This window comes from Carboxydocella sporoproducens DSM 16521 (assembly GCF_900167165.1).
In the GTDB taxonomy this organism is placed as follows: Bacteria; Bacillota.
Window position 1 is genome coordinate 1 of record NZ_FUXM01000005.1, and the last position, 110797, is coordinate 110797.

Annotated in this window: 115 protein-coding genes, 1 pseudogene and 3 riboswitches; of the genes and pseudogenes, 19 read left to right on the forward strand and 97 right to left on the reverse strand. The window is 51.0% G+C overall.

All coding sequences use genetic code 11. The features are described from left to right. Positions 1-213, forward strand: a 213-nt coding sequence (locus B5D20_RS14035; RefSeq protein ID WP_207651228.1) for a hypothetical protein, incomplete at its 5' end; no start/stop codon positions are given. A gap of 19 nt (positions 214-232) precedes the next feature. On the opposite strand, the gene B5D20_RS03125 is transcribed toward B5D20_RS14035, so the two are convergent. From B5D20_RS03125 to B5D20_RS03145, 5 genes and pseudogenes are all read right to left on the reverse strand, one after another. Beyond that, the gene (locus B5D20_RS03125; protein WP_278307752.1) at positions 233-658 is read right to left on the reverse strand and encodes a HutP family protein; all 426 of its coding nucleotides are present in this window, start codon (positions 656-658) and stop codon (positions 233-235) included. Positions 659-726: 68 nt separating this feature from the next. Beyond that, complete coding sequence (locus B5D20_RS03130) at positions 727-1197, reverse strand: hypothetical protein (RefSeq protein WP_078664763.1); 471 nt, start codon at positions 1195-1197, stop codon at positions 727-729. Between the two features lie 62 nt (positions 1198-1259). Further along, complete coding sequence (locus B5D20_RS03135) at positions 1260-1718, reverse strand: hypothetical protein (protein WP_078664764.1); 459 nt, start codon at positions 1716-1718, stop codon at positions 1260-1262. Between the two features lie 21 nt (positions 1719-1739). Then, a pseudogene (gene cobO / locus B5D20_RS03140) lies at positions 1740-2336 on the reverse strand (cob(I)yrinic acid a,c-diamide adenosyltransferase); the annotation flags it as partial. 78 nt (positions 2337-2414) lie between these two features. Continuing rightward, positions 2415-2654 carry a hypothetical protein gene (locus tag B5D20_RS03145; RefSeq protein ID WP_078664766.1) on the reverse strand — a complete coding sequence of 80 codons (240 nt, stop codon included), beginning with the start codon at positions 2652-2654 and terminating at the stop codon, positions 2415-2417. Positions 2655-2751: 97 nt separating this feature from the next. Here B5D20_RS03145 and B5D20_RS03150 point away from each other — a divergent pair, with 97 nt between their 5' ends. Both B5D20_RS03150 and B5D20_RS03155 read left to right on the forward strand, forming a co-directional pair. Then, positions 2752-3261 (forward strand): hypothetical protein, encoded by a 510-nt coding sequence (locus B5D20_RS03150; protein ID WP_078664767.1) that lies wholly within the window; start codon positions 2752-2754, stop codon positions 3259-3261. Between the two features lie 59 nt (positions 3262-3320). Beyond that, positions 3321-3539 carry a hypothetical protein gene (locus B5D20_RS03155; protein WP_078664768.1) on the forward strand — a complete coding sequence of 73 codons (219 nt, stop codon included), beginning with the start codon at positions 3321-3323 and terminating at the stop codon, positions 3537-3539. Positions 3540-3580: 41 nt separating this feature from the next. Here B5D20_RS03155 and B5D20_RS03160 read toward each other — a convergent pair whose 3' ends face one another. The 14 genes from B5D20_RS03160 to B5D20_RS03225 all read right to left on the reverse strand — a co-directional run bounded on the left by B5D20_RS03160 (position 3581) and on the right by B5D20_RS03225 (position 17071). Beyond that, positions 3581-4927, reverse strand: coding sequence for a glucose-6-phosphate isomerase (locus B5D20_RS03160; protein ID WP_078664769.1), 1347 nt, complete (start codon positions 4925-4927; stop codon positions 3581-3583). 45 nt (positions 4928-4972) lie between these two features. Further along, entirely contained in the window at positions 4973-5443 is a 471-nt protein-coding gene (locus B5D20_RS03165) for a GNAT family N-acetyltransferase (protein WP_159071854.1), read from the reverse strand. A 15-nt stretch (positions 5444-5458) separates the two neighbouring features. After that, the gene (locus tag B5D20_RS03170) at positions 5459-6193 is read right to left on the reverse strand and encodes a pseudouridine synthase (RefSeq protein WP_078664771.1); all 735 of its coding nucleotides are present in this window, start codon (positions 6191-6193) and stop codon (positions 5459-5461) included. 19 nt (positions 6194-6212) lie between these two features. After that, the gene (locus tag B5D20_RS03175) at positions 6213-6752 is read right to left on the reverse strand and encodes a spore maturation protein (RefSeq protein WP_078664772.1); all 540 of its coding nucleotides are present in this window, start codon (positions 6750-6752) and stop codon (positions 6213-6215) included. Beyond that, on the reverse strand, positions 6743-7324 hold the full coding sequence (locus tag B5D20_RS03180) for a nucleoside recognition domain-containing protein (RefSeq protein ID WP_078664773.1): 582 nt from the start codon (positions 7322-7324) through the stop codon (positions 6743-6745). Before B5D20_RS03180 ends, B5D20_RS03175 begins: the two co-directional genes overlap by 10 nt. A gap of 62 nt (positions 7325-7386) precedes the next feature. Beyond that, on the reverse strand, positions 7387-7800 hold the full coding sequence (locus B5D20_RS03185; protein ID WP_078664774.1) for a nucleoside triphosphate pyrophosphohydrolase family protein: 414 nt from the start codon (positions 7798-7800) through the stop codon (positions 7387-7389). 78 nt (positions 7801-7878) lie between these two features. Next, the gene (gene ytfJ / locus B5D20_RS03190; RefSeq protein WP_078664775.1) at positions 7879-8316 is read right to left on the reverse strand and encodes a GerW family sporulation protein; all 438 of its coding nucleotides are present in this window, start codon (positions 8314-8316) and stop codon (positions 7879-7881) included. Further along, entirely contained in the window at positions 8294-8920 is a 627-nt protein-coding gene (locus B5D20_RS03195; RefSeq protein WP_078664776.1) for a hypothetical protein, read from the reverse strand. The genes ytfJ and B5D20_RS03195 overlap by 23 nt, the downstream gene beginning before the upstream one ends. Positions 8921-8975: 55 nt before the next feature. Next, complete coding sequence (gene scpB, locus B5D20_RS03200) at positions 8976-9515, reverse strand: SMC-Scp complex subunit ScpB (protein WP_078664777.1); 540 nt, start codon at positions 9513-9515, stop codon at positions 8976-8978. Further along, a complete protein-coding gene (locus B5D20_RS03205; protein WP_078664871.1) occupies positions 9512-10282 on the reverse strand; it encodes a segregation and condensation protein A in 771 nt (256 codons plus the stop codon). Before B5D20_RS03205 ends, scpB begins: the two co-directional genes overlap by 4 nt. Before the next feature lie 14 nt (positions 10283-10296). After that, on the reverse strand, positions 10297-11283 hold the full coding sequence (gene trpS / locus B5D20_RS03210) for a tryptophan--tRNA ligase (protein WP_078664778.1): 987 nt from the start codon (positions 11281-11283) through the stop codon (positions 10297-10299). A gap of 26 nt (positions 11284-11309) precedes the next feature. Continuing rightward, positions 11310-11942, reverse strand: coding sequence for a site-2 protease family protein (locus B5D20_RS03215; protein ID WP_078664779.1), 633 nt, complete (start codon positions 11940-11942; stop codon positions 11310-11312). Then, positions 11935-14580, reverse strand: a complete 2646-nt coding sequence (locus B5D20_RS03220) for a CBS domain-containing protein (RefSeq protein ID WP_078664780.1) — start codon at positions 14578-14580, stop codon at positions 11935-11937. The genes B5D20_RS03215 and B5D20_RS03220 overlap by 8 nt, the downstream gene beginning before the upstream one ends. A gap of 76 nt (positions 14581-14656) precedes the next feature. Then, positions 14657-17071 carry a glycogen/starch/alpha-glucan phosphorylase gene (locus tag B5D20_RS03225; protein ID WP_078664781.1) on the reverse strand — a complete coding sequence of 805 codons (2415 nt, stop codon included), beginning with the start codon at positions 17069-17071 and terminating at the stop codon, positions 14657-14659. 119 nt (positions 17072-17190) lie between these two features. Here B5D20_RS03225 and B5D20_RS03230 point away from each other — a divergent pair, with 119 nt between their 5' ends. Together B5D20_RS03230 and B5D20_RS03235 are read left to right on the forward strand one after the other, a co-directional pair. After that, a complete protein-coding gene (locus B5D20_RS03230; protein WP_078664782.1) occupies positions 17191-18396 on the forward strand; it encodes an amidohydrolase family protein in 1206 nt (401 codons plus the stop codon). Next, a complete protein-coding gene (locus tag B5D20_RS03235) occupies positions 18338-19495 on the forward strand; it encodes a nickel pincer cofactor-dependent isomerase, group 22 (protein WP_078664783.1) in 1158 nt (385 codons plus the stop codon). The genes B5D20_RS03230 and B5D20_RS03235 overlap by 59 nt, the downstream gene beginning before the upstream one ends. Here B5D20_RS03235 and B5D20_RS03240 read toward each other — a convergent pair. From B5D20_RS03240 to B5D20_RS03255, 4 genes are all read right to left on the reverse strand, one after another. Then, positions 19492-19944: an OsmC family protein gene (locus B5D20_RS03240; RefSeq protein ID WP_078664784.1), complete on the reverse strand. Its 453-nt coding sequence runs from the start codon at positions 19942-19944 to the stop codon at positions 19492-19494. The two genes, B5D20_RS03235 and B5D20_RS03240, sit on opposite strands and share 4 nt — an antisense overlap. A 55-nt stretch (positions 19945-19999) precedes the next feature. Continuing rightward, positions 20000-20614, reverse strand: coding sequence for an SIR2 family NAD-dependent protein deacylase (locus B5D20_RS03245; protein ID WP_078664785.1), 615 nt, complete (start codon positions 20612-20614; stop codon positions 20000-20002). Positions 20615-20632: 18 nt separating this feature from the next. Continuing rightward, complete coding sequence (queC, locus tag B5D20_RS03250; protein WP_078664786.1) at positions 20633-21307, reverse strand: 7-cyano-7-deazaguanine synthase QueC; 675 nt, start codon at positions 21305-21307, stop codon at positions 20633-20635. A gap of 107 nt (positions 21308-21414) precedes the next feature. Further along, positions 21415-21606 (reverse strand): ferredoxin, encoded by a 192-nt coding sequence (locus B5D20_RS03255; protein WP_078664787.1) that lies wholly within the window; start codon positions 21604-21606, stop codon positions 21415-21417. A gap of 148 nt (positions 21607-21754) precedes the next feature. Between B5D20_RS03255 and B5D20_RS03260 the strand changes: the two genes are divergently transcribed. Genes B5D20_RS03260 through B5D20_RS03275 form a run of 4 tightly spaced genes read left to right on the forward strand, consistent with a single transcriptional unit; the run spans position 21755 to position 25695 of the window. Further along, positions 21755-22849, forward strand: a complete 1095-nt coding sequence (locus B5D20_RS03260; RefSeq protein ID WP_078664788.1) for a hydrogenase small subunit — start codon at positions 21755-21757, stop codon at positions 22847-22849. Beyond that, positions 22827-24539, forward strand: coding sequence for a nickel-dependent hydrogenase large subunit (locus B5D20_RS03265; RefSeq protein ID WP_078664789.1), 1713 nt, complete (start codon positions 22827-22829; stop codon positions 24537-24539). Before B5D20_RS03260 ends, B5D20_RS03265 begins: the two co-directional genes overlap by 23 nt. Before the next feature lie 12 nt (positions 24540-24551). Continuing rightward, positions 24552-25226 (forward strand): Ni/Fe-hydrogenase, b-type cytochrome subunit, encoded by a 675-nt coding sequence (cybH, locus tag B5D20_RS03270; RefSeq protein WP_078664790.1) that lies wholly within the window; start codon positions 24552-24554, stop codon positions 25224-25226. After that, entirely contained in the window at positions 25219-25695 is a 477-nt protein-coding gene (locus B5D20_RS03275; protein WP_159071853.1) for a hydrogenase maturation protease, read from the forward strand. Before cybH ends, B5D20_RS03275 begins: the two co-directional genes overlap by 8 nt. Here B5D20_RS03275 and B5D20_RS03280 read toward each other — a convergent pair. The 55 genes from B5D20_RS03280 to dapF form a co-directional block, all read right to left on the reverse strand. Further along, positions 25668-26336, reverse strand: coding sequence for a NapC/NirT family cytochrome c (locus tag B5D20_RS03280; protein ID WP_078664792.1), 669 nt, complete (start codon positions 26334-26336; stop codon positions 25668-25670). The two genes, B5D20_RS03275 and B5D20_RS03280, sit on opposite strands and share 28 nt — an antisense overlap. A 113-nt stretch (positions 26337-26449) precedes the next feature. Then, positions 26450-27769 (reverse strand): diaminopimelate decarboxylase, encoded by a 1320-nt coding sequence (gene lysA / locus B5D20_RS03285; RefSeq protein ID WP_078664793.1) that lies wholly within the window; start codon positions 27767-27769, stop codon positions 26450-26452. Between the two features lie 215 nt (positions 27770-27984). After that, positions 27985-29349: a TrpB-like pyridoxal phosphate-dependent enzyme gene (locus B5D20_RS03290; protein WP_078664794.1), complete on the reverse strand. Its 1365-nt coding sequence runs from the start codon at positions 29347-29349 to the stop codon at positions 27985-27987. A gap of 102 nt (positions 29350-29451) precedes the next feature. After that, complete coding sequence (locus B5D20_RS03295) at positions 29452-30435, reverse strand: acyl-CoA dehydratase activase (RefSeq protein WP_078664795.1); 984 nt, start codon at positions 30433-30435, stop codon at positions 29452-29454. After that, positions 30413-31528: a CoA protein activase gene (locus B5D20_RS03300; protein WP_318262794.1), complete on the reverse strand. Its 1116-nt coding sequence runs from the start codon at positions 31526-31528 to the stop codon at positions 30413-30415. Before B5D20_RS03300 ends, B5D20_RS03295 begins: the two co-directional genes overlap by 23 nt. Further along, entirely contained in the window at positions 31521-32507 is a 987-nt protein-coding gene (locus B5D20_RS03305) for an acyl-CoA dehydratase activase-related protein (protein WP_078664796.1), read from the reverse strand. Before B5D20_RS03305 ends, B5D20_RS03300 begins: the two co-directional genes overlap by 8 nt. After that, on the reverse strand, positions 32494-34047 hold the full coding sequence (locus tag B5D20_RS03310) for a spore germination protein (RefSeq protein WP_078664797.1): 1554 nt from the start codon (positions 34045-34047) through the stop codon (positions 32494-32496). The genes B5D20_RS03305 and B5D20_RS03310 overlap by 14 nt, the downstream gene beginning before the upstream one ends. After that, positions 34040-34615, reverse strand: a complete 576-nt coding sequence (locus B5D20_RS03315) for a stage V sporulation protein AE (protein ID WP_078664798.1) — start codon at positions 34613-34615, stop codon at positions 34040-34042. The genes B5D20_RS03310 and B5D20_RS03315 overlap by 8 nt, the downstream gene beginning before the upstream one ends. A gap of 1 nt (position 34616) precedes the next feature. Next, positions 34617-34976: a stage V sporulation protein AE gene (gene spoVAE, locus B5D20_RS03320; protein WP_078664799.1), complete on the reverse strand. Its 360-nt coding sequence runs from the start codon at positions 34974-34976 to the stop codon at positions 34617-34619. Positions 34977-34988: 12 nt separating this feature from the next. Continuing rightward, positions 34989-35999, reverse strand: coding sequence for a stage V sporulation protein AD (gene spoVAD, locus B5D20_RS03325; protein WP_078664800.1), 1011 nt, complete (start codon positions 35997-35999; stop codon positions 34989-34991). Further along, entirely contained in the window at positions 36000-36473 is a 474-nt protein-coding gene (gene spoVAC / locus B5D20_RS03330; RefSeq protein ID WP_078664801.1) for a stage V sporulation protein AC, read from the reverse strand. A gap of 48 nt (positions 36474-36521) precedes the next feature. After that, positions 36522-36728, reverse strand: coding sequence for a dodecin family protein (locus B5D20_RS03335; protein WP_078664802.1), 207 nt, complete (start codon positions 36726-36728; stop codon positions 36522-36524). Positions 36729-36822: 94 nt separating this feature from the next. After that, the gene (locus tag B5D20_RS03340) at positions 36823-37590 is read right to left on the reverse strand and encodes a SigF/SigG family RNA polymerase sporulation sigma factor (RefSeq protein ID WP_078664803.1); all 768 of its coding nucleotides are present in this window, start codon (positions 37588-37590) and stop codon (positions 36823-36825) included. 13 nt (positions 37591-37603) lie between these two features. Then, complete coding sequence (spoIIAB, locus tag B5D20_RS03345; RefSeq protein ID WP_078664804.1) at positions 37604-38050, reverse strand: anti-sigma F factor; 447 nt, start codon at positions 38048-38050, stop codon at positions 37604-37606. A 13-nt stretch (positions 38051-38063) separates the two neighbouring features. Then, complete coding sequence (locus B5D20_RS03350; protein ID WP_242946609.1) at positions 38064-38396, reverse strand: STAS domain-containing protein; 333 nt, start codon at positions 38394-38396, stop codon at positions 38064-38066. A gap of 103 nt (positions 38397-38499) precedes the next feature. Beyond that, a complete protein-coding gene (locus tag B5D20_RS03355; RefSeq protein ID WP_159071852.1) occupies positions 38500-39429 on the reverse strand; it encodes a CoA transferase in 930 nt (309 codons plus the stop codon). A gap of 135 nt (positions 39430-39564) precedes the next feature. Further along, on the reverse strand, positions 39565-40635 hold the full coding sequence (locus B5D20_RS03360) for a sugar ABC transporter permease (protein ID WP_078664807.1): 1071 nt from the start codon (positions 40633-40635) through the stop codon (positions 39565-39567). Then, positions 40616-42136, reverse strand: coding sequence for a sugar ABC transporter ATP-binding protein (locus tag B5D20_RS03365; RefSeq protein WP_078664808.1), 1521 nt, complete (start codon positions 42134-42136; stop codon positions 40616-40618). Before B5D20_RS03365 ends, B5D20_RS03360 begins: the two co-directional genes overlap by 20 nt. A gap of 82 nt (positions 42137-42218) precedes the next feature. After that, on the reverse strand, positions 42219-43241 hold the full coding sequence (locus B5D20_RS03370) for a sugar ABC transporter substrate-binding protein (protein ID WP_159071851.1): 1023 nt from the start codon (positions 43239-43241) through the stop codon (positions 42219-42221). Between the two features lie 128 nt (positions 43242-43369). Beyond that, positions 43370-44656, reverse strand: coding sequence for a PTS sugar transporter subunit IIC (locus tag B5D20_RS03375; protein ID WP_078664810.1), 1287 nt, complete (start codon positions 44654-44656; stop codon positions 43370-43372). A gap of 3 nt (positions 44657-44659) precedes the next feature. After that, positions 44660-44977, reverse strand: coding sequence for a PTS sugar transporter subunit IIB (locus B5D20_RS03380; protein ID WP_078664811.1), 318 nt, complete (start codon positions 44975-44977; stop codon positions 44660-44662). Next, positions 44978-47698 carry a sigma-54-dependent transcriptional regulator gene (locus tag B5D20_RS03385; protein ID WP_143311784.1) on the reverse strand — a complete coding sequence of 907 codons (2721 nt, stop codon included), beginning with the start codon at positions 47696-47698 and terminating at the stop codon, positions 44978-44980. It abuts the gene before it with no gap. 90 nt (positions 47699-47788) lie between these two features. After that, a complete protein-coding gene (locus B5D20_RS03390; RefSeq protein WP_278307751.1) occupies positions 47789-48961 on the reverse strand; it encodes a D-alanyl-D-alanine carboxypeptidase family protein in 1173 nt (390 codons plus the stop codon). A 73-nt stretch (positions 48962-49034) separates the two neighbouring features. Further along, on the reverse strand, positions 49035-50534 hold the full coding sequence (locus tag B5D20_RS03395) for a hypothetical protein (RefSeq protein ID WP_078664814.1): 1500 nt from the start codon (positions 50532-50534) through the stop codon (positions 49035-49037). A 145-nt stretch (positions 50535-50679) separates the two neighbouring features. Further along, positions 50680-51153, reverse strand: a complete 474-nt coding sequence (gene ribH / locus B5D20_RS03400; RefSeq protein WP_078664815.1) for a 6,7-dimethyl-8-ribityllumazine synthase — start codon at positions 51151-51153, stop codon at positions 50680-50682. A 24-nt stretch (positions 51154-51177) separates the two neighbouring features. Beyond that, complete coding sequence (locus B5D20_RS03405) at positions 51178-52380, reverse strand: bifunctional 3,4-dihydroxy-2-butanone-4-phosphate synthase/GTP cyclohydrolase II (protein WP_078664873.1); 1203 nt, start codon at positions 52378-52380, stop codon at positions 51178-51180. A gap of 21 nt (positions 52381-52401) precedes the next feature. After that, complete coding sequence (locus B5D20_RS03410) at positions 52402-53058, reverse strand: riboflavin synthase (protein WP_078664816.1); 657 nt, start codon at positions 53056-53058, stop codon at positions 52402-52404. A gap of 2 nt (positions 53059-53060) precedes the next feature. Next, positions 53061-54170, reverse strand: coding sequence for a bifunctional diaminohydroxyphosphoribosylaminopyrimidine deaminase/5-amino-6-(5-phosphoribosylamino)uracil reductase RibD (gene ribD / locus B5D20_RS03415; protein WP_078664817.1), 1110 nt, complete (start codon positions 54168-54170; stop codon positions 53061-53063). Between the two features lie 105 nt (positions 54171-54275). Further along, positions 54276-54420: riboswitch (FMN riboswitch) on the reverse strand. A 61-nt stretch (positions 54421-54481) separates the two neighbouring features. Next, positions 54482-55507, reverse strand: a complete 1026-nt coding sequence (locus B5D20_RS03420; protein ID WP_078664818.1) for a histone deacetylase family protein — start codon at positions 55505-55507, stop codon at positions 54482-54484. A 1-nt stretch (position 55508) separates the two neighbouring features. After that, positions 55509-56162 (reverse strand): ribulose-phosphate 3-epimerase, encoded by a 654-nt coding sequence (gene rpe / locus B5D20_RS03425; RefSeq protein ID WP_078664819.1) that lies wholly within the window; start codon positions 56160-56162, stop codon positions 55509-55511. A 2-nt stretch (positions 56163-56164) separates the two neighbouring features. Beyond that, positions 56165-57031, reverse strand: coding sequence for a ribosome small subunit-dependent GTPase A (rsgA, locus tag B5D20_RS03430; RefSeq protein ID WP_078664820.1), 867 nt, complete (start codon positions 57029-57031; stop codon positions 56165-56167). A gap of 10 nt (positions 57032-57041) precedes the next feature. Then, positions 57042-58916 (reverse strand): Stk1 family PASTA domain-containing Ser/Thr kinase, encoded by a 1875-nt coding sequence (gene pknB, locus B5D20_RS03435; RefSeq protein ID WP_078664821.1) that lies wholly within the window; start codon positions 58914-58916, stop codon positions 57042-57044. 5 nt (positions 58917-58921) lie between these two features. After that, the gene (locus B5D20_RS03440; protein ID WP_159071850.1) at positions 58922-59671 is read right to left on the reverse strand and encodes a Stp1/IreP family PP2C-type Ser/Thr phosphatase; all 750 of its coding nucleotides are present in this window, start codon (positions 59669-59671) and stop codon (positions 58922-58924) included. Positions 59672-59687: 16 nt separating this feature from the next. Next, positions 59688-60083, reverse strand: coding sequence for an FHA domain-containing protein (locus B5D20_RS03445; protein WP_078664823.1), 396 nt, complete (start codon positions 60081-60083; stop codon positions 59688-59690). Then, positions 60080-61123, reverse strand: coding sequence for a dual-specificity RNA methyltransferase RlmN (gene rlmN / locus B5D20_RS03450; RefSeq protein WP_078664824.1), 1044 nt, complete (start codon positions 61121-61123; stop codon positions 60080-60082). The genes B5D20_RS03445 and rlmN overlap by 4 nt, the downstream gene beginning before the upstream one ends. Before the next feature lie 5 nt (positions 61124-61128). Continuing rightward, positions 61129-62442: a 16S rRNA (cytosine(967)-C(5))-methyltransferase RsmB gene (gene rsmB / locus B5D20_RS03455; protein ID WP_159071849.1), complete on the reverse strand. Its 1314-nt coding sequence runs from the start codon at positions 62440-62442 to the stop codon at positions 61129-61131. Between the two features lie 16 nt (positions 62443-62458). Further along, a complete protein-coding gene (gene fmt, locus B5D20_RS03460) occupies positions 62459-63388 on the reverse strand; it encodes a methionyl-tRNA formyltransferase (protein ID WP_078664826.1) in 930 nt (309 codons plus the stop codon). Positions 63389-63400: 12 nt separating this feature from the next. After that, complete coding sequence (gene def / locus B5D20_RS03465) at positions 63401-63856, reverse strand: peptide deformylase (RefSeq protein ID WP_078664827.1); 456 nt, start codon at positions 63854-63856, stop codon at positions 63401-63403. Between the two features lie 17 nt (positions 63857-63873). Then, positions 63874-66324, reverse strand: a complete 2451-nt coding sequence (gene priA / locus B5D20_RS03470; RefSeq protein ID WP_078664828.1) for a primosomal protein N' — start codon at positions 66322-66324, stop codon at positions 63874-63876. An 88-nt stretch (positions 66325-66412) separates the two neighbouring features. Beyond that, the gene (locus tag B5D20_RS13800) at positions 66413-66577 is read right to left on the reverse strand and encodes a hypothetical protein (RefSeq protein ID WP_159071848.1); all 165 of its coding nucleotides are present in this window, start codon (positions 66575-66577) and stop codon (positions 66413-66415) included. Positions 66578-66674: 97 nt separating this feature from the next. Continuing rightward, positions 66675-67808: a methionine adenosyltransferase gene (gene metK, locus B5D20_RS03475; RefSeq protein WP_078664829.1), complete on the reverse strand. Its 1134-nt coding sequence runs from the start codon at positions 67806-67808 to the stop codon at positions 66675-66677. A 3-nt stretch (positions 67809-67811) separates the two neighbouring features. Further along, entirely contained in the window at positions 67812-69029 is a 1218-nt protein-coding gene (gene coaBC, locus B5D20_RS03480) for a bifunctional phosphopantothenoylcysteine decarboxylase/phosphopantothenate--cysteine ligase CoaBC (protein ID WP_078664830.1), read from the reverse strand. Then, a complete protein-coding gene (gene rpoZ / locus B5D20_RS03485; RefSeq protein WP_174182993.1) occupies positions 69029-69223 on the reverse strand; it encodes a DNA-directed RNA polymerase subunit omega in 195 nt (64 codons plus the stop codon). Before rpoZ ends, coaBC begins: the two co-directional genes overlap by 1 nt. After that, positions 69220-69831 carry a guanylate kinase gene (gene gmk, locus B5D20_RS03490; protein ID WP_107753309.1) on the reverse strand — a complete coding sequence of 204 codons (612 nt, stop codon included), beginning with the start codon at positions 69829-69831 and terminating at the stop codon, positions 69220-69222. Before gmk ends, rpoZ begins: the two co-directional genes overlap by 4 nt. Position 69832: 1 nt before the next feature. After that, on the reverse strand, positions 69833-70126 hold the full coding sequence (gene remA, locus B5D20_RS03495; RefSeq protein WP_078664832.1) for an extracellular matrix/biofilm regulator RemA: 294 nt from the start codon (positions 70124-70126) through the stop codon (positions 69833-69835). A 13-nt stretch (positions 70127-70139) separates the two neighbouring features. Beyond that, a complete protein-coding gene (locus B5D20_RS03500) occupies positions 70140-71018 on the reverse strand; it encodes a YicC/YloC family endoribonuclease (protein WP_078664833.1) in 879 nt (292 codons plus the stop codon). A gap of 73 nt (positions 71019-71091) precedes the next feature. Then, positions 71092-71394, reverse strand: coding sequence for an AzlD domain-containing protein (locus tag B5D20_RS03505; protein ID WP_078664834.1), 303 nt, complete (start codon positions 71392-71394; stop codon positions 71092-71094). After that, positions 71370-72089, reverse strand: a complete 720-nt coding sequence (locus B5D20_RS03510) for an AzlC family ABC transporter permease (protein ID WP_078664835.1) — start codon at positions 72087-72089, stop codon at positions 71370-71372. Before B5D20_RS03510 ends, B5D20_RS03505 begins: the two co-directional genes overlap by 25 nt. Beyond that, positions 72052-73212, reverse strand: a complete 1161-nt coding sequence (locus B5D20_RS03515; protein WP_078664836.1) for an MFS transporter — start codon at positions 73210-73212, stop codon at positions 72052-72054. Before B5D20_RS03515 ends, B5D20_RS03510 begins: the two co-directional genes overlap by 38 nt. Positions 73213-73266: 54 nt before the next feature. Then, the gene (otsB, locus tag B5D20_RS03520) at positions 73267-74007 is read right to left on the reverse strand and encodes a trehalose-phosphatase (RefSeq protein ID WP_078664837.1); all 741 of its coding nucleotides are present in this window, start codon (positions 74005-74007) and stop codon (positions 73267-73269) included. Beyond that, a complete protein-coding gene (locus tag B5D20_RS03525; RefSeq protein WP_078664838.1) occupies positions 73973-75427 on the reverse strand; it encodes an alpha,alpha-trehalose-phosphate synthase (UDP-forming) in 1455 nt (484 codons plus the stop codon). The genes otsB and B5D20_RS03525 overlap by 35 nt, the downstream gene beginning before the upstream one ends. Positions 75428-75440: 13 nt before the next feature. Beyond that, positions 75441-77618, reverse strand: a complete 2178-nt coding sequence (locus B5D20_RS03530) for an amylo-alpha-1,6-glucosidase (RefSeq protein ID WP_078664839.1) — start codon at positions 77616-77618, stop codon at positions 75441-75443. Next, a complete protein-coding gene (locus tag B5D20_RS03535) occupies positions 77587-78813 on the reverse strand; it encodes a glycosyltransferase family 4 protein (protein ID WP_078664840.1) in 1227 nt (408 codons plus the stop codon). The genes B5D20_RS03530 and B5D20_RS03535 overlap by 32 nt, the downstream gene beginning before the upstream one ends. 190 nt (positions 78814-79003) lie before the next feature. After that, a complete protein-coding gene (locus B5D20_RS03540) occupies positions 79004-80179 on the reverse strand; it encodes an LL-diaminopimelate aminotransferase (protein ID WP_078664841.1) in 1176 nt (391 codons plus the stop codon). A gap of 12 nt (positions 80180-80191) precedes the next feature. Then, positions 80192-81040, reverse strand: a complete 849-nt coding sequence (gene dapF / locus B5D20_RS03545) for a diaminopimelate epimerase (protein WP_078664842.1) — start codon at positions 81038-81040, stop codon at positions 80192-80194. Between the two features lie 114 nt (positions 81041-81154). On the opposite strand from dapF, the gene B5D20_RS03550 reads away from it, so the two are divergent. Next, the gene (locus B5D20_RS03550) at positions 81155-82852 is read left to right on the forward strand and encodes an Rqc2 family fibronectin-binding protein (RefSeq protein WP_159071846.1); all 1698 of its coding nucleotides are present in this window, start codon (positions 81155-81157) and stop codon (positions 82850-82852) included. Continuing rightward, complete coding sequence (gene lgt / locus B5D20_RS03555) at positions 82842-83585, forward strand: prolipoprotein diacylglyceryl transferase (protein WP_078664844.1); 744 nt, start codon at positions 82842-82844, stop codon at positions 83583-83585. The genes B5D20_RS03550 and lgt overlap by 11 nt, the downstream gene beginning before the upstream one ends. Before the next feature lie 12 nt (positions 83586-83597). Here lgt and B5D20_RS03560 read toward each other — a convergent pair whose 3' ends face one another. From B5D20_RS03560 to B5D20_RS03570, 3 genes are read right to left on the reverse strand one after another with little or no spacing between them, the layout of a single operon-like run. Beyond that, positions 83598-84254 (reverse strand): class I SAM-dependent methyltransferase, encoded by a 657-nt coding sequence (locus B5D20_RS03560; protein WP_078664845.1) that lies wholly within the window; start codon positions 84252-84254, stop codon positions 83598-83600. Continuing rightward, positions 84193-84606 (reverse strand): gamma-glutamylcyclotransferase family protein, encoded by a 414-nt coding sequence (locus B5D20_RS03565; protein ID WP_078664846.1) that lies wholly within the window; start codon positions 84604-84606, stop codon positions 84193-84195. Before B5D20_RS03565 ends, B5D20_RS03560 begins: the two co-directional genes overlap by 62 nt. After that, positions 84603-86165 (reverse strand): alkaline phosphatase family protein, encoded by a 1563-nt coding sequence (locus B5D20_RS03570; RefSeq protein ID WP_078664847.1) that lies wholly within the window; start codon positions 86163-86165, stop codon positions 84603-84605. The genes B5D20_RS03565 and B5D20_RS03570 overlap by 4 nt, the downstream gene beginning before the upstream one ends. Positions 86166-86227: 62 nt before the next feature. Between B5D20_RS03570 and B5D20_RS03575 the strand changes: the two genes are divergently transcribed. After that, on the forward strand, positions 86228-87277 hold the full coding sequence (locus tag B5D20_RS03575) for a YkvI family membrane protein (RefSeq protein ID WP_078664848.1): 1050 nt from the start codon (positions 86228-86230) through the stop codon (positions 87275-87277). 186 nt (positions 87278-87463) lie between these two features. Here the strand turns inward: B5D20_RS03575 and B5D20_RS03580 are convergent, their stop codons facing one another. Further along, entirely contained in the window at positions 87464-88462 is a 999-nt protein-coding gene (locus B5D20_RS03580; RefSeq protein WP_078664849.1) for a uroporphyrinogen decarboxylase family protein, read from the reverse strand. 13 nt (positions 88463-88475) lie between these two features. Beyond that, the gene (locus tag B5D20_RS03585; protein ID WP_078664850.1) at positions 88476-89177 is read right to left on the reverse strand and encodes a cytochrome c biogenesis CcdA family protein; all 702 of its coding nucleotides are present in this window, start codon (positions 89175-89177) and stop codon (positions 88476-88478) included. Between the two features lie 116 nt (positions 89178-89293). Between B5D20_RS03585 and B5D20_RS03590 the strand changes: the two genes are divergently transcribed. The 5 genes from B5D20_RS03590 to B5D20_RS03610 all read left to right on the forward strand — a co-directional run bounded on the left by B5D20_RS03590 (position 89294) and on the right by B5D20_RS03610 (position 94399). Next, positions 89294-90097 (forward strand): hypothetical protein, encoded by an 804-nt coding sequence (locus tag B5D20_RS03590; protein ID WP_078664851.1) that lies wholly within the window; start codon positions 89294-89296, stop codon positions 90095-90097. Between the two features lie 49 nt (positions 90098-90146). Further along, a riboswitch (cyclic di-AMP (ydaO/yuaA leader) is annotated at positions 90147-90278 on the forward strand. 117 nt (positions 90279-90395) lie between these two features. Next, positions 90396-91625, forward strand: coding sequence for a glutamate 2,3-aminomutase (gene eam, locus B5D20_RS03595; protein ID WP_078664852.1), 1230 nt, complete (start codon positions 90396-90398; stop codon positions 91623-91625). A gap of 70 nt (positions 91626-91695) precedes the next feature. Then, positions 91696-91802, forward strand: a riboswitch (SAM riboswitch). A 63-nt stretch (positions 91803-91865) separates the two neighbouring features. Beyond that, positions 91866-92894, forward strand: a complete 1029-nt coding sequence (locus tag B5D20_RS03600; RefSeq protein WP_078664853.1) for a methionine ABC transporter ATP-binding protein — start codon at positions 91866-91868, stop codon at positions 92892-92894. After that, entirely contained in the window at positions 92884-93543 is a 660-nt protein-coding gene (locus tag B5D20_RS03605) for a methionine ABC transporter permease (protein WP_078664854.1), read from the forward strand. Before B5D20_RS03600 ends, B5D20_RS03605 begins: the two co-directional genes overlap by 11 nt. 13 nt (positions 93544-93556) lie before the next feature. Then, the gene (locus B5D20_RS03610; RefSeq protein ID WP_078664855.1) at positions 93557-94399 is read left to right on the forward strand and encodes a MetQ/NlpA family ABC transporter substrate-binding protein; all 843 of its coding nucleotides are present in this window, start codon (positions 93557-93559) and stop codon (positions 94397-94399) included. A gap of 33 nt (positions 94400-94432) precedes the next feature. Here the strand turns inward: B5D20_RS03610 and pyrE are convergent, their stop codons facing one another. The 10 genes from pyrE to pyrR all read right to left on the reverse strand — a co-directional run bounded on the left by pyrE (position 94433) and on the right by pyrR (position 106133). Then, on the reverse strand, positions 94433-95014 hold the full coding sequence (pyrE, locus tag B5D20_RS03615) for an orotate phosphoribosyltransferase (protein WP_078664856.1): 582 nt from the start codon (positions 95012-95014) through the stop codon (positions 94433-94435). Further along, positions 95008-95745 carry an orotidine-5'-phosphate decarboxylase gene (gene pyrF / locus B5D20_RS03620; RefSeq protein WP_078664857.1) on the reverse strand — a complete coding sequence of 246 codons (738 nt, stop codon included), beginning with the start codon at positions 95743-95745 and terminating at the stop codon, positions 95008-95010. Before pyrF ends, pyrE begins: the two co-directional genes overlap by 7 nt. Beyond that, positions 95745-96674 (reverse strand): dihydroorotate dehydrogenase, encoded by a 930-nt coding sequence (locus B5D20_RS03625; RefSeq protein WP_078664858.1) that lies wholly within the window; start codon positions 96672-96674, stop codon positions 95745-95747. Before B5D20_RS03625 ends, pyrF begins: the two co-directional genes overlap by 1 nt. Next, positions 96667-97446: a dihydroorotate dehydrogenase electron transfer subunit gene (locus B5D20_RS03630; protein ID WP_078664859.1), complete on the reverse strand. Its 780-nt coding sequence runs from the start codon at positions 97444-97446 to the stop codon at positions 96667-96669. Before B5D20_RS03630 ends, B5D20_RS03625 begins: the two co-directional genes overlap by 8 nt. 18 nt (positions 97447-97464) lie before the next feature. Next, the gene (carB, locus tag B5D20_RS03635; RefSeq protein WP_078664860.1) at positions 97465-100713 is read right to left on the reverse strand and encodes a carbamoyl-phosphate synthase large subunit; all 3249 of its coding nucleotides are present in this window, start codon (positions 100711-100713) and stop codon (positions 97465-97467) included. Between the two features lies 1 nt (position 100714). Next, on the reverse strand, positions 100715-101794 hold the full coding sequence (gene carA / locus B5D20_RS03640) for a glutamine-hydrolyzing carbamoyl-phosphate synthase small subunit (RefSeq protein ID WP_078664861.1): 1080 nt from the start codon (positions 101792-101794) through the stop codon (positions 100715-100717). A gap of 24 nt (positions 101795-101818) precedes the next feature. Then, positions 101819-103105 carry a dihydroorotase gene (locus tag B5D20_RS03645; protein ID WP_078664862.1) on the reverse strand — a complete coding sequence of 429 codons (1287 nt, stop codon included), beginning with the start codon at positions 103103-103105 and terminating at the stop codon, positions 101819-101821. Further along, the gene (locus B5D20_RS03650; protein ID WP_078664863.1) at positions 103092-104027 is read right to left on the reverse strand and encodes an aspartate carbamoyltransferase catalytic subunit; all 936 of its coding nucleotides are present in this window, start codon (positions 104025-104027) and stop codon (positions 103092-103094) included. Before B5D20_RS03650 ends, B5D20_RS03645 begins: the two co-directional genes overlap by 14 nt. A gap of 125 nt (positions 104028-104152) precedes the next feature. Beyond that, on the reverse strand, positions 104153-105454 hold the full coding sequence (locus B5D20_RS03655; RefSeq protein ID WP_078664864.1) for a uracil-xanthine permease family protein: 1302 nt from the start codon (positions 105452-105454) through the stop codon (positions 104153-104155). Between the two features lie 130 nt (positions 105455-105584). Continuing rightward, positions 105585-106133, reverse strand: coding sequence for a bifunctional pyr operon transcriptional regulator/uracil phosphoribosyltransferase PyrR (pyrR, locus tag B5D20_RS03660; RefSeq protein WP_107753288.1), 549 nt, complete (start codon positions 106131-106133; stop codon positions 105585-105587). A gap of 248 nt (positions 106134-106381) precedes the next feature. Between pyrR and B5D20_RS03665 the strand changes: the two genes are divergently transcribed. Together B5D20_RS03665 and B5D20_RS03670 are read left to right on the forward strand one after the other, a co-directional pair. Beyond that, on the forward strand, positions 106382-106924 hold the full coding sequence (locus B5D20_RS03665) for a DUF362 domain-containing protein (RefSeq protein WP_107758354.1): 543 nt from the start codon (positions 106382-106384) through the stop codon (positions 106922-106924). Positions 106925-107016: 92 nt separating this feature from the next. Further along, complete coding sequence (locus B5D20_RS03670) at positions 107017-107922, forward strand: radical SAM protein (RefSeq protein ID WP_078664866.1); 906 nt, start codon at positions 107017-107019, stop codon at positions 107920-107922. A gap of 406 nt (positions 107923-108328) precedes the next feature. Here B5D20_RS03670 and B5D20_RS03675 read toward each other — a convergent pair whose 3' ends face one another. From B5D20_RS03675 to B5D20_RS03690, 4 genes are all read right to left on the reverse strand, one after another. Continuing rightward, on the reverse strand, positions 108329-108832 hold the full coding sequence (locus tag B5D20_RS03675) for a hypothetical protein (RefSeq protein ID WP_078664867.1): 504 nt from the start codon (positions 108830-108832) through the stop codon (positions 108329-108331). Further along, the gene (gene sdaAA, locus B5D20_RS03680; protein WP_078664868.1) at positions 108829-109716 is read right to left on the reverse strand and encodes an L-serine ammonia-lyase, iron-sulfur-dependent, subunit alpha; all 888 of its coding nucleotides are present in this window, start codon (positions 109714-109716) and stop codon (positions 108829-108831) included. Before sdaAA ends, B5D20_RS03675 begins: the two co-directional genes overlap by 4 nt. Positions 109717-109733: 17 nt before the next feature. Continuing rightward, positions 109734-110393 (reverse strand): L-serine ammonia-lyase, iron-sulfur-dependent subunit beta, encoded by a 660-nt coding sequence (sdaAB, locus tag B5D20_RS03685; RefSeq protein WP_078664869.1) that lies wholly within the window; start codon positions 110391-110393, stop codon positions 109734-109736. A 133-nt stretch (positions 110394-110526) separates the two neighbouring features. Continuing rightward, positions 110527-110797: group II intron maturase-specific domain-containing protein (locus tag B5D20_RS03690; RefSeq protein ID WP_278308353.1), on the reverse strand; the 271-nt coding region annotated here is incomplete at its 5' end.

Below are 110797 nucleotides of genomic sequence, written 5' to 3' on the forward strand. Positions count from 1 at the left end.
AGGCATCCCTCCCTGGGTAGGATTTTTGTCTTTTCAACTTCAATTTTACCACAGGTGGATGCCTGTTGCTTATTTTTTACAACATTTGAGGCTGGGGTGAATTTTTCCCTCAGCCTCTTGTTTTGCGCTAAAAACCCTTTTCTATACACCTTTTTCTGGGGTAAATTTATTTTTGACCTTTCGCTAATCCCTTGGATTGTCAGGATTTTCTGACAACGCAATTAGCTCGTTTTTATTGTGGGGCTGCACGGTGGCCTAAACCAATAGCGACCTCATCCAAATGTAAAAGTCCTATACCAAAGAAAACGGCTACGCTAATATGGTCTTGATAACGAGCAATACCAATTTTGCCACCTACGTTTAACCCAACTGCTTTAGGCATGATTTGAGCCAGAGCTTCTCGGGTTGCACCTGCAACCGCTCCTTCGTCGGCATGGGTATCTTTGATAACGCCTTCTCGTTTAGCTGCCACAACAGCTCTCTCTACGATTTTTGCCACTGAAGGTACAAACTCACCACCATAATCTACTGCTGCAGTTTTTATCCCAATTTTGGCAAATTCGTTTTTCAAATTTTTTTCTTCTTCTCGGTCGGATGTTAACGCCATACGAATTGCAACAGCGGCAATTCGCTTGCTGCCAGTTGGTGCATGAACCAACGATATCACCTCATTAAACTCTCTGTAGCGTTAATTAATTATATCTAACAATTTGTATACAAGCAATATCACTCGGTGAATATTTCCGCCCGCTGACCTGCTTTTATTGACAATTGCCCCTTGCTTACTCTGCCCCGTTCAGTCCATTTCTCAACCTGCACAGTTATTGTTTTATTAAGTCTATTATAAATCGTAATGCGATCACGGTTCTGGGAGGGTATAGTTACCTCCCCCAGTAAAAAATCTGCAATCGCTATACCATTTCTTTCTACTATTATTGCAGCTGATTGGCTAAAGTTTTCAGGTATGAGGCGCCAGTAATAATCTGCTTGATTTTGTTCGGTGCTAAAAACAGATATAGCTTCTTCAGAGTAATATATATGTCCCTTGGGGTCCTGATGATTTTCTAAAAAGGCTGAGACTTTAAAATACCCCTCCATTGGTATTGAATTGTCCCACAATTGATAAAAGCCTATGCTCAAAATTGTTAAGATGGCTACTGCCGTAATAGCTCGAAATACATAATCCCAGGCAGGCATAATAATCCCTCCCGCAATATCATATGCCTGCCTCCTGGTCTCTTATGTAAAAATTTGTTTGATTATCGATTGTTTAGACGTTTCTCCCATAATTCTTTGGTTCTCTTCAATTCAGTAAAAAGACGAAACAGCAGTCGTTCTATTTCCAACCTATCCATGACAAAGTCCGCAGGAGCAAGGATTTCAATCTTGCGAAACTCATCTCGCACAATAAAGGGCAAAATCTCCTCAAGGGTATCACAGCGGACAGTTATAATCAAGGGCGCAAAGGCCATTTCCCTGCCATCCACTTCATCAGTCACGGTATAGATGTCTAGACCCATGTCTATTTCTTCGACAATTACCCCTTGCCAGGGTACGTTCCGCAGCAATGCTGCCTGCTGATCCCGGATTTCTTCAGCCATTTTTTCTGGAGACTTACCTCCAAATAAAGCTTTCTTTCCAGTCCCTTTAAAATCCAGGCGAATTCTCGCCCGTACCGGTGATATTACAACTTGGTTATTTTCCAGAGATTTAACCATAGATAAACCTCCAAACTTTTTCTAATACTCAATACCCCTTCTCGCTGAAATTCCCTGTTGAAATGGGTGCTTTATCTCTTTCATTTCTGTAACCAGATGGGCCGCTGCAATGATTTCCGGCGGAGCATTACGCCCGGTTAGGACCAACTCCACCAGAGGAGGCTTATTATTGATCAGTTCTAGAACTTCTTTCGTGGAAATTAGCTCAAAATAAATTGCATTTAGTACTTCATCTAAAATAATAATATCAAATTCATCGGTAGCCATGATCTTTCTAGTTTTTTCTAAAGCCATGGCAGCTTGTCTTATATCTTCGGCTGTAGCTTCCCCTTTTTTGACAAAGCATTGACCACATCCCCGGCAAGAATCTTCCCCCTGGCGAATAAGGTGACTGTAGGGACAGCCACGACCGTACTGGCTGAATTGAATGTAAGGATAAAGGCGATGCCAGGTAGCTAGCTCCCCATAATAACCGCTACCTTTCATGAATTGAATAATATAAACTTTAAAACCATGACCAATAGCCCGTAAAGCCAGGCCAAAGGCAGCCGTAGATTTTCCTTTGCTATTCCCTGTATAAACCTGAATTAGCCCCTGTGTTAAGCGCTGACGCATTTTCTCCTTCTCCCTTCCCTGAAGCTAAAAAAATTATTCTCCCCTGTCTGGCACTTTTCCTGCCGGACAGGGGATTTTTTTCTACCAGGTCAGGTCTCTGGAGCCACATAACCCGCAAGTATCAAAGTACCGCCTGGGGTTTTCATAGGCCAGTTGCGCCGTGTCCAGATCTGCTCCCGTTGCCTCCATAGTACTGATAAAACCCTCATCGTCAAAGTTAGCATAAAGGCCAGTCGGGGGACCACAGGCCTCGGGGACAGGTGGAGGAATCAGGGAACTGGAGAAGTTCACTGTGTTTCCACAATTATTGCAGCGTGGCATTATTCTCCCTCCTTCGTTGTAGTAGTATTTACCAGTGAGACTGCTTCCATACATGAAAACTTATCAGAAAAGAAATGCTATTACTGGAGGTGTGATTATGAAAAGAGTAGTAACAGCTCTTTTTAACAATGCCGGTGATGCCATTAAAGCCGTTCAAGAAATCAGTCCGTTTCTCGGACCAGATCAGGTTTCCGTAGTTACTAAGCTAAAATCCGATAATGAAGAGGTATTAGGAGGCCCAAAAGGGATACTCCTATATACCAGTCATATTTATGGCCAGTCTGAACCATTGGCTCCGCTGCAGGGGCTGTATCCTGTTGAAATAGTGGAACTCGAAAAGCATGGTACCTTCGCAGCTGTTGGCCCCCTGGCGGATGCAATTATGCAACCAGACAAGAGCATTGCTGATGCTCTGTCCTACCTGGGAGTTCATACTGAGGAGGCTAACTATCTGGCTACAGAAGTGCTGGAAGGCAATACCCTGGTAGCGATTGAATCAGATAACAGCAAAATTAATGAGATCGGTAACCTCCTGGCCAATTATGGCGGTTATGCAGTCAAGAAATGGGACAGAGATCTTGACCATGCTCTTTACCCCTACGGTTAAATTGGGACTTGCCAAGTCCCGCCTCCCATTTTAAAATAGAATCAGGGAGGTGGGAAACCATGCCACGGGTAAAAAAGTTTGGTACTTTCCGGTTGAACAGCATGGGGAAGAGCATTGAAATCAACATGGATCATGGTTGTGGTATCTGTGATAGTGAAGAATTCCGGCATCTCAACACCCGTTTAGTGGATGAAAAGGGCTGGGTTTCAGAATTCAAGTGTAATGGTTGTGGTGATGTCATTCGTTTATCCCATCATCACCACAATGTTATCGACTAAAAATATAACCCCGTTCCACAGGGGGAACGGGGTGTCCTGTTTTATAGCCTTTTTAATAATTCCTGGCGTAATTGCTCATAACCAGGTTTACCCAGTAAAGCAAACATATTCTTTTTATATGCCTCTACACCAGGCTGGTTAAATGGATTTACCCCCAGTAAATAGCCACTTATTCCACAGGCCTTTTCAAAGAAATAGACTAACTGGCCAAAATAATATGGATTATTGGCAGGTATATTGACAACCAGTGCCGGTACCCCGCCATCAGCATGGGCCAAGAGAGTGCCGGCAAAAGCTTGCTTATTGACAAAATCCAGCGACTTCCCGCTAACAAAATTCAGGCCATCACTGTCATCGGGATCTTCGGGTATGAACAATTCTGCTGTAGATTGTTCAAACATGAGAACGGTTTCAAACAGATTGCGCAAACCTTCCTGTAAATACTGCCCCAGGGAATGCAGGTCAGTGGAAAACTCTACTGCCGCAGGAAAGATACCTTTGCCGTCTTTACCTTCGCTCTCTCCGTATAACTGTTTCCACCATTCGGCAAAGGAATGTAACTGGGGTTCATAGCTGACCAGTACTTCCAGAGTCTTGCCTTTGGCATACAAAAGATTACGTAGAGCTGCATACTGGTATGCCGGGTTCTGTTCCAGGTTTTGGTTAGCATACAACTCCATGGCCTCGCGCGCCCCGGCCATGATTTCCTCAATGTCAATTCCGGCCGCAGCTATTGGCAACATTCCCACTGCCGTAAGCACAGAATAACGGCCCCCGATTTCGTCTGGAATGACAAAGGTTTCATAGCCTTTTTCGGTAGCCAGGCGTTTTAAAGCTCCCCGGTTCCTGTCAGTGGTAACATATATCCGTTCCCGGGCCCCTTCAACCCCATATTTGCGTTCCAGCAGCTTCCGGAAGAAGCGGAAAGCAAGCGCCGGTTCGGTTGTGGTTCCTGATTTTGAAATAACGTTTAGTGCCAGCTCCTTACCTTCCAGTACTTCTAATAGATGTTTTAAATATACCGGACTCAGGTTATTACCGGCAAAATAAATTTCCGGTGCCTGTCTTTTCTCCGCCTTAAGTTGATTGCGGAAAGTGTGGCCAAGCAGTTCAATCGCAGCTCTGGCCCCCAGATAAGAACCCCCAATACCGATAACAATCAGGGCATCTGCCTGTTCCTTGATGCGGGCAGCAGCATTTTTTATTCTCTCAAACTCCTGGCGATCATAGGTTTGTGGCCATTCAACCCAGCCAGTGAATTCCTGGCCGGGTCCTTTCTTTTCATGTAGCAGCTGGTGAGCGAGCTTAACAGCCGGTGCCAGCTGGCTTAATTCCTCCTCACGAACAAAAGCTAGTGCTTTGCCATAGTCAAGGGTGATGTTTTTCATAAGCTACCTCCTCTGGATTTGATTTATAATGCATGCCCAGGCTGTTTAGCGATTAAGCCAGAAGGCCCGCCGTTCCATATAGGGAACAAATCCCTGACTGCTCCAGAAATTACGGGCGATTTCATTTTCCTGGGCATTAGCAATTTCCACCAGTTCCACGCCGTTTTTTTCAAACCACTCCAGAATAGCGCGTAAAAGGGCTTGTCCAATGCCCTGCCGTCTGCGACTGGCCCGGACTCCCAGTTCAGAAATAAATCCAAGGCGTGTAATAGTGAAAATTGGGGGCCGGGTCAACAACATACCATGGCAAAAACCCAGTACCTCACCATGTTCTTCTGCCAGAATCAAAAAATTGGTAGGATCTGCTAGTAGCGTATTGAGATAGCGAAAATAATTTTCCCTGGCTCCAGCCGCCAGCCGATATTGTTCCCCGTATTGTTCATGGAAAACAGCCAGTTCATACCATAAAGCTGTAATCCCGTACAAATCCTCACGGGTTGCCTCACGCACAATCATCCCGGTCTCCCCCATTTATTTCCTCTCAATCCTGGCTATTTGCCTGAGTTTCCTGATCTCTTCACTGTTTAGATAACGATATCCACCCTTCTTAAGACCTTTTAAATTTAAAAAAGCGAAGCTGGAACGTTTCAGAAATAGAACCGGATGACCTATGTACTGGCACATGCGTCTAACCTGGCGTTTCCTGCCTTCATGAATGGTAATCTCCAGCCAGGCTCTTCTGCCTTCCTTGCCTGCTAACCTGACCTGTGCCGGAGCCGTCATCCCGTCTTCCAGAGGGACCCCCTGGCGTAGTGCCTGCAATTTTTCCTCCTCCGGTACCCCTTCTACCAGAGCCAAATAGGTTTTGGGTACTTTATAGCGCGGGTGGGTAAGAGCATAGGTCAATTCACCGTCATTGGTCAATAAAAGTAGTCCTTCCGTGTCATAATCCAGGCGACCGACGGGAAAAACCCGGGTCTTTACATCCTTAAGCAATTGTAAGACCGTAGGGCGCCCTTGCGGGTCTCTGACGGTAGTGACATAACCTCGCGGTTTATATAATAAAATATAAATTTTCTCATCGTTAATTTTTATCTTGTTACCATTAACTTCGATCAGGTCGCGCTCGGGATCAGCCTTAAAACCCAGTTCTTTTATCACTTTGCCGTTTACTTTCACTTTTCCTGCCAAAATCAGTTCTTCTGCCCGTCTCCGGGAAGCAATCCCCGCTTTAGCCAGGATTTTTTGCAATCTCTCCAGCGGCATCTTTTTTCCTCCCCTGTTATTAAGCAAAAGCCTGTTTACAAATAACAATTGCTGCCAGAAATGCCACAGCATCAGCCACTAACCCTGCCCAGGGAGCATGCCGAAATTTCTTGACCCCCACTGACCCGAAATAAAGGGACAGAATATAAAAAGTAGTTTCTGTACTACCCTGCATAACTGCAGCAATCCTGCCAATTAAACTATCCGGGCCATATGTCTTCATTATATCACCACTCAAAACCAATGCACCGCTACCGGATAGTGGGCGGAGTATCGCCAAAGCCAGCAAATCCGGTGGTATATCAAATAAACTAAGAACAGGAGCCAAAGCTCTGCCGATAAAGTCCAGGGCCCCGGAGGCCCGAAATACATTAATGGCTACCAGCATCGCCACTAAATATGGTATCACTTTTATTGCTGTTGTAAAACCCTTTTCTGCCCCTTCGATAAAAATCTCATAGGCTTTAATCCGTTTACCTGCCGCTACTAAGATCACCAGAACCAGAAAAAACGGCACCAGCCAGCGGGAAAGCTCTTGCAGTGCAGTGATCACCACCATCGCCTCCTCCGCCACCAGCGATCCAGCAGCAGGCCAGCTCCCAGCCCGAACAATGTAGCCAGCATCGTGGGTCCGATAATGTCAGTAGGTTGCTGAGCTCCCAGTTTGGCTCGCAAGGCAATGACTGTTGTTGGAATCAAGGTAAAACAAGCGGTGTTTAGTACCAGAAATGTACACATAGCATTACTGGCTTCATCCCGGTAGCCATTCAGTTTTTGCAACTCCTGCATAGCCAGCAGGCCCAGAGGGGTGGCTGCATTGCCCAGGCCCAGTAAATTGGCAGCAATATTCATCAGCATTGCGCCCATGGCCGGATGCTGCACCGGAACGTCAGGAAAAAGTCTGATCAGGAGAGGACGCAAAAGCCTGGCCAGCCCATTTACCAGCCCAGCTTCCTCAGCTATTCGCAAAATGCCCAGCCAGAAGGCCATAATGCCTACCAAACCCAGGGCCAGCTCCACCGCCTGTTGCGCTCCCTGCCAGGCAGCCTGAAGAACCCGGTCTATTTGCCCATTAATAGCCCCAAAGAGGAAACCGCAAAGCAGTAAACCGCTCCACAGCCAGTTGAGCATAAAAAAACCTCCCGACTTTTGCTACCTTCAATATACGCTCTGAGCGGGAGGAAAAGAACTTTTTATAATTCATAAATAACAGCAAAACCAAATTCTCTGGCTATTTTTTCCGCTTCTGCAACATCTTCTTCACCCCAGATGGACCAACCACCTTTGCGCACTCCCTGAACCAGCAGTTCCACTTCTCCCGGCCTGATCACCATCACCCGTTCTGACTGATTGCGGGCACTGCGTTGCATCTGAGCTATTTGCCGCTCAATAGCAGCTTCCAGATCCACATCCATTACTTTCAGAGCAATAAACAAACAGGAAAGGGCATCTTCCAGCTCCTTGCGGGCGCTTTCTTCATCCCCCCGTAACAGAGCCTTGAGGCTTTCTGCCACTTCTTCATTAAGATGGCTGATCACCTGCCGTGGATCCAAAACCTTGTACTTACGATTAGCCCAAATTGCTTCCACAGCTGCTCGTAATTCCATGCGACCCTACCCCTTTAGTGGCATTAAATTTTACCAACAATTATACCGCAAAGAAAAAAGGGGGACAAGCCCCTATCACTATAATCCCGCCCCGATATCTGTCTTGTTCTCCTCTTTTTCCTTGCTTTTTTTCCCACTGACAATGTTCTGTATTTTTTCCAGAAGACCGGGAGCCATGTCCAGCAATCGATCCACCACCGCATTTCCATCAACCGGCAAGAGCCGTACCTGATTCTGACCTACTACTAAAAATCCAACCGGTTGTACTGATACTCCTGCACCACTACCACCCCCAAAGGGTATGGCCTGGGTGTTATCTTTCTTGTTGCCCCCACCTAAAAGCTCAAACTCCCCGCCGCCAGCAGCAAAACCACAGCATACTCTGGAAACGGGAATTATCACCGTCCCATCCGGTGTTTCTACCGGGTCACCCACTATGGTATTTACATCCACCATTTCCTTGATGCTTTCCATTGCTGTTTTCATCAATGCCTCAATGGGATGCTGGTCTGCCATCAGCTTTTCCCCCTTTTTTACACTTCCATAACCGCCAGAGCGTTTTCCCGGCGGCATTAATAATATGACCACAGGAAAGGTTTACTATGCACAAAAAACCTATTTGCCATTCCGAGGCAAGGAAATCAGGCCGATAGGCAAATTCTGCTGTACGGGAAGATGGAGCGAAAAAGCGGGGGATCATCCGGTTAACCAGGGCTACCCCTATCCAGACCAGACCAGAAAAGAGGCCAGTTAAGTGAGGGGCAAAAGGCCACCCTCCTTGTAGTTCCAGGCGCAATCTCAATACGCGGGCATGACGGCGCAAACTGTTAAACCAGGGTTCAAATGTATAAAGGTAATTGTTCAGATTGGTACCCAGGTAGTCCCGCAACACTTCTGACCAGAAAAAACGCAATTGCTTTTTATGCCAGTGGAGTTCCTGAGCCGGCCATTCCGAATAAAGCACAGTCCATCCCTGCCTGGCCAGAGCTAAACGCCAGATTATTTTTTTCTCTGTTCCAGTGCGTTTTATTTTTAATTCCAGATATACAGGCAGGCGGTAAAGAGCCCAACCAGCTAAGCCTATGAAGGCCAGGATAAGAAACCAATACAGGCCCGACACCGCACTTCCCCCTTAAATTTCGATCCCTTGTTAATTTAACCGCAAAAAAACCGCCCTATTCTTCCAGGGCGGTAAGAAATTCCTCCAATGGGGGTAGATCAGCCAGACTTTGCAAACCAAAGTGGCTGAGAAACATTTCGGTTGTTCCATACAGGATAGGTTTACCCAGACCCTCCCGGCGGCCTACTTCCTTGATCAGGCCTCTTTCCAGCAGAGTATTGATGGCCTTCTCAGTTTTCACTCCCCGGATGAGCTCGATTTCGCTCCGGGTAATTGGCTGCCGGTAGGCAATAATGGCCAGGGTCTCCAGGGCTGCTTTTGATAAAAAATTGCTTTGCTGAGGGCGAAACAAGCGCTCAATATAATGAGCAAATACTGGTTTAGTCACCAGCCGCCAGCCCTCAGTTCCTTGCAGTAACGTTAATCCCCGTTCCGGCCGTTGCAAATCTTCCTGCAATTTTTGCAGCTGTTCCTGCACTTCTTCCTGGCTGATGCCCAGGATTGTGGCCAGTTTTTCCTCAGTCAATGACTCAGTAGCAGCAAATAAAACCGCTTCCAGGGCTGCCTGTAATTCCTCGGAAAAGAGGGTGGTCACTCCTGTTCCTCCTCAATCATAATGGTGTTGTTGCCTTTAATCTCAATTTCGCCAAACAGCTGCCTTTGAAAAAGGGCAATCTTGCCCTGCCGAAACAGCTCTAAAATAGCCAGAAAGGTAGTAACAACCTCGGTTCGACTGGATCGCCTGGTAAACAGGGAAGAAAAAGTTATTCCTTCGGGGTAGAGGACCAGATGGCGCAAAATCTCCCGCATTTTATCCCGTATCGAAAATTGTTCCCGAGTATAGGAAACAGGTTTGAGATCTTCCTGGTCCTCAGCCCGTTCCAGCACTTGCTTTAAAGCTGCCAGCAGCTGTTCCAGCGTCACCCCGGCCAGTGGATTCCGGGGGCAAAAGAGATATTCATACAGCTCGCGACAGTTCTGGCGAAAATACATCTGGCCCTGTTCTCTTTCCCGTATTTCCAGAAGCTGGGCTACAGCCTTGAACTGTTTATATTCCAGAAGTTTTTCCACCAGCTCCTCGCGAGGGTCTTCCTCATAGACCAGCTCGTCCTCTTCCTCCCCTTCCAGGCGCGGCCGGGGCAGAAGCATTTTAGCTTTAATGGCCAGCAACTTGGCGGCCATGACCAGAAATTCGGAAGTAACCTCCAGATCCAGTTCCTGCATGGCTTGCAGGTAGTCCAGATACTGTTCCACCACAGTAGCAATGGGGATATCGTAAATATTCATCTGGTTTTTGTCAATTAAATGACATAATAAATCTAAAGGTCCAGAAAATGTTTCCAGCTGGATTTCGTAGGCCACCATCTTCTTCCTTTCTAAAACTTCAATGCCTCCCGGACCCGTTGCATTGTCGCCTCAGCTTTGCGGCTGGCCTTGTCCCTCCCGGCAGCCAGAACCTCTTCCACCAGACCCGCCTGTTCACTGTAATGTCTCCGCCTCTCCCTTAGAGGAGTCATTACTTCATTCAGACGTTCCGCCAGTTGCTTTTTGCAGTCAATACACCCAATACCAGCGGTACGGCAACCTTCGGCAATTTCCACAATAGCCGCAGGATTGTAGATTTTCTGATAGGTATAAACCACACATACGTCAGGATTGCCTGGATCCTGACGCCGAACACGGGCCGGATCTGTGACCATTTGTCGGATTTTTTGCCAGAGGCTTTCCGGCTCTTCTACCATGCTAATATCATTGCCATAGGATTTGCTCATTTTCCGTCCATCCAGACCCGGCAAAAGGGGAACCTCCCCCAAAATAGCCTGAGGCTCGGGAAAGAGCTGGGTCTGATAGAGATAGTTGAAGCGGCGCCCTACTTCCCGGGTCAACTCCAGGTGGGGTAACTGGTCCTGCCCGATCGGAACAGCATCGGCCAGATAGACGAGGATATCAGCCGCCTGCAGCAAAGGATAGCCCAGGAAACCATAAGTGTTGATATCCTTCCCCTGGTCACCAAACTGTTGAATTTGGTCTTTATAAGTAGGCACCCTTTCCAGCCAGGAAATAGGAGTGATCATGGAAAAAACCAGGTGTAGTTCCGCATGTTGCTGCACTTTGCTTTGCACAAAGATGGCCGCCTTTTCCGGGTCCAGACCAGCAGCCAGCCAATCCAGTACCAGTTCCCGGGTATTGGCCGCTATTTGTTCGGTATTTTCAAAGGCAGTGGTAATTGCATGCCAGTCAGCTACCATAAAGTAGCAATCATTTTCTTCCTGTAGTTTAACCCAGTTTTCCAGAACACTTAAATGACCGATATGCAAGCGCCCGGTCGGCCGCATGCCACTAAGTATGGTTTTTCTCTGCATTGACTGTGCTCCTTTCCCCATCTATGCTAGACTATTAAATTGGCTACAAATTGCAAGAAAGTAATTAATACATCCCGCAAGGGAACTAAAAGAACCCGATGAAAACCTGTTAGCAGCATCAAGAAAAGAATTGGATAGGAGTACTGTTCCAGCAGTTCCAGCCAGCGGGTATAGCGATAAGGCAACAGACCAAACAGGATTTTGGAGCCATCCAGAGGCGGAATGGGCAGAAGGTTGAAAACTGCCAAACCTACATTGATACTGAGAATTCCCTGCAAAATGATTTCAAGGACAGGAGATAGTTCAATTCCAAAACGGACCAACAACCCCCAGCTAATTACTGTCAGCAAGGCTATTAAGACATTAGTCAGCGGACCAGCCAGGCTTACCAGCATCATCCCTGTCCGCATATCTATTCGGCGGGTAAAGCGCACTGGATTGACAGGAACCGGTTTGGCCCAGCCAAAACCGGTAAAGATGAGCAACAATGTACCCACTGGATCCAGATGGGAAAGAGGATTTATATTTAACCGCCCTTCCCTTGCCGCTGTATCATCTCCCAGTTTATAGGCGACCCAGGCATGGGCAAATTCATGGAAAGCAAAACCCAATAATAAACCTGGTATACTCGCAATTAAGGAATATAAATCATTAAACATTAAATCCCTCTCTCCTTGCTATTTCTCTGGCCAATTGTATTTCATCCTCTCGCGTCACCGCTTTCCCATCCAGTTTAGAACGGCGGATCTCGGCCAGGATTGTACGATATACAGGTCCTCTGGGAATGCCCAGCTGAATAAGATCATTGCCGCTGATATGCAGTTTTAATTCGCGCCTGCGGGCATAATAGGCCTGCAACATGCCGTGGGGACCCGGTTTTTGAGTGGCCGCCAGGAAAAAAGCTCCTGCCTCCCAGCCCAATTCATCCAGATGGGCAGCCAATCGGCCCAGGGTAATCTGGGGCCATTCCCGCAACAGCAGCTGTACCTGGGGCCAGGCTTTCATGGCAGCGAGGATAGTGTCCCGTTCTACCGCTGCCAGCCGCATTCTTTCCACTACCTCTTCCTGCTGGGCCACAGGCAAACGGTACAACAACCCCATCATATAAGCCAGCCAGGGCTGGAATGCCTCCTTGCCTACCGCTTGTTCCTTCAACCATAAAATCTCCCTGGGTAAGGCCTCCAATACCAGACAACATTGCTGGTCCAGATTAAGCTCCGGGATAATCAGGTCCCAGAGACCTAATTCCTGCATGCGGAAAATAGCCTTGGAAGGATTGTCCTCACTAAAAATATGTTTCAGTTCCTCCCTGATCCGGTCATAGGATAGTTTGGTCAACCACTGATCCTTAATAGCCTGTTGCGCCAGCCGCAAAGTGGTAGTCTCCATTAGGAAATTATATCTCTGTTCAAACCTGATGGCACGTAAAATTCTGGTGGGGTCTTCTACAAAGGAAAGATTATAGAGAACCCGGATCACCCCTTCTTCTAAATCCCGCCGACCGCCAAAATAATCCACCAGCTGACCAAAGTTGTCCCGGGACAAATCGATGGCCATGGCATTGATGGTAAAATCGCGGCGGTACAAATCCTCCCGTAAGGTAGATTTTTCCACCCTGGGCAGGGCAGCGGGGTATTCATAGTATTCCGTTCTGGCGGTGGCCACATCGATTTTAAAATCATTGGGGAGGATGACTATGGCCGTGCCGAATTTTTCGTGGGTACGGACACGGCCACAGAAAAACTCGGCCAGTTCCTGACCAAAAGCAATACCATCCCCCTCTACCACCAGATCAATATCAAAGTTTTCCACTCCCAGCAAAAGGTCCCGTACAAAACCGCCTACCACATAAACCTGACGGTGATTTTTGGCCGCTACATAACTGATTTTAGCCAGCAAATCAGTGATTTCCGCCGGCAAGCGCTCCTGCAAAAGCTGTTTTATGGTCTTGCGCTCCCCGCTGGCGTCCTCTTCCGGCAAATAAACGGCCTGAATGCGATGGGGCAATAAATCCCCGTGTAGAGTTCGCAGAACGTCGGTCCTGGAAACGATACCTACCAGCCGTCCCTGCTCAACCACCGGCAGGCGGCCAATATTATGTTCAATCAATAATCTTTGAATTTCCGGCAAAGGTACATGCGGTTCAATGGTAATCACCTTACGGCTCATATAGCCTTTGACCGGAGCATGCCCCAGATTGTGCAGCTGGGCTTTATCAATGTCCCGCCGGGAGATAATCCCCACCAAATCCAGGTTTTCATTGACAACAGGTAAGCCGGAATGGCCATAGCGTAACATGATTTTTCCGGCTTCGTCAATGGAGGTATGAGGAAAAACGGTCTTAACGGGAGCTGACATCAGATCCCGGGCAGTTAGCAAGGGCCGGATCCGTTCTTTCATGATTTGTTCCAGTTGCTTGAGAACTTCATCCAAAGTCATATCTTTCACACTGGCAGATGCTGCCTTGGCATGACCAGCCCCACCAAAGGGTTCCAGCAAGTCAGCCACATCCACCCCTTCGCAGCGGCTGCGAGCTACAATTTGCACCCGATCTTCCATTTCTACTGCCGCAATGATCACATCCACTGCTTCTATTTCCCCCAGCTTGTGCACCAGCAATGCCAGCCCGCTGATAAATTCCTCCCCGCTGGAACGGCTGAGCAACACCTTGACCCCATTGACCAGATGATGCTGGGCATTGATGATCAGGCGGTTAAGCAACTGTTTCTGGCTTTCCGTCAGGGGGCGTTCAATGAATTCCGCCAGGAGCTTCAGGTTAGCTCCCTGGCGAAGTAAATATGCCACTGCTGCCGCATCCCGGGCCGTGGTTGTGGTAAAGGTCAAGGAGCCGGTATCTTCATAAATACCGATGGCCAGCAAAGTGGCTTCCAATGGATGCAGAGGCAAGCCCGCCCTTTGGATTTCCTCCACCAGCAAGGTGGTGGTGGCCCCCACCTGGTCCACCACTTCCACCTGGCCTTTTACATCCTCTTCATTGCGGGGATGATGGTCATAGATAATCACTTCCAGGCCGGGTTTACCGATGATTTTAGCCACTGGTCCCAGGCGAGAAGCGGTTTTGGTATCAACAACAATCACTTTCTTGACTTTATTTAACGGAATTTCTTTTGCCTTTCTGATCTGAAAAGTATCTTTATAAAGGGCCATAAACTCTTCTACATTGCGGCACATTTTCCCAGCTGCCACCAGAACAGCTTCCGGATGCAGTTTTTTGGCAGCCACCATGGCTGCCAGCCCGTCGAAATCCGTATTGCTGTGGCTGATAATTATCTCCATCTCCGTCCTCCGCCATTGCTTACTTTACCCTTGTATTATAGCAGAAACAGGCCTGGATTGCTATTTTTTGCAGCAATCAGAGCAGTCCCCAGATTTCCCCGGCATATTCCCTGATGGTTCTGTCACTGGAAAAACGGCCCGAACAGGCGATATTGGTCAAGCTCATACGTTGCCAGCGCTGGAAATCCCGGTATAAATTGTCGATTTTAGCCTGGGCTTCGGCATAAGGCAAAAAGTCCTTGAGGACAAAAAACTCATCACTGTGGGTCAAACTGGAATAAATATTGCTGAATTCTTCCCTGGCAGCGGGCAAAAAGCCATTGATCAGGGAATCCACCACTCGTTTTAGCCGCGGCAGGGAATTATATAAATACCAGGAACTGTAACCGCCATGTTCATAATAGTGCATTACCCTGTCTGCAGTAAGCCCAAAGAAGACAATATTATCCTCTCCTACTGCTTCTCCAATTTCAATATTGGCACCATCCCGGGTTCCTATGGTAATAGCTCCATTCATCATGAATTTCATATTGCCTGTACCCGAAGCTTCTTTTCCTGCCGTTGAGATCTGTTCACTCACCTCAGCCGCAGGCATGACCAGCTCCGCCAGGGAAACCCGGTAGTTTTCCAGAAAACAAACCTGTAAACGGTCATTAAAGCGGCGGTCATTGTTGATTTTCTCGGCAACTGTATTGATAAGTTTAATAATACTTTTAGCCATATAATAGCTGGGTGCTGCTTTACCGCCAAAAATAAAGGTACGGGGTACCAGGTCCAGGTTGGGCTCATCCAGCAAGCGCAGGTACAAGTCCAGTACATGCAGAATATTTAAGAGTTGGCGCTTATATGCATGAATACGTTTCACCTGAACATCAAACAGAGAAGCCGGGTCTACTTTCAGACCACAATGCTGGTAAATAAACCGGGCCATCCTTTCCTTGTTCTGACGCTTGATAGATGCCGCCCTTTCCTGTAAATCCCGGTTATCAACCAGGGGTAACAGACGTTTCAGTTCTTCCGGTTCCCGGATCCAGCTATCCCCAATCACTTCTGTAAGCAGTTCCGCCAGCTGCGGATTAGCTTTTAACAACCAGCGGCGATGGGTAATACCATTGGTTTTGTTAGTGAATTTTTCGGGAAAATACTCGTAAAACTCCCGCATTTCCCTGGTTTTCAAGATCTCTGTATGAATTCTGGCCACTCCATTGACCCGGTAACTACCGGCTAGAGCCAAATGAGCCATTTTTACATAACCGTCTGCCACTACCGCCATCCGGTGGATACGCTCCCAATCACCGGGATATCTCCCCCAGAGAGCCCTGCAAAAACGTTCATTTATCTCCTCCACGATCATGTAAATCCTGGGCAAAAGCTGTTTGAACAGCTCAATAGGCCATTTTTCCAGGGCTTCAGCCAGAATGGTATGGTTGGTATAAGACACGGTTCTAGTGGTTATATCCCAGGCTTCATCCCAGCCCAGCCCTTCTTCATCCATAAGTATCCGCATTAACTCAGGAATTACCAGTACCGGATGGGTATCATTAACCTGGATAGCGATTTTTTCCGGCAGCAAATGCCACTGATTGGCGTAGCATTTTTTGAAATAGCGCAAGATACTCTGTATACCGGCAGAGACAAAGAAGTATTGCTGTTTTAAGCGCAGTTCCCGTCCTTTATATGTATTATCATCCGGGTACAGTACCTGGGAAATAGCCTCCACCGCATATTTATATTCTACTGCCTTCAGGTATTCCCCTCGGCTAAAACAGGCGAAATCGAATTCCGTCCTGGCCACTTCTGCACTCCATAAACGCAGGGTGTTAACACAATCATTGCGATAACCGATGATGGGAATGTCATAAGGCACTGCTATTATTTCCTCATAGTTTTCATGAATAAAATTCAACCGGCCCTGTTTTTCCTCCACCCTGACCTGACCGCCAAAGCGCACCTTAACTGCTTTATCCGCCCGCCGGGTTTCCCAGACATTCCCTTCTTTCAGCCAATTTTCCGGCAGCTCTACCTGATAGCCATTAACAAGTTTTTGTTCAAACAGCCCGTATTTATATCTGATACCACAACCGTGGCCAGCCAGTCCCAGCGATGCCAGGGAGTCGAGAAAACAGGCTGCCAGTCGGCCTAAACCGCCATTTCCCAGGCCTGCATCCGGTTCCACTTCTTCCAGCAGGGAATAGTCCACTCCCAGTTCCTGTAAAGCCGCTTGCCAGTTCTCCTGCCAGCCCAGGTTGATTAGATTATTGCTCAATAGACGCCCTAACATGAATTCCAGGGAAAAATAATAAACCTGTTTTGTCTGTTGCTGGGCATGTCGTCGTTTGGATTCCACCCAGCGCTGGTAAATGGCTTCCCGCACCAGATGTCCCAGCACCTGATATTTCTCCTGCTCTGTCGCTTCTTCCAGCGTTTTGCCGAACAAAGCTGCCAGTTTCTCGAGAAATGCCTGCTTAAAACTCTCCTTGTCTGCCAGCATGCCACACCCTCCTCTAATCTGTGCTCTTATATATCTATTCTCACATACTTTTGCAATAGTAGCAATCCTTCCCTTTATATTATATAATAATTTGCAAAAACAGGAGGGTGTAGAGATACGTGGTCAGCCACTTTCTGCTGTTATCGGGGTTTCTTAGCTGTGGTATGAATCAACCTGTGGAAACCCCGGTGGTTCTGGAAATAAAAAAAGGCAAACTCCAGCGGCTCATTCCCTGGCAGGCTTACCCTGCGGACTTACCTGCTCCCGATACAACCTATGCTGATTGTTATGCCCTCACCCCGCTGGCAGATGCCCATGTCCATCTGGCTCTAGACGGGGTGGATTTTGCAGCTGCCCGGGCCCGCTGGAACGACGAAACAGGTATGCACCATATGTGGCAAACTAATCTGGAATCGATGGCCAGAGCCGGTGTGCTGGCAGCCCGGGATGGCGGGGACCGCCAGGGCTGGGCCCATCGTCTCGCCGCCCAAATGGACAGCCTTTTTTATATACATACCACCCATCCCGCCTACTGTCGGGAAGGGGGATATGGTACTGCCTTTGCCCATCCCCTGGGGCGTAATGCCATGCCTCCCTGGGGCGAGCTGACGACACAAATTAGAGCCAATGGCTCCCGGCACCTGAAACTGATGCTATCAGGCATTATTTCCTTTACCGAATACGGCCAGGTCGGGCCCTGCCAGTTTACAGAGAAGGAATTGTCCGCTTTAGTAGCTCAGGCCAATGGGGCAGGATTACCCCTCATGGTACATGCCAGCGGTGCTGAAGCCAGTGCCTTAGCTGCCAGTTGCGGGGTACACAGTCTGGAACATGGTTACTTCCTCACCGAATCCACCCTGACCCAGCTAGCGCAAAAGGGCATTTACTGGGTCCCCACTCTGGCTCCGGTAGCCGCTCAGGCCCCGGCCTATCCGGTAGCAGCCCGCAGCCTGGATAGGCAAATGCAAATGGTAGAACTGGCCCGGCAATTGGGAGTGCCGGTAGTAGCAGGCAGTGATGCCGGGGCCACAGGAGTCAGACATGGTTTTGGCTTACTGAAGGAACTGGAGCTCCTGGGTCAGTGTGGCTACTCACCACTGGAACTGCTGACAAAGGTTTTGCGCCACACCTGGCAATCCCTGAATCCTGACCTGGATCCTGTCTGGCCTCTCCCGGCCTTGAACCTGTATCGCCAGCCGCCCTGGCAAAAGCTTTCTGCCCTTTCTGCCGATCTGATTACCATCCTCTGGTTGGGAGATGATGAAATTGCAAGAACAACACTGGCAAAAAGTCACCTTAAGTTTTCCCCGGCCTCGTCTGACTGACCCGACGGCAGTTTTACAGGCCGGACTGGAAAGGTTATGGCAGCAGCAGCCCCTGGCAGCCGGAGCTACCGTGGCCATACCGGTAGGCAGCCGGGGCATAGCCGTTTTACCCACCCTGCTCAAACAAATTCTGGATTTTTTGCGTCAGCGTCAGGTTACTCCCTATTTGATTGCCGCCATGGGCAGTCATGGCGGTAGTACCGCTGAAGGACAATTGCGGGTCCTGGCTGAACTGGGTATTAGTGCTGACACTATGGGCTGCCCGGTATATCCCGGGGTTGTTACCCGGGAAACTGACAGGCTGAAGAATGGCACCCCGATATTTACCCTGGAATTACCGCTGCCCACCAATGCTATTCTGTTAATTAACCGGGTTAAACCTCATACTTCTTTTACTGGTCCCTGGGAGAGCGGTCTGGTCAAAATGCTGGCTCTGGGTATGGGCGGTCCTGCTGGAGCAGCAGCCTTACATGCTGGCGGCCCCCAGAGCTTAAGCCAGCGTCTGGGTGAAGCCGCCCGGCTGCTGCTTACCCGCCTGCCGATCTGGGGAGGCATAGCCATTCTGGAAAACGCCTATCAGGAACTGGCCGACCTGGTGGCTCTTACTCCTGCAGAAATTCTGGCAGAAGAACCACAATTACTGGCCCGGGTTAAAGGCTGGCAACCCCGTCTGCCCTGGTCAGAGATCGATTTGCTGATGGTGGAGGAAATCGGGAAATGTTTTAGTGGCACTGGAATGGATACCCATGTTATCAATCGCCTGGGTATTCCCGGCCTACCTGCACCAGCTCCCTCTCCTCTGATCAAACTGATTCTGGTTTTGGACCTGGCCCCGGCATCCCAGGGCAATGCCTATGGAATCGGACTGGCTGATCTTACCACCCGGCAGCTGGTCAACAAGATTGACTGGACAGCCACCTATGCCAATGCCTTAACTACCGGATTTCTTGAGCGAGCCAAACTACCCCTCGTAGCTGCCGACGAAAAAGAGGCCCTGCACTGGGCCTCCAGAATACTGGGACATCGTCCCCGCTTAACTGTCAGAATTAAAAATACTCTGCAGCTGGATACCGTCTGGTTATGGGAAGAAACTGACTAGGGAACTGCCGGTCCAGGTTGCCAGTTGACCTCTACCACGGTCCCGGCTGCTTTTAGCATATTATATACCGGACAGCGTTTTTTGATTTGCTGGGCCAGGCGTTCCAGCTGTTCCTGATTGGCAGTGCTATCAATGCTAATCTCCTGTTTCACCCGGGTAAAATAGGGAGGTACATCTCCTTTACCCATAATACCATCGGTATTTAATTCCCCTTCTGCCCGCATCATCAGACCATTGACTTCAATGGCCATTTCTTTCGCAATCATTACCGCCATCACGGTGGTACAACCCAGTAACGAAGCCAGGACATATTCCATCGGGGTGGGAGCTGAATCCTGTCCGCCCAGATCTCCGGGCTCATCCATGGTTACGGGGGAAAACTCCCTGATGGTAATCTCGCTTTTCATTTGTTCTACCCAGTGGCTTTTAGCCTGCAATGTAATAATCATGGGCCTTACCTCCTGTCAGTTATTTCACTAACAGGATGGCGAAAGGGCCCTATTCTTATGCATGCCTTTCGGCATTAAAAAGGCGGTCCAGTAGTTCGGGCAGCACTTTTTCCGCTTCCGCATTTATTACCTCCACCCTGGCCCCGGCCAGGCGAGCTCGTTCGGTAACATAGCGGGCAGTGGAAGTATAAAAGGAAGTGCCAATAACCAGCAACAGTTCGGCATCAGCCACCAGATCCAGGGCCTGGGGCAACTGGGCCAGCCAGTCGCCATATAAGACGACATTGGGTTGCAGTACCTCCCGGCAGTCAGAACAAAAATGATTGTCTTTAACTACTGTAAAAGGATATTGGCGTTGACAGACCGGACAAAAAACATAGTCCAGATTGCCGTGAATTTCCACTAGCTCTTTGGTCCCGGCTTTACGGTGCAGGCCATCAATATTCATGGTTATTACCGGAATCTGATAGCGGGCCAGGGCCAGATGAGCAGGATTAGGTTCTGCCTGGCTTATTCTTTCATACATTTGCCACAGCTTCTGGTAGAACTCCTGCGGCTCCTCTTGAAAATAGTTCCGGGTCAGGTAGTCTCTGATTCCGGGCATTTCTTCAAAAGTAGGTATACCACTGGCTTTAGAAATGCCAGCTCCGGTGAAGGCGATTATTTTCATCCTTCTCACCTCTGCTCCTTAGAGATGAACATAATTTATCGGGTCCTGAAAACCTGCCCGGGAAAAACCCTGTAAACGCAAAAGACAGGCATCACAACGACCACAGGCCTTTTCTCCCCCCCGATAGCAGGTGGTTGTAAGGTGCAGGGGAGCCTTCAGCTCCATACCCAGTTTAATAATACCAGCCTTATCCAGATTGATTAAGGGGGTTACAATCTCGATTCTTTGAGCATCCCTGGTTGTCGCTTTAGTCGCATAATCCACTGTGGCCTGAAAGCGCTGGATAAACTCCGGTCGACAATCGGGATAGCCGGCATAGTCAAGGGCATTGACCCCGATATATATCCGTTCTGCTCCTACCACTTCAGCATAGCCGACGGCATAACTGAGGAAAATCAGATTGCGGGCTGGAACATAAGTAGGGGGAATGTCCTTGCGCTCTATATCCCCTTCCGGTACTTCCATTGTCCCCGTCAGGGCACTGCCCCCGATAGCATCCATGTTGGTAGTAATAATTAAATGCCGGGGACAGTGATAATATTCGGCAATCTGGCGGGCACTGTCCAGTTCCCGTTTGTGGCGCTGGTTATAATCAAAGGAAATGGGATATAGCTCATAACCATCCCGGTGCGCTAAAGCCAGACAGACGGTGGAATCTATGCCCCCGGATAATAAGACAACCGCTTTTTTCATGTTCTTTGCTCTACCTCCATTCTCATCCATAAGTATAACCTATTTTGATGCTTTTGCAACAGTTATAACGCCAAAAAACAGGCCACCCAAAACGGGTGGCCTGTTTTTTACTCCTCAATTTCAATGGCCCCTACCGGACAACCATCCGCCGCATCCCGGGCACTGGCCTCAGCCTCCGCTGGAACTGGATCCGCAATAACCAGGGACAATCCGTCCTCCCCTAGCTCAAACACCTGGGGACAAATGGCGGCGCAGGCTCCACAGCCAATACACAGATCCTTATTCACTCTGGCTCTCATTTTCCCTCACTCCTTTCTGTTCTTAATCCAATTATACCATCCCCTGCCAGCAACTCCTGTGACCGGGCTCACAATTGCTGTCTTTTTTTGTATAATCCTCAAGTAACGGCAAAAAATAAAATAAATCCACAGCAAGGAGGAGCAAACCATGACCGATACCTACTATCACGCCCTTTTAAGAAAAGGCTACACCCGGCGCGATTTTTTACGCCTGTGCACCATTCTCACTGCTACCATGGGTCTGGATGCCTCCTTTATTAGCCAGGTTGCTCATGCTCTGGAAACCAAACAGCGATTACCGGTTATTTATCTGGAATTGCAACTATGTACCTGTTGTTCCGAATCCTTTATCAGAACCGCCCATCCCCTCTTTTCAGACCTGATCCTCAACCTGATTTCTCTGGATTACATGGAAACCCTGATGGCCGCTGCCGGAGAACAAGCAGAAGCAGCTAAAGCTAAAACCATGCAGGACTATCGGGGCCGCTATTTGCTTGTTGTGGAAGGAAGTGTGCCTTTAAAAGATGATGGTATATACACTACTATTGCTGGCAAAACTGCCCGCCAGGTCCTGCTGGAAGCTGCAGAGGGCGCACTGGCAGTTATCGCCTATGGCTCCTGTGCCACCAACACCTGTGTTCAGGGGGCCAGCCCTAATCCTACCGGAGCTGTCGCCGTTAAGGATATAGTGCGGAACAAACCGGTTATTGATGTGCCTGGTTGCCCACCTATTGCAGAAGTAATCGCAGGGGTGGTTGCCCACTATGTTACCTTTGATCGTTTGCCGGAGCTGACTGGATTGGGCCGTCCCAGAGCCTTCTACAATCATCGTATCCATGATAACTGCAATCGCCGGGCCTTTTTCGATGCCGGTCTTTTTGTGGAGCAATTCGATGATGAGGGGGCCAAACAGGGCTGGTGCCTCTATAAAATGGGCTGCAAAGGTCCCACCACCTATAATGCCTGTGCCATTACCCAGTGGAATAATGGAGTCAGCTACCCTATCAAGTCCGGCCATCCCTGTCTGGGCTGTTCGGAGCCCAACTTTTTCGATAACTCGCCCTTTTATACCAGGCTGGCGCATATACCTGGTCAGGCTAAACCGGTTGACCCCGATGAACTGGGTAAAAAAGTGGTTGGTGTCACAGCTGCCGGAGTGGGGTTACATGCCCTGGCCACCGGAGTGTTAAAAACCAAAAAGAAAGAAGAAGGTGAAAAGCATGGCCCAAAGAATAGTGGTTGATCCTCTAACCAGAATTGAGGGACATTTACGCATCGAAGCTGATGTAGAAGGGAACGTGATCAAGGAAGCCTATAGTTCCGGCACTGCCTTTCGCGGGCTGGAACTTATCCTCAAGGATCGGGATCCCCGGGATGCCTGGGCCTTTGCCCAGCGTATCTGTGGGGTTTGTACCCATATCCATGCCATTGCCTCCGTACTGGCAGTAGAAGATGCCCTGAAAATTGAAGTGCCTAAAAACGCCACCTTGATCCGCAATATCATGAATGCTACCCAGTTTGTCCATGACCATGTAGTGCATTTCTACCACCTGCATGCCCTGGACTGGGTGGATATCACTTCTGCCTTGAAAGCAGACCCGGCTGCGACCAGCCGTCTGGCCCAATCTCTTTCTGACTGGCCCAAATCCTCCCCTGGTTATTTCCGGGATTTACAAAAACGCTTGCAAAGTTTTGTTGCCAGTGGTCAACTGGGTATTTTCACCAATGGCTACTGGGGGCACCCGGCCTATAAGTTACCACCGGAAGTCAACTTACTGGCAGTGGCCCACTATCTCGAAGCTCTGGAATGGCAAAAAGATATAGTCAGGATACATACCATTTTTGGTGGTAAAAATCCCCATCCCAATTATCTGGTTGGCGGTATGGCCTGCACCATTAATCTGGATAACGATAATACCATAAATATGGAACGTTTGAATCTGGTGGGCCGGGAAATCGATAAAGCGATTGAGTTTGTGGAAAAAGTCTACCTTCCCGATCTGCTGGCCATTGCGTCCTTTTATAAAGACTGGACCTATGGTGGTGGCGTAGGTAATTTTCTGGTCTATGGCCATCTAGCTGACCGGGGTAAAAAAGAAACCGGAGAAGAAATTTTTCCCGCCGGGGTAATCTTAAATCGCAATCTGAATGAGGTCCATAACATAGATGTAAAGGATCCAGAACAGATTCAGGAATTCGTTGACTATTCCTGGTATGAATATAGTGGAAGCAAAGGGCTGCATCCCTGGGAAGGACAGACCAATCCCAAATATACCGGCCCTCGTCCTCCTTATAAGCAACTGGATACAACCGGCAAATATAGCTGGCTCAAAGCTCCCCGCTGGCGAGGTAAACCTATGGAAGTGGGTCCACTGGCCCGTATACTGGTAGGTTATGCCCGGGGCCAGTCCCGGATTAAGGAAGAAGTAGATTCCGCCCTGGCTAAACTGGGATTGGGCAAGGAGGCTTTATTTAGCGCCCTGGGGCGTACCCTGGCCCGCGGCCTGGAAACCAGGATCCTGGTCCACTTCCTGAAGAAAACCTATGCTGAACTGCTGGCCAACCTCAAAGCCGGTGATACCCGGGTTTTTAATCCGGAAAAATGGGATCCTTCCACCTGGCCCAAAGAAGCCAGAGGTGCGGGCATTACTGAGGCTCCCCGCGGCGCTCTAGGGCACTGGGTAAAAATCAAAGATGGCAAAATCACTCTCTATCAAGCAGTAGTCCCCACTACCTGGAATGCCTCCCCCCGGGATGGTCTTGAGCAGCGCGGCCCTTATGAGGAAGCTCTGGTCGGAACACCTCTGGCCGATCCGGCAAAGCCTCTGGAAATTTTGCGAATTATTCATTCCTTTGATCCCTGTATTGCCTGTGCTGTCCATTTAACTGATCTCACTACCAGTCAACCCCTGACTGAAATAAGGTTTTACTAAGGAGGGTATGCGATGCTGCGCAAAGCCATCTATGTCTGGGAATGGCCGGTCCGCTTCTATCACTGGTTAAATGTCTTTTTGATCATTACCCTTTTTCTCACCGGCCTCTATATTGGCTTTCCCAAATACAGGCCGGCTGGAACCGAAGCCTACTCCTTTTTTCTGATGGGTAAAGCCCGCTACTGGCATGGCTGGGCCGCCTGGCTGTTTATAGCCAATTTCCTTTTCCGTTTTTACTGGGCTTTTGTCGGCAATGAGTATGCCCGCTTTCGTCCCTGGCGAAAAGGATTTTTTGCCGATGGCCTGGAGACGTTAAAGTACTATCTTTTTCTCAAAAAAGAACATACGGTACATACCGGCCACAATGTCCTGGCCCAGCTTACCTACTTTTTCATTATCTGGATCAACTCCGCCTTTATGATTGCCAGTGGACTAGCCTTGCAAGGAGAGATTCATCCCGGCGGCTGGCAGGAACGCTGGTTTGGCTGGCTAATCCCCTTCTTTGGCGGTAATTCACTGGTTCTGCGCAGTTATCATCACCTGGCGGCCTGGCTTTTTGCTGCCTTTGTCGTCTTGCATCTCTATACCGTAATACGTCAGGATATCCTGGATGATGATGGCACCGTTTCGTCTATTTTTAGCGGCTATAAATATGTTCCTGTCAGAGAGGACAGAGAAAATGGCTAAACCGGTTGTTCTCGGGCTGGGTAATCCTCTCTATCGTGATGAAGGAATAGGAATTCATCTACTGCAGAGATTACGTCAATCCGGTCTTGCTTCTCAGATAAAACTGGTGGACGGCGGCACCGGGGGTTTATCCTTATTGCCCGTAATTGAAACTGCTGCACAGCTTTTGATCATCGATGCCGTAAACTGGGACAAGCCCCCGGGTACCGTGGGTCTTTTTAGTTATGAGCAGTTAATCCAGCTGGCCCGGCCCCGGCTCTCCCCTCACCAGGTAGCCCTGGCTGATTTACTGGCCCTGGCCTGCTGGCGTGGTAAATTGCCCCCTGACCTGGTCCTGCTGGGAATTCAACCTGCTGACATCAGACCTGGTCTGGAATTGAGCCCACAGGTCAAAGCAGCCATACCCGTAGCTTTAGAACAAGTCTATGATATTATTGCCTTTTATTTCGGTGCAGGATGGCATTGTTGACACAGATTAGTTGCTGGACGATGGCAGGCAAGACAGTTATTCTTATCCCTTCGATATTCCCGCCCGTGGGTTATTGCCCATGCTGGCTCCTGATGGTTTCGGGGTTTAAGACTATTGGGATCCCGGTGGCATTTCAAGCAGTCATCTACCGGTGCTTTACCAGCGCCTTTAACCCGATGGCAGGTCAGACAATCTTTCATTTTTAACCGGGCTCTGCTACCATGGGCTACCCCACTGTGGCATAAAGTACAATTATAGCCCCGGCTATGTTTTTCGTGATTGTAAATTATGCCAGGCATGTTTTTTAACTCAGCAGGCCATTGCTGATGACAGCTCTGGCAACGCTCATTTTTTACCGTAGCCTGCAGCCTGGGCTCCAGATTAAGTAAAGTTATCATCAGCTCCCTAACTCCGCTAATTTTGGCCTTTACCACGCCAGCGAAGCCGGGCTCAGCATGACAGGCATAACATTCTACATCTTTATGGGCAGATTGGGTCCAGCTTTGATAAATAGGCTCCATCAAGTGACAACTGGCACAAAACTGCGGTTTACTGGTATAGTAACTTGCCCCTGCCAGAATTACAATTAGCAAGAATCCTGAAACCAGTATAATTTTTTTAAGATTTTGGGCTGTTAACATCTCTCTCCCCCCTAGTTAGAAATATTAAATAAAATTATCCCTTTCCCTGCCATCTAGTCTATTTTTAGTGCATTTGTACTATAAATAAAACCCGGCTACAGCCGGGTTGTTGCCTATTTTTTCAATCTCTCAGGAATTACATCATTTTGTACCAGGTCAGCATAGCTTTCCCGGCGGATAATCAAATCTGCCTGCCCATCCTTGACCAGTACCGCAGCCGGTCTGGGTACCCGGTTATAATTCATGGCCATAGAGTAGTTATAAGCACCAGTGCAAAATACAGCCAGAATATCTCCGGGCTCAGTACGGGGAACTGCCAAATCCCAGATTAGCATGTCCCCGGATTCGCAGTATTTCCCGGCCACAGATACCACTATTTCTGCCGGTTGATCAGCTTTGTTGGCCAGCAGGGCCGAATACCTGGACTGATAGAGCGCCGGTCTGGGGTTATCACCCATGCCGCCATCAACGGCAATGTAAGTTCTTACTCCTGGTATCTCCTTCACTGAACCGACAGTATAAAGAGTAGTACCAGCCGGGCCAATGATAGAACGACCGGGCTCCACTACCAGGCGGGGTAAAGGCAAATCTCTTTCTTCACAGCCAGCAAGAACTGACTCCCGGACCAGTTGCCCATACGCAGCGATAGAGGCCGGTTCATCCCCTTCGGCGTAGTAAATACCAAAACCCCCACCCAGGTTCAGTATTTCTGCTGTAAAGCCCAGCCTGCTACGCAGCTCAGCCAGAAAATCCAGCATAACTTGCACTGTGTAACGGTAGCTTTCAAGTTCAAAAATCTGGGAACCAATATGGCAATGCAATCCCTTTAGGTCTATGTGAGGCAGCTGCAGGGCTTCCTCCACAATTGCCAAAGCCTGGCCGGTAGAAATAGCTGACCCGAACTTGGAATCAATTTGTCCGGTCTGGATGTATTCATGGGTATGAGCTTCTACCCCTGGGGTAATTCGCAAAAGGATGCTGGCCTTGACGCCCCGCTCCCCGGCCAGGCCATTGAGCAGATGCAGTTCGGTGAAATTATCCACTACAAAATAGCCGATACCGGCAGCTAACGCCATCTCGAGCTCGGCAGGGGATTTGTTATTGCCATGAAAATAAATCCGGGCAGGATCAAACCCTGCCTCCAGGGCAGTATATAACTCACCGCCAGAAACCACATCCAGGCCCAGTCCTTCTTCCTGAATAATGCGGGCCATGGCTTTGGTCATGAAGGCTTTCGAGGCATAAATTACTTCTCCCTGAATACGCTCATCCTGCATAAAAGCAGCCCGGTAGGCGCGGCAGTTTTGCCTGATCAGTTCCTCATCAAAAACATACAAGGGGGTACCAAACTCCGCTACCAGACCTGCTGTATCGCAACCGCCAATGGTTAAGCGCCCTTCGGCATTGATGCTCATAGTACCATGCAAACGCATATCATCATCTCCTATCACCAATAGATATTATGATTTTTTCTGAGAAACCGTTAACCTTCAATCACAAAAGTCCGGGAAAATTCTATCAATCACTATAACATGTTTTTTCCCTATTGACAATCTTTCTCACTGTCCTTTTGCCTATGTATACAATATATCTGCATAACAATGCAAAAAGCAGGAACACATTATCTGAGTGTTCCTGCTTGAGTAATTTATAATTCCACTTTAGGCAAGTTAGCCAGGGCTTCTTTAACCAGCCGTTCCGGATATTCATAATCCTGGATTTTACCGGTCAAGTAATCATCATAAGCACTTAAATCGAAGTGTCCATGGCCGCTTAAACAGAACACGATGGTTTTAGTTTCCCCGGCTTCCTTGCAACGCAGGGCCTCTACTATTGCCGCTTTAATGGCGTGGGAAGATTCGGGGGCTGGCAAAATCCCTTCAGTGCGGGCAAAGAGAACAGCCGCCTCAAAAACCTGAGTCTGGGGATAGGCCACTGCCTCAATCAAGCCGTCCTTTAAGAGCTGACTGACCAGCGGGGAATCCCCATGATAGCGTAACCCACCAGCATGAATGCCAGGAGGCATGAAATCATGGCCAAGAGTATACATAGGCATAATGGGAGTCAGCTTGGCCACATCACCATAGTCATAGGCATAGACCCCTTTGGTCAGGGTGGGACAGGCTGCCGGTTCTACGGCGATAATGCGAGTTTTCGTTCCCTTTAGAATTTTGTCCCGGACAAAGGGGAAGGAAATACCGGCAAAATTGCTGCCGCCTCCACAGCATCCGATTACAATATCAGCTGCTTCATCCACTTTGGCCAGTTGGGCCTGAACTTCTTGCCCGATTACCGTCTGGTGCAGACAGACATGATTGAGGACACTGCCCAGGGCATAATTGGTATCTTCCCGGCTGGCGGCATCCTCTACCGCCTCACTGATAGCAATGCCCAGACTGCCCGGTGAATCCGGGCTTTGTTCCAGCACTGCCCGCCCGGCCTGGGTCAGAGGCGAAGGACTGGGAATCACCTCAGCGCCAAACACCCGCATCAGTGAGCGCCGGTAGGGCTTTTGCTGGTAAGAAACCTTAACCATATACACAGTGCATTCCAGCCCGAAGAAACTGCAGGCCATGCTGAGAGCACTACCCCACTGCCCGGCCCCTGTTTCCGTTGCCAGCCTCTTAATGCCAGCCTGTTTATTGTAAAAGGCCTGGGGAATGGAGGTATTGACCTTATGGCTGCCTGCCGGGCTGGTCCCTTCATATTTATAGTAAATCCGGGCCGGAGTGTCCAGGGCTTTTTCCAGGCGATGGGCCCTGAATAAGGGCGTTGGTCTGAATAAGCGATAAAGCTGCTGAACTTCCTCAGGAATCTCGATATATGGTTCAGTGCTTACCTCCTGTTTGATCAGTTCCAGCGGAAATATAGGCAACAAATCTTCCGGAGTGACCGGTTGACCTGTTCGGGGATTGAGCGGGGGTGGCGGTAAATTGGGCATATGAGCCTGAATGTTATACCAGACGGTAGGCATTTCTTTTTCAGTGAGCAGGATTTTGGTATCCGCTCTCATCTCTCCTCAACTCCTTCTTGCCATGCTCTTCTCCCTCAAATGGAAAAAGAAGGCTCCATGCTTGTATTTTAGCATAGAGCCCACAACTGTTCAATAACAATTTTATTTTCCAGCCGCTGTTTCGCGGGCTGCTTCTGCTTGCGACCAGCGCCCGCAGCGGTCTCCCCAGCGGGCTACGGTTTCTCCGTTTTGTTTTAATTCAATAACCTCACAGAGATTGGGGCAATATTTGCACTCAAAACTGCCAGAGGCAAAATCTTGCTGACAGAGACTCCAGCCTTTAAACCTGGTAGTTTGTCCTTGCAGGACCGCTTCCCGGGCCAGGATGGCAGCTCCTACTGCTCCCATTACATTAAAGTGGGGCGGGACAATAATTTCCATCCCCAGGGCCTTTTCAAAAGCAGCCCGGATGCCGGCATTGGCGGCAACTCCCCCCTGAAAAACCACTGGTGCCAAAATCTCTTTGCCTTTACCTACATTATTGAGATAATTTCTGACCAGGGCTTCACATAAACCGGCGAGAATATCGGCCAGATCGTGACCCATCTGCTGTTTATGGATCATGTCCGATTCAGCAAAGACCGAGCAACGGCCAGCAATGCGTACCGGGTGGCGGGCAGCTAAGGCCCGGGGCCCGAACTCTTCAATGGGTATATTAAGACGCGCCGCCTGCTGGTCCAGGAAGGAGCCGGTACCGGCAGCACAAACAGTGTTCATGGCAAAGTCCGCCACAATCCCGTTTCTCAGAATAATAATTTTCGAATCCTGCCCACCTATTTCCAGCACTGTTTGTACCCCAGGCACCAGCGTAGAAGCAGCCACGGCATGGGCAGTGATTTCGTTTTTAACCGCATCCGCACCCACCAGTAAAGCCGCCAGCTGGCGCCCACTACCGGTAGTGCCCACCCCGCGGATAGTGGCTTTACCGGCCCAGCTTTCAGCAATTTGGGCAAGACCCTCCTGCACCGTAGGGATAGGCCGTCCCCGGGTTCTGAGATAAAGGGCTTCCTTAATCTCCCCTTTTTCATCCATCAAGACAATATTGGTACTGACTGAACCTACATCAATACCGAGAAATGCTTTCATTTCTCCTGTTAACCTCCTTTTGGCGAACCAGCAAATCCACAAAGGCCTCCAGTCTGGTCTGCAAGCCAGCCTCACCGGTATGCTGGTCAAAATAGAGCGTCATGGCAGGAATGCCCAGCTCATTGCTCACTTGAGGCAAAATACTCTGCGCTACAATTTCCGGCATACAGGTCAGAGGAGCAACCTGAATCAAGCCATCAAAACCTTTCTGAGCCCACAATACTGCATGGCCAATGGTATCCTGACCATGTCCGCCCACGAAATGATTTAAATAAGGACTGGCAGCCTGACAGGCCTGATGGCTATCCGGAATACCGGGGATCAATCCCCGAAAAAGATGTTCATTGATCCAATGGCTCAAATACAGACTCCGTTCCACCTCGACCCCCAGCGCTCCTAAGCGGCGTTCAATTTCCAGGTTGGCAAAGGGCTCCAGCAGGCAATAAATCTCTCCCGTTAAACCGATACGCACAACTTTTTTGGCCCAATCCACTGGCAAACTGTACAGCAGTTGCTGGGAATGCGTCACCGCCTGCTTAATTTCCGCCAGAGTCCGGGCCTGATCCAGGCAGACCTGGACCTGGCGCCAGGCTTTTTCCACTTCCTCCGGCTGGTAGGCCCGGGCCCTCAAGGTAGCCACCAGTCGTTCCAGTCGGTCCAGGGCCGCCAGTTTATGCCAGGCCAGGCGCAAAGCCTTCATCACCCGCCAGAGGGGCTGATTGCCGGTAATTCTCCGCAGGCGCTGTATAAACTGGGAAATGTGTTTCTCCGGCGGTTCCAGCACTACCATTTCCAGTTCATAACCCAGGTCTTTCAATATTTCCCGTTGAACCTGGGCATAATAGCCAAATCGGCAAGGCCCCATGCCGCCTGCCATTAAAATTGTATCTGCCCCTAGCTCGGCAGCTTCAATAAAGTTGCCCAGATTTATTTTCAGCGGCAAACAGGCGAACTCCGGGGAATGACGACACCCCAGTTCCAGAGTGCGTTTTGTAATGGGAGGTGGCACAATCGTTTCCACTCCCAGTTCCCTTAATAGTCCCTTTACCCCGATAGCCATCGTCCCCATGTGGGGAAAAGTTACTTTAGGCACCGCACTGTTTCCTCCTTCTCTGCAGCATATCGATAAAGGCTTCCACCCGCGTCACCAGCCCTGCCTCCCCGCTATGCTCATCAATAGTCAGGTTAAGAACCGACACCCGCCCTGCTCTTTGTAAACGCCGGGTAATAATTTCACCGGTAAATGAGTCAGGCCCACAGCCGAAGGCAGAGAGATGGATTAACCCGGATAATCCTTCTTGCTCAGCCAGGTGTAACGCGGTTCCCAGCAAATGGCGGTTCAGGGTCCAAAATAGCCTTTTGGGCATTTGGGCTGCTCCCGCTTCTGCTTCCTGGACGGGCACATCTTCCGGAGTAACCACTTCTACACCCAGCTGCTCCAAATGCTGGAGGAGCCCCAGATTAATGTAATTATCATACAGATTATAGGGATGAGCAATTACAGCTACTTTCAGTCCCCTGCGGCTGTTTTCGCCTCTCAGCGAACGGGTGTGCTGGCGCCACCAGCTGATCCCCCCGGCTTTCTGCCAGAACACCCAGGCTTTAAGCAGGGCTCGTCCCGCTTGTATCGGATGCACTCCCAGCTGTTCAGCCGTCTCCCGGGCCGCCAGCCAGAGCTGCCGTCGTCCGCCATTCAGATTGATAGTAGGCTTTAGCAAGGGTACAGGCAATTTTAAACAGGCCCGGGCCATATCCGGTAGCCCCAGGAATTTGGGACAAATATAAGCCCTTTTCTCCACGGCCACCAGCCGGGGAATGAAAAGATAGTCCACACCCAGATTAATCACGGCCTGAACATGCCCCAGAAACACCTTTACCGGCAAACAGGCTTCATCAACAGCCAGACGCACTCCGGCATCGAGGATTTCCTTGTTAGTCTCCGGTGATAAAATAGGCTCTGCCCCTATCTGACGAAAAAATTCGGTCCAGAAAGGATTATAGCTATAATAAAGGAGGGCCCGGGGAATCCCCACCCGCGGAGCCCGTTTCTCACTGATTTTAATCTTTCTCATTTTCCTCTTTCTCTCCTTTTCCAAACTGAGGTTTCCGTGAGGGAATAGGAATGGACTGCCCCGGTTGCCGGTCAGTATCTACTGGCTTCAGGATGCTGGGCCGGCTGTTCTGAATCGGTACTGGATAACGAATCAGAATGGCTTTCAAAGCTGTCCAGTTAAAAGGTATTAGCGGCCAGAGATAGGGTACTCCAAAAGACCTGGACCGGGCCAGGAAGACAAATAAGGCCAGCACGCCTAGCACCAGACCGGGCCAGCTTAAAGCGTAGACCAGTATAATCAAGAGATAGCGCCACAATCTTAATGCCATTCCTAGCTCATAACTGGGGGTAGCAAAAGTTCCAGTAGCAGCAATGGCCATATACATAATTACCTCTGGAGCAAACATCCCGATATTAATTGCTACCTCACCGATCATTAAAGCCGCGATCAAACCCAGGGAAGTGGTCAATGGGGATGGAGTATGGATAGCCGCCATCCTGACCACATCGATACTGACTTCAGCTATGAGAAACTGCAGGATCAGAGGAACATTCCCTATTTTTTTCGGCCCAATAAAACTCAGTGCTTTCGGCAACAATCCGGGATGCAGGGAGAAAAGCAACCATAAAGGAACAACTACCAGGGAAGCTACAATCGCCAGTAACCGTACCCAGCGGATATATGCACCCACGATTGGCGCCTGCCGGTATTCCTCAGCATGCTGGACGTGGTGAAAAAAGGTTGTAGGTGCAATCATAATACTGGGGGAAGTATCCACCATAATCAGCACATGCCCTTCCAACAAGTGGGCTGCTGCCACATCCGGCCTTTCAGTATAGCGTACCTGGGGAAAAGGGTTCCAGGCATTATCCTCTTTAGTAATCATCTCTTCCACAGACTTTTCCGCCATAGGCAAACCGTCGATATTTAGTTTTTCCAGACGCCGTTTGATATCAGCTACCAGTTCCGGGCTGGCGATATCCTCGATATAAGCCAGACAAATATCGCTTTTAGACCTCTTCCCTCCCGATAGCATGATAAATCTCAATTTGGGGTCTCTGATCCGCCGCCTGATCAAGGCAGTGTTGAAAATAATGGTTTCCGTAAAGCCATCCCGGCTACCCCGAACTACCTTTTCCAGATCGGGCTCCTCCGGCCCCCGGGCCGGATAGCGCCGGGCCTCAACGATAATGGCTTCCTGTTCGCCTTCCACAATAAAAGCGGTGCGACCGGCCAGTACATGGGAAGCAATTTTGTCCAGGGCAGCTTCTGTGGTCACCTGGCCGTGACTGAGGTAGGTCTGTACCAGTTTGTGCAAAGTGGCTGGTACCAGGTCATTGCGCTCCACCATAGAGAGAATCCGGGTCATATCCAAAATGGAGGTCGAGTCAACCAGACCATCTACAAAATACATCTGTATTTTTTTCTGACCGAATTCCAGGGGGCGGCTATGTACATCAAAACAAATTCCAGCAGCCAGGATTTTATCCAGCTGGGCCACATTTTCCTGAAAATTACGGCCCAATTTGCCGCTCAGCATTTCCTCCCGTTCAGCCATGCTGGTTGCCTCCTTGTTCAATAATGTATCGTAAAGCCTTAGTCGTTAAAGGTGCGCCTTTCGCCCAGCTATCTGCCCCTTGCTGTTTGCCTATATCCCCGATACCAACAATTACTGGTACCCCCAGAGAACGCAACATATCTACCGTATCTCCCTCCAGATAAAGATGGCCTTCCGGCTCTGGTTGCCCTTCCTTGTCCACGGGACCGGATATTATTTTTCCATCAGCTGTTATGGAACAATCCACTCTGACCCCATCCGCTCCCTTGTCATTGGAAGCTACCGCTACTGCGCCAATAATTTCTACTTCCCGGCATTTAGCCAGGAAACGGGCCAGCTGCTCTCCTTTCCCCTGACCTTCCTTGCCGCGGTCATCCACCATGATTACTACCGGCTCACCCCGGGCTTCCCTGATTAACTGCAACAATTCCGGGCCACTTATTGGCGTTGGATTGCCGGCCGAAGCAGAAATACAGTGAGCCTTAATATTAGCCGCAGCTTTCTCTACAGCTTTACGGGCCACCTTGTCCCCGTCAGTAACCAGGATTACCCGCTTGCGTTGCCCCATTTCAATCACCCCGCGGATTGAACAGGGCAGCGATTAAATAACCAAAGACAATGGCAGCCGTAAGGCCAACAGCGGCGGCTTGCAAGCCTCCAGCAAAAGCGCCCAAAAGCCCTTTAGCCTGTACCGCTTTAATGGCACCCTGCGCCAGCGCATGGCCAAACCCCGGTAAAGGTACAGTGGCTCCTGCCCCTGCCCAGTTGACCAGAGGCTGATAGACACCCAGGGCGCTTAAAAGGGCTCCCCCCGAAACAAATCCGACCAGAATATGAGCCGGGGTGATTTTATGACTGGTTAAATCCATCAAGAGCTGTCCCAGTAAACAGATTGCCCCCCCAACCAGAAATGCCTTAAAGTAAATCATGCCTTTCTCCTCCTAAAGCCTTTCGACGGCAATGGCATGGCCAATGCCCGGGATAGTCTCCCCTTGCTGTACTGAAATGGGACTATGTAAAGATCCGGAACCCACCAGTAAAACCCGTTTAAATCGCCCTTCCAACATTTCCTGATAAAGCCAGCTACCCCATACGATCGCTGAGCAGCCACAACCACTGCCACCGGCGTGCACATCCTGAATGGGGTCATATACTAATATTCCCGCATCGGTATACTTATTAGTCACATCAAAGCCAGCTTCTTTCAATATCCTTTCGCAAAGAGCCTTTCCAATACTGGCCAGGTCACCACTGATGATCAGGTCATAATCCGCCGGACTGCGGCCTGTATCGCCAAAATGGGTAAGGATGGTATCAGCTACTGCTGGCGCCATAGCTGAGCCCATATCATTGGGATTATCCTGCCCTAAATCCATCACCTTGCCGATAGTAGCATGGGTAATATACAGACCTTCCCCAACGGCTCCTAAAACCATGGCCCCTGCCCCGGTCACTGTCCATTGTGCCGTCATCGGTCGTTGAGTTCCTAATTCAGTGGGATAGCGATACTGCCTTTCGGCAGTATCATAATGACTGGAAGCTGCAACCACCAGGTGACGGGCAAAACCACCGTCTATAATCATCGCCCCCAGGGCCAGGCCTAAGGCCATGGTAGAACAGGCCCCATACAGACCAATCAATGGTATACCCAGATCCCTGGCCGCAAAATTGGCAGTGATAATCTGATTCAACAAATCACCCGCTAGCAGAAACTCGATATCCATAACCGTAAGGCGAGAATGGCTGATGGCCAGCTCCACCGCATCCTTCAACATCTTTCTTTCCGCCTGTTCCCAGGATTTCTGTCCAATCAGCTGGTCAGGATAGGTTAGACTGTAATAAGTGCCTAACGGTCCTTTGGCTTCCATAGGCCCAGCCGTGGTGGCAGTAGCGAGAATTACCGGCGGATTGGCAAACTGTATCGTCTGTTTGCCGATTTTTTTCCCTTTCATCTATTTCCCTCCCCCTACCAGGTAAAATAACAGTCCAACTAACCAGGCCGTTACCGTACCAAAAACAATCACAGGACCAGCAATGGTAAATAGCCGGGCGGCAACCCCAAAAACCATTCCTTCGCGTTTATACTCCAGTGCCGCTGCTACCATAGAGTTAGCAAAACCGGTAATTGGAACAATCGCTCCAGCACCGGCAATTCGCCCAAATGTATCCCAAACCCCTAGACCGGTGAGAAAGGCAGCTACAAAAACCAGTGTAGCTGCAGTTGCCGCTGTGCTATCCAGAAAACTCAATCCCTGTCTCTGATAAAAATTAATTAACAATTGCCCGACAGTGCAAATTAAACCTCCGAAAAAGAAAGCAAAAAAGGCATTTTTCAATACTGGCGGCCTGGGCGCTAACTCCTGAATCATTTGCTGATATGCCTTCTGTTTATTTTTTTTACCAGGATATTGTGCCAGAATACCCATGATATCCCCCCCACATTGAGAAAGGACACCTGCCGGTGTCCTTCCCGGTTATTTCAGTACTTCATCAGTGTAAGCGATCTTAACATTGGCTTTAAATTCTGTCAGTTTACCATCTTCAACGTTGGCGGTCATATTATATACTTCCACGCCGGTGATGTTCTGAACACTCCTGGATGCTTCCTCCACCGCCCTCTGCACTGCATCCTTCCAGCCAATGGGAGACTCGCCTACCAGTTCTACTACCTTGACAAACATGCCTTTCCCTCCTTTCATTCACTCTTTAGCCTCTCCCTGAAGAAAGAGAAATATACAAAAAAAATCCGCCCTTCGTTTCCAGGCGGATTATCCTCTAACCTGACAGTAAAGCTCGTAAATTTTGCAAAGCTTGCCGCTCCAGGCGAGAGACCTGAACCTGGGAAATGCCCAGAATCTCTGCCACCTGCATCTGGGTTTTATCTTCAAAAAAGCGCAAAATAAGAAGCTGCCGGTCCCGGGGTGGCAATTTATCTATTACTTCCTTAAGAGCCAGTTTCTCCAGCATTTTTTCTCCTGTACCCTCTTCAGTCAATCGGTCCTCCAGCAGAACCGGGTCACCATCATCCTGATACAAGGCTTCTTGCATGGAAACGGGAGCCTGCATGGCCTCCAGCGTAGCCAGCACTTCATCTGCTGCCATATCCAGAGCCCCTGCCAGCTCCTGGACCGTTGGTTCGCGGCCCAGTTCTTTCATTAAAGTCTCTCGCATTTTATGTACCTTCACTGCCCCCTCCTTAATTGAACGGGTCAGTTTTACCGGCTGATCATCCCGGAGATAGCGGCGAATTTCCCCTAAAACCATAGGTACAGCATAGGTGGAAAAACGCACATCAAAATCGGGATTAAAACGATCCACAGCCTTCATTAAACCTATGACACCGATTTGAAACAGGTCTTCCAGGTCATAACCCTTACCGGCAAAGCGCTGGACCAGATTAAATACCAGTCGCAGATTATGGTTGATCAGTTTTTCCCTGGCCTCCTGATCGCCCCTGACACTTTTTTGCAGCAAGTCTCTGGTCTCTTCCTCTGTTAATAGGGGATAATAGGGCAAATTCATATCTTTAAACAGGTTAGCCATGCCATCGCCCCCATCAGCTGGCCGGCTGATCTTCAGCGCCGCCGGTAAGTTTTTTAAACATAATCACAGTCGTGCCCTGACCGACAGCGGTCTCAACCAGTAAATTGTCCATAAAGGAGTTCATAAAAGTAAAGCCCAATCCCATCCGCTCCGGCATGCTGGAATAAGCTGGCTCCATGGCGCGGGCTAAATCTGCTATACCTTTACCCCTGTCTATGACCCGGATTTCTATCCCCTGATCATACAGGGTAGTTTCTAGCACTACTAATTGCCTGCCATCATTATCATAACCGTGGATTATAGCATTGGAAACTGCTTCTGAAACTGCCACCTTGATTTCATCAATATCTGCCAGAGTAAAATCCAGTTGAGCTGCTAGTGCTGCCACAGTCACCCGGGCAAGGGCTACATTTTCTGCCAGGGCAGGAAATTCAATTTTTAGCCAGTTCTTTTTCTCCACAGTGCGCTCCCCCTTACATTTGTGCCAGTTGTTCCAGTGAATCGTAGACAGGCATGATCCTCATTACCCCTGAGAGCTCTAAAATTCTTTTGACCGGAGGCCTGGGTGAACAAATGGACATCTTTAACCTGGTAGCTGACAGTTTTTTATAGCGTCCCAGAATCACCCCTAAACCCGAACTATCAATAAAGCTGACCGCTTCAAGATCCAGACACAAATCACAGCCTGGATGCTGTTCCAATAATTGGTCTACTCCTTGACGAAATGGCTCAGCCACAGACATATCCAGTTCTCCCTCCGGCCTAATCACCAGAGTATTCCCTATTTTTTTATGCAGCAGGCGCAAGGCTTGTCCTCCTCTCCCGTACATTTTTATTTAATAATATTCGTTGTCATTTTCAAAAATCCTGCCAAATAATTCCACTAATTTTGTCACTTGCTGTCGCTTATTAAAGTTCCGAAAAGAGTTTTACTGCCAGAGTTCGCGGCCAGCCTTTTCTTCTTTCCTGCAAATAACAGGATGTCAATGCTTCCGAAACTGGTAAAACCGAGCTAAAACAACAATCAGCATCAGCCAGCAGCTCTTCCCATTCCTGACGAGTTTTGCTGGCAAACAGCTCCACCAGGGTGATATATGCCGGGTGGTCCGCTGCTATAGGGACATTATAAAAATCCAGCAAGTCAGGCCTGGCCAGGCGCTCACAAAAACGCCGCCAGAAATGTCGTTCCAGTGCTGAAATGGCAACCTGACCATCATCTTTGGTCGCATAGATCCAGTTGTTCACCGTAGGACGAACATTTTTCTGCTCTGCTATAAGCCCCGACCACTCCAGCATTCCGGCTAAAATAGCAATATCAAGGAAAATTCCTTCCCCTGTTTTTTGCTGCTGATATAGTCCAGCCAGAACTGCAATCACGGCCCAGAGAGCACCACTTAAAGCACTTACTGGAAAATGAGGTCCGAACAGCAGGCCGCTCATCGCCTGGAAATTGAGATCATGAGCCCCCTGATTGCCATAGATGCTATTCTGACCAAAACCGGAAATCAGGCAACAAACCAAATCAGGCCGATATTTTTTCAATCCTTTATATTCAATGTTCAGCTTTTTGAGGCGCTCCGGACGAAAATTACAGAGCAAGACCTGAGCTTCTGAGACATAGTTAAAAAAAGATTGTCGTTGCTCAGGATCATTAAGGTCCAGAAAAACAGTTTCCTTGCCTTCGTTCAGGTTTCTGCCCAGGTCTGTCCCCTGGAAATATTCCTGCCCGGCTGGCTCCACCACCCTGACCACCCGGGCTCCTAAGTCAGCCAGAATCCTGCCCGCATAACGCCCCGGCAGGACTGCCGCCAGTTCAAGCACCGTAACCCCGTCAAGCATATTTTCCCCTCCCACCCTTGATTGTGAAAAATTGCGCATTCCAAAAACTGATTCCTTTTTCATTTTGCTCCAATATCAATTATAGAACTGTTAACCAATAATTCCAAGGGGTTTTATGAAAAAAGCGGAGCATCCCTAGCCCCGCTTCTGTTTCAGAGTATCCAGCATTACAGCGCCCATGATAATAAAACCTTTAATAATATACTGATAGTTTGCTTCCACATTGAGAATGACCAGAACGTTATTGAGCAAGCCAATAATGAACGCTCCAATTACGGAGCCACCAACTGCCCCAGCCCCCCCGGCCAGACTAGTACCACCGATAACTACAGAGGCGATGGCATCCAGTTCCGCCATATTTCCGGCGGTCGGAACCCCGGCTGCCATGCGACTGGCCAGGACCAGGCCAGCCAGAGCTGCCAACCCCCCCATAATGACATAATCCCAGATCAGTAGTTTATCCACGTTTATCCCGGAAAGGCGGGTAGCCTGAACATTACCTCCATAAGCATAAAGATAACGGCCAAAGGTAGTTCTTTTCAGGACAAAGATCCCCAGAGCGGCCACAATGGCGAAAATAATAACCGGTAAAGGCAGGCCGCGGCTATTTAAAAGTACCCAGATGACAAATAAAGTGACCAATGCAGTAGCTATGCCATCCAGCCAATGTTTGTTCCTGATATTTCTAAACAGGATTAAACCACCAATAATGGCAGTTAAGACAACGGCTACCAGAGAAGGCAGCTGCCAGGTCGCCAGCATAGCAAAGGTATTGTTGACAGGAGCGATGGCACTACCTTTGGAGATAACCAGAGCCAGACCCCTGGCAATGGTCATACTGCCCAGCGTTACGATAAACGGAGGGAGTTTGAATTTGGTGATGAAAAAGCCATTCCAGAGACCAATCCCCAGACCCAGAGCCAGGGAAATTAATACAGAGGACCAGGTAGAAAAGTGGTAGGTTAACTGCAATTTGGCTACAACTACCCCGATAAGGGCCATAACCGACCCTACTCCCAGATCGATACCGCCAGTAAGAATGATCAGGGTCATACCCACAGCCAGTATGCCATTGACAACTACCTGTACCGCCAGATTCATAATATTTTCTGGCCGGGCAAAAGCACCATCAGTAATTACTGTTGAAATAATTCCCATTGCCAGTAGAACCAGCAAGATCGTGTATTTATGCAGATTCTTTTTCATTGCGTCTTCCTCCTGTTGCCAAGGCCATGATTTTTTCCTGAGTCACTTCTTCTTTTTCCAGAATGCCCGCCAGACTGCCATCAGCCATAACCGCTACCCGGTCACTCATACCAATGATTTCTGGCAATTCGGAAGAGATCATGATTATGCCTACTCCATTGGCAGCCAGACGGTTGATGATCTGATAGATCTCAGCCTTTGCCCCTACATCCACACCCCGGGTGGGTTCGTCCAAAATCAATATGCGGGGCTGGGTGGCCAGCATTTTGGCCAGTACCACTTTTTGTTGATTACCACCGCTAAGGTTGGCCACAGCCAGATCTTCACCAGCCGTTTTAATGCGCAATTCCTGAATGTAATTTTTGATTACAGTCCTTTCTCTTTCCTGGTTGATTATGCCCAGGGCGTTGCTCAACTGTTCTAAACAGGATAGAGTCAAATTTTCACCTACTGACATACCCAGGACCAGGCCGCTGACTTTTCTGTCCTCTGTCACCAGGGCTATCCCGTTATCCAGCGCTTGCCGTGGATTTTGAATGGTAAGTTTTTTACCATTGAGACGGATTTCTCCGGTCAATCTCTTCCCGTAAATTCCAAACAGGGCCAGGGCCAATTCTGTCCGACCAGAGCCCATCAAACCAGCTATACCAAGTACTTCCCCTTTTCTCACTTGCAGGGACAAAGTTTCTAATACCCCCGGCACCGTCAGGCTTTCGATTTCCAGAATCACTTCACCGGGTTTATTCTCCCGGCGTGGGTACAAATCAGTAAGGTCGCGACCAACCATCAAGCTGATAATTTTATCCCGACTCAGATCTGCTTTCATGCCTCCCCCTACTGATTCCCCGTCCCGTAAAACCTCCACCCGGTCTGCTATCACATCAATTTCATCCATCTTATGGGAAATATAGATAATCGCTTTATCCTGGCTTTTCAGCAGACGGATCAGGTTGAACAATTGCTCAACTTCACTATCAGTCAAGGCAGAAGTAGGTTCATCCATAATAATGATTTCGGCAGAAAAACTTAAGGCTTTGGCAATTTCAATCAGCTGTTGCTGGCCAATACTAAGGTTACCCACCAGTTCCTCCGGCTCCAGGGTTATCCCTACCCGTTCCAGCAGTTCCACAGTCAGTTGACGCATCTGTTGCCAGTCAATTAAGCCTGGTGCTGTTTTGGGCTCCCGTCCCAGAAAAATATTTTCCATAACACTTAAACCGGGGATAAGATTCAGTTCCTGATGGATAATGGAAACCCCGGCTTTAACTGCATCTCTGGTGCTGTTAAACTGGCAAATCTGGCCATTGATGACCAGCTCACCACTATAGCTACCATAAGGATAAACACCGCTGAGAATTTTCATTAAGGTGGATTTACCTGCCCCATTTTCCCCCATCAAAGCCAGTACTTCGCCCCGATAGGCAGTTAAATTAACTCCTTTCAGAACTTTCACTTTACCAAAACTTTTTTCGATCTGGCGCATTTCCAGGATTTTCTTCATTTTCTCACCACCTATTTTTCTCAAAAAAGACACCGCGGAAAGAAAGGCAGGCAGCCGGATTTTCTATCCGCGGTTCTTGGCCTTACAGATTGGGCCAGCGATATTTCATAGTATCGACATTATCCTTTTTAATAAGCTCAACAGGAGTCAGTTTCACAGGCACTTCAAAGTCACCGTTCTTAATTGTGGTATCACTGGCAGGAGTTTTCTTCTGAGCCAGTTCTACAGCAGCCAGGAAGGAGGCCTTCCCTAATTCATAGGGCTTTTTGTCCACATCAGCGGACAGCTCCCCGGCTTTAATCGCTTTACATGCGTCTTCATCAGCATCAGAACCGATAGTTACCACCTTGCCAGCCAGTCCTTTATTCTTCAAGGCCTGAACTGCACCCATAGCCATACCGGAGTTATTGGCCAGAATGCCTTGAATATTGTTATTGTACTGGGTCAGAGCAGTTTCTACAGTATTCATGGCCAGGTCCCGGGCCCAGCCTTTGTGAGCCTGATCCACTACGACTTTGATGTCGGGATACTTGGCCAGTACTTCCTTGTTACCGGCAGTAATGTCCCGGGCCACGCCATTGCCAGCTTCCCCTTCCAGGATGATAACATTCCCTTTACCACCCAGCTGTTCGGCCAGATACTGAGCCTGAATCCGACCAACCTGCCTGGAGTCAGCAGTTACATACAGGGCCACTTTGGCATTTTCCGGGAGACGGTCCATAGCCACTACAGGTACCCCGGCAGCCTCAGCCTTGGCTACCAGAGAAGCAGCAGCGCCAGTGTTAACAGCATGCAAAATCAAAACATCGATTCCCTGCGACAGCAAACTTTCGACATCAGATAATTGCTTTTCTTCCTTGTTATCTGCAGAAGTCCAGATGATTTCCGCATTGTTAGCAGCAGCATTGTCTTCCATGGCCTTTTTCATAAAGGTATAAACAGCTTCCTGCATGGTAGCGACAGAAACACCGATTTTAATTTTCTTCTTTTCTGGCTGGTTGTCCCCGCTGTTTCCAGCATTATTGGTATTACCACAACCGGCCAGGGCGCTGAAACCAATTAATAGTGCCAGCAGTAGAGCGATTCGCTTCATGAATTTGGACATCCAGGACCCTCCTTTTTTCTTCTGCTTGTTGTTGCCTGCCAGCCTAATATTAAGCAAGGAGCGTGCCAAAACAGAAAAAAGCCTGTCCCAGCGGCTTTTTTGTTCAGGGACAGGCTTTTTAACACACTTCATTTTAGTGTGTCAGACTGTTCAGCCTCAGTGTGTAATACTTTTGTTTCCCACAAGCGAAAAAACGGCCAATAAATCAATGCTGCCAGTAACAAATCCACTGCTTGTAACACAGTACCGCTAATATGCCCATTGCTCAAATACCCGCTGAATAAGACCGGTACAGTGAAAGGCAATTGATACAAAGGCCTGGCTACCCAGCCCCAGGCCATGGCCCAGTAATTCACAGTTACAATCATCGCTGGGGCCAGGATAAAAGGAATAATCATTACCGGGTTTAATGCCAACGGCACCCCAAAAGTTATCGGCTCATTGATATTGAACAGGGCCGGTAATAAGGCAACCCGTCCTACCTGACGTAAGGTCTTGCTTTTGCTTTTCAGCAAATATATTACCAGAGGCATCGTCGCCCCTGAACCACCCAGGTGGGCAAAAATATGATAAAAAGGCTCAGTTACAATATGTGGCAATACAGTGCCTGGCTGTGCCAGAGACCAGCTAAAATTCTCACTGAGATTGGCTGCCCAGAGGGGATAGGCAATGGCCGAAACCAGGTTCATACCGTGCAGGCCAACACTCCAGAGCAACATCATCACCAGAATCTGCAGTAAAGCAGACCAGTAAGTATCTGAGGCCCTAACCAGAGGGGTAATCAACTGACGCACAGCCGCTGACCAGGTTAAATCAGCCTGTCCTAATCCAACAGCCAGCAGCAACCTGCTTAACCAGATCAGGGTTAAAACAAATCCAGCCGGCAACAAAATGGCCAGGGTGCGGGCTATCCCGGCCGGAACCCCTTTGGGCAAACGCAGTAACCAGCCTTTTTGCTGAAACCAGCGAAATATTTCCACAGTCAAAATGGCACAGAGCACTGCAAACAGTAAACCCTGCGGACCAAGTTCAGTGAGCCAGTTCTCTACGGTAGCAACCACTGGCCGAGCTGGAAAACTGCCTGCCACAAAAACCGCTGTCGCTGTCAGGGCAATCCTCTCTCGGTCCAGACGATAATAGGCTGCTAAAGCGTTGGCCGTCCCCCAGGCAATCCAGAGACTGAGCAGACCGAACGTGGCATTGAAAATAACCAGTAGAGTAGTATTGAGCTGAAACCACTGCCGCGGCAGCCAGGCCGCCGGCAGGGGAGGATTGGCCAGCAGGAGAAAGAAAGAGCCCAGTAAAATCATGGGTAAACCGTAACCAATAAAAGCATCACGCACAGCCTGTAAATAGCGATTTTCCGCCAGTTTCACGGCAAAGGGCAGAAATTTTAGTTCCAGCCAGTTAACCATAGCCTATTCCTCGCTCTTCTGCTGCTGGATTAAGGATAAAGCCAAATCCAGGGCCGCTTTACCATCAGCCATAGCATAAGCTAGCGGGGGTATGACGGCCAGGGGCTTTCCCTTATCTGCCCAGGTTTTTTGCAGATAACCTACCTGTGGACCCAGCAGGATAACATCCGTCCTCTCCCAGTAGTCATGGATTTCATTACTGCCGATATAGTCGATTTTAGCAGTAAGTTTGCGCAGTTCAGCCTCAGTCTGCATGGCTTCCACCAGTAAGCTGGTTGACATACCAAAACTGCATACCAGTAAGATACGGACTGGTTTCATTTATTTTTCCTCCTTCTGCCGCAGGGCCTGTTCCAGCAAATGCAGCAAATTGGCTTTTTCCCTGGCCGTCAGCTTAACATCAAATTCAGCCAGTACCGGCTGAAACAACTGCAGAAACGGATGTTCCATCTGACTTCCCGAAACCTCGTCTTCTTGCAGGTTCAATCTGTTCTGGATTTTCCTTTCCAGCATGCAAACAATGTGCATTATCAAACCTACCCAGTTACCATCAGGTAACTGCCGCCCCATCTCCCGCTCATAGCGAGACAGGCAGTCAATGACCAGAGGTAAGGCCCGTAAGGGGTTAATAAAGCGTAAGTGCTTGGCCAGAGTCTCTTCCATTTTAGCCAGCAATTGCTGACGATCCTGAGAGTCTGCCTCCAGCCAGTTTAACTGCTCTCCGCCGTTGATTAACCAGCGCAACTGACTTAAACCTGCTGCTGTAAGAATGCGATCAATGGAAATAAAGGGCACCTGCAGTTCTGGCAGGGGAAAACTGCCTACCACAGCCAGAATCTGTTTACCCGCAGGAACCTGCAGGTTATGAGGTCCTACCGGTAGCAAGTTGATATTTCTTTCCGCCAGTTCAGGCAACTTTTCTTCCAGTAAAGCCTTGATTTTAAGAGCACTGCCTTCACCAGTAGAACAGGTTACCAGAATCACCCCTTCCAATCTCTTATGTCCACTACCGGAAACAACAATTTTATTTGTCTGTCTCCCAGGCTGTTCTCTTTTGCGCAATCTGGCTGCCAGAGTGCGGGCAGTAAGCTTTTCCTTTTGTACCAGACGCAAAGCCTGCATGACCAGCATCGTATTTACTCCCTCTACTACTTCAGTAACTATACCGGTCCGCTCACTGATAATCTCTCCAAAAGCCAGAAAGGATCCCATATCTACCAGGAGTACCACTCCCAGGCCCTGGTCTGCTTTACGCACCAGTTCTGTCGCCTGTTCCAGGGCCTCTTCCGGACTCATGGTTAAAGGCATATCCAGGGTCAGAATTTCCTGAAATCCCAGCAATTCCGCTGCAACCTCTGCCATGCTGCTGGCTGTAGCCCGGCCATGACAGAGTACCACAATTCCAGGTTGCCCGCTCTGATTTTTTTCCTCCTGTTTACGTTCCGAAGCTAAAAATAGCGCCACCAGAGCGGCTTCTTCGTCTGGAAATTTTAATCCCATTTCCTGTTCCAGGGCAGCAATAATCTGTTCCGCTGCCTTCAACTCATCTGGATACTCTTCCACCCAGGTACCAATAGGTGTCCTGGGCATGGATTTGCCATTCTTTATATGTTCTATGGTTGTAGTCAAATGCATGGCTATTCCATAATAAACCCGGGCTGGCAAGGTGCGTCCTAAGGCCAGTTCCGCTTCGGCAACCAGAAAGGATATTTTTTCAAGATACTGGGATGGGATAATCTGATCAATCTTTTCCGGCAAACCGGCCAGTAAGCGCTGAAAATATCTTTCGATATCATTATACAGGATCTGTTGAATTTCCTGTTCTGACAGTTTACGGGCAGCCAGGCTTTTTACCCTTTTACTGATCAACTGGTAAAAATCCGGTTCCTGAATTGGTTCAGCCGGCAATACTCGGCCCTTTTGCCTGGACTCAGGCTCAAAAATCCAGGCAGGCTGGGCCAGTAACAAACTGCGCAGTTGTCTTCCCTGCTCACTTTTTTCCGCTAAACTTTGTCGTACAGTCACCGGCAAATCACCAATCTCCACTTTAACCCGCTCTTCCCCATCTGTGACGAAATGCAAAAAAGCCTTGGCACAGGCCAGCTGAATGTCGCTTTTTAATTGTCCGATATTTCCCCGGGGTTCATATAAAGCAAGGGCCATAACGGCTTCCTCGGTAATTTCCAGGGTCTGTCGCATCCTTCGGGCCTCGTCCTCAAGAAAGCTGCGAATCAGTGATAATCTTTCTTCCCTGGTTCTTTCCCCCAGTGGTGGCAACTCAATCAACATAGGAATCCGGCGGCAAAAAGTGGACAGTAGCTGGGACTGGGGATTTTCAGTGGTAGCCCCTAATAATAAAACCCTGGCTTCCCTGTACTCCCCCGTTTCCCCCAGCGGCCGATAGCGTCCCTTGTCCAGCAGATAGAACAGCATTTCCTGCCCTTCTGCCGGCAAGCGATGGATTTCATCAAGGAACAGAATCCCGCCGTGAGCTTTGGCTACCAGTCCTTCCTGATCCCTCTCCGCCCCGGTGTAGGCTCCTTTCTTCACCCCAAAAAGTACCCCCAGCAGTAGCTGAGGATTATGGGCATAATCAGCGCAATTAAAGGAAACAAAAGGCGCGGTGGGTGGTAATACTCCTTTTTCCAGGGCGAACCGGTACATTGTCTCAGCAAACTGGGTTTTACCCACCCCGGTAGGCCCAATCAGAAGACAGTGTAGCCCCTGCGGGGGATACAAAATGGCAGCTTTAGCCTGCAAGACAGCCTGTTCCAGGCTCTGTTCCGCTCCGATCAATCTCTGGAAAGCATCGGTTGCACCCATCCTATTCTTTTGCTGTTCTGAAGCTGCCAGATAAAAATACCTGACTGGTCTGCCACTGCTTTTACCCAGTATGCCTTTTCTTACCGCCTCATTTAATTCCCGGCTGACATTGGCCCGCTCTAAACCCAGTGCTCCAGCAATTTCACCTGCACTTAGGCCCTGAGGAAATTGGCCAATCATCTCTTTCAGGTAATTCAAGATTAATTCCTGGCGTTTCATACTCCACACCTTTTCCTTTTTACTCTTAAAAATATTATAAGGGTTTTGCTGATTGACCACAACAAAACCCTTTTAAACCCAGTATTTATCTTATTTAATTCCTGTGGCTTTTTGCCAGATGGCACCAAAATGCTGATTTAAGGTAGCTGCCTCTACTTCCCTCGCAGCCACCAAATCCACAATTTTTACTGGTTGACCTTCAAACATTATGATTAGTTTACCAATTTTCTGCCCCTTCTTAATCGGAGCCTGAACTCGAGCAGGAATTTCTACCTTATAGGTTACTTTTTTCTCCTGGCCTTTTTCCACCACCATTACTACCGGTTCCTGGCTTACAGCTTTTACCTGTTTGACCTGGCCTTTACTTACCGGGATAACACCCTGAACCTGCCCAGCCTGACTGATATTAACGGCCTTATATCGGGCAAACCCATAATTATACAGCTTGATAGATTCCCGGAAATGGCTGCGAGGCTCGGGGGTTGCCATCACCACTGCAATCAGGCGCAAGCCATCCCGCTGGGCCGAAGAAGCCAGGCAGTATTTGGCTTCAGTGGTCCAGCCCGTTTTGCCTGTATCAGCACCATTATACCACCAGAGCAGCTTATTGGTATTATATAACTTAAATTCACCACCCCGGAGGTCATATTCCTTAATAGAGGTCAATTCCCGGAAGAGGGGATGTTTCATCCCTTCCCGGAGGATCATAGCCAGGTCATAAGCAGAAGCGACATGACCTTCAGCAGGCAAACCATAAGCATTGACAAACTTACTGTCCTTCAGACCCAGATCCTTAAGCTTCTGGTTCATCATTTCCACAAAAGCCTCATGGGAACCGGCAACATGCTCCGCCACTGCTACACAGGCATCATTGGCAGAACCAACAGCTATCGAAATCAGCAGGTCTTTTAGTGTCATTTCTTCCCCGGGTTCAAGATAGATCTGGGATCCACCCATGCCGGCAGCATTTTCGCTTGCCTTAATCCGGTCTTCCAGTTTTACTTTGCCCTGTTCCACAGCCTCTACAGCCACCAGCAAAGTCATGATTTTAGTTACACTGGCCGGCGGCAAGGCCTGATGCATATTTTTTTCATAGAGAATCTGTCCACTATTAGCTTCCATCAAAACGGCTGATTGTGCTGTAGTCTCCAGTTGAACCACCGGCTGTGCAGGCTGCTGACCAGTTTTTATCTTTGCAGCACCGGCTGCAGCCGGAAAAAGCAGTGTAAATGCTGTTATCCAGATAATCATTTTCTTCCACATAAAAAGAACCCCCTTTGCCACATGCTTGTACAACATTATTATGTGGCAGAAAGGGGGAAATATACCTTAGATTTTAACGAATTCTGGCATTAGGTACATCATGACCAGTTAGTTCTTTATAGGATTTTTGCAGAAGCTGTACTGCATAAACAGGGTTGTGAATCCCATAAGATCCTTCATCCTCAATAAAGAAGATATTGAAAAGAGCATTATAGATTTCTTTTGCTGCAGGGTTAGTCCAGTAAGGTTTGGTTGTATCCACTACCCATTTGTTATTTTCAAACTTATGTGTTAAAGAGTCAGTATGCTTCATATCAGTGTAGATAATGATTTGACCACCGGTACTGACAGCATGGGCTTCAGGATAACCCAGTTTCTCATTAATAGCTTCTTCCAGCACAGCGATCAAACCTTTGATTTCATCCTGAATCCCTTCGATTTTCCTGTCCCCGTCATAATCGCCCAGAGCCTGACGGTTAATAGTATTCAGGCCCGGATGACAGGCAGTACAGGCATTAAGATTTGATTTAATCAATTTACCGCTGGCATCTCTGGCTGCAACCTTAAATGTGTGACCACCCAGACCAGGTACATTGCTTTTTGCCATATGGCAGGTGACACAGGCATTAGGTATAGCAGCATGCGGGGAAGATTGATATTTTTCACCTGTTACTTCTGCTCCACCAAAACCTAGCAGCAATTCACTCTGGGCAGCGGCGTGAGGTCCACGGATGGCTACCCCAGGTGCATTCAAGTCCCTGGGGAAAGATGGAGCCTTGCGATAATCATGGCAGACAAAACAGGCGGCCGCTTTACCGGCATTAACCATCATAAATGGTTTATCAGCACCGGGTTGTCCTGGAACTGCCACAGTTTGCAATCCCACCATACCAGTAATCCGCAGCCCCTTGTTGTCATGGCAGGCATCACAAGCTGCTACCGCTTTGGCATTGGGATAAGGACCATAAGGTTTCAAGGTGATGCTGGCATTACCATATACCGCTTCAAAAGTAGCTGGATTGCTTTTTACATCAGTAATATAGGCTTTAAATCCTTCAGTAGTGTGGCACTTGGCACAGTTATAAGTCCCACCCCGGTTATTGGGCCAAATTGATTTATCGGGCCCTTCCTCTACCAGCTGGCTGTGCTTGCTGCTTGCCCAGGCCTGATAGTTGAAAGCTACCGGATCAAAAGCTGGTTTGGGCGGCGGTGTCGGTTTGATTGGTTGCGGTTTAGCTGGTTGTGGTTTAGCTGCAGTTTGTTTTACTGGTTGTTTTTTGCTTGATTTTTTGGTTGATTTTTTAGTTGTAGAGGTTGTTTTAGTTACTGTTGTCCTGGTTGTTGTAGTCTTTGTACTTTGCAAGAAAGAGAAACTTCTTCCAGCGCTCAGGAATTTCTTACCTGTCTCGTTCAATTGTGGTATATTTGTTGTATGACAGGTAGTACAGCTTTTTGGCAAACTGCTGGGTACTTTGCTCAGATAGGCAGTACTGGCCCAACCTGTACCGCTGCCTACTGCAAACGCAACTAACAGAGCAAATCCCATTATGCCTGCCTTTCTGTTTTTGAACATTTCGCTCCCTCCTCTACTGTTTTGAATTTTTGTCAACCTTTCGACAAAATTACACCTCTTTACTTCACCTCCTCTAATTTACTTTATACGACATTTTTTTCACAATTCCTGCTTAAAAAAAACAGACCGGTAAAACCGGCCTGGTTCATTCCTGCATTTGCTTCAACAAATTGGCCATTTCAATAGCAGTAACCGCAGCCTCATACCCCTTGTTTCCAGCTTTGGTGCCTGCCCGTTCAATGGCCTGTTCAATGGTATCAGTGGTCAGGACACCGAAAATCACAGGTTTGCCGGTATCCAGTCCCACTTTGGCCACCCCTTTGGCCACTTCAGCCGCTACATAATCAAAATGGGGAGTAGAACCGCGAATAACCGCCCCCAGACAGATGACTGCATCATATTGGCCACAGGCCGCCAGTTTTTGGGCTACCAGGGGAATCTCAAATGCTCCCGGCACCCAGGCTACTGTTACTTCTTCTTCTTTACCGCCATGGCGTTTAATGGCATCTAAAGCCCCGCCCAGCAGTTTGTTGGTGATGAACTCATTAAAGCGGCCTACTACAATGGCAAATTTAAGGTCCTGGGCCAGCAATTTACCTTCCAATAACTGATATGCCATGTTCTTGCTCCTTTCAAAAATTATTTAGAAGGACAACATGTGCCCTAATTTGGACTTTTTAGTGCTAAGGTAGCGCTCATTATAGTCACAGGGCTCGATCTCAATGGGCACCCTTTCTACAATCTCCAGACCATAACCCTCCAGGCCTTTGATTTTCCGGGGGTTATTGGTCATCAGGCGGATTTGCTTTAAACCCAGATCAGCCAGAATCTGAGCCCCTATACCATAATCCCGCAAATCAGCCGGAAAACCCAGGGCCTCATTGGCCTCAACGGTATCTGCCCCCTGTTCCTGTAATTTATAGGCCAGGATTTTGTTTTTCAAGCCAATGCCCCGCCCTTCCTGGCGCATATAGAGCAGCACGCCGCGGCCTTCCCGCTCAATCATGCGCATAGCTGCTGCCAGCTGGTCGCCGCAATCGCAACGGGCAGAGCCAAATACATCTCCTGTCAGGCATTCGGAATGAACCCTTACCAGCACCGGGCCAGGTGCGGTCAGGTCTCCTTTATGAATAGCCAGATGGGTCTGGCCATCAATCAAACTTTCATAGGCAGTGGCCTGGAATTCCCCAAAGCGGTTGGGCAATCTGATGGTCTCCACTCGCTGAATCAGCTTTTCCGTTTTACGACGATACTGAATCAGGTCAGCGATGGTGATTATTTTCAAACCATGTTCCCGGGCAAATTCCAGCAGCTCCGGCACCCGGGCCATAGTCCCGTCTTCTTTCATAATCTCACATATTACCCCTGCGGGATAAAGACCGGCCAGTCGGGCCAGGTCCACAGCAGCCTCGGTATGGCCCGCCCGCCGCAACACGCCACCTTCCCGATAGCGCAAGGGGAAAATATGACCGGGTCGCCGCAAATCCGCCGGTTTAGTGGCTGGATCCAGCAGGGCCTGAATAGTGCGAGCCCGTTCATGGGCGGAAATCCCGGTAGTAGTATCCTTAAAATCCACCGAAACGGTAAAGGCCGTGCCATGGGGGTCAGTGTTATGGGTAACCATAGGGGGCAAATCCAGTTCATCCAGCCGCTTGCCTTCCATCGGAACACAAATCAATCCCTTGCCATAAGTAGCCATGAAGTTAATGGCTTCCGGGGTGGCCTTTTCCGCCGCCATCAGCAGATCTCCTTCATTTTCCCGGTCTTCATCATCCACTACTATTATCATTTTTCCTGCCCGAATGTCAGCAATAGCTTCTTCAATACTGTGAAACTGTTTTTCCATTTTCCTCATCCCTTTCCCCTTCTATTCCAGGAAACCGTGCTGCGCCAAAAATTCCATACTTAACTGAGACTGCCGTTTTTCAGATGTCGGTGGAAATTTTAACAGGCGTTCAATATATTTACCAATGATGTCCCCTTCCAAATTGACCCGGTCGCCTACCTTTTTGAAGCCTAGAGTGGTGCGTTTAACTGTTTCCGGAATCAGGGATACTTGAAAACCATTATCTATCAAACTGACAACAGTCAGACTAATGCCATCTACTGCAATGGAGCCTTTTTCAATAGTATAGCGCAAAACCCCTGCAGGTGCGCTGATAGTGGTTAAGAGAGCGATATCCACCCGCTCCTGAGCGATAATGGTGCCTACACCATCCACATGGCCACTGACCAGATGGCCACCCAGGCGGGTATTTAAAGTCAGGGCCCGCTCCAGGTTAACCCGGCTGCCTGGTCCCAGTTCCCCCAGATTAGTGCGGTCCAGAGTTTCAGCCATCACATCAGCCATAAACCAGTCAGGTCCCAGTTCCGTTACAGTCAGGCAAGTCCCATTGACTGCAATGGAATCTCCCAGTCGGGTCCCTTCCAGAACCGTACGGGCTGCAATTTTTATCCTGGCCGAGCGGGCTCCTCTGTTAAGAGCCCTTACCTCTCCCAGCTCCTCTACAATCCCTGTAAACAATCTTATTTCACCTCCCGGGCGGGATAGCCAATGTAAAGGAAATCCGGCCCGATTTGTCGCCATTCTCCATGCTGCATGGTAATGGCTGCTGCCATGCGCTCAATCCCCGCACCTTGCAAAGGAGTTGGAGCCATTAACCCACCTGCCAGTTTAGGAGCAATAAAGGCATAGACCTTTTGAATCAGCCCTGCCGCCAGCATGGACCAGGCCAATTCACCGCCACTTTCCAGGAGCAAATTTACCAGCCCCCGCCGGGCCAGCTCCTGCAGCAAAGCGGTTAAATCAACCCGCCCGGCCTGTTCGGGCAGCACCAGGACCTCTACCCCGTCAGCCTGCATTTGCTGCCTCCAGGTAACAGAACTCTGTTCTGTGGTTGCAATCAGGGTAGGAGCAGCTGAGATTTGCGCCAGCCGGACGACCTGGGCCCCCGGAGGTGTGCGTCCGTGGCTGTCCACCACAATTCTAACTGCATCCCTGCCGCCCTCCGGTAAGCGGGTAGTAAGGGCAGGATCATCGGCCAGCACCGTCCCGCTGCCTACCAGAATACCATCTACCTCATTCCTGAGCTGATGTACCAGCAAACGGGACTGTTCACTGCTAATCCAGCGACTGTCCCCGGTGCGGGTAGCGGTTTTACCATCCAGAGTCATCGCATACTTCCAGATCACGAAAGGCATTTTCCGGCTAATATAGTATAACCAGCCCTCATTAAGCTTCCGGGCCTCTTTCTCCAGCAGACCTACTTCCACCTGAATACCCGCTTCCCTTAACCGGGCCAATCCCCGCCCGGCTACCAGGGGATTGGGGTCAGTCATGGCCGCAACTACTCTCCTCACTCCTGCAGCAATCAGGGCATCAGCACAGGGAGGAGTACGGCCATAATGGGAGCAGGGTTCCAGGGTTACATAGACATCGGCCCCAGCCGCCCGTTCCCCTGCTTCCCGCAGGGCATGCACTTCTGCATGGGGTGTGCCGGCCTTCTGATGATAACCCTCTCCGATGATTTCCCCATCCTTGACAATCACACAGCCCACCAGCGGGTTAGGACTGGTACGACCTCTGGCTCTCCCTGCCAGTTCTAAAGCCAATCGCATATATTCTTCATCGCGCATCCTCATCACCACTTCGGCCCACAAATAAAAAACCCCGGAGCGCTCCCGGGGCAAAAGGGCAAACTAAATAGTCAGCCAGTGCAGTAACTACTGGCTGTTTTGCTCGCCCTCCTTCTCCCATCCAGACTGTCACTGTCGGCTCCGGACTTGCCTTCTGGCGCACCGGATCTGCCGACTGAGCCGGCTCGCGGGCTCGCAGCTTATGCTGCCTACCGCCGGTAAGGAATTTCACCTATCCCCGAAGGAGTTTACAATGATTATACCCTCTACAACAAAAGATTGTCAAGGGAATGGAGGAAATCCCTGGCTTTTTAAAGTCGCCAGTATTTTTTCTGGATCTGCCAGGCATCATCGATGCGCAAACGCTGGGTAGGCCGCACGGGAGCATAAGGAGGAGCCGCCGGGTCGGTGACAGCCACCGGTAACTCCCCCCAGACGGCCACTGTAGCAGCCACAGCGTGGCCAACTGTAGCCGGATCATAACCTCCCTCCAGCGCAGCCACCAGAGGCCAGGGCTTGATCATTTTCGCCAGCTGTCCAAATCCTTCACTGGTCAAGGCCAGACTGGAAAGGGGGTCAGCAAAATGGGCATCATATCCTGCCGCCACCAGCAGAAGCTGGGGCTGGAATTGCTCTAACACCGGCAAAATAATTTTATGCATGGCATAGTAGTAGCCCGTATCCCCTGTATCTTTCGGCAGAGGAATATTGATGTTAAAGCCTTTCCCCCGTTCGTCGCCTGTTTCTGTTGCCCAGCCAGTATAGGGATATAAGCCATCCTGGTGCAAAGAAATGTATAGCACTTCCGAATCAGAGTAAAAAAACGACTGTAAACCATTGCCATGATGAGCATCCCAGTCTAAAATGGCAATACGGTTTAGCCAATACTCCTGCCGGGCATAGTTGGCCCCTATGGCCAGGTTGTTAAGGACACAAAAGCCCCCTCCCCGCAAAGCGGCAGCATGGTGTCCCGGCGGCCGCACCAGAGCCAGCGCACGGTGATAGACACCCTTCATGACTGCATCGATCCCGTCCAGCACCGCACCCACTGCCCGCAGAGCAACATCATAAGTATCCCGGTCAACAACAGTATCTTCTGCCCAGACGCCTCCGCCAGCGGCACAGAATGCCTGCAATGCTTCCAGGTATTCATGGGGATGAGCCAGCAACACCTCACTCCGACTGGCCTGACGGGGCCGCCTGCGGGGTACTTTTTCCCACAATCCGTACTCCTTCAGCTCCCCGACAATAGCCTGCAAGCGGCTACCATGTTCCAGGGAATCGGTCTCGTGTTTCAGAAAAATCTCATCATAAAGCAAGAGTAGGGGTTCTGTCATTTTACCCGCACCTTTCCCGCAAACTGCGGATTGCTGTCGAGATGTCGGCAGCACCGAAAATATAGGACCCGGCCACCAGGATATCAGCTCCGGCTTTGACCACCAAGGGCGCAGTTTCCTGGTTAATGCCCCCGTCAACCTGAATGGTAAAATTCAGCTTTCTTTCGCGCCGCCAGGTATTAAGCCGTTCAATCTTTTCCACCATTTCCGGAATAAAACGCTGTCCGCCAAATCCCGGATTCACAGTCATCAGCAAGACCATGTCCAGATAAGGTAAAACATATTCAATCACTGTCAGAGGTGTAGCCGGATTCAAAGCGACAGCTGCCTTGATACCATGATTACGAATGGTTTGCAGGGTCCGATGTAAATGGGTACAGGCTTCCGCATGTACGGAAATAATATCGGCACCGGCCTTCACAAATTCTCCAATAAACTGGTCCGGGTTGGTGATCATCAGGTGAACATCGAAAGTCATCCGGCTTTTATCCCGCAAGGCCTGTACCACCAGCGGACCAATGGTAATGTTAGGGACAAAATGTCCATCCATGACATCGATATGCAGCATTTCCGCACCAGCAGCTTCTACCTGTGCCACGTGGGCCCAGAGGTTGGCAAAATTCGCTGACAATATGGATGGGGCGATCTGAACCAAGACTAGTACCTCCTCTCCTGTTCCAGCACTTCTTCCAGCAATTCCAGGTAATTATGGTAGCGCGTCTGGTCGATCAGCCCCTGCTCTACTGCCAGTCGCACTCCACAATCAGGTTCAGCCCGGTGCATGCAGCCGGGGAAACGGCATTGCATATAGGGCAAAAAATCGGGATAAAAATGGGCCAGTTCTTTACTATTAACATTATGAAGACTCAAAGAGCTAAAACCAGGCGTATCAGCCAGCCAGCCCTCCCCTACGGTCAGCAACTCCACATGCCTGGTAGTATGCCGCCCCCGTCCGATTTTATCACTAACTTCCCCGGTTTTCAGGGAAAGGCCTGGGGCCAGAGCATTGATCAGGCTGGATTTGCCCGCTCCAGATGGCCCGCAGATTACTGACACCCGGGTAGCCAGATGCTGTTTTAATTCCGGTAACCCCTGCCCGGTTACAGCACTGGTAATCAATGTCGTAAACCCGGCCGCCCGGTAGAGAGCAGTCAGCCGTTGTGCGCCCTCCGGATCCAAGTCCCCTTTATTAATTACCAGTAGGGGATGAATTCCTTCCGCACTGACCTGTACTAATAAGCGGTCGATCAATAAGCGGTTAGGGTCAGGGTTGGCGGCGGCAAAAACTAGCAAAGCCTGATCTACATTAGCGATAGGGGGCCTGATGAGAGCGTTACGGCGGGGCAAAATTTCCTCAATTACCCCCTGTTCCCGGTTTAAAGAGGTTATCTTTACCTCATCCCCTACCAGAGCCGTTTGTTGCAGTTTGCGGAATTTGCCCCGCAGACGGCATTCGTAGACAGTATCTCCAACGCGGACATAGTAATAGCCGCCTATCCCTTTCAGCACTATTCCTGTCTCCATAACCGTCCTCCTATGGGGTTAGTTCCTGTTCTTCTGATTTTTGTCCATCAATGAAAATCAAAGCTTTAGCTTTACCGTAGTATCTGATCGGCACCACCAGAGTGGAACCCCCGGTGCCACTGCCAATAAACTCCTGTCTGCCTTCCGGGCTCTTGTTATCCACTACTTTGATGGAGACCTGGTGGGGCTCACCTGCCCCGGGGATGTTTACCGAAATAGAAATTTGCTGAGGCTGAGGTCCAGGACCGGCGCTTACTTTCAGTTTGACACTGCTACCCTTTTCCGTTTCTGTCCCCGGCTGAGGCTCCTGACTGATAACTGTCCCAGGGAAAAAGTCCGTACTGGCTTCCTGAGTAATATTTTCCTCCGGTACTTTCAGGCCCATGGCTTCCAGGGCTGCCCTGGCAGCAGTAAGGCTTAACCCGGTAACATTGGGCATTTTCAGCAACACCGGTTTTTTACCCTTGCTGACCACCAGATTTACTGCAGTCTGGCGGGGGACTTGTTCACCAGCAGCCGGGTTCTGGGAAATAACTGTATCCTTTTCATATTCATCACTGTACTGGTAATCAATCGTCCCCAGAGCTAACCCTGCCTTTTCCAGGGCCAGACGAGCATCTTCCTTATCCTGGCCTGAAAGATCAGGCACATTCACCTTTTCCACTCCTACACTGACAATTACACCAATAGCCTGCCCTTCCCGCACTTCAGTCCCGGGCTTTTCCCGTTGACTGATTATCCGGTTCTCCGCAATGGTGTCACTATATTCCCGCCCCAGCACTTCCAGTTGCAAATGAGCTGGCTTTAAGCGCTGTTCTGCCTCTTCTACTGTCAAATTGGTCAAATCCGGCACTTCCACCGTTTTGGGTAAAAGCAGAAAATAGCCAGCTCCCCCGAGAATTAACAGGGTAACCAGAATAGCCAGCCAGGCCCAGAGTTTACGTTTATTTTTCTTTTCCCTGGCAGCCTGCTGCTTACCCAGAGCCTGTTTCAGTTCATCCCGGGGCAAAACCATGGTTGGATTTTCATCCAGCATCAGTTTTTTCGTCTGTTCACTAATTTGGCCTATGAGGACTGTCCTCAGGTCCTCCAGCATCTCCTCCGCACTGGCATAGCGGCGCGCCCGGTCTTTGGCCATTGCCCGCCGAACCACCATCTCCAGCTCCGGGCTAACGGCAGGATTCAGCTTGGATAGAGAGGGAGGCTGATCCCCCATATGTTTCATGGCTACTGCAATTGGCGATTCTCCCTCATATGGCAGCCGCCCGGCCAGCATTTCAAACAGCACGACCCCCACCGAGTAAAGGTCAGACTGAAAAGAGGCCGGTTCTCCTCGAGCCTGTTCAGGGGAAATATAATGGACTGAGCCTACAATCGTCCCGGTTTGGGTCACAGTAACATCGGTTGTGGAGCGGGCGATGCCGAAATCAGTGACTTTTACCCTTCCATCTTTGGCAATGAGGATATTACCTGACTTGATATCCCGATGCACAATCCCACTGGCATGGGCATGGACCAAAGCCGCACAGATCTGCCGGGCTATATCTACCGCTTCCACCGGTGCCAGCGGGCCCTTTTCCCGGATATATCTTTTCAAGGTGATGCCATCAATATATTCCATTACGATATAGTGGATAATTCCGTCCTGACCTACATCAAAGACATTGACAATATTGGGGTGAGACAAACGGGCCACCGCCTGGGCTTCCCGCCGAAAGCGTTCTACAAAATCAGCATCATCAGAATACTGCGGGCGCAGGATTTTAATGGTAACATCCCGCTGCAAATAGCGACAATGAGCCCGATATACTACTGCCATGCCGCCGCCACCTAACAGCTCCTCTACATGATAACGGCCTGCTATTACTCTGCCTATCAGTTCCATGGTCCTCACCTCGGTTTTACCAGCACCAGCGTGATGTTATCCTTGCCACCCCGCTCAAGTGCCTCCTCTATCAGCCTGTTTGCCAGGGTAGGTAAGTCACTGTTATCTTCCTGCCATGTTTGCAGCAATTCCAGCATTTCCTCATCTCTAACCTGACCGCTTAAACCATCGGTGCAAAAAAGATACAGGTCATCAGGTTCTATGGTTAGTTCCGTTAAATCCACCACTACGGCCGGATCCATCCCCAGAGCTCTAGTCAGGATATTACGCTGGGGATGTTTAAAAGCTTCCTCCAAACTGATTCCGCCATTCTGGTAAAGCTGATAGACCAGGGAATGGTCATGGGTTAATAACTTCAGTTCTCCTCGCCGCCAGCGGTATGCCCGGCTGTCACCCACATGAGCAATAACTAACAGGTTACTGTCCCCGGAGAAATAACCACAGGTCACGGTAGTACCCATGCCCAGGTTTTGATTTTCCAGCCGCCCGCGGTGATAAATTTCCTGGTTGGCTTTCTCCACTGCCTGGCGTAAAAGTCCCAGTATCCCAGGGCCTATTAATTGTTCCCGATTCCGGGCCAACTCCTGGATTATTATCTCCCCGGCCATCTGGCTGGCAATCTCCCCTGCAGCATGACCGCCCATCCCATCAGCTACCCCGAATAAATTGAGATCAGGAGCCAAAATAAAAGCATCCTGATTGTTTTTTCTGACCAGACCAACATGGGTACCTACCGCAAACTGCAATTTTCCCACCTCACACATACTCTCCCTAGAGATAAAACTCTGCTTCCCAGGGTCCTATCTTAATCCTGTCCCCCGGGGAAAGCAGTACTTCTGTTACCGGTCGCCCGTTAACCAGAGTACCATTGGCACTGTCCAGGTCCTGCAGAACCCAGCCTCTGTCAGTCGGCAGAATCCTGGCATGGAGTCTCGATACCGTTGGATGATTAATAGTAATGGTGCAGTCCTCTCTTCGGCCTATGTACACCGTTTGCCGGGGCAGGGCAAGGCGCATGCCAGTATCCTCCCCGGATAATATTACTAACGCCGCAGCTGCGGCTGAACTTATTTCCTGACACTGGGCCGGTAAAGCAAACACAATGGTGCCATCCTGACCACTCATCAACTCTTTTTTACGCCGCCATAGCCTTCTCCACCAGCTCATCCTTTCCCGCTCCTCTCAGCCATTACCCTGCGGCGCAATTGACCGCAGGCGGCATCAATTTCCTGGCCCAGTTCCCGCCGGACGGAAACCTCCAGCCCGTATGTTTCGACTATTCTACGAAAACGGGCAATTTCCTGCTGTTCAGGCCGCTCCCAGTCATATTCAGGAACTGGATTGATGGGTATTAAATTCACATGAGCCAGGCGACCCCGCAATAAACTGCCCAGTTGCCGCGCCAGTTCTTCACTATCATTTACTCCTTTGATCAGGGCATACTCATAGGTAATCCGGCGCCCGGTCTGCTCAGTGTAAAAATCACAGGCAGCCAGCAACTTTTGCAAGGGATATTTGCGGTTGATCGGCAAAAGGTAACTGCGCAGCTGATCATTGGGCGCATGAAGGGATATGGCCAGGGTAATGGCCAGTCCTTCCCGGGCCAGGTCATAGATGCGAGGTACCAGACCACTGGTAGAAACTGTCAGGTGACGCTGACCAATATTTAGACCCTGGCGGTCACTGACCAGACGCAAAAACTTTACTACCTCATCATAGTTATCCAGAGGTTCGCCAGTCCCCATCACCACTACCCGGCCTACTCTGGATCCGCTCAGTTTTTGCATAGCCAGCACTTGATCATAAATCTCCCAGGCCTCCAGATTGCGCACCAGACCGCCAAGAGTGGAAGCGCAAAGGCGACAGCCCATACGACAACCCACCTGACTGGAAACGCAGACACTGGTGCCGTAATTATACACCATCAACACCGTTTCCACCGCCTGCCCATCGGGTAGGGCAAAGAGGGCCTTAATGGTCCCATCCCTGGCCTGCTGGCTGGTAACCAGCTGCAGACTCTCGATTTTTGCCTTTTCCCGCAGCTGTTGCCTCATTTCTTTACTCAAATTGGTCATAGCCTCAAAATCCGTAACCCCTTTTTGCCAGATCCACTGGTAAATTTGCTGGGCCCGGAAGGCGGGCTGCCCCAGTTCAGCGGTTAGCCAGCAGGTAAGCTCAGGCAAAGAAAGGGTTTTTAGATTGATCATCGTTCCTATTTATCCTCCTTCCGCCAGCGGGCCAGGAAAAAGCCATCACTATTTTCCCGGTGAGGCAAGAGCTGTATTTCTCCGGCAGGCGCTCCCTCCCAGGGCAAAAGTTGAAACTCGGGAAAATTTTCCCCAAACCAGCGAGCAACCTCCTGATTTTCCTGGCGGTTGATGGTACAGGTACTATAAACCAGGATTCCTCCTGGTGCTACACAGGCCGCAGCGGCCTGTAGGATCCGTTTTTGAAGCTCCGGGAGACTCTTTAAATCTGCCGCAGCTTTTTGCCAGCGTATTTCTGGCCTGCGCCTGATTACCCCCAGTCCGGAACAAGGGGCATCTACCAGCACCCGGTCAAACCGGTTATGCCAGGCAGATGGCAAAGCGGTAGCGTCCTGCAATACCGTGTGGATGGATTTTATCCCCAGACGCAAACAATTGTCCTCAATCAGCTTCAACTTATGGGGATGAATATCACAGGCTACGATTTCCCCCTGGTCAGACATCAGCTGGGCTAGATGGGTGGTTTTGCCTCCCGGTGCAGCACAGGTATCCAGTACCTTCATACCCGGAAGGGGTGCTACCACATGGGCCACCTGCATGGATGCCTGGTCCTGTACCAGCCACCAGCCCTCCGCAAAACCCGGTATACGGGTGAGCAAGTCAAAGTCCGTCAGTTCTACCCCTTCTGGTGGCCAGGACAGTTCTTTTACTCCAGTACCCGCCGCCTGCAGGCGTTCCACCAGTTCTGCCCGGGTCAGGCGCAGGGTATTGGTCCGTAAAGTCAAGGGGGGGATGTTATTTCCGGCAGCCAGCAGTTTTTCTGTGTCTTCTTCCCCCAGTTCCTTTAGCCACAATTGTACCAGCCAGCGAGGATAGCTGTAAAAAACACTGAGGTAGCCCACTAGATCCTGATTCCGATCTGGCCAGCTCCAGTTACCTTGGTTGCGCAACAGATTGCGCAATACCCCATTAACCAGGCCGGCAAGCCCGGTAAATTTGTTCTTTTTGGCAAGTTCCACACTGGTATGTACTGCTGCCGGGCCTGGTATCCTTTCACTTTTTACAATCTGGTAAGCACCTACCAGCAGGATAGCCTGCAATCTGTGGGGCATCTTTTCCAGGGGCTTACTTAAAAACTGATTTAATAGCCAGGCCAATGCTAAATAGTATTTTACAGTACCATAAACCAGTTCAGTTACCAGCTTGCGTTCCCTGCTATCCAGGGCACTGGCGGCTTTATTCAGAGTCAGGTTGGAATAGGCCTGTTGCCATAATACCTGTTCCACTATTTCTACTGCTATTTGACGTGGTTCTTTCAAAGTTATTCCACCAACTTTATTCCAGTTTAGTTCCAGCCTGCAGTTTGCGCCCCCTCAGGAAGTCTGCCCCGGTCATGGCCCTGCTTCCTGCTGGCTGCAACTGGGTCAGCACCAGGTGCCCATCTCCGGCTGCCACCACTGGTCCTTCTGCGCGCAATTCCACTACAGTTCCCGGATCAGCCAGCGGTGTGCCAGGTTCAAACCTGGCCTGCCAGATTTTCAGGGGATTCCCTTCCCAGAGGGTATAGGCCCCCGGCCAGGGGTTTAAGCCCCGGATCAGGTTGACAATCTGCTGGCCGCCAGCCCCCCAGTTAATCCGCTCTGTTTCCCGATTCAGCATTGGCGCATAGGTGGCCCGACTATGGTCCTGGGGTTCCCGGGGCGCCTGGCCCTGCTCGATTTGGGTCAGGGTTTGCACCAGCAACTCTGCCCCCAGAGTGGCCAGCCGGTCATGCAAAGTTCCAAAGGTATCCGTATCCGTAATGGGCACTTTGGCTTTCAGAATCATATCCCCGGCATCCAGTTCCCTGCTCATGTACATGGTTGTAATACCGGTTTCCTGTTCACCATTAATGATTGCCCATTGGATAGGGGCAGCTCCCCGGTAGCGAGGCAGCAAAGAAGCATGGACATTGATACAACCCAGGGGCGGCAATTGCAGGATCTTTTCCGGCAATATCTGACCATAAGCTACTACCACAATGGCATCTGGCCGTAATTCTTCCAGCTCTGCCAGAAAGTTTTCATCTTTAACTTTCAAGGGCTGAAAAACCGGCCAGCCCCGGCTTAGAGCCGCTTCTTTAACAGGGGAGAAAGAAACTTTCTGTCCCCGCCCCCGCGGTCGGTCCGGCTGGGTTACTACACCTACCACCTGCCAGCCGGGCTGGTCCAATGCCAGCAAGCTGGGCACAGCAAAATCAGGGGTTCCCATAAAGACAATCCGCATGCTGTATCCCTCCTATTTGCTGGGGCGCAGATTTTCTGCTTTATCTACATATAAGATACCATCAAGATGGTCAATTTCATGCTGGAAGGCGCGGGCCAGCAAGCCTTCGGCCTCATATTCCACCAGTTCCCCCTGGCGGTTTAGACCGCGGACCTTAACTCTAGCCCATCTCTCCACATCCCCCTGTTTGCCGGGAACAGAAAGACAACCTTCCACCGCCACTTCCTTGCCTTCACAATGGATAATCTCTGGATTGATCAGTTCAATCAGTCCCTCACCCACATCAACTACTATCACCCGTTTGCTGATGCCAATCTGGGGAGCAGCCAGCCCTACCCCTTCCGCATCATACATAGTATCAGCCATGTTTTCCAGGAGCTTGATGATATTGGGGGTAATCTCTTTTACCGGTTTGGCAACTTGACGCAGAACAGGATCGCCAATCTCCACTATTTTAAATACTGCCATTAATTATCTCCCTCACTTTATAGCAAACTGACTGGTTCAATATCCAGAACCAGACGCACTTCCCCACTGCGTTGCTTGCTCCATTTCTGTAACACTTCCCGGCCCAGGCTGCGTAATCCCTCCAGCTCCGGGCCCTTGATGGCCAGATGCCAGCGATACTGGCCCCGCAAGCGGGACAGAGGCGCCGGGGCGGGCCCCAGCAGGGACTGATCCGCTTGCAATCCCGGTTGCAGCCAGTCACAGATCAGCTGACTGCCCCTGATTACTTCCTCTTCCCTGGGCCCGCTAAGCAGTAGACGGACCAGGTAGCTGAAAGGGGGATTGCCCAGCATTTCCCTCAGCTCCAGCTCCTCCCGGTAAAAACCCGGATAATCATGTTCTACTGCCCGTAAAATGCTGTAATGTTCCGGCGAATAGGTCTGAATAATCACCCTCCCCGGCAGGACATCCCGGCCAGCCCGACCGCCCACCTGAGTCAGGAGCTGAAAAGTCCTTTCCCCTGAACGGAAATCGGGAACATTCAGGGAAGTATCGGCAGAAATCACACCGACCAGAGTTACTTTAGGAAAATCCAGGCCCTTGGCAATCATCTGGGTGCCGATTAGAACCTGAATTTTTTCTTCCAGCATATTCTGAATGATAGTTTCATGGGCTCCCCGACGACTGGTAGTATCCACATCCATCCGCTGCCAGCTCACACCTGGAAACTCCCGGGCAAATTCCTCTGCCACCCGCTGGGTACCTGCCCCAAAATAACGGATATACCTGGAATTACACCGGGGACAAAGGGCCGGGGAAGGTTCTCTGTGTTCACAATAATGACAGCGTACCGTCTGGTCCGAACTATGATAGGTCAAAGTCACATCACAGGCAGGACAGCGCAGCACATACCCGCAGCTGCGGCAGGATACAAAAGTACTGTAGCCCCGGCGATTCAAAAACAGAATCGCCTGTTCCCCCCGCTGCAGAGTATGTCGGAGAGCTTCCTGCAGTTCCCGGGAAAAAATGCTGCGATTGCCCTCTGCCAGTTCCTGTCGCATATCCACCACAGTCACCGGCGGCAGAGGCCGATCATCGATTCTTTCCGCCAGGGTCAAGAGGGTGAATTCCCCCTGCTGGGCGCGGTAAAAGGTCTCAACTGCCGGAGTGGCACTGCCCAGCACCAGGGTAGCCCCTGTTCGTCTGGCCCGTTCCTGGGCCACCTCCCGGGCATGATAACGGGGGGTAACATCCTGTTTGTAACTGGTTTCATGCTCCTCGTCGATTATGATTAGCCCCAGTTTTTGCAGAGGAGCGAAGATAGCAGAGCGGGCCCCGACTACTACTTTAATTTTGCCTTCTTTAATTCTTTGCCACTCCAGATGCCGTTCCCGCAAAGACAGGCGGCTGTGAAAAACAGCTACATCTGCTCCAAATCGTTCCTTAAAACGGGCTGAAATTTGCGGGGTCAGGGAAATTTCCGGGACCAGACAAATCGCTGTCTGGCCTCTTTCAAGACAGCTAGCAATGGCACGCAGGTAGATCTCGGTTTTGCCACTGCCTGTCACTCCGAAAAGCAGGAATTTTTTCCTTCTGCCCTTTACTATGCTCTCTTCTATAGTCTGAAAAGCGGCCTGCTGGGCCGGAGTTAACCGGGGCCAGACTACCTTGCGTTCTGGTTGCTCTGCTTGAAGTGAAATAGCTTTTTGACAGAGGAGCCCCTTGTCCAGCAAGCCTCTAATTACGCTCTCGGTTACTTCCGCCCGGGCCGCCAGCTCCTTTACCGTCAGGCCCGGTACAGCACAGGCGACCGTTAAGGCCTGCCGGCTTTTGCTGGCCCGGGGTGAAAGACTGAGCAAATGTACTGCCAGCTCCTCCGGCGGAAAGGCTGGATAAATACCGAGCTTGCCGGTCCCTTTCTCGCCCACCATTTTAAATTGTTCCACCTGAACCAGGCCGGCTGCCTGCAACTTTTTTAGCACCTGTTGTCCCTGGCTCCGGAACATCGCCCGCAGGGAAGGAGCATCAGCCTCGCCGCCCCGGGCAGCCAGCCACTCCAGCATTTCCAGTCCAGCCTCTTCTTCCTCATCATCCTGCTGATTTAAATAGGCCCAGCCCCTGGGAGTAAGGGCCACCAGAGTACCACCAGAGTTCTTTTTACCCGGCGGAACCAGGGTATGAATTGCTGTTACCAGCGGACAAACATAATAGTCTGCCAGCCAGCGGGCCAAACCCAGCAGCTCCTCATCTATAATAGGCTCCCGGTCTATTAGTCCTATTATGTCCCGTACCTGTACCGGTGGGCGCTGGTCGGTGATGGCTGTTACAAAAGCCTGTACCCGCCCCTGTCTGCCCAGCGGAACCTGCACGCGCATGCCAGGACGCACCTGGCCCTGGAGCTGGTCCGGGATCCTGTAGGTCAGGGGGCGGTCCAGTTCTTTTACAGGTCTATCTATATATACCTCGGCATAAACAGGATTTTTCCCCATTTTTCGCCCTCTCTCCGGACTCTCGTTTCCAGTTGTATTATATCATATCCGACCGATAAAGAAAAAACCAGGAGATTTCCTGGCTTGCTCATGACCGCTCGGATAGTCGCGGCCTTTTGTCCTCCTGGACTCTTTCCAAGCATTCATCTAAACTATTTTTGACTTCCTGCAACTGTTGATCCATGGAGCGCAGTAACCAGATAACGATAATGACCAGGATAAGTCCTGCTGCCCCCGCCAAAATCCATAGCATGTCTATCACCTTCCCCGGATATGCCCCCAACAAGTTATCACAAGCACTTATCTATCTATCAAATTTCCTTTTCGACATAAAGTGACAAAATCCTGCATTAAAACAGGGAAAGCAGCAAATCTTTTTTATCTGTTTTTTCCCAGGGCAAGTCCAAATCCAGGCGTCCAAAGTGACCATAAGCAGCCAGCTGCTTATAAATAGGCCGACGCAAATTTAATTCCTGAATAATTTTTGTAGGCCGGAAATCAAAGACTTTTTTAACAGCAGCAACTAGCTCTGCTTCTGCAACTCGCCCGGTACCAAAAGTATTTATATCTATAGCCACAGGCTCGGCTCTGCCAATAGCATAGGCTACTTGTACCTCACAACGCCGGGCCAGTCCTGCTGCGACAATATTTTTGGCCACATAGCGGGCATAATAGGCAGCGGAGCGATCCACCTTGGTCGGATCCTTGCCGGAGAAAGCTCCACCTCCGTGCCGGGCCATTCCCCCATAGGTGTCAACAATAATTTTTCTTCCCGTCAGGCCACAATCCCCCTGGGGCCCACCTACCACAAAGCGGCCGGTAGGATTGACTAGTATCCTGGTATCAGCCAGCAGATGGGGGGGAATCGCCGGACGAATAACCTGCTGGATAATATCCTCCCGGATGGTTTCCTGGGATATGGAGGGCTTGTGTTGAGCTGAAACCACTATGGTATCAATTCTAACTACTTCATCATTATCATATTCCACTGTTACCTGGGTCTTGCCATCCGGTCTGAGATAGGGTACCAGCCGCTCCTTGCGTACCAGGGCCAAACGCCGTGCTAGCCGGTGGGCGAGGGCAATGGGGGCAGGCAGCAGTTCCGGAGTCTCATCACAGGCATAACCGAACATCATCCCCTGATCCCCGGCCCCACCGGGATCAACCCCCAGGGCAATGTCCGGCGATTGTTCATCAATAGCTGTGAGAACAGCACAGGTATCCCCATCAAAACCAAACTTGGCCCTGGTATAGCCAATATCTTTAATGGTTTCCCGAACGATCTTTGGGATATCAACATAGCACTCGGTAGTGATTTCACCCATCACCAGGACTAGCCCGGTGGTCACCATGGTCTCACAGGCCACCCTGGCGTCCGGGTCCCGGGCTAGAATGCTATCCAGAATGGCATCAGAAATCTGGTCAGCCATTTTATCAGGATGTCCTTCGGTCACTGACTCGGAAGTAAATAACCTTTTTGCCATTCTCTATTCCTCCTCTCCCAGGAGCTGAACTATCTGGTCAAAAATCCGGGCTGCTACTTCCTGTTTACTTAATAAAGGCCAGGAAATGGTTGCGCCATCGGGAAAAATAAAAGTTACCTCATTGGTATCACTGCCAAAGCCACTGCCCGGGCGACTGACATCATTTGCAACTATAAAATCCGCCCCTTTTCGCCGTGCTTTTTCCGCTCCATTGGCCAGCAAATCATGGGTTTCAGCAGCAAAACCCACCAGCACCTGTCCCGGCCGTTTCCGGGCTCCCAGTATGGCCAGAATATCGGGGTTTTTCTGCAAATGCAGTACCCAGTCCCCGTCCCCCTTTTTCACTTTCTGCTCTGCTACCTGGACCGGACGAAAATCGGCTACTGCAGCGGCCTTGATAATTACATCCATCTCCGGGGCTCGACTTAATACGGCCTCAGCCATCTCTTCTGCCCGCTCCACCCGGATGAATTCCGCCAGTCCAGGAGGAGGAGCCAGCTCCACCGGTCCCGAAACCAGAACTACCTGGCCCCCCCGCCTGACCGCCTCTGTAGCCAGAGCGTAACCCATTTTGCCGGAACTGCGATTGGCGATAAAGCGAACGGGATCCAGCGGTTCCCTGGTGCCACCGGCGGTAATCAGGACTTTGCGCCCGGTCAGGTCTCTTTTGCCCTCCAGGTCCCAGCAAATTAAGGCTGCCGCCTCGAGGATGGTATTTACCGCTGCCATCCGGCCTTTACCTTCATAGCCACAGGCCAGGCGACCACTTTCCGGTTCAACAATTCGTACCCCAACTGCCTGCAGCTTTTCCAGATTAGCCTGAACCAGCGGATTTTCCCACATGTGGACATTCATGGCCGGTGCCAGCAAAATGGGGGCCCTGGTTGCCATCAGCACCGCTGTCAGCAGGTTATCAGCCAGGCCATGGGCCAGCTTGCCAATGGTATTGGCCGTAGCTGGTGCCACAATCACCAGCTGGGCCCAGTCCGCCCAGGCGATATGCTGCACTTCCCAGGCTTTTGGCTCAGCAAACATATCCAACCCAACCGGCTGCCGGGACAGGGTCTGCAAGGTCAGGGGTGTAATAAATTTTTGAGCTGAAGGGGTCATAATAACCCTGACTTCAGCTCCTGCTTTCACTAACTGGCTGACCAGGTCCGCCGCCTTATAGGCTGCGATCCCGCCAGTGATGCCGACAATTATTCTTTTCCCCTGCCACATTACTTGATCCCACTCTTGGTTCGTTCATATTGTAACCTATCGGCTGCAATTTCCTCCAGTGCTCTGGAAACAGGCTTGGTGCCAGCAGAGCTCTCCGGGTTGGTCAGCATACGGGCCCGTTTGGCTGCAGCTACCACCAGGGTGTAACGGCTATCCACCTTTTTCAGCAGAATATCCAGCGAAGGTTTATTCATGATTCTCCACCTCCAGTCGGTAAGGTCAAGCGTTGTACGCGGCATTTTTCCGCTATGATAATGGCTTCCAGTTTTTCTACAGCTTTTTCCACCAGATCATTGACAATACAGTAGTCATATTTTTTGACATAACTTAGTTCCGTCGCAGCACAGGCCAGGCGTTTCGAAATACTTTCCGCCGACTCCGTGCCCCGGCCGGTAATGCGTTTTTTCAGTTCTTCCATTGACGGAGGAAGGATAAAAATAAAAATAGCTTCAGGAAACTTCTCCCTGATCTGTAACGCTCCCTGAACATCGATTTCCAAAATCACATCTCTACCGGCGGCCAGATTATCCAGCACGGCCTGGCGTGGAGTTCCATAGTAGTTGCCGCTTTCGTAAACCATGGCCCATTCCAGCAGTTCTCCGGCAGCGATCATTTCTTCGAAACGTTCCCTGGTGACAAAATAATAATGAACCCCGTCTATCTCTCCCGGCCGCGGTTTACGGGTAGTAGCCGAAACCGAATACGCTACTTCAGGATGTCGTGCCATCAGGGCCCGGCAAACGGTGCCCTTTCCGGCACCGGATGGACCGGATATCACCAGTAACAAGCCCTGTCCGGTCATCCTATTGTTCCTCCGTCTCATCATCTTCAAGATCAGCTATGGCTGCCGGGGCCTCCTTGGCCATCAGCCGATGAGCTACCGTTTCCGGCTGTACTGCTGATAAAACGACATGATCACTGTCAGTAATGATCACCGCCCGGGTACGCCGGCCATAAGTGGCATCAATCAGCATGCCCCGATCCCGGGCTTCCTGGATAATCCGCTTGATGGGTGCTGATTCCGGACTGACAATCGCTACAATCCGATTGGCAGAGACAATGTTACCAAAACCGATATTCACCAGTTTAATCTCCACGCCAACAGCCTCCTTACTCCAGGTTTTGCACCTGTTCTCTGATTTTTTCGATCTCGGTTTTCAATTCAACTACCAGTTTGCTTATAGTTAAATCCCCTGCTTTGGATCCAATGGTATTGGCTTCTCTGTTCATTTCCTGCACAAGAAAATCCAGTTTGCGCCCTACCGGCTCCCGGGCCTTTAAACACAACCGGGCCTCCTGGTAATGGCTGAATAAGCGCACCAGCTCTTCATCAATTGCTGCCCGTTCTGCCAGCAAAGCGATTTCCATAGCCAATCTGGCTTCATCAACTGGTACTTCGCCCAGCAGTTGCTGCACCCGCTGTTGCAGGCGTTGACGGTATTCCTCTACCACCAGGTGAGCCCGTTCCTTGATGCGATTGGTTATGTGTTCACAATCACTGAACTTTCCTTCCAGATCCTGTACCAGCTTGGCCCCTTCCTGTTCCCGCATCCTGACCAGATTGGTCAGAGCTATATTTACAGCCTGGGCCAGATAAGGCCAGAACTGTTCCAGATCCGCTTCCTCCTGGTCCAGAGTGATTACATCCGGCCAGCGGGCAATCTGGGTCCAATCGAATTCCAGAGGCTGCCCCAAAAGCCCAGCCAGCTCTCTCATTGCATTATAATACGCCAGGGCCAATCCTTTGTCAACTTTTACCCCTTTCGCCTCTTCCCCGGTATCTTCTATATTGATGAAGACATCGATCCGGCCCCGGGCCACTCCTGACTGGACCAGCGACCTGACTTTATCTTCGATCGCCGCCCAGCCCCTGGGATAGCGAACAACCACCTCACAGAATCTATGATTCACCGATTTCATTTCTACTGTAAATTTTTTGCCAGCTCCCAGTCCTTCCCCTCGGCCGTAGCCTGTCATGCTTTTGACCAAGCGCAGCACCGCCTTTTATACAATCTTAACCATAGTTTTGCCTACATAGTTCGACTTAAATCACTAAAATCCTTCACTGAATTAAGAAAAAAGTAGTGAGCACTCCCGCCGTTACTGCCAGCATCAGGTTTCCTCCCAGCCAGGCAGTGATGGCAGCGGCCAAAACCCCCAGAAATCCAGCAGCCGGTTGCTGGGGTATAGCCTGCCAGGCCCCCGGTGCCAGCAAGGCCCCAAGGGCAGCATATGGTAGATAGGATAAAAAACGTTGTAAAGATAGGGGCAACCTGATTCCAGTCAGGATGGTTAGCGGCAAGAGCCGGGGCAAATAAGTTACTGCTGCCATGCCTATAATCAACCAGAGGTAGTGGCTCGACATCTCTCTTCCTCCCTTCCTCTTTCCATTACCAGAGCAAAGGCTGCCGCTGCCACCATTGCGATAATCAAATTCCAGCCCCCCGGCAATCTGCCCAGATATGAAAGACCGGTATTGATTAGCCCCGCCAGGGCAGCTACCATCAGCAAGCGAGCAGATTTTTTCCCTTCCGGTACTAAAATGGCCGCAAACATGGCATAAAGACCAATAGCCAGACTGTTTTGCCAGGCCGGGGGCAAACCATCTCCCAGCAGATAGCCCGTTACCGTACCCAGTACCCAGGCCAGATAAGCCGTCCCTTCCAATCCCAGCAAAAAGGAAAAATTTAGCTTTCCCTCTCTAGTCATAGCCAGGGCAAAGGTTTCATCGGTGATACCAAAAGCCACCAGGGCCAGCCGCCAGAACCGGCGATCTTCCAATCGGGTAGAAAGGGCCGCACTCATCAAGAAATGGCGGAAATTCAACAGCAAGGTGGCCAGAATAATTTCTCCGGAAAAAACCCCGGCCTTAATCAGGTTAAGGGCCATAAACTGGCTGGCCCCGGCAAAAACCAGGAGGGAAAAAAGAGTTGCTTCCAGGCCGCTGACATTAATGGCTTTGGCCATGAGGCCAAAGGCCATCGCCACCGGAAAATAGCCCACCGCAATGGCCAGCCCCGCCTTACAACCGGCGCGCCAGGTCAGTAAGTTTGCCTTCATTCCTATCTCCCACTCTTTCTCTTTCTTTTTCTCCCTTCACCGCCTGCGGTACCGCTACCAGCATGCCAGCAGCTGATAAAGTAGCTGCCAGAAACATCACTCCTCTGTAACCCCAGAACTGGGCCACCAGACCTCCCAGAAAGGGACCGAGAGTGCCGCAGAGGTTAAGGGTTGCCGTGAACAGGCCACTGGCTGTTCCCCTTTCCTGCCCGGAGCTGAGTACCAGCAACAATGCTCCTACATACAGGCCTGACCAGGCTATACCCAGCAGAATCTGGGCCAGAATCAATAACTCTAACCGCGTTACCAGCCCATAAGTTAAAAAAACGAAAATAGAAAGGATTTGACCAAAAGCAAAAATTTTGACAGGATCATAATGATTAAGATGCCGCATTACCAGAAATTGTACCGTAAAATTAATCCCCCACAAAATCCCGGTCCAGGTTGGTGACAAACCGAGGGAGTTGAAATAGAGAGGCAAGATGATCCAGACCGCCGCCGCCCCCAGCTGGCGTAAAAAAATAGCCAGATAGACCTTATATTCCCGCCGCAACACCTTGAGCCAGCCGGAAGAGTCCTTCTCTACCTTTTTCCCGATTTGCTGCTCACCCGGGGGCAGATACAGGCTGAGGAGCCAGGACAGGGCACAAAAAAAGGCTCCGCTAAGAAAAATCAGCTCAAATCTTTTTAATACCGCCGCTGTTGCAGCTCCGCCAATCCAGCCCAGGGAGCCATAAGAGCTGAACTTGCCCATATCGGCCCCTGCTTCAAAGGCATAGGCCACCAGCGCGGCTGTGGTAACTCCCAGAGCCAACCCTACCCCGGCCCGAACCAGCAGCAAGACCAGATAGTGCTGGGCCAGTAGCTGGGCCAAAAACATCAAAGTGCTGAAAAACAGGCCCCAGCGCACAAAAATTAATTTGCCACGGCGGTCTGATTGCTGACCGGAGGCAAGGGAAGCAACAAGATAAGCGCCACCATACGCAGCCCCAATCAGGCCAACTTGAAAATCAGTAGCTCCCAGCTTTTGACCCAGCAAAGGGATAAAAATTACCGACCCCTGGATAGCCGTATTTAACAAGAAATTAAGGATACTAGTTAAGAATAGGATTTTTTTCTGCATTGCAATCGCCGCCCATTGCTTTTGATATCAGTCTAAATCTATCCGGGGTAATTGTCAACAAAAAAGACAGGAAATCCCTGTCTTTAATAATTGGCGTACTTCCCGGTAATCCCGCAGGCGAAAATGAGCTGCTGTTGGCCGGGGCAGGTCCGCTACCAGAATACCCGTACCCCGCCGGGCCAGAACCTGGAAAGCTGATTCATCAGTGACATCATCTCCCAGGTAAACTGGCCAGAAATGGGGCCAGCGCTGAAGCAGGCGTAACAGGGCATTGCCTTTACTGGTACAGGCAGGTTTGAATTCCAGTACCTTTTTTCCTGATAATATTTCCCAGTCTACCGGAAGCCACTGTCTGACCTGGCTGAGCAGCTGACGTATTTTCTCTGTAGCCAGTTGAGGCGGTGCCAGCCGGTAATGAACAGCCACCCCAGTTTGTTTGTACTCCAGCAAAAACCCGCATTCCCTGGACATAATTTTGTCTGCCATCTCCCCAATGCGGGCTGCCACCGCTGCGACGGCTGCAGAATCAAAGCAGTTTTCCACCTCTCCCCCGGGCCAGAGGATTTGCCCACCATGTCCACCGACCAGACAGAGACCAGGGATGGGAAAAAACTGCTTGAGCTGTTGCAAATCCCGGCCGCTAATGATGGCGATAATCTGCTCCTGTCTTTCTGTCAGTTCTGTGAGCAGGTCCAGAAGCTGCTGGTCCGGTACTGCCAGCTCTGGCTTTTCCCGCAAGGGAACCAGAGTGCCATCATAATCAGTCATTAGCAGCAACTTCCGGCTGCTCCGCATTGTTGCTCATTCCTTTCACCTGCTGCCACCACCACTCTAAATCCTGTTCTCTAATAATCCGCATCATGCTACTTAGTCGCTGCTGCTGTTCCGGCAGAGGCATTTCCAGACCGCGTTTGATTTGTTCTGCCATCTCCCGGGGATGATAGGGATTGGCCAGCAGAGCACCTTTTAGCTGCAAGGCAGCACCGGCAAAAGGACTGAGTAACAGTCCCCCGGTGCCTCGGGCTTTAGATGCTACATATTCTTTAGCCACCAGATTGAGCCCATCCCTGAGAGGAGTGACTAAAGCCAGGTCTGCTGCCAGGTAGTGGCCCACCAGTTCCTGCCGGGTCAGAGAACGATAGAGATAGCGGACCGGCACCTGATAATCGGTGGTAAATAACCCATTGATTTCTCCCACCAGTTTCTCGATTTCCTGCCGCAGGCTCTGATAGGCTGCTGTTTCTACCCGGCTGGGAACAACCACCTGTAACAGAGCAACTTTACCCCTTAGCCAGGGGTAATTTGTCAGCAAATGAGAAAAGGCCTGCAATCGCTGGGGTATACCTTTGGTATAATCCAGTCGGTCTACACCCAGCAGCACATAGTCGCTTTGCAGAGCGAGGCGAATTTGCTCTGCCTTGCCTTTGATCTCCTCCCTGGCTGCCAGAGTCAGATATTCCCGCCAGTCAATCCCGATAGGGGCAGCAATAACCCTGATTTTCCGCCCTCCCCAGTGGATAGTGGAGTTAAGATAATCCACCCTTGCCCGGAGGATTTCCTCCACCGCCTGCAGAAAGTTGCGAACATAACTTTCAGTATGAAAGCCTATCTGGTCACAGGCCAGCAGGCCGCGCAGGATTTCCCCCGCCCAGGGTAATGTTGCAAATAATTCCACTGGTGGAAAAGGCACATGCCAGAAAAAGGAGATAGAAAGAACCGGCCGTTGCCTGCGTATCAGTGCAGGCAATAGGGTAAGATGATAGTCATGTACCCAAACCCGATCGTTATGGCTGCTCATTTTGACCACAGTACGAGCAAATTTTTCATTGACCCGGCGGTAGAGCTGCCAGTAGTTTTCTTCAAACTGAACCTTTTCCAAAAAACCATGACAAAGAGGCCACATAATGCTATTGGAAAATCCATCATAGAAGCCTTTAATTTCTTCTGACGATAAAACTACTTCAGCAAAAAGATATTTACTCTCTCCTTCCGGCAGGGGTAACAGGTGGCCTGGCTCCTGGCCACAACGGCCACCCCAGGCTACCCAGATCCCCCCTTCCCGTCTTAATATCGGCTCCACTGCCGAAACCAGGCCACTAACCGCCGGGATTATCTCCAAGCCGCCCGGGGTCTGACGCAGAGTACAGGCCCCCCGGTTGGAAACTACCAGCAACCGACCTCCCGTCTTACCACCAGAAAAAGACAGTTGAGCCATGGTTTCTCACCCCCTATGCAAAAATCACTTGCACCTGGCCAGTTGTACCAGTGACTCCACAATAGGTTTTACCATTTCTGCGGGTGAACTCCAGGTCTACTCTGCCTTCTCCTACTCTGATATTCTCCAGCCGCAGGGTTTTCAGAAAATCTGGTAACAGGGGTTGCCGGACAAAAATCTGGTTACCACGGCATTCTACCCCCAGTAAGGCCTTGAGGAGCAAAAAGATACTGCCCACCGCCCAGGCCTGCGGATCACAGGCAATGGGATATTTGACCGGGCCAGCATTGCCCCGGCGGGTAAAGCCGCAGAACAGTTCCGGCAGACGGGACTGGGGAAAATACTCGGCCGCAGCAAAGAGAGTTTCCGTCAGATAACACAGTCTTTCCAGTTGCCCGGCTTGCCGCAAGCCATAACCGATAATGGCATTATCATGGGGCCAGACTGAACCATTATGGTAACTCATAGGATTATAGGCCTTCTCCCGGTCACTCATAGTTCTAATTCCCCAGCCAGAAAAGAGGTCAGGGGCAAACAGGCGCCTTGCCACCTTGTCGGCATACTCCGGTGGCAGGATACCGGTAAACAGGCAATGGCCAGGATTGGAAACAATGGTTTTGAGCTTCCGTTTCTGGCCATCTAAAGCAAAGGCCAGAAATTCCTCCTCCAGCAACCAGAAATCCTGCAGGAATTTAGCTTGCAAACTCCGGGCTCTGGCCAGGAGCTGCTCTCCTAATGAAGGCACTCCCAGCTGCTGGTACAAAAAAGCTGCTTCCCGCAGGGCCAGGTAATAATAGCCCTGCACCTCCACCAGAGCAATGGGACCGGTGGGAAGCTGGCCATCAGAATCAATAACCCCATCCCAGGAATCCTTCCAGCCCTGGTTAATGAGGCCCCTTTCTGACTGACATTGATATTCGATATAGCCATCCTGGTCCCTGTCCCCGTAAACTTCACACCAGTGGATTGCCCGTTCCAGATTGGGCCGCAGTTTTTCCAGCAGCTCCCGCTCACCAGTCCAGCGGTAGTAAGCCGCCAGTAAGATGATAAACCAGAGGGTGGAATCCACTGAACCATAATAAGGAGTATGGGGAATTTCTCCAGCCCGGGCCATTTCCCCCAGACGCAATTCATGCAAAATCTTGCCAGGCTCTTCATCCCGCCAGGGGTCAATTTTTTCTCCCTGATAGCGGGCCAGGAAAAGCAAAGTTTCCCGGGCCAGCCAGGGATTGACCAGCAGTGTTTGCCAGGCAGTAATCAGGGAATCACGGCCAAAAGGTGCAGCATACCAGGGTATCCCCGCTTCCAGTACCGCCCCTTTGCCGGGATAATGGGTCGTCAGGGCCCGTAAATCTGTAATCCCTACTCTCAGCATCTGGTTGAAGCGCTGATTGTCAGTAATGATATTGATGCAATCCTGAATCCAGTCCCGGTAGGATTGGATTAAAAAACCGGCTGCCTTCTTAAACCCAAGATCCCGGGGTAAAGTCTCCTCCTGCTGGCGGCTTTCTTCCAGCCAGGGTTGGATTTTCAGGTAAAGGTAGTATTTTTTCTGGGGCTGTAGCACCAGCTTATACTCAGCCCAGGCCAAAGTACCCTCTTCCCCTATCCTGGAGGGAGCAGGAGCAAAATATATGCGCGTTTTACGCACTACCCCATCCTGGCCCTGATAACCAAGGCTGATTCCCTGGTGGGAAAACTCCGGTTTTAGTCTTTGCCCTCTAACCTGCCGCCTGGTTCCTCTGACCTCAAAGATATCGGCAAAATCCGCCCCCAGGCGAAAGCGCAAGGTTAGTTCCACAGGATACTGGTTGAAATTAATAAGACGTAACCGCTGGTAAAACCCATCTCTTACCAGCCGCAACAAGCGCAAATGGATAGTATGCAATGGTACCAGCTGGCCCTTGCTGACAAAGTCCTTGTTGGTCAATTCCACCTGGGCAATATGGCTGTCCCGTACAGAGCGGGAAAGAAAAATTGGTTCTGTTCCGTTCAGTCGCAGCTCCAGACAGCTGAGAAAACGGGTATCAGCATAATAAAATCCCAGTCCGCCTGTATCCTGACAGGGGATTTCTCCCCCGGGCAGGGAGTTCATGAACATCTGCCCTTCCTTCAGTATTTCCACACTGCTGCGAATATCCTCCGGGGCAATCCGAAAATCATCCTGCCTGGTAAGGTTGCAACTGTTCATAATCTACCCCTTTGCCTCTGCTAACTTTTTTATATACGGCCAGTGTAGCTTCTGTCATCACTTCCCTGGTCCAGAACTTTTCCACCATCCTGCGCCCGGTCTTACCCATCTGCCGGCAGGCAATGGGATCAGCCAGCAAGCGGCAACAGCGTTCTGCCAGGGCGCGGGCATCTCCCATGGGCACGATATAGCCATTGATACCGTCTCTGACAATTTCCGGCATGCCCCCTGCCCGGCTCACGATGATGGGCCGCTCAGAAGCCATACTTTCCAGCATGACCAGACCGAAAGGTTCCTCAAAACAGGAGGGATAAATACAAAACTCAGCTGCCTGGTAAACCAGGGGCATTTCCGACCAGGCAAACAACTTCACAAAAACATGGTCCTGCAGCTGAAGCTCCTCAATTAAATCCATGATCTGACGCACATGTTTCTGCTGATGCGAGCCCCAGTCCACCGTTTTACTGGTGCCTGCCAGGACCAGTAAAACCCCGGGAAATTCCCTGCGGATTTCCGCCAGGGCCTGAACACTGATGTGGCAGCCTTTATCCAGACTCATGCGAGCAGGATGGAAAATCACCCGCCGCCCCTTAAACTGGGGATAAATCCGCTCAATTTCCGCCAGGTCCTTGCTACCAGGCGGAACAAAGCGGTTAAGGTCAATGCCATGATGAATGACTGTGATTTTTTTCTCTTCATAGCCAACACGAATCATTTCTCTTTTAATATAGTGACTGACAGCAATAATAGCATCCCAGGCCTGAGCCCGTTTGTTCATCTCCTGCCAGGTGGGATCGCTATCAGCCCAGACGTTGTGACTGGTCAAAATCAGGGGAATACCATATTCCTTTTTTAATTCAAAAAGAATATCAGCATGAACAGGGCTGAAGTAATGCATGTTATGGACATGCAGCATATCCGGTTTGAACTGTTCGATAAAGTTTTTGAACTCTGTCCGAATCTCTTCCGCCCTGGCGGCGATGATTTCAGGATTGAGGCTGTTTAAATCCAGTAAAGGGGTTCTTTTAACTGTCATCCCTTCATATTCAGCCATTTCAGGCTCTCCTGGAACAGCTCCGGTCAACAGGCTCACCTGACAGCCTTTTTCCACCAGAGCCGGGCCCAGCATGGCCAGATGGCTTTCCACCCCGCCGATAATGGGTGGAAAGGCCCAGTGAATTTGGGCAATTCGCATGTTTTCTCCCTCCCTTGCTCAAAAAAATCAGGCGGGAGATGTCTCCCGCCCTGTTTGCTGCTAATGAAACTAATGTCAATAACTGCCGACCCAAGAACCTGGGAGACATTTATCAACCATTAGTTACATTATTTCCTTATTTCCTCTTTTATGACTATTATAGACAGGATATTTTTTGCCTGTCAACACCTTAAAACTCAAAGGGACCCAGGTTTTTCTTGATTCGATCAAAAGCTTCCAGCATTCGTTCTTTCTCCACAGTCAAAGCGATACGGAAGAAGCCTTCTCCATGTTCACCATAGCCATTGCCAGGGGTAATAACCACACCTGTTTTCTCAAAGACGTGTTCCGCAAAGGACATGGAAGTAAAGCCTTTCGGTACCGGAGCCCAGACATAGATGGTGGATTTGGGTTTTTCCAGCTTCCAGCCGATAGCATTCAGACCTTCCACAGCAATGTCCCGCCGCTCCTGATAGACTTTACTCATGGCTTCGACACAATCCTGGGGGCCTGTTAAAGCGGTAATAGCCGCATACTGGATAGCCTGAAATACCCCGGAGTCGATGTTGGATTTCAGCCGTCCCAGAGCGTTGATGACATCCGCCCGACCTACAGCCCAGCCAATTCGCCAGCCCGTCATATTATAAGTCTTGGAACAGGAGCCGAATTCAACCCCCACTTCCATAGCCCCCGGCACTTCCAGAAAGCTGGGTGGCCGGTAACCATCGAAGGAAATCTCCTGATAAGCGGCATCATGGCAGACGATTATATCATACTTTTTGGCAAAGGCCACTACTTCCTCGAAAAATTCCAGGGTAGCTATAGCCCCGGTGGGGTTATTGGGATAGTTCAGCCACATTAACTTGGCTTTACGGGCAACCTCCTCAGGAATAGCCTTGAGATCAGGCAAAAAGTTGTTTTCCGCCTTCAAAGGCATGATGTACGGAGTACCCCCTGCCAGCAGGGTTCCGATACCATAGACCGGATAACCCGGGTCGGGCACCAGAGCAATATCGCCGGGATCCAGATAGCACCAGGCCATATGGGCAATCCCCTCTTTAGAGCCCAGCAGGGATACTACCTGGGTTTTGGGATCCAGGCTGACCTGGAAACGGCGCTGATAATAGTCGGCTACAGCCTGACGGAAAGACAGCATGCCCACGGAAGAGGGATATTGATGGTTGGCTGGATTATGGGCTTCCTTCACCAGTTCCTGAATGATATGGTCAGGGGTAGGCCGGTCAGGGTCACCAATCCCCAGACTGATGACATCCACTCCTTCTTCTTTCGCTTTAGCGATCTGAGCTTCGATGCGAGCAAACAAATAAGGGGGTAACTGGCGAATACGCTGAGCTTCCATTACCATTTTTTCATCCTCCTATCGAACCTGGTATTTCCCTGTAAAAACAATTGTCGCCGGTCCTGTCATAAAAACATGGTTGGTGCTGGCATCCCATTCGATCTCCAGATCACCACCAGCCAGGTGAATAGTCGCCTTTCGTTCTGTTAGGTCATTGAGAACCGCCGCTACCAGAGTAGCGCAAGCCCCGGTGCCACAGGCCAGAGTGGGCCCTGCTCCCCGCTCCCACACCCGCATGATCATTTCCTGGCGATTGACCACCTGGACAAATTCAGCATTTACTTTGCGGGGAAAAGCGGGATGGCTTTCCAGCAACGGTCCTACAGTTTGCCAGGGGAAATGGGAGAGATCCTCCACAAAAGTTACAGCATGAGGGTTGCCCATGGATACTGCTGTTATATGTAAAGCATATTCCCCAACCTGCAAAGGTTCATTCACCACTGTGCCAGCCGGACCTTGCATGGGGATGAGATTCCGTTCCAGGATGGGTTCACCCATATCCACCCGGATTCCCCGTACTTGTCCGTTTTCCCCCAGAATCACTTCCGGTACCATCACCCCGGCCAGGGTTTCTACCCGGATCACCGTATCCTTTACCAGACCATCCTCCCAGGCCAGGCGGGCAAAACAGCGGATGGCATTGCCGCACATTTCCGGTTCAGAACCATCGGGGTTGAAAATCCGCATGCGCAGATGATTTTCCGGGTTTTCAGCTGGCAAAAGCAAGACCAGTCCATCTGCTCCAATTCCGAAATGCCGGTCGCAGACTGCCCGGGCCAGAGCTGCCAGGTCAGCTGGTAAGGCTTCCTGAAAGGCATTAACTACCACAAAATCATTACCCAGTCCATGCACTTTGGTAAAATTCATCACAGATTACCTCCTCTACGGAAAATATGTTATAATACCATCAATGCTTTTGCAACCTCTACCTTTTTTGTATACAATATATATGGAATATACAAGGAGGTTTGTCTACATACCATGGACGGTTTCGCAATTGCTGCCATAGTATCGGAGTTGAATCAGGTACTGGCTGGCAGCCGCATTCAAAAAATCCAGCAGCCTACCCCCTGGGAAATCCACCTTTTGGTACGCAATCAAGGTCAAAATTACCGCCTCCTGCTTTCCGCCCATCCCAAATGGGCGCGTCTACATGTAAGCCGCTGGCAAAAAATCAATCCTCTCTCCCCTCCCATGTTCTGCATGGTTATGCGCAAACATCTGGAAGGGGGCAAAATTCTGCAATTTAATCAGGAAGGCTTTGAACGGGTGGTAGAGATATTAATCGAAAATACCGATGAACTGGGTCAGCTGGCCCAGCGCCGTTTGCTGGTAGAAATCATGGGCAAGCATAGCAACATCATCCTGGTAGACCCTGTCAGCAACCTGATCTATGATGGCATCAAACGCTATACCCACGCCGTCAGCCGTCACCGGGAAGTACTTCCCGGCCGTCCTTACCTTCCCCCGCCACCCCAGGAAAAAGCAATTCCTGGCCATATCCTGGAAGAGGAATGGGGGCCCTTGCTTCTGGCTGCCGGGGAAAATCTGACTTTAAGCCAGGCGCTCCAGAAAACAGTCGCCGGTTTTAGCCCCAAACGGGCTGCCGATCTAGTAAAGAAAGCAGGTCTTGACCCTGATTTCCCTCTGGACCAGGTGGGCAACTATGAACTGACCAAAACCTGGTTAGCCCTGCAGGATTTGCTGGCTGAACTGGGCAAAGGCCCTCATCCCCTTTACTACAATTACCTGGCTGATGCGGAATATCAGCGATTAGAGGCGGAAGAAATTCTGCACTCTCAGCGTCAGAACTTGCTGCGCCTGGTCAAAGAGGAGATCAATCGCCTGCAAAAGCGGCGGGAATTTCAGGAAAAGGCCCTGGCCGAGGCGGCCTCAGGAGAAAAATATAAGCTCTTTGGAGACCTGCTGGCTGCCCATCTTTATCAGTGGCAGCCCGGCCTTACTGAACTGACGGTACCCAATTACTATGACCCGGAATTAAAACCGCTGACTATTCCTTTGCAGCCGGAACTGACAGCTTCTGAACAGGTAGAACACTTTTACAAAAAGTATGGCAAACTGCGTTCAGCTGAGCGCATGGCGACAGAGCAACTGGAAACTATAATCAGGGATTTGCAGTACTGGGAAAGTGTTGCCACTAATCTGGAAAATGCCGAGGATGCCAGAGTGCTGGCAGAAATCCGGGAGGAAATAGCGGCAGCCGGGCTTTTGAAACAAACCGGAAGACAGCGTAAGCCAGAAAAGGCGGAAGAAATCAGCCAGCCCACCCGTTTCAAAACCCGGGATGGCTACCTTTTCCTGGTCGGCCGTAATAACCGGCAAAATGATTACCTGACCTTGCGTCTGGCCCGGAGTGAAGATTACTGGTTTCATACCAGAGATATCCCTGGCTCCCATGTAATTTTAAAATGGAACAGTCCAGACCCCCCTCCGGCTGAATTGTTGCAAACCGGTGCCCTGCTGGCCGCCTGGTTCAGCAAGGCCCGCCATTCTTCCCAGGTCCCGGTTGATTATACCCAGCGCAAAAATGTTAAAAAACCCCGTGGTGCCAAACCGGGATTTGTTATCTATGAACAGCAAAAAACCCTGTACGTCAATCCGGGCCCGGAAATACTCACCCGCTTGACGACAACAAAGGAGGATGAAAATGAAAATTGATCCTATCGCTTTACAAATTGGCCCCCTCACCATCCGCTGGTATGGGGTGATCATGGCTATCGCTGTTATTATCGGGGTAACGCTGGCTTCCCGGGAAGCCCGGCGTCAGGGGATTGATCCGGAACGCATCCTGGATCTGGCCTTGATCGCCGCCCCCCTCAGCTGGTTAGGCGCTCGTCTCTATTATGTCATTTTCAACTGGGATTATTATAGTGCCAATCCCTCTGAAATCCCCAAAATCTGGCATGGTGGTCTGGCTATTCACGGCGGCATCTTAACTGCCATCCTGGTGGGACTCTGGTTTAGCCGCCATTACCGCCTGGATTTCTGGCAGCTGGCTGATATCTGCGCCCCCAGTTTGATTATGGGCCAGGCCATCGGACGGTGGGGCAATTTCTTCAACCAGGAAGCCTATGGCTATGAAACCGATTTACCCTGGGCCATGTATATCGATGGCGCCTATCGCCATCCCACTTTTCTTTATGAATCCCTCTGGGATTTAGGGGTTTTCTTTTTCCTGCTCTGGATTCGGCGCAAACCAGTCATTCGGAAGGGAGAAGTTTTTCTCCTCTATTTGATGGCCTATTCTGTGGGCCGTTTCATCGTGGAAAGTTTCCGCACCGACAGTTTGATGCTCGGACCTCTCCGCGCCGCCCAGGTGATGAGTGTGGTACTCTTTACCAGTGCAGGTTTGATAATTCTCTGGCGCAGAAAAAAAAGCGCAGCCCGCTAAGGGGTGCGCCTTTTATTTTTGCAGCTGAAAAATTTTGATTTTATAAGTATAGCCCCCCTGCTCCACTGGCCAGATTTGCTGCTCGACCTGCCAGCCCTGCTGCTCCAAAAACTGCAAAAATCGCAGGGCATCCACCCGGCCATATTCAGCAATAACCAGTTTCCCCCCTGGTAGCAAATTGTTATTAAAGATTTGCTCCAGATACGGATGATTTAGCGGCTGATAGATAAAATCGGAACCGGTAATTATATGGAACTTTTCCTGGATGTTAAATTGACGCCAGTCTGCCACTTGCTGAACCATATTAGCTGCCGCCCCGTTCTTGAGGGCATTCTGACGGGCCAGCTCCACGGCGGCAGGAATATAGTCAGTTTGGATAACCCATGCCCCTTTGAGAGCCGCCACAATTCCAGGCAACCCCAGGCCTGCCCCAAGCTCCAGTACCTTTTTACCGGTCAAATCCTCCCCCTGCCAGTACCAGCGGGCCAGGGCCAGGGCCGAAGGCCACAACTCCACCCAAACGGGAGATTCTCCATCCGGCAGGGTATGGGGTAAAATTTCTTCACTATTGGCCACTACAGTAAAATTAAGGACTTTGCCGCCCAGATCAATTTCCAGTTCCCGGGTTTTGATCACCGGCCCAATCTGAGTGCCAGGGTTGCTGTTCATATGGCACCTCCCATTCCTGTCGAACCGGTCCGGTCCAGACGTAGATATATACCTCCTGCTGATCCACTGTTCTGGTTTTTTGTCGGATATATAAGCCACTATGGGTATCTGGATCGTAATCTTCCAGTTCATCCAGTTCCCGCAGCAGCTCTTCATCAACCCAGTAGATCTCCCCTTTGATTTTGCCTGCTTCATCCGGTACTGCTCCCGGATAGGCTGGTGTTACCTGATAAAGGGCATAGCCCCATACCTCAGCCGCCACCGGACCAGCCAGTGCCCTGTGCAATAGCCTGTGATTGGACTGGCCTTTCAGCAATGTACCATAAACGAATACTTTAATTCCCTGGTTCAATTGTGACCCTCCTCATTCACTAAATAATCAGGATAAGGTATGCCAAAATATTTCAGTAGCCAGGGTACCAGATCAACCAGCCGGGGATGTTCCTTCTGCCATTCAGCGCCACAGACAATCAACGGTACCAGGGAATCGACGGCATGTAGAGAACCATGGCTGCCAAAGCCCAGATGCAAAGGTGACCCCAGGCCACCAAATTCATAACCCGGCGCAGCAGTAATGACCACATCCCCGGCATTGCGGGATCGCAGCAGGGCCGAAATACGGCGAAAAGCATCGGGATAATGGCCGAACTTCAGATACTGCCCTTCCACCCTGGCATCGATAGCGGACAGGTCTCCTTCCCAGTGCCAGCTATTACCGTAAAGATCTCGGCCAGTGCCTCCTTTAACAAACCAGAGAGCCCGATTACCATTTTTGATCCAGAATTTGGTCATCCCCTGCCATTCCTCTTTCCAGAGAATCAGATCAATGCGGCTATCCCCTTCCAGGAGCTCCAGCAGTTTTTGCATGACCCGGGCCCGTTTCAGGGGCTTACGACGCAGGATATAGATATGGGCCGCCCGTTCATTGGGAGCAATGGCAATATCCTTCCCAGGCAATGCCAGTTTGCGACCCAGGGGAACCTGTTTCAGAGGAGCCAGCAAAGCGGGCAAGTCAATAATAGCTTCCGGACTGTTTAATATCCTGCTTTGGCTGTGGTCTCCCGTTACGATAAATACCGTTTCAGCCAGAGCCTGTTCCCAGCTGGGATAGGCATCCAGAATTTTACAAATCTGCCGATCGGCCCGCATCAGGCTCTCATAGGCAGTCAGGGGATCATGGCGATGACAGTATCCATCATTATCGGGCAAATAGACCAGCATCAAGGGCGGCTGATGCCCATGGCTGATCAGATAGCTGGTCACTGTCCCGGAAAATTCATCATTAACACCGAATTTATTCAGCGGCCCGGCCGGAGCCCAGAATTCATCATCTTTAAACAACCTGGCCGGACGGCAGATTTCGCCCAGTACCAGCAGACTGGGCCCCATTAACCTGCCAGCCAGGCGAAATCTGGTCAGGAGGTTAATCAGCCAGGGAATTCTGGTTTCAAAAACCTGGCGGCCGCGAAAAATGTAGAAATTTATGGCCGCAGTCGTTAATCCCTGATCTTCCAGCAGCTCATACACAGTTTTTATTCTTCGGCTTAACTGCCGCCCATTGAGGTTAAAGATAAGGTCCTGCATCACTGTAGGCAGGCCCAATTTCCAGATAGCCGTAAAACTGGCGCCATAGTTAATCATCCGCTTCTCCCAGCGGCTGAACCAGACAAATCCGGGAACCTGGTGTAAATCCGGGTAGGTACCAGTAACAATGGAACTGGTACAGGTAGGGGTCATGGTGGGGAAAACACTGACACAATCGTAAAAAATCCGTCCCCGCCTGACCAGAAACTCCAGTCCTGGAACCATTCCCTGCTCCAGGCAATCCCTGACCACAGCCGGATTGAGGGAGTCAATAATAATCAATATCACCTTTTTCTGTTTACTGACAGAAACAGGTATGGATTGCATCTTCTTCTCCCCTATCCCTCCTGCATATATTTTAATTGTACACTGAAGCAGGAGGTAAGTGCATGGTTAAAAAAGAAAATTTTTCTACCTGGCAAATTGCCGCCACCTATATTGGTACCATGGTAGGTGCAGGATTTGCCTCCGGTCAGGAAACCCTGCAGTTTTTTTCTTCCTACGGCACCCAGGGCCTCTGGGGCATTTTACTGGCCACTTTCGGCTTTGGCTTTTTTGGTATGCTGGTCATGCGCTTTGCCTGGCAAATTAATGCCAGCAGCCACGCTGCTCTCTTTCGTCTGCTGTTTGGCCCCCTGCTGGGTAGTTTTCTCGACTGGCTGCTCAATGCCTTTCTTTTTTCCACCCTGCTAATCATGCTTGCAGCTTCCGGAGCTGTCTTTGAAGAACATCTGGGCCTGTCCCGTTGGTGGGGAATTCTTCTGGCTGCCTTGCTCGCCTTGCTGGTTCTCTTTTTTGGTGTTCGCGGCATCCTGGCCGCCAATGCCTGGCTGGTGCCCCTCTTGATCCTTATGGTTCTGGGGATCAGCCTTTATTCCCTCTTTTATCACGGCCTGAGCTGGGAAGTAATGGCCCAACCTCCCGCCAGCCCAGGAGTAGCGCCCCACTGGCTGCTGGCTTCCCTTTTATACCTCTCCTATAATCTGATTTTATCTGCCACTATTTTAGCCCCTTTGGGTGGCCAAAGTCAAAAAAGCAGCCCCCTTTATCTGGGAGCCTGGCTGGGTGCGCTCGGGATAGGCTTGCTTACTGTTTTGATTGCCCTGGTGGTGCTGGTTCATTTTCCCCAGATCCTGGACTTCGAAATCCCTATCCTGTATATTGTCAAGCCACACCCATTTTTTATCCGCCTGATTGTTATCCTGGTGCTGTGGACCGAAATCTTCACTACCATGATTGCCAATCTCTTTGGTCTGGCTGTCCGTTTACAGGATAAATGGGGTAAACCTCCCCTCTTCTGGTCTTTCATCCTGCTGGCCGCAGCCATTCTCTTTTCCCACTATCCTTTCAGCTTACTGGTAGAAACCCTCTATCCCCTGCTAGGGTATGCAGGACTTGCTTTTCTGCTGGCCCTATCCTATCATTTTCTGAAAAATTAAATTTTTTGCCAACCTCTTGCCAAAAGAGCAAATAAGTGTTATCATTACTGTGTCGAGGTTAAGTGAACACCTTCACTATCACTTGCCTCCGCAACGCTATTTCTCCCTTCTTACCTCCCATAACTCATATATTTTCTTGTAATGTTTTTAAAGGCAGGGTGATCGGAAATTGGCCCTGCCCCTTTTTTATCTCTTGCTTAATAAATCCAGATACTCCTTCCTGGTTCTACGGGTTAACCCGCTGCTGGTGGCGAGAATATGCCCACCCGGCAATGTGCGACCAGCAGCACAGACCTTCGCCAGCCTTTGTTCAAATTCCTTCGGGCTGATATTCCCTTCCAGCCAGCCTGGATCCAGATTACCCATCACCAGCAGGTTCCCTAGCAACTTGACCAGTTCCGCATCGCCCAGATCCTGGCCACAGGCCCACTCCAGTCCCTGTATGCCCCGTAAGCGGGTACGGGTCAGGGCTGGCAAGATGGAACGCAAGTCCCCATCACAATGCAATAATACCGGTATACCATCCTTTTCTAACTCCCGGGCCAGGAAATCATAAACAGGAAACAGAGCTACCGCCAGAATATGGCCTGGTACTACCGGGCCCAGTTGATTGGCAAAATCATCGGCGATTATTATCCCCTGGGCCCCGGCCTGAATGGCCAGCCGGGCCAGTTCCAGCTGGTATTCCCCCAGGGCCTGCCAGAACTGCCCCATCTTCTCCGTATTGTTTTCACAGGCATTGAGGAAAGCGGTATACTCCACCAGCGTACTGGCCAGCTGATATGGGCCATCCAGCAGGGCAAAGACAAACAGGTCACTCTCCTGCCGCCAGCGCCTGAAATAACCGTAATCGTATGCAGTCGCTTCCGGCCAGTTAATGGTAGTTTCCCAGCGCAAAAAATCCACCGCCGGTTCCACATAAAGGGGGCAATCTTCCCACCAGAAGAAAAAACGTCCCCATTCATCCAGCCAGATTCTTCTGCCTTCGATTTCCAGCCCGGTATCCTGAGGCGCTGGCCGCTCCGGCCCTTCCACGACCAGGAAAGCGCCGTACTGTTGCCAGAACTGACTTTTCTCTTCCCAGGTGGAACCGGTTAGGTCAGCAGGAGCCAGCAGTTCTCCCCAGGGAGTTACTTCTGGTTTGAGTCCTTGTAACACCTGGAAAACTATTTCCCTCTTTTCCATCCTCTCACCCCGTCTAGATGGCCAACCAGGAAAAATATCCGGCAATCAGCCCCAGTTTATTGGTAAAAATCAGGATCCCCAGGATGATCATAATCACCCCGGCCACCAGGGAAACCACGGGCAAAAACCTGGCCATCCTGTTTAATGCCGACTGAAATTTGTCAACAGCCAGGGCAGTAACCAGAAAAGGTAAACCCAGTCCCAGAGAATAAAGGGAAAGTAAATAAATGCCTTTATTGACAGTAGCCTCCGTACTGGCATAAAGCAAGATAGACGAAAGGATAGGCCCCACACAGGGAGTCCAGCCGGCCGCAAAGGCCAGGCCCAGCAAAAAAGCCCCTAATCCACCAGCCCGGGGAGTGGCCTGCCAGCGCACTTCCCGGTAGAACATCTCCAGTGGCAGCAGCCCTGTCATAAACAGGCCAAAAATGATAATCAATGCCCCGCTTATTCGGCGTAATATGTCTTTATATTGCAACAGTAGTTTGCCCACTGCACTGGCAGATGCTCCCAGCAAAATGAAAAGCAATGAAAAACCTAGAATAAACAAAAGCGCCCTGGTTAAAAGTCTGAGCCGTTTCCCCTCGGCAAGAGTGGCATTTTGGGTACTGCCAGCCAGATAAGCTACATAGGCGGGAATCAAAGGTAATACACAGGGTGAAGCAAAGGAAACTACACCAGCGGCAAAAGCCAGCCAACCCGATACATTGGTCAAGATTAACACCCCTTCGCTCAAGTTTTCTATCTAATTATACCAGAAAAATTGCAAAAAGGCATTGACTTTTTGACCATTCCTGATGTATATAGAATGATTGGAAAGGAGGAGTGAAGATGGAACGAAACCAGAAGTACCAGCAGCAAAAATCCATTATCCTTAAGCACCTGCAGGCCAGCGAGGCTGAGTGGCAGGATTGGCGCTGGCATCTGGCTAACCGCATCTCCAGTCCTCTTGACCTGGCTCATTTTCTCCCTTTAACTGAAAAGGAAATTTCTCTGCTTAGAAATGCTTCAGCCCATAGACGCTGGGCCATCACCCCTCATTACCTGGCAGCCATTGACTGGGAACAGCCTGATGACCCACTCAAATTGCAAGTTCTGCCCTGGCGGGACAAAACCGTGGCTGGCTGTCCTGTCGGGCTGGATAAAAAAGAGACCAGGTATCTGCTGACAGTAACCAATCAGTGTGCCATCTATTGCAGCTATTGTACCCTGACCTGTCAGCAGGGCTTGATTGAACGGCATCTGGCTCTAGATTTGTTACAATCTACCCTTAATGCTCTGGCTCAGCAGAAGAAAATCCGGGAAATAGTACTGGTTGGCGGTGATGCCCTCTTGCTTTCTGAGCGCCGCCTGGAATGGTTGTTAAGGGAAATCAGGAAAATAAGCCATATCCGCTCTGTCGGCATCGTTACTAGAACCCCGGCAGTCTTACCCCAGCGCATTACTGCTGGACTCTGCCAGGTCCTGAACCAGTCAGGCCCAATCAATATCTTTACCCGGATTAACCATCCGCGCGAGTTGACTCTGGCAACCCAGCAAGCGCTAAAAGATCTAGTAGCTGCAGGTGCTATTATAATCAATCAACCTGTAGCCATGACTATCGCTCAGCGGACAGACTTGTCTGTCGCCAACTAATTACATTGACAATTCACTTTGTTTAAGATATACTAATATTAAAAAATTGAATAGGATAACGCTGAATCTTCCTGATGGAAGAGCGGGGGAACCACTTTTTCGGGGTGAATCGCCTTTTGGCGTAGGGCTAGCTATCGGCCCGAATCCGTCAGCTAACTTCGTAAGCGTTGATAGAGGTTTTCAGCCACCGTCAGTACTGACAGGTGGTTTAGATAGCTTTTGTCTGCGCCAAAAACCCCGCTAATTACGGGGTTTTTTATTTTACATTTTTTACATTTTTAGAAGAGGAGGGATAATTATGTTACAGCTGGATACCAGGTTGTCCATTTCCCTGTCCAGAGCCAGTGAGCTAAAGGATACCATCCAGGATTATCTGAAAATAAAAGACCATATTCCAACCGGGTTCACTACTTTTGAACAATTCCTTCAGCAAAAGGAACGTATCCTGACAGCATTTCAAGCTTCAGAACATAACTGGCAGGACTGGAAATGGCAAATCAGTAACCGTATTACTACAGCGGAGCAACTGGCGCAATTTATTCCTTTATCCGAAAAAAAGATAGCTGATTTAAACACCATTGGAAAAAGGTTTCGCTGGGCCATTTCACCATATTACCTGGCTGTAATGGACTGGAACAACCCCGATGATCCGGTGCGTCTGCAAGCCATCCCTCAAATCCAGGAACTGCAGGATGAAAAAGGAGAACTTGATCCCATGGGTGAAGAATACTCTTCCCCTGCTCCCGGCATTACCAGGCGTTATCCTGATCGATTAATTATCAATGTTACCAACCAGTGTGCCATGTACTGCCGGCATTGCCAGCGAAGACGCAATATCGGTACAATCGATCGCCATCTGGCCCTGGATCAGCTGGAACAGGCCCTGGATTACATTCGGAAAAACCCGGAAATCCGGGATGTGCTGATTACCGGCGGTGATGCCCTGTTGCTTTCCGATTCCCGTCTGGACTGGTTATTAACCGAGCTGGATCGGATTCCCCATGTGGAAATCAAGCGCATCGGCACCAGGGCACTGGTAACCCTGCCCCAGCGCATTACTCCAGAGCTGGCCGCTATATTAGAAAAGCATCCGCCTATATATATAAATACCCAGTTCAACCATCCCCGAGAGGTCACCCCTGAAGCTAAACAGGCCATTGACCGCCTGATTAAGGCCGGAGTGGTGCTGGGCAACCAGGCCGTGTTATTAAGGGGTATTAATGATAATCCTCATGTCATGAAAAAGCTGAACCAGGAGTTACTCAAGGTTCGAATCCGTCCCTATTATATCTTCCATCCCAAAAAAGTACTGGGTACAGCTCACTTCAGTGTCCCCATTACCACAGGAATAAAAATTATTGACCAATTGCGAGGCCAAACATCTGGCCTGGCAGTTCCCCAGTATATCGTAAACGCACCAGGTGGTCTTGGTAAAATCCCCGTTAGTCCTGACTACGCTAAAGTAATAGCCAAAGATCATGCCATTTTACGTACCTGGGAAAATAAATTAATAAAAATTGAGTTTTAACTCTTGACACTTCCTGTAATACCTGATAATTTATTTATCGTTGGCTTACGATAAACGCATAGGGATAAGACTCTTATCCAGAGAGGTGGAGGGACTGGCCCGATGAAACCCGGCAACAGCCGTCTATGAGACGGAAATGTGCCAATTCCTGCAGGCAAACTGCCTGAGAGATAAGAGAGGTAACCTGTATAAAAAGGCACCTCTCGGGTGCCTTTAATTTTTAGCACAGGAGAGGTAGCAATGATCAGAATTACTGAACTAAGTAAAGTTTTTCAAGGCCCCAATGGACCGGTACAGGCCCTGAAAAATATTAACCTGTCTGTATCCAAAGGGGAAATCGCCGGCATCATCGGTTACAGCGGTGCCGGCAAAAGTACACTCATCCGCTGTGTCAACCTGCTGGAAACTCCGACTTCAGGTACCATTGTCGTCGATGGACAGGAGATTACCAGCTTGCGGGGTGAACAGCTGCGCCAGGCCCGGCGCAAAATGGGCATGATTTTTCAGCATTTTAACTTACTTTCTTCTCGTACCGTGCGGGAAAATATCGCCTTCCCCCTGGAAATCGCCGGTGTACCCCGGGCGGAAATCAAAAAGCGCGTCGATGAATTGCTGGAGCTGGTTGGCTTGACCGATCGGGCCGACAACTATCCGGCCCAGCTCAGTGGAGGCCAAAAACAGCGGGTTGGCATCGCCAGGGCTCTGGCCAGCAATCCCAGTGTCCTGTTATGCGATGAGGCAACCTCAGCCTTAGACCCTGCCACCACCCGGTCTATCCTGCAATTATTGCTGGATATCAATCAGCAGCTGGGACTGACCATTTTACTTATCACCCATGAAATGGATGTGATCAAGGAAATCTGTGATACCGTCTATGTCATGGAAGCTGGAGAAATTATCGAATCCGGCCCGGTACTGGATGTGTTTGCCCACCCCACCCGGGAGACCACCAGAGCCTTTATCGAAAGCCTGTATCAGCTGGACCTGCCATCAGACTTCTACCGGCAGATTGTCCACCGGCCCGGTTTTCACCGCCTGGTTCGGCTTGTCTTTACCGGCGTCAATGCCGCTGAACCGATAGTGGCCACCCTGGGGCAAAAATTCGCTGTAACAGTAAATATCATGGCCGGCAATATCGACTATATCAAGGGACAACCCCTGGGCATCCTGACTCTGGACATCAGCGGTGACTCCCTGGAAGTGGAAAAGGCCCTTAGCTACTTACACACAACCGGGCTAAAGGTGGAGGTGCTGGAATATGAGTTCTAATGAATTGCAACTGCTCTGGGTAGGCCTGGGGGAAACCCTGTATATGACCGGCATCGCTATGGTACTATCCTATATCTTTGGTTTGCCCTTGGGAGTAATCCTGGTAACAACTGAAAAAGGACACATCTGGGAAAGCCCTCTCCTCAACCGGACTCTGGGAGCTATCGTCAATGCCACCCGCTCCATCCCTTTTATTATCCTGCTGGTGGCAGTTATCCCTCTGACCCGGTTACTGGTGGGAACATCTATTGGCACTACTGCTGCCACAGTGCCCCTGGTCATTGGTGCTGTTCCTTTTGTCGGCCGGATGGTCGAAACATCTCTCAAAGAAGTGGACCGCGGCCTGGTGGAAGCAGCTTTAGCCATGGGAGCAACCCCGCTCCAGATAATTTTTAAAGTCCTGTTGCCAGAATCCATCCCTTCACTGATTCTGGGTGCCACCATTACAGCCATTACCCTCATCGGTTATTCAGCCATGGCTGGTTTTGTCGGCGGCGGCGGTCTGGGAGACCTGGCGGTCAAATACGGATATTATCGCTATAAGACCGAGATCATGCTGGCCACCATCGCGGTGCTGGTTATTCTGGTCCAAGTCATTCAAAGTTTTGGCAACTATCTTGCCAAGCTATACAATAAAAAACATAAATAAGGAGGTAACAAAAATGTTCAAACGCAAAGCTCTGACTCTCATCACCGGTCTGGCCCTGCTGGCAGGATTAATCAGCGGCTGTGGCGGCCAGCAGGAAAAGGCAGCTGAACAACCCGCTGCCAAAGAAACAGTAGTACTTAAAGTAGGTGCCACCCCCGTTCCCCACAAGGAAATTCTGGAAGCAGCCAAGCCGCTGCTGGAGAAAAAAGGCATCAAGCTGGAAATTGTGGAGTTTACTGACTACATCTTGCCTAACAAAGCCCTGGCTAATGGTGAATTGGATGCCAATTACTTCCAGCACGTCCCCTATCTGGAGGACTTCAGTAAGGAAAACAAGCTGGATCTGACTTATACCGTCAAAGTTCACTTCGAGCCGATGGGTATCTACCCCGGTAAAGTCAAAGACCTGGCTCAACTGCCGGAAAAGGCCAAAATCGCAGTGCCCAATGACCCCACCAATGAAGCCCGGGCTCTGCTCCTGCTGGAAAAGGCCGGTCTGATCAAAGTCAAGCCCGGAGTAGGCTTAAAGGCCACCAAACAGGACATTATCGAAAACCCCAAACAGCTGGAAATCCAGGAACTGGATGCCGCCCAGATTCCCCGTTCCCTGCCTGATGTGGATCTGGCAGTCATCAATGGTAACTATGCTGTCGAGGCCGGTTTGAACGCCGGTAAGGATGCCCTGGTTTCTGAAGACAAAAACAGTGAGGCTGCCCAAACCTTTGGCAATATTATCGCTGTTCGTAAAGGAGACGAGAACAAGGAAGCTATCAAGGCTCTGGGTGAAGTCCTGCTCAGCCCGGAAATCAAGAAATTCATTGAAGAGAAGTATCAGGGAGCAGTTCTGCCCCTGTAAAGGAAAAGAGGTCCCAAATCCGGGACCTCTCTCTCATTTTAAACCCCGCGAACCCGGTTTGACTGCCGGTTCCCCGGCCTGGCAAAGGGGACAGACTTCCGGTTCCCAGGCCACTGCTGCCACAGTTAGTGCCTTGTAGAGGGGTACGCCAAAATCAGCCCTGCCGTTACTGCGGTCCACCAGAACGGCTACCCCTACCACTTCTCCTCCTGCCGCTTTGACCACATCAATAACCTCTTGAACAGAACCGCCGGTGGTGATAACATCTTCTACCACCAGCACCCGTTCTCCCGGCCTGATGCTGAAATTGCGGCGCAACCGCATTTTCCCCTCTTCCCGTTCCGTGAACAGAGCCCGTTTGCCCAGCTGCCGTCCGATTTCATAAGCTACGATCACTCCACCCATAGCCGGTCCTACTACCACATCTATTTCCGGTTCTTCCCCCAGTTGTTCCACCAGACTGGCACAGATCATGCGGGTATATTCAGGGTATTGTAAAACCTGGGCGCATTGCAGGTAGCGGTCACTGTGTTTTCCTGAGGTCAGCAAAAAATGTCCCTGCAGTAAAGCACCACATTTCTCGAAAATGGCAATCACATCAGCCTGACTTAACATCTCATCTTACCTCCCTCTGCTAGAACCTCAGCCATTTCCTCTGCCACCCGGCGTGCTGCCTCGCGAGGATCAGCACTGCCGGTAATCGGCCGTCCTACCACCAGATAATGGGCCCCTGCCCGCAGAGCCTGGGCCGGGGTCATGATGCGCTGCTGGTCCCCTGCTGCCGCCCAAAGAGGACGGATGCCGGGGATAACAGTAACGAACTCAGGGCCACAGGCTTGCTGTATTAAAGGCAGTTCCCGGGAAGAAGCTACCACGCCATCCAGGCCGCATTGCCTGGCCAGGCGGGCCCAGGCCTGGACGCGCTGGCCGATTTCCTCTTTTTGCCCCAGAGTGGCTTCCCATTCGCTCTGGCTAAAACTGGTCAGGACGGTAACCGCCAGCAACAGTGGCCGCTTGCCTGCTACTGCACCGGCCTGAGCCCCGGCCAGAGCTGCTTTCAGCATGATTGGTCCCCCGGCGGCATGGACATTGAACATCTCCACCCCATAGCTGGCCAGAACCCGGCTGGCCTGTTCCACAGTATTGGGAATATCATGCAGTTTCAGGTCGAGAAAGACTCTGAGGTTATTCTGGCGAAACCAGCTGAGCAACTCAGGGCCACAGCTATAATAAAGCTGCATCCCCACTTTGTACATACCTACATAGTCGGCAGTGAGGCTGACCAGGCGCTGGGCTTCCGCCAGTGTATCTACATCCAGGGCCAGAATCAGTTTTTCCACGGCCATTATTCCTCCTTCCTGTGGGCGGCCCCGATGAGTTCACCCAAATCCCTGACCCCTTCCCGGCGGCAGAACTCCTCGATTTCCGCCAGGATCCGCCAGGGAGCCCGGGGGTCCACCAGGGTAGCAGTACCGATGCTGACCGCACTGGCACCGGCCAGGAAAAATTCGATGGCATCCTCCCCGCTCATAATACCTCCGCCACCGAGCAGAGGCATTTCCGGTAAAGCCTGATGAACCTGCCAGACACAGCGCAAAGCCACCGGCTTGATGGCCGGTCCGGCCAGACCCCCAAAAATATTGGCCAGTACCGGCCGTCGGCGCCGGATATCAATGGCCATTCCCTGCAAGGTATTGATCAGGGAAAGGGCATCAGCCCCTGCTTCAGCAGCAGCCCGGGCTAGAGCCACGATGTCCGTTACATTGGGGGTAAGTTTGATTATCACCGGTTTGGTGGTATGGGCTTTAACCGTTCTGGTTACCTCGGCCAGGGCTTCAGCCTGGGTGCCGAACATAATGCCCCCCTGTTTGACATTGGGACAACTGACATTGACTTCAATAGCTGCAATCACCGCTTCTCCCTCCAGGCGGGCAGCCAGCTCCCCGTACTCCTCTACTGTATTGCCGGAAATATTGGCCAGAAAAGAGCATTGAAAAGCAGTGAGCCGAGGCAGGACATCCCGGCACAATCCTTCTATCCCCGGGTTTTCCAGTCCGATAGCGTTGAGAACCCCGGCCGGTGTTTCTGCCAGACGGGGAGTTGGATTGCCTGCTCTGGGAGTAAGGGTAGTGCCTTTCAGGATTACTCCCCCCAGCTGGTTCAAATCTCCGAAAGGAGTGAGTTCCAGCCCGAAGCCGCAGGTACCGGAAGCTGTCAGTACCGGATTGGCCAGCTGCAAAGCCCCCAGGCTGGTAGTGAGGTTGGGCTCAGTCATTCAGCACCACCTCCTCGATGGCAAAGACCGGCCCTTCCTTACAGACCTTTTTGCCACCACAGTCACAGCCCAGGCAGATGCCAATGCCACAGGCCATAGTCTCTTCCAGGGAAACCTGTCCGGCCATACCATATTGCCGGGCTAGTTTAACTACCGCTTTAAGCATGGGCAAAGGACCACAGGCATAGAGATAGTCCGGCCTTTCCCGTTCTAGATAAACTGCCAGCTCCTCGGTAACCAGGCCCTGCCGACCGACGGAACCATCTTCAGTGCTAATATGTACCGGAATGCCCAGAGCAGCGATGGGTTCCACCCCTACCAGATGGGCCTCGCTTCTGGCGCCGGTGAAAAAGCGGCTTTCCAGCTCAAACTGGGCCAGCACCTGGGCAATGGGCAGCAATGGAGCATTGCCAATTCCTCCTCCCACCAGCACTGCCTTGTTAACCTCAGGAGGCAGACGAAAGCCCCGGCCTAGCGGGCCCAGCAGGCTTAAAGTTTCCCCGGGTCTACGCTGCCATAACCAGGTTGTTCCCTTACCCCGTAGCTGGTAGAGCAGCTGGATCTGCCCATCATCGGCGAGGATATTATGCAAGCTCAAGGGCCGGCGCAGCAGGGGATCCAGACTCCCCTGCTCCCGGCAAGCTACCATGACAAATTGTCCCGGTTTGGCATACATGGCGATTTCCGGTACTTCTATGGTTAAAAGACTGTAATAATCATTGAGATGGCGGTGTTCCAGGATTTTCCCGTTATATACTCCGGTCCCGGCCACTGGACTGACCTCCTTTCCTTAATACCACTGTCTTTCTCCTCGGCCCAGGCGCGGGTAATCCTGCAGGGCGACCAGTTGCCATTTCTGGCCCCGGGTAAGGTCAGCCAGCACTTTTAGCATCTCCCGGGCCGTATCCAGAGAAGTGGCACAGGGGACGCCATATTCGGCTGCTGCCCGGCGAATCTGGAAGCCATCCCGCTGGGGCACCTTGCCTCTGGTCATGGTATTGATTACCAGCTGGATTTTATCCTCCCGCAGGTAGTCCAGAATATGGGGGCTGCCTTCCCGGATTTTGTTGACCTTTTCTACCGGCAATCCAGCTTGTTGTAAGTATCGCCAGGTACCACCCGTAGCCAGCAATTTATACCCCAGATCCAGGAATGAGCGGGCCAGCTCCAGGGCTTCTTCCTTGTCCTTATCGGCAATTGTGAGCAGGACCGTGCCTTCCCGGGGAAGCTGCCAGCCTGCTGCCCGCAGGGCTTTGTAAAAGGCCATGGTATATTCATGGTCAACCCCCAGCACTTCCCCGGTGGACTTCATTTCCGGTCCCAGGGATGTTTCCACCTGGGTCAGTTTACCAAAGGAGAAAACCGGGGCCTTGACGGCATGAAAATCCCTGGCCGGTACCAGTCCGGTCCGGTAGCCCAGGTCGGCCAGTTTTTCTCCCAGGGCTACCCGGGTAGCCAGTTCCACCATTGGTACATCCGTTACCTTGCTCAGATAGGGCACCGTCCGGCTGGAACGGGGGTTAACCTCAATTACATACACTGTCTCTCCATCCAGGACAAACTGAATGTTTAATAAACCTTTCACTTCCAGATGGCGAGCCAGGCGGATGGTATAATCCTCAATGCGCCGAATGACTTCCGGTCCCAGATGCAGGGCAGGATAAACGGCAATGGAGTCACCGCTGTGTACCCCTGCCCGCTCGATATGTTCCATAATGCCGGGGATTACCACCGTTTCCCCGTCACTGATGGCATCCACCTCTACTTCCTTGCCCACCACATATTTATCCACCAGCACCGGGTGTTCCGGGTTGACTTCCACTGCCCATTCCATATAGGTCAGCAGCTCTTCCTGGTTGTAGACTATTTCCATTGCCCTGCCCCCCAGGACATAACTGGGACGCACCAGTACCGGATAACCGATTTCCTCAGCGGCCCTGACGGCAGCATCAACGGAGAAGACTGTGCGGCCCGGGGGCCGGGGAATGTCCAGGTCTTCCAGAACCTGATCGAACTTCTTCCGGTCTTCGGCCCGGTCAATGTTTTCCACCGTCGTTCCCAGGATTTTCACCCCTGCCCGGGCCAGGGGAGCGGCCAGGTTAATGGCCGTCTGCCCGCCAAACTGCACCAGCACGCCCAGGGGCTTTTCCTTTTCCAGCACATTGAGGACATCCTCTACCGTCAGGGGTTCAAAGTAGAGGGCGTCTCCAGTATCAAAATCGGTGGAAACCGTTTCCGGGTTGTTATTGATAATCACCGCCTCATAACCGGCTTTCTGCAAAGCCCAGACGGCATGTACGGAACAATAGTCAAACTCAATCCCCTGGCCGATACGGATAGGGCCAGAGCCAAGCACCGCCACTTTCGGCCGCGGGCTGCTCTCTACTTCATCTTCCTGGTCATAAGTGGAGTAATAATAGGGAGTTTCCGCCTCAAATTCCGCCGCACAGGTGTCCACCATTTTATAAACAGGGGCTACTTCCAGCAGTTTGCGCAAATCCCGCATCTTCTCCGGCTTTAGTCCCAGTAAGCGGGCCAGCCGGAAATCGCTGAACCCCCAGGCTTTAGCCTGTTGCAAGAGCCGGGCCAGACTGTCATCCAGAGGCTTGCCCCGCCAGGCGCTGATAGCAAATTCGAAATTGACAATATTGCGGATTTTGCGCAGGAACCAGCGGTCTATCCGGCTGCGCTGATGGAGCTCATCCACTTCCATCCCGCGGCGGATGAGCTCGGCTATAGCAAATAGCCGCTCATCATCGGGATTTTCTACTTTATGCCAGAGAGTGGCATCTGCTGCTGCCGCCAGCCGGGGGTGATAGAGGCCATCCAGCCCGATTTCGAGAGAGCGCACCGCTTTTTGCAGGGCCCCTTCAAAAGTACGGTCTATGGCCATCACCTCGCCGGTAGCCTTCATCTGAGTGCCCAGATGGCGGTCTGCTGTGGTGAATTTATCAAAAGGCCAGCGGGGAATCTTGATCACACAATAATCCAGGGCTGGTTCAAAGGCGGCTTTGGTTTTACCCGTTACCGCATTGGGAATTTCCGCCAGAGTCAATCCTACCGCAATTTTGGCTGCCACCTTGGCGATGGGATAGCCGGTAGCCTTGGAGGCCAGAGCGGAAGAACGGCTGACCCGGGGATTTACCTCAATCACCACATAGCGGAAACTATGGGGGTCCAGAGCAAACTGGACATTACAGCCTCCCTCAATACCCAGGGCCCGGATGATTTTCAAGGACGCAGACCGCAGCATCTGGTATTCCTTGTCACTGAGGGTCTGAGAGGGAGCCACCACTATGCTGTCCCCGGTGTGGATACCCACAGGGTCGATATTCTCCATATTACAGATGGTGATACAGTTATCGGCACTATCCCGCATCACCTCATATTCTATTTCTTTCCAGCCTGCCACACTCTGTTCCACCAGCACCTGGCCGATAGGACTCAGCTTCAGGCCCCGGCGGACAATTTCCTCCAGCTGTTCCCAGTTATGCGCAATCCCGCCACCGGTGCCGCCCAAAGTGTAAGCAGGCCGGATGATGAGGGGAAAACCAATCTTTTCGGCAAAGGCCCGGGCCTCTTCCCATTGCTCCACAATTTCACTGGCCGGAACCGGTTCCCCCAGCTCAGCCATCAAACTGCGGAATAATTCCCGGTCTTCCGCTTTTTCAATGGCCGCCAGGGGCGTTCCCAGCAATTCCACGCCCAGTTCCTCCAGCACCCCGGACTGGGCCAGACTGCGGGCCAGATTCAGCCCCACCTGTCCTCCCAGGGTAGGAAGCAGTCCCTGGGGCCGTTCCTTGCGCAATACTGCCTCCACAAACTCTGGAGTCAATGGCTCCAGATAGACCCGGTCGGCCATATTGCTATCTGTCATAATGGTGGCCGGGTTGGAGTTAATCAGGACCACCTCATAGCCTTCTTCCTTCAAGGCCCGGCAGGCCTGGGTGCCGGCATAGTCAAACTCCGCCGCCTGGCCGATGATGATGGGGCCGGAGCCAATCACCATGATTTTCTTGATATCTTTCCGTTTCGGCATCTTATCCCCTCCCCACCAGAGTCAAGAACTGTTCAAAAAGATAGAGGTTATCCCGCGGTCCGGGCGAAGCCTCCGGGTGATATTGCACACTGAAGGCCGGATATTGCAGGTGCCTGATCCCTTCCACTGTATCATCATTGAGGTTTTTCATGGTCACCCGCAGAGGTAAGCCAGCCAGGGAATCCTCTGCTACGGCATAGCCATGATTCTGGGACGTGATGTAAACCCGACCTGTTTCCAGATCCTGTACCGGGTGGTTAGCACCCCGATGGCCAAATTTCAGCTTGTAGGTTCTGGCCCCGCAGGCCAGGGCCAGAATCTGATGGCCCAGACAGATGCCGAAGAGGGGGACTTTCCCCAGCAATTCCTGTACGGTTTTGATCACATAAGGTACCCGTTCCGGATCGCCGGGACCATTGGAAATCAGCACCCCGTCCGGCTGATAGGCCAGGATGGTTTCCGCACCAGTACGGGCCGGCACTACTGTAATGTGGCAATCCCCCACTTCCCGCAAGGAGCGGATGATATTGCCTTTGGCTCCACAGTCAATAACCACGATATGCGGTCCTGCGCCTCCTTCCACCTGATAAGGCGCGGCACAGGTAACTGTAGGTACCGGCTCCTCCATGGAAAGGGTAGGAGCCTGTCGCACTGTCTGCAACCATTCTTCCAGTGGCGCCTTGCTGGTGGTAATCAAGCCCCGCATGGTGCCTTTCTGCCTTAGCATCCGGGTCAGGGCCCGGGTATCGATACCTTGCAGGGCTACAATCCCCCGTTCGGCCAGAAAGCGGTGCAAACTGGACTGGCTGCGCCAGTTACTGGGTTCATCACAGAGGTCGTGGACCACAAAGCCCCGGACAAAGGACTGTTTATGCTCAAAATCCTCGGCATTGATGCCATAATTACCCTGCAGGGGATAGGTCATAACTACAATTTCACCACAATAGGAGGCATCAGTCAAAATCTCCTGGTAACCGGTCATAGAAGTGTTGAACACCACTTCCCCGGTTTTCTCCCCCGGTGCGCCAAAAGCTTTGCCCTGAAATACCGCGCCATTTTCCAGTATCAAAAAGCCGTCCATGCTCCAGCTCCTTCCCTTGCTGAATTAGACCAAAAGTTTGCGCTCCTGCATGACCAGTTTGCCTCCGACAATAGTGGTAACCGGCCAGCCAGTCAGAGTCCAGCCCAGAAAAGGGGTATTCTTGCCTTTGCTGACCAGGCTTTCGGCAGTTACCGTCTCTACCCGTCGCGGGTCAAAGAGCACCAGGTCAGCCGCAGCTCCTTCCACCAGCCGCCCTCCCTCAATGCCCAGCAGGCGGGCCGGATTGACCGCCATTTTTTCTACCAGCTGGGCCGGGGTCAGGATGCCCTTTCCAACCAGCTCCTGCCAGCAGAGGGCCAGCGCCGTTTCCAGCCCCACCAGGCCAAAGGGAGCCAGATCATATTCCTGTTCCTTTTCCTCCCTGGTGTGGGGGGCGTGGTCAGTAGCGATAATATCTATAATCCCCTCGGCCAAAGCTTGTTTTAAAGCAGTCAGATCCTCTTCCCCCCTGAGGGGCGGATTGACTTTGGTACTGGTATCATAACCAGCTACCGCCGCTGCTGTTAAAGTCAGATGATGGGGAGTTACTTCCGCTGTTACCGGTATACCCCGGGCTTTGGCCCAGCGCAACAGCTCCACACTGCCAGCAGTGGAGAGATGGCAGAGATGGACAGGACACCCGGTCTCCCGGGCCAGCATTATCTCTCTGGCCACCATGATTTCCTCCGCCGCTGCCGGAATCCCCTTGAGCCCCAGGCGGGTAGACCAGTAACCTTCATGCATCACCCCACCCCGGGCCAGGGTCGGTTCCTCACAGTGGGAAAGAACGGGCCTGCCTACCATTTTAGCATACTCCAAAGCCCGCCGCATCACCGCCGCAGAAGGCACCGGCCGTCCATCATCGGAAAAGGCTACTGCTCCAGCAGCCGCCAGGTCGGCCATTTCTGTGATCTCCTCTCCGGCCTGCTCTTTGGTGATACAGGCAACGGGATAAACCCGTACCACCCCTTCCCGTTCCGCTTTGGCCCGCAGCCCTTCCACCAGAATGGCCCGGTCCACCGGGGGGCTGGTATTGGGCATGGTGGCTACAGCGGTAAAGCCACCGCGCGCCGCTGCCCGGGTTCCGCTGGCTATGGTCTCTTTGGCCTCCTGTCCCGGTTCCCGGAGATGGACATGGACATCAATCAAGCCGGGAAAGGCCAGCAATCCCCCGGCAGCCAGTACCGGCACCCCTTCCAGGTGAAGTTCCGGGCCAATGGCAGCTATTTTCCCCTCCTTAATCAGGATATCCCCTTTGCCGCTATAACTACCCGCCGGGTTAACTATTTCCGCTCCTTTAATGAGCAGCATCTGAATGCACCCCCTTGAGCAAATACAGAACCGCCATGCGGACAGCCACCCCATTGGTTACCTGTTCCTCAATGGCCGCCCAGGGCCCTTCCGCCACCTCCGGGCTGATTTCCACGCCCCGGTTCATCGGACCAGGATGCAAAACCAGCACATCCGGCCGGGCCAGGGCCAGTCGCTCCCGGTTGATACCATAGAGACAGGCATATTCCCTGAGGCTGGGGAACAAGCCGGCCTGTTGCCTTTCCCGCTGGATGCGCAGGACATTGATGACATCCGTCCCGGGCAGAGCATCTTCCAGGCTATGATAGACTTCTACCCCCAGTTTTTCGATCTCCCGGGGCAACAGAGTGGCCGGCCCTACCACCCGCACTCTGGCTCCCATTTTGGTCAAGCCCCAGATATTGCTGCGGGCCACCCGGCTGTGCAGGATATCCCCCACAATGGTCACTGTCAGTCCGGCGATAGTTCCTTTCCGCTGCTTGATTGTGAACATGTCCAGCAGGGCCTGGGTGGGATGTTCATGGGTACCATCTCCCCCATTAATAACCGAACACTTCACCCAGCTAGCCAGCTGAGCCGCCGAGCCAGCGGCACTGTGCCGCAAAACCACAATATCCGTACCCAGAGCCTCGATGGTCCGCACCGTGTCCTTGAGGGATTCCCCCTTGGTCACACTGCTGGTACTGGTAGCAATATTGACAGTATCCGCACTCAAATACTTGGCCGCCAGTTCAAAGGAAGTACGGGTGCGGGTACTGGGTTCATAAAACAGAGTCAGTACCACCGTCCCCCGCAGGGTTGGCACCTTTTTGATCGGGCGTAGAACAATATCCTTCATGGCGTCAGCGGTATCAAGAATCAGGTCGATTTCTTCCCTGCTCAGGTCCTCCAGACCCAGCAGGTCCTTGCGTTGCCAGGCCATAGTCCATCCTCCTTTCCGGTTATACAAAAAACGCCCTCCCCCAGCAGGCCGGAGAAGGGCAGCAGCAAGCGCGCCTGTTTTGCCCTCCTTGCCAGCCTCACGGGACTGCCTTAAAGGAGTATTTCCTAATGCAGGCGTTTTGTTTCCTCTACAGTATCAGGTTCTAAGGTCAGAACCGCATCATCTTCTACTTTATCCTGGGGCAGAATCAGGTTGAGGATAATCCCCGCCAGGGTAGCATAGCTGACCCCATGGTCCTTCAGCCCTACCCCGAGGATGAGGATGATGGAGACAATAATCAGGTTACGGGTACTGGACAGGTCGGTTTTAGCTTCAATCATGGTGCGGATACCGGCAGCAGCGATCATCCCGAAAAGCAGAATGACAATTCCACCCATCACCGGCACCGGAATGGTGCTGATCAACACCCGTACCGGGTTGAAAAAGCTCAACAGGATGGCAATACCGGCTGCACACCAGATAACAAAGGAACTGAACACCCGGGTAATGGCCAGTACCCCGATATTTTCCCCGTAAGTAGTGCTGGGCGGGCCACCGAACAGTGAGGCAATGGAGGTAGCCAGACCGTTCCCCAGCAAGACCCGGTCAAAACCAGGGTCCTTGATCAGATCCCGTTCTGTCACATTGCCAATTACCAGCACATGGCCCAGGTCCTCGATAATGGTAACCAGGGCTATAGGTGCAATGGCCCAGATTGCCGCCATCTTGAAACCGGGCAGAACAAACTGGGGCAGATGAAAATAACCCAGCAATGTATCAGGATTGAGCGACTGGACAAAGGGAGCAAAGTCCACCAGTTTCATGTTCTCACCAATAGTGGTGGGTTCCACCATGTTCCAAACGATAGCGAAGATATAGCCAGAGATAATGCCGAGCAGAATAGGGATTACTTTCATAAAACCGCGGCCGAAGATGCTGAAAATGATAGCCATGACACAGGTAAAGATGGCTGTCGGCCAGTGCAAGGAGGCCATGTTGTTGACAGCTACACCTGCCAGGCTTAAACCGATAATCATTACTACCGGACCCACCACCACACTGGGTACCAGCCGGTGAATGAATTCCGTACCGAAGGCACGGATCAAAAAGAACATCAGAACATAAACCAGACCGGCCACAAAAGCCCCACCCATAGCGCCAGGTAAGTCTTTCGCCCCTGTTACCCAGGCTGCCAGAGGAGCAATAAAGGCAAAGGAGCTGCCAAGATAGGCAGGAACTTTGCCGCCGGTAAAGAGGTGAAAGATGATAGTCCCTACCCCGGAAGTAAAGAGGGCTACTGCTGGATCCAGACCGGTCAGGAAAGGCACCAGCACCGTCGCCCCGAACATGGCGAAAACATGCTGCAGGGCCAGGACCAGGGCCTGTCCTATTGGCGGTCTTTCGTGGACATCAAAGCGTTTCTTCATGTATGAGTCCTCCTCTTCTGCTATGTAAAATAAAAGCCTTCCGGCCTGAAAGGGCAGGAAGGCAGACTAACCCGACATTAACGGTTAGTATATCCACCCTTGCCGGCCTCACAGGACCAGTTTTAAAGGGCTACTCCACTATTTCCTGTAAAACTACTTTATCTTCCCCGTCAATTTCCTGCAGATATACGGAAATGACCTCTTTGCGGGAGGTGGGAACATTCTTGCCGACGAAATCAGCCCGGATAGGAAGCTCCCGATGTCCCCGGTCCACCAGCACGGCCAGCTGAATAAAGCGGGGCCGGCCCAGATCAATGATGGCATCCAGCGCAGCCCGGGCCGTTCGACCGGTAAACAGGACATCATCCACCAGGATAATTTTTTTTCCTTCTACCTGAAAGGGTACCTGGGTTTTATGTACCACCGGCTGCTGGGCCAGGGTGGTCAGGTCGTCCCGGTAAAGGGTGATATCCAGCAATCCAACCGGCAAAGCTACTCCCTCGAATTCAGCAATTTTGGCTGCTAACCGTTCGGCCAGCGGCACACCCCGCCTGCGAATGCCAATCAGGGCCAGGTTTTCCACCCCTTTGTTTCTTTCCACTATTTCATGGGCAATGCGGGTAAGAGCGCGGCGGATGCTTTCCGGATCCATGAGCTGGGTCTTTTCCCTGAGTTCCACGAGGATTCCCTCCTCTCCAGCAAAAATGCCTGCTTGCCCAGTTCAGCAAGCAGGCACAGTTTACCCAGTACCAGTAAAGCTTATGTACTGTTAAACAGCTCCTTGCTAGCCTCCCGGGCTAACTTAAAGGATTTACTGTTAATAGTTTACCAGAACATTGTTTGTTTGGCAAGAACAACTTTGGGGTAAATGTACATTTTCCCCGGTCAATCTGTCCACCTTATACTTTGATGAAGGAGGTCGAGAACATGAATCAGCGTCGTCGTCGCGTTCATCAGCCTTTTATCGCCATTACCCGCCATCCTTACGAAGGAGATGCTCTGATCCAGGCTCTGGAACTGTTGCCCCACACCCAGCTCTTCCGCCCTGGGGATACAGTGGTAGTAGTACCTAATCTGGTTAAAAACCAGCCTCCAGCCAGTGGCACCATCACCGGGCCCGGCACTCTACAGCGCTTGCTCCTGTATCTGCAGGATTTTCAACCTGCCCGCCTGGTAGTGGCGGCCGGTTCGGGCGGTGACCCTACTCCTCTGGTTTTGCAACAACAGGGATTTCTCAATGTCATTCAGGAAACTGGTGGGGAATTTGTTGATTTAAACTATGGGCCCTATCTAGAATTAAAATTGAACCATCCCCTTTTACCCGTTCTGCAGGTTAACCGCCTGCTGGCAGAGGCAGATGTCATCATCAGCCTGGCCCAAATCAAGGTTCACCAGGAGGCCACCGTCACCCTCGGCTTCAAGAACATCGCCCTCAGCTGGCCTCCGGCCGAATTGCACGGCCCAGGTTGAAGCTGAGCGCCTTTTCAGCCAGGCCGCCTATGGTTATGAAATCGCCCTTGATGCGGCAGGCATCAAACCGCCCCATGTGAGGTGAGATCATTATGGACATAGCGCTCTCCTACCGGCAACTGCACGCCAGCGGCCAGCTGGCAGAGCGGGCCGAAAAGGCCTGGGCTGCCCTGGCCAGCTGCCATCTCTGTCCCCGCCACTGCGGGGTCAATCGACTGGAAGGCCAGAAAGGCTACTGCCGTTCCGACGCCCGGGCCCTGGTCGCCTCCTATTCCCCCCATTTTGGCGAGGAAGAGGTACTGGTCGGCCAGGGCGGCTCCGGCACCATTTTTTTCAGTAACTGCAATTTGCGTTGTATTTTCTGCCAGAATTGTGACATCAGTCAAGCGGATGCGGGTGAAGAAGTCTCAAGTTCTGAGCTGGCGGAAATCATGCTTTATCTCCAAAAACAGGGTTGTGTCAATATCAATTTCGTTTCCCCGTCCCATTTCGTCGCTACCATCCTGGAAGCAGTGGAGCTGGCCGCGGCCCGGGGCCTGACTATCCCGCTGGTTTACAACAGCGGCGGTTATGATGAGGTCAGCGCCCTCAGGCTGCTGGCAGGGGTAGTGGACATCTACCTGCCTGACCTGAAATTTGTCTCCCCCGCTGTCTCCCGGCGCCTGGCCGATGCCAAGGATTATTTCGCCGTTGCCCGTAAGGCCATCAAGGAGATGCACCGGCAGGTTGGCGACCTGGAGGTGGATGGGCAGGGCCTAGCCCGCCGGGGTCTCATCGTTCGCCACCTGGTACTGCCCGAGGATCTGGCCGGTACCAGGGCAGTGGTGGAATTCCTGGCTCAGGAAATCTCCCCCCATACTGCCATCAATATCATGGGACAATATTATCCTGCTTTTCAGGCCAGGCAGGAACCGGCCCTGCGCCGGCGCATCACCGGCACCGAACTGGCCCAGGCCCGCCAGTGGGCACTGGATTTGGGGTTATGTTTAATTGATTAAAAAAGAAAAAAGGCTGTGCAAACAGCCTTTTGCGGGAAAACACTTCCCTTGACAACATGTTTCCAAAGCGCATAACTATAATAACATAGTTCAAGAAAAATTTCAAGGTAGAAGAGGAAGGAAATGGCTGAAGTTGATTCAAACATAAAATAGTTTTAATTGAATTTGATATAAATCCCTGCAGGAGTTATGTTTATTGTCAAGGGAATTCCTGTTTTCAATATCGATAGCAACATGCTAGTCAATAACAGTATCAGAAGTATTTTCCCTTTAATATTTGTTTCTTTGCGCTTTGGAAACATCCTTTCACCCCCTCCCCAGGGAGATGATGCCATTTCCTTCCTCAAAAAAATTATAGCATACTCCAAATAAACACTCAAACATTTGTTTGTTATTATTTTATGACTTATTTTTTCTCAACTAACTCCTCCACCGCCTGTCTGCCTGCCACCCCGTTGGCCGCTACCCAGTAGTTGTACTTACCCTGTACCCAGTAATAATGTTCCTGACCCATACCCTCTACCCGAATCACCTGCTGGCCTTTGATTTTCAGCTCCTGCCGGCCGGTAAAGACCTGACTGGCCGGCATCTTTTCATCCATTTGCTGGAACAGTTTCAGCGCCTCTTCCTCGTTATTGGATACTGATAACCACAGCATAATCTCACTGTCCCCGCTCTGGTAGATGGCAATATAGCCCTCGGCCAGTTGCAGAGGTTTACCGTGCATCATGGCAATCTGCTGGATGGCCGGCGGCCCCGATACCAGTTTTACCCGGGGCAGCCACGCCAGTTGCGGTGGCACCAGCTCCGCCTGTTGTGACTCAGCGCTCTGGCCCGGCAGCCGCCAGATGATGGCTATGGCAGCCAGCAGGGCTAAAGCGATGGATAAAATTTTCCAGTGCTTTTTCATTCTTCTCCCCCTTTTCTTAGCTCCCGGGCCAGCCGGCAGCCGGTAGGAGTGGCCGCCAGACCGCCTAAAGCTGTTTCCTTGAGGCTAGCCGGCAGGGCCTGTCCTACCTGGTACATAGCCGAAATCACTTCATCGACCGGGATAACGCTCTTAACCCCAGCCAGAGCCAGATCGATGGCCACCAGGGCGTTGGCTGCACCGGCAGCATTGCGCTTTATGCAAGGAACTTCCACCAGCCCGGCCACCGGGTCGCAGACCAGACCGAGGATATTCTTGAGAGCGATGGCACAGGCGTGGGCGGCCTGGGCTGGTGAACCTCCCGCCATCTCCACTGCCGCTGCTGCTGCCATGGCCGAGGCGCTGCCGCATTCGGCCTGACAGCCCCCCGCAGCCCCTGATACGCCGGCGATGCGAGCGATGACCATGCCGATACCGGAAGCGGTAATCAGAGCTGCCACTTGCTCCTCTCGGCTCGAACCCAGCACATCGGCGGCAGTGAACAGCACCGCCGGCAAAATCCCGCAGGATCCGGCAGTCGGTGCGGCCACAATCCGGCCCATGGCCGCATTCACCTCAGCCACCGCCAGAGCTTTCATAATGGCCCCATCCAGCACCGGTCCCCCCAGCAGGCGCCCTGCTGCCAGCGCCCTTTTCACCTTGCCGGCATCCCGGCCGCTCAGACCGCTGACAGAGAGGTTGTCCCCATTCAAGCCCCGTGCAAGGGCTTCCCGCATCACTTCCAACCGCTGTTCCATTTCATTCCAGATCTCTGCCCTGGTTCGGCCCAGGACATGAACCTGGTCCTCAAGAATAACCTCCCACAGCTTCTGCCCTTTGGTTTCCGCTGCGTCCACCAATTCCTGAACCTTGTTGTAGCTGAACATTCCTGTTGCTCCTTTCCTTATAACGGCCTGACAGTGATAACGTCCCTGATATCCGGAATAGCGGCTAGCTGCTCCACTAACTCGGTTGGACAAGATTGGTCTGCTTCAATGATCATGATGGCCTCCGCCCCCCGTTGCTCCCGGGTCACCTTCATCTGGGCGATATTGATGCCCCTTTCGGCCAGCAGGCTGCTGACAGCAGCGATCAGTCCCGGCCGATCCCGGTGGGGGATGATGATGGTGTGAAACTGGCCGGAAAAGTCCACCGGGAAGCCCAGCAGCTCCACAACCCGGATATTGCCCCCGCCGATAGAAGAAGCTACCAGGTCGATGGTCTTGCCGCTTTTCCCTTTCACCATCGCTTTGACGGTATTGGGATGGACATCCCCCAGATCTGTGCGGTTAAAGGAGATGCTGATGCCAGCCGCCGCGGCCAGTTCCAGGGACTGGCGAATCCGCTCATCGGCTGTGTCAAAACCCAGCAGGCCGCCTACCAGGGCCCGGTCAGTGCCGTGGCCCTGATAAGTTTCGGCAAAAGAACCGTGCAGGTAAAAATCCGCTGCTGCCGGAGGCTCGCCCAGCACAATGCCAGCCAGCCGGCCGATGCGAGCGGCACCGGCTGTATGGGAACTGGAAGGCCCGATCATGACCGGGCCCAGTATATCCAAGATGTTCATTCCTGTGCCTCCTTCATGGTTACTTACAGTAGTAGTTTAACCGAAGTTTAGGTGGGAAGGCAAATCGAGTAGAAGGGGGTGATTAACCCCCGTCCTCTCACACCACCGTACGTACCGTTCGGTATACGGCGGTTCACCAAGCTTGACGAATGCGATGATAACGTTCAGTCAAACTCTTCAAGCCCTGACTTTGCCAGTAGGCATTGTTCAGGGCGTTATTTAATTGTCGAGACATTCGCCAGTAGCCTTTACGGGCATTAGCCATTATATGGACTACTCGCTCCGGTAGGCCCAGGGCCCGCAGCTCACGGTATCGGGTTCGGACACGTTTCCATTGTTTCCAGACGCACATCCGCAATCTTCGCCTTAGCCACCCTTCGATTTCCTGGAATACGCCCGGCGTT

What these genes read in the sequence shown, in the direction of transcription:
- B5D20_RS03220 (WP_078664780.1), bottom strand. Translation starts at nt 14,580, where the DNA reads ATGGAGATAATTATCAGCCACAGCAATACGGATTTCGACGGGCTGGCA.
- B5D20_RS03175 (WP_078664772.1), bottom strand. Translation starts at nt 6,752, where the DNA reads ATGGTGGTGATCACTGCACTGCAAGAGCTTTCCCGCTGGCTGGTGCCG.
- B5D20_RS03570 (WP_078664847.1), bottom strand. Translation starts at nt 86,165, where the DNA reads ATGCAATCCATACCTGTTTCTGTCAGTAAACAGAAAAAGGTGATATTG.
- lgt (WP_078664844.1), top strand. Translation starts at nt 82,842, where the DNA reads ATGAAAATTGATCCTATCGCTTTACAAATTGGCCCCCTCACCATCCGC.
- B5D20_RS03275 (WP_159071853.1), top strand. Translation starts at nt 25,219, where the DNA reads ATGGCTAAACCGGTTGTTCTCGGGCTGGGTAATCCTCTCTATCGTGAT.
- rpoZ (WP_174182993.1), bottom strand. Translation starts at nt 69,223, where the DNA reads ATGAATAAACCTTCGCTGGATATTCTGCTGAAAAAGGTGGATAGCCGT.
- B5D20_RS03590 (WP_078664851.1), top strand. Translation starts at nt 89,294, where the DNA reads ATGGAACGAAACCAGAAGTACCAGCAGCAAAAATCCATTATCCTTAAG.
- B5D20_RS03215 (WP_078664779.1), bottom strand. Translation starts at nt 11,942, where the DNA reads ATGTTTAATGATTTATATTCCTTAATTGCGAGTATACCAGGTTTATTA.
- def (WP_078664827.1), bottom strand. Translation starts at nt 63,856, where the DNA reads ATGGCAGTATTTAAAATAGTGGAGATTGGCGATCCTGTTCTGCGTCAA.
- pknB (WP_078664821.1), bottom strand. Translation starts at nt 58,916, where the DNA reads ATGGAACTGATAGGCAGAGTAATAGCAGGCCGTTATCATGTAGAGGAG.
- B5D20_RS03240 (WP_078664784.1), bottom strand. Translation starts at nt 19,944, where the DNA reads ATGATTATTACATTGCAGGCTAAAAGCCACTGGGTAGAACAAATGAAA.
- B5D20_RS03245 (WP_078664785.1), bottom strand. Translation starts at nt 20,614, where the DNA reads ATGAAAATAATCGCCTTCACCGGAGCTGGCATTTCTAAAGCCAGTGGT.
- B5D20_RS03670 (WP_078664866.1), top strand. Translation starts at nt 107,017, where the DNA reads ATGGACATAGCGCTCTCCTACCGGCAACTGCACGCCAGCGGCCAGCTG.
- B5D20_RS03420 (WP_078664818.1), bottom strand. Translation starts at nt 55,507, where the DNA reads ATGACAGAACCCCTACTCTTGCTTTATGATGAGATTTTTCTGAAACAC.
- queC (WP_078664786.1), bottom strand. Translation starts at nt 21,307, where the DNA reads ATGAAAAAAGCGGTTGTCTTATTATCCGGGGGCATAGATTCCACCGTC.
- B5D20_RS03360 (WP_078664807.1), bottom strand. Translation starts at nt 40,635, where the DNA reads ATGAAAAAGAATCTGCATAAATACACGATCTTGCTGGTTCTACTGGCA.
- B5D20_RS03405 (WP_078664873.1), bottom strand. Translation starts at nt 52,380, where the DNA reads ATGGAAAAACAGTTTCACAGTATTGAAGAAGCTATTGCTGACATTCGG.
- pyrF (WP_078664857.1), bottom strand. Translation starts at nt 95,745, where the DNA reads ATGGCCGTGGAAAAACTGATTCTGGCCCTGGATGTAGATACACTGGCG.
- ytfJ (WP_078664775.1), bottom strand. Translation starts at nt 8,316, where the DNA reads ATGGCAGACCAGCATCCCATTGAGGCATTGATGAAAACAGCAATGGAA.
- B5D20_RS03155 (WP_078664768.1), top strand. Translation starts at nt 3,321, where the DNA reads ATGCCACGGGTAAAAAAGTTTGGTACTTTCCGGTTGAACAGCATGGGG.
- B5D20_RS03145 (WP_078664766.1), bottom strand. Translation starts at nt 2,654, where the DNA reads ATGCCACGCTGCAATAATTGTGGAAACACAGTGAACTTCTCCAGTTCC.
- B5D20_RS03380 (WP_078664811.1), bottom strand. Translation starts at nt 44,977, where the DNA reads ATGAAACCAGTCCGTATCTTACTGGTATGCAGTTTTGGTATGTCAACC.
- B5D20_RS03355 (WP_159071852.1), bottom strand. Translation starts at nt 39,429, where the DNA reads ATGCTTGACGGGGTTACGGTGCTTGAACTGGCGGCAGTCCTGCCGGGG.
- priA (WP_078664828.1), bottom strand. Translation starts at nt 66,324, where the DNA reads ATGGGGAAAAATCCTGTTTATGCCGAGGTATATATAGATAGACCTGTA.
- pyrE (WP_078664856.1), bottom strand. Translation starts at nt 95,014, where the DNA reads ATGTTAAGTCAGGCTGATGTGATTGCCATTTTCGAGAAATGTGGTGCT.
- rsgA (WP_078664820.1), bottom strand. Translation starts at nt 57,031, where the DNA reads ATGGAGACAGGAATAGTGCTGAAAGGGATAGGCGGCTATTACTATGTC.
- B5D20_RS03290 (WP_078664794.1), bottom strand. Translation starts at nt 29,349, where the DNA reads ATGAGAGCGGATACCAAAATCCTGCTCACTGAAAAAGAAATGCCTACC.
- spoVAE (WP_078664799.1), bottom strand. Translation starts at nt 34,976, where the DNA reads ATGATTTACTTTAAGGCATTTCTGGTTGGGGGGGCAATCTGTTTACTG.
- B5D20_RS03675 (WP_078664867.1), bottom strand. Translation starts at nt 108,832, where the DNA reads ATGAAAAAGCACTGGAAAATTTTATCCATCGCTTTAGCCCTGCTGGCT.
- fmt (WP_078664826.1), bottom strand. Translation starts at nt 63,388, where the DNA reads ATGCGGATTGTCTTTATGGGAACCCCTGATTTTGCTGTGCCCAGCTTG.
- B5D20_RS03135 (WP_078664764.1), bottom strand. Translation starts at nt 1,718, where the DNA reads ATGGTTAAATCTCTGGAAAATAACCAAGTTGTAATATCACCGGTACGG.
- B5D20_RS03365 (WP_078664808.1), bottom strand. Translation starts at nt 42,136, where the DNA reads ATGAAGAAAATCCTGGAAATGCGCCAGATCGAAAAAAGTTTTGGTAAA.
- B5D20_RS03600 (WP_078664853.1), top strand. Translation starts at nt 91,866, where the DNA reads ATGATCAGAATTACTGAACTAAGTAAAGTTTTTCAAGGCCCCAATGGA.
- B5D20_RS03385 (WP_143311784.1), bottom strand. Translation starts at nt 47,698, where the DNA reads ATGAAACGCCAGGAATTAATCTTGAATTACCTGAAAGAGATGATTGGC.
- B5D20_RS03150 (WP_078664767.1), top strand. Translation starts at nt 2,752, where the DNA reads ATGAAAAGAGTAGTAACAGCTCTTTTTAACAATGCCGGTGATGCCATT.
- B5D20_RS03665 (WP_107758354.1), top strand. Translation starts at nt 106,382, where the DNA reads ATGAATCAGCGTCGTCGTCGCGTTCATCAGCCTTTTATCGCCATTACC.
- B5D20_RS03165 (WP_159071854.1), bottom strand. Translation starts at nt 5,443, where the DNA reads ATGATTGTGCGTGAGGCAACCCGTGAGGATTTGTACGGGATTACAGCT.
- B5D20_RS13800 (WP_159071848.1), bottom strand. Translation starts at nt 66,577, where the DNA reads ATGCTATGGATTTTGGCGGGGGCAGCAGGACTTATCCTGGTCATTATC.
- B5D20_RS03310 (WP_078664797.1), bottom strand. Translation starts at nt 34,047, where the DNA reads ATGGCTGAACGGGAGGAAATGCTGAGCGGCAAATTGGGCCGTAATTTT.
- sdaAB (WP_078664869.1), bottom strand. Translation starts at nt 110,393, where the DNA reads ATGAACATCTTGGATATACTGGGCCCGGTCATGATCGGGCCTTCCAGT.
- B5D20_RS03370 (WP_159071851.1), bottom strand. Translation starts at nt 43,241, where the DNA reads ATGTCCAAATTCATGAAGCGAATCGCTCTACTGCTGGCACTATTAATT.
- B5D20_RS03185 (WP_078664774.1), bottom strand. Translation starts at nt 7,800, where the DNA reads ATGGAATTACGAGCAGCTGTGGAAGCAATTTGGGCTAATCGTAAGTAC.
- B5D20_RS03225 (WP_078664781.1), bottom strand. Translation starts at nt 17,071, where the DNA reads ATGCTGGCAGACAAGGAGAGTTTTAAGCAGGCATTTCTCGAGAAACTG.
- B5D20_RS03560 (WP_078664845.1), bottom strand. Translation starts at nt 84,254, where the DNA reads ATGAACAGCAACCCTGGCACTCAGATTGGGCCGGTGATCAAAACCCGG.
- sdaAA (WP_078664868.1), bottom strand. Translation starts at nt 109,716, where the DNA reads ATGTTCAGCTACAACAAGGTTCAGGAATTGGTGGACGCAGCGGAAACC.
- B5D20_RS03625 (WP_078664858.1), bottom strand. Translation starts at nt 96,674, where the DNA reads ATGACTGAGCCCAACCTCACTACCAGCCTGGGGGCTTTGCAGCTGGCC.
- spoVAC (WP_078664801.1), bottom strand. Translation starts at nt 36,473, where the DNA reads ATGGGTATTCTGGCACAATATCCTGGTAAAAAAAATAAACAGAAGGCA.
- B5D20_RS03575 (WP_078664848.1), top strand. Translation starts at nt 86,228, where the DNA reads ATGGTTAAAAAAGAAAATTTTTCTACCTGGCAAATTGCCGCCACCTAT.
- cybH (WP_078664790.1), top strand. Translation starts at nt 24,552, where the DNA reads ATGCTGCGCAAAGCCATCTATGTCTGGGAATGGCCGGTCCGCTTCTAT.
- spoVAD (WP_078664800.1), bottom strand. Translation starts at nt 35,999, where the DNA reads ATGAAAGGGAAAAAAATCGGCAAACAGACGATACAGTTTGCCAATCCG.
- B5D20_RS03535 (WP_078664840.1), bottom strand. Translation starts at nt 78,813, where the DNA reads ATGCGAATTGCCCAAATTCACTGGGCCTTTCCACCCATTATCGGCGGG.
- B5D20_RS03375 (WP_078664810.1), bottom strand. Translation starts at nt 44,656, where the DNA reads ATGGTTAACTGGCTGGAACTAAAATTTCTGCCCTTTGCCGTGAAACTG.
- lysA (WP_078664793.1), bottom strand. Translation starts at nt 27,769, where the DNA reads ATGCGTTTGCATGGTACTATGAGCATCAATGCCGAAGGGCGCTTAACC.
- B5D20_RS03655 (WP_078664864.1), bottom strand. Translation starts at nt 105,454, where the DNA reads ATGAAGAAACGCTTTGATGTCCACGAAAGACCGCCAATAGGACAGGCC.
- B5D20_RS03530 (WP_078664839.1), bottom strand. Translation starts at nt 77,618, where the DNA reads ATGAACAGTTGCAACCTTACCAGGCAGGATGATTTTCGGATTGCCCCG.
- trpS (WP_078664778.1), bottom strand. Translation starts at nt 11,283, where the DNA reads ATGCAGAGAAAAACCATACTTAGTGGCATGCGGCCGACCGGGCGCTTG.
- B5D20_RS03395 (WP_078664814.1), bottom strand. Translation starts at nt 50,534, where the DNA reads ATGTTCAAAAACAGAAAGGCAGGCATAATGGGATTTGCTCTGTTAGTT.
- B5D20_RS03510 (WP_078664835.1), bottom strand. Translation starts at nt 72,089, where the DNA reads ATGAAGGCAAACTTACTGACCTGGCGCGCCGGTTGTAAGGCGGGGCTG.
- B5D20_RS03445 (WP_078664823.1), bottom strand. Translation starts at nt 60,083, where the DNA reads ATGAGCTGGTGGAGAAGGCTATGGCGGCGTAAAAAAGAGTTGATGAGT.
- carA (WP_078664861.1), bottom strand. Translation starts at nt 101,794, where the DNA reads ATGGACGGCTTTTTGATACTGGAAAATGGCGCGGTATTTCAGGGCAAA.
- ribD (WP_078664817.1), bottom strand. Translation starts at nt 54,170, where the DNA reads ATGCGCGATGAAGAATATATGCGATTGGCTTTAGAACTGGCAGGGAGA.
- B5D20_RS03160 (WP_078664769.1), bottom strand. Translation starts at nt 4,927, where the DNA reads ATGAAAAACATCACCCTTGACTATGGCAAAGCACTAGCTTTTGTTCGT.
- B5D20_RS03525 (WP_078664838.1), bottom strand. Translation starts at nt 75,427, where the DNA reads ATGGCTCAACTGTCTTTTTCTGGTGGTAAGACGGGAGGTCGGTTGCTG.
- B5D20_RS03610 (WP_078664855.1), top strand. Translation starts at nt 93,557, where the DNA reads ATGTTCAAACGCAAAGCTCTGACTCTCATCACCGGTCTGGCCCTGCTG.
- ribH (WP_078664815.1), bottom strand. Translation starts at nt 51,153, where the DNA reads ATGGCATATCAGTTATTGGAAGGTAAATTGCTGGCCCAGGACCTTAAA.
- B5D20_RS03580 (WP_078664849.1), bottom strand. Translation starts at nt 88,462, where the DNA reads ATGGAAAAGAGGGAAATAGTTTTCCAGGTGTTACAAGGACTCAAACCA.
- B5D20_RS03305 (WP_078664796.1), bottom strand. Translation starts at nt 32,507, where the DNA reads ATGAGAAAGATTAAAATCAGTGAGAAACGGGCTCCGCGGGTGGGGATT.
- metK (WP_078664829.1), bottom strand. Translation starts at nt 67,808, where the DNA reads ATGGCAAAAAGGTTATTTACTTCCGAGTCAGTGACCGAAGGACATCCT.
- B5D20_RS03515 (WP_078664836.1), bottom strand. Translation starts at nt 73,212, where the DNA reads ATGCAGAAAAAAATCCTATTCTTAACTAGTATCCTTAATTTCTTGTTA.
- coaBC (WP_078664830.1), bottom strand. Translation starts at nt 69,029, where the DNA reads ATGTGGCAGGGGAAAAGAATAATTGTCGGCATCACTGGCGGGATCGCA.
- B5D20_RS03340 (WP_078664803.1), bottom strand. Translation starts at nt 37,590, where the DNA reads ATGGCTAACCTGTTTAAAGATATGAATTTGCCCTATTATCCCCTATTA.
- B5D20_RS03255 (WP_078664787.1), bottom strand. Translation starts at nt 21,606, where the DNA reads ATGAGAGCCAGAGTGAATAAGGATCTGTGTATTGGCTGTGGAGCCTGC.
- B5D20_RS03170 (WP_078664771.1), bottom strand. Translation starts at nt 6,193, where the DNA reads ATGCCGCTGGAGAGATTGCAAAAAATCCTGGCTAAAGCGGGGATTGCT.
- B5D20_RS03540 (WP_078664841.1), bottom strand. Translation starts at nt 80,179, where the DNA reads ATGGTAATGGAAGCTCAGCGTATTCGCCAGTTACCCCCTTATTTGTTT.
- B5D20_RS03260 (WP_078664788.1), top strand. Translation starts at nt 21,755, where the DNA reads ATGACCGATACCTACTATCACGCCCTTTTAAGAAAAGGCTACACCCGG.
- B5D20_RS03280 (WP_078664792.1), bottom strand. Translation starts at nt 26,336, where the DNA reads ATGTTAACAGCCCAAAATCTTAAAAAAATTATACTGGTTTCAGGATTC.
- carB (WP_078664860.1), bottom strand. Translation starts at nt 100,713, where the DNA reads ATGCCGAAACGGAAAGATATCAAGAAAATCATGGTGATTGGCTCCGGC.
- B5D20_RS03605 (WP_078664854.1), top strand. Translation starts at nt 92,884, where the DNA reads ATGAGTTCTAATGAATTGCAACTGCTCTGGGTAGGCCTGGGGGAAACC.
- B5D20_RS03130 (WP_078664763.1), bottom strand. Translation starts at nt 1,197, where the DNA reads ATGCCTGCCTGGGATTATGTATTTCGAGCTATTACGGCAGTAGCCATC.
- otsB (WP_078664837.1), bottom strand. Translation starts at nt 74,007, where the DNA reads ATGCGGAGCAGCCGGAAGTTGCTGCTAATGACTGATTATGATGGCACT.
- B5D20_RS03645 (WP_078664862.1), bottom strand. Translation starts at nt 103,105, where the DNA reads ATGCTGCTCATTAAAGGAGCGGAAATAGTTAACCCGGCGGGTAGTTAT.
- B5D20_RS03265 (WP_078664789.1), top strand. Translation starts at nt 22,827, where the DNA reads ATGGCCCAAAGAATAGTGGTTGATCCTCTAACCAGAATTGAGGGACAT.
- B5D20_RS03335 (WP_078664802.1), bottom strand. Translation starts at nt 36,728, where the DNA reads ATGTTTGTCAAGGTAGTAGAACTGGTAGGCGAGTCTCCCATTGGCTGG.
- B5D20_RS03505 (WP_078664834.1), bottom strand. Translation starts at nt 71,394, where the DNA reads ATGTCGAGCCACTACCTCTGGTTGATTATAGGCATGGCAGCAGTAACT.
- B5D20_RS03550 (WP_159071846.1), top strand. Translation starts at nt 81,155, where the DNA reads ATGGACGGTTTCGCAATTGCTGCCATAGTATCGGAGTTGAATCAGGTA.
- dapF (WP_078664842.1), bottom strand. Translation starts at nt 81,040, where the DNA reads ATGAATTTTACCAAAGTGCATGGACTGGGTAATGATTTTGTGGTAGTT.
- gmk (WP_107753309.1), bottom strand. Translation starts at nt 69,831, where the DNA reads ATGACCGGACAGGGCTTGTTACTGGTGATATCCGGTCCATCCGGTGCC.
- B5D20_RS03650 (WP_078664863.1), bottom strand. Translation starts at nt 104,027, where the DNA reads ATGGCCTGGCAACGCAAGGACCTGCTGGGTCTGGAGGACCTGAGCAGG.
- B5D20_RS03390 (WP_278307751.1), bottom strand. Translation starts at nt 48,961, where the DNA reads ATGTGGAAGAAAATGATTATCTGGATAACAGCATTTACACTGCTTTTT.
- rlmN (WP_078664824.1), bottom strand. Translation starts at nt 61,123, where the DNA reads ATGATCAATCTAAAAACCCTTTCTTTGCCTGAGCTTACCTGCTGGCTA.
- B5D20_RS03315 (WP_078664798.1), bottom strand. Translation starts at nt 34,615, where the DNA reads ATGGGGCAACGCAAGCGGGTAATCCTGGTTACTGACGGGGACAAGGTG.
- B5D20_RS03295 (WP_078664795.1), bottom strand. Translation starts at nt 30,435, where the DNA reads ATGAAAGCATTTCTCGGTATTGATGTAGGTTCAGTCAGTACCAATATT.
- B5D20_RS03180 (WP_078664773.1), bottom strand. Translation starts at nt 7,324, where the DNA reads ATGCTCAACTGGCTGTGGAGCGGTTTACTGCTTTGCGGTTTCCTCTTT.
- eam (WP_078664852.1), top strand. Translation starts at nt 90,396, where the DNA reads ATGTTACAGCTGGATACCAGGTTGTCCATTTCCCTGTCCAGAGCCAGT.